Source organism: Ferrimonas balearica (assembly GCF_019802055.1).
Classification (GTDB): Bacteria; Pseudomonadota; Gammaproteobacteria; order Enterobacterales; family Shewanellaceae; genus Ferrimonas; species Ferrimonas balearica_A.
This window is the reverse complement of record NZ_JAHVHW010000006.1, coordinates 1-115,343: the sequence shown is the minus strand read 5'-3', so window position 1 is coordinate 115,343 and position 115,343 is coordinate 1. Positions and strand designations below refer to the sequence as shown.

Sequence of the window (115,343 nt, the reverse complement as noted above, 5' to 3'; positions counted from 1 at the left end):
CGGTGGGCAATCTGCAGATGGGTAACGAGGAGGTCACCTTCAACGCCCGCTTCGGCGGTCAGCCCCATGCACTGCGGGTGCCGATGTACGCGGTTGCGGCCATCTACGCCCGTGAGAATGGCGCAGGGACGGTGTTCCAGCCGGAAGAGGCGTATCAGCAACCCGAGCTCTCTGAGAGTGAGGAAGTGGCTGGCACTCCGGCTCCGGAGCGTCCTAAAGGACGACCCACTCTGAAAGTGATTAAGTGAGTCACCTCATGTGATAAGAAAGCGACCTTAGGGTCGCTTTTTTTATGCCTGCTCTATACGAAGTTGGAAATATAAAGCGCGGGTGAATGCGTTGGGTTAGTAATGAAGACTCATGGTGTCCATTTAATATCGTTATCTTACCTTGAGTTTGTCTCTTGTATTATATCTATAGACAAGATGAATTAGCTGCATTGAAATTCTGTTCTTCTTTCGAATCTTCTCCAAATTCCCGATTTTTCCTGACCCTTTGACACGCTATGCAAGCTGGCTGGATTGCCGCCCATGCATGGTTGTGATGCACGCCGGCTAATTGTCTTGGGCGTTGGGAAGAGTGTTTTTGATAAGTGGTGTTTTGTCACTCAGACAATATTACCTCTGGCTATCAAAACGATGAAAACAATGTGTTTGAATAAAAATTTGTCCTTGTGAAATATAAGTGTGTCGGAGTGATTAATTTTTCTGCGGCGGGAAAATAACAGGGAGAAGAGTTGTGAATATAAAATCCGTAGCCATGATGGTTGCCAGCGCACTTTATAGTGCAGGCGCATTGGCCGGAGCGGAGGGAACTGATGAGCAGATCCCAAGAACCATCGATGCGATGGCGCTCTATCAACATCAACAGCAGGCTCAGGCACAGAAAGCAGAACAACAGCTGAGCCCCTTACGACGGGATGGTTTGGCCAATATCCCGATGGTGCCCAAATCCGGCAAGGCAAAGTTTGCGCCAGAGGAACGGTTCGACGGTACCGCCATCTATATCGTGCAACTCCAGGATGCGCCTGTCGCCACTTATGACGGTCGCTTGCCCGGTCTCGCGGCCACCAAGCCAGCACTTCAACGTCATCAGCCGGGTCAGAAGCTCTTTGATACGACAAACTCCGGGACCTCAGCCGGGGCGATCGGCGCTTACACCAACCATCTGCTGAACACACAGCAGCAGTTGATTCAGCAGGTGCAGGGTCAGGTGCGGCGTCAGTTCACTACCGCCATCAATGCGCTGTCTATCGAGATGACCCAACAGGAAGCGATGCGTCTGGCCGAGATGCCCGAAGTGGCGTTTGTTCAGCGCTCCCGCAACTATGAGCTGCACACCGACATTGGGCCGGAGCATGTTGGTGCCCCGGGTATCTGGGATGGCAGTGCCAGCCACGACGGGGGGCGTTACACCGGTGCCGGAATGGTGGTGGGCATCATCGACACCGGCGTCAACACCCGCCACCCCTCCTTTGCTGCAGTGGGTGGAGATGGGTATGTGCATACCAACCCCCGGGGGGCGGGCAACTACCTGGGCGACTGTGCCCTGGCCGAGTATGCCGACAGCTGTAACGATAAATTGATTGGCCTGTATACCCACGACTCAATTACCGGTGAGTACGGAGCGGCATCGAGTGCTGAGCCGATCGGTGAGGACTACAACGGGCATGGCAGCCATGTGGCGAGTACGGTTGCCGGTAACGTGCTCTATGACGTTGACGTGGTAGCGCCGGAGTTTGGCGGTGGTGCTGGCATCCCGATGGGAGTGACCATGCCGCGGATCTCCGGCGTGGCGCCCCACGCGAACCTGATCTCCTATCAGGTGTGCCACCCGGTCGGTGGCTGCCCGGGTGAAGCGATGCTGTTCGCTATCGAGCAGGCGATCAAGGATGGCGTGGACGTGATCAACATGTCCATCGGCGGCAGTGAAAGCTTCCCCTGGGATGACGCCTTTGAGATGGCGTTCCTCTCTGCCCGTGAGGCAGGGGTTGCCGTGGCGCTCTCTGCCGGTAACGCAGGGGCATCGCGAGGCACAGACTCGCTCTATACCGTCGACCATACCTCCCCCTGGGTGCTGAACGTGGCCGCCACCACACATGCCCGCAGCATTGCCATCAGTGGCAAAGCGCTCGAGGGATTGAGCGGTGGGGATGAGAGCCTTAATCCCGGCACCATTGAGGGGGCAGGGATCTCATCAGCCTTTACCGGTGAATTTGTGCTGGCCGCCGATTTTGGCGACGCCCGCTGTAACAGCCCCTTTGCCCCCGGCACGTTCCTGGAATCCCACATCGTCGTTTGTGAGCGGGGCGACATCGCCCGTATCGAGAAGGCGGTGAACGTCCGTGATGGGGGAGCGGGTGGCTTTGTGCTCTACAACACCTGGAACGAAAGCGATCAGGTGGTGGATGACACCTATGTGATCCCCGGTATCCACCTGACCGCAGAGCAGTACTACGGCGACTGGAATACCCCCGGTCTGCTGCCCTGGCTGCAATCCGGTACAGGCTTGACCGGCACCATCAGTGCGTCCCAGGTGGACCGGGTGGTGAATCCGGAGGACGCCGACTGGCTGGCCTCTTTCTCCTCCCGCGGGCCCTCCAGTACCGTTGAAGAGCTGTTCTCCCCAGGCATCGCGGCACCGGGTGTCGACATCTTCGCGGCCTGGACCGAAACCAACCCCTTTGACCCCTATGGCGACACCCGGGCGTTCAATGCCATCAGCGGTACCTCGATGGCGAGCCCCCACGTTGCCGGGATGATGACCCTGATCCGTCAGGCCAATCCGCAGTGGACTGCTGCTGAGGTTCAATCGGCACTGCAGATGACGGCGGACAGCCAGGCGATCAAGACGCCCTATCCGGTCTACCCCTATCCCACCAAGGTGGCGGGCATATTCCGCGCTGGCCATGGTCTGGCAAACGTGGAGCGGGCGGTTAACGCCGGGCTGGTGATGGATGAAACGGCGGACAACTTCCGTCGGGCCAACCCCCACAACGGCGGACGGGTTCGTGACCTGAACCTGCCGCAGATGATCAACAACGACTGTGGCCGGGTCTGCTCCTGGACCCGGACCGTTCGGGCGACCCGCGATGGCAGTTGGGGTGTGGAAGCGGTGGCTGGTGAAGAGCATCCGCTGTTCTGGGACTACGCGCTGGATCCCACCGCCAAGGTCACCATCACGCCAAACCAGTTCACGCTGAAAGCAGGAGAGTCGATCGACCTGACGGTCTCCGTCGCCTTCTCCGACATCGACCTGGCCTGGTATGACGGGGCGTATCACCACGCCTTCGGTGAGATCCAGTTCAACAGTGCTGACGGCACCAGCCCTGGCGCCTACTGGCCCTATCTGGCCAGCTATGCGGGTAAAGCCCTGCCGAACAGCATTGAGGTCCTGACGCACTCCCAGCAGGGACAGCAGGTGGTGCCGGACGTGCCCCTTGGCGTGCCTGCCGGCGCATTGACCGCCGAGGCGTATGAGCCTGTACCCGCCGAGGTGCATCAGGTGGCGCTGCCGCGCTTGCAATCGGGCGTTGCCATGGTGGACAACGAGGGGTTCTGGAACACCGACCTGGATAACATTCAGGTGTTTGATGTCACCGTTGCCGAGGATACGGCGCTGCTGCGGGCGGAGGTGTTCGGTCGCCTGGGTTCCAGCATCGAAGATCCGCTCAACCACTACGCCGATGTCGACCTCTGGGTGTTGCGGGACTATGACGGCGATGGTCGTCTGCATCTGTCCGAAGCGATCTGTGCCTCTCAGTTGCCGCAAACCTCCAAGGGGGAGTACTGCAGCATTGAGCACCCGGAACCCGGAACCTACAAGGTGCTGCTGGCGAATTACATGCTGTACCCCTGGGAGAACGTGGATACCTACGAGTTTGGCATCGTGACCCTGGGCAAAACGCCGGGCCAGACGCTGACCACCCGCTTTGACAGCAACGCCGCCAACCCCAAACACTCCGACATCACCATTGAGTGGCACCAGGCGCCGGAGCCGGGCCAGACCCTGTACAGTGCCGTCGCGGTGCAGGTTGAGGGTGCTGAGCCGGGATCGGTCATCATGATGCCGGTGAACCTTCGCGGTGGTGATCCGCTGCTGACCGCCGAAGCGTCCCAGAGCGCGGCTCGGGTCGGAGAGATCGTTGAACTGTCTGTGCTCACTCAGGCCAACCGGACCGGTCAGGATCGGGTGGTGGATCTGGCGGTCACCCTGCCGGATGGGCTGGCGCTGATTCCTGGTTCGCTGCCGGACCTCGAGGGTTTGGTCACCACCGAGACCGGCCTCCAGTGGCAGGGCGTTCAGGTGGACACCTCCGGGACGCAGGCGCACTACCAGGTCAGCACCAACCTGGATAATCCTCAGTGCCGGACGCCCTGGGCCATCGACTACCCGGACGGCACACCGCTGGACGGCAAGTTCGTGGACCTGACCCGATTCGGCTTTGACCCCAGCTGGGGCACCTTCTACGAGGAGAATGAGTGGGGATGGGGCAGTTGGGTTCATGATGTGGAGATCCCGACCATCGCCAATGACTTCCAGCCCTTTGATAACGGTGACTACTTCCGCACCGACAAGGTGGTGTTGAGTTCGCGCGGTTGGGTTCAGGCGGATTACCTGCAGTACAACCCCTGGGACATTGCACTGCACCAGGTGCAGATGCCCATGCCCGGTGAGGACTACGGCACGCCGCCCGATTTCGTTCTGACCCCCTGGCATAACGCCCGACTGGACCCTGTCACCTGGCAGCAGGAGTGGACGCTCTCGATGTATGCCCCTCACTGGGATCCCGCTCAGTCCAGCGGCGTTTACATCGCCTACTACGACAACTACACCCTGCTGACCTGGAAAGGCGCACAAACCCACGACAAGTACTGGGATATGGACTGGAACGAAGTGGTGACGCCCCGCGATGACCGCTACGACTTCCAGATGTTTATGCGTGAGCACTCCAGCCACGACGAGGGGCAGTTCGAGGTGATCATGGCCTACGACAACCTCGACTTCGGCAGCCAGGAAGGCAACGGCGTGATTGGTCTGCGCGGTTACTGGGGCCCGAGAGCCGGATTCAGTCCCCTTTATGGCCACAGTGGTGTGGCCTTCGCGGAGGACAATCTGAAAACCGCTCTGAGTGATGGTCTGGTGGTCTGCTATGACATCGTCAATGACAGTGCCAGTCAGGTGCAGTTGGCGTTCCAGGTTGAGGTGACCGATGCGGCCTACGGCAGTGAGCAGCGTATTGATGTTGAGGCAGAGGTGGGAGGCGTTGGCCTGCTGACCGAATCCACGACCATCGCTGTGGCCGCCAACATTCTGGTCAAGCCGATCTCCGACCAGGAGGTTGAAGAAAATGGTGTGGTAGAGGGGATCCCGGTGCACTACAGCGACAGCGATGGCGGTGTCTCTCCCAACATCATCAGCGTTACGGGTGAGCACATCACTGCCGTGGTGCATGGTCATCGCTCCGGCGACACCTTCGACCTGATCCCTGCGCCGGACTGGTATGGCGAAACCGAAGTTACCGTCACCGTCAGTGACCAGGTCAACCCCAACGACCAGCACAGTGTTCGCTTCACTCTGAAGGTGCTGTCTGATGGCGTGGATCCGGCACCGGAACCGGAGCCGGAAGCGCCGAAGAAAGACAGTGGCACTTTCGGGTGGTTCAGCCTGCTGTTGCTTGGCCTGCTGGCCGGTCGACGTCGCCGCTGAGCCCGGGCCAGTCGGCGAGAGAGCAGGGCCCTGGTTTCAGGGCCCTGATGTTTCTCACCAGTCCCGCCCAAGGCTGTCAACTTAAAAATGAATTAACTGTTCTTACTCTCTTTTTTGGCGCATCAATCGGAGTTGCATCGAGCCCCATGACGGCTCGATGCCTCGTTTTATGGTGACCAATGGAAGGGGGCCGACTTCAGGTGAACGGAACAGAGAGGTAACGATGCGCACCAACATGATTGAGATCCGTCATCTGCGTCACTTCCAGATGCTCTGTCGCAAGGGCAGTTTCAGAGGGGCGGCGGAGCTTCTCAGAATCAGTCAACCCACGCTCTCCCGCAGCATTCAGCGCATGGAGGAGCTGCTGGAAGTAAAACTGCTGGACCGTCGTCGCAGTGGGGTGGTGCTGACGCCTTATGGCGAAGCGGTATTGCGCCACGGGGAGCGCATTGTTCGCGACGTGCGCCAAATGAGCCAGGAGCTGGAGTTTATCCACCAAAAGGATTGGGTAGAACTCACCATCGGAGCGGGCCCGATACCGGCAGAAACTTTGATCGGACCGGTGTTGAGTTCGATTGCGGAGCGTTTCCCCACCTTGAACCTGGAGCTGAGAGTAGAGGGGTGGGAGCGCCTGCTTCGGCTGCTTGAGTCCGGCGAACTGCACTACCTGGTGGAGGAGATTGAAGCGACCGGATTGGCGCATCGGGAGGGTCTGGCGGTGCACCCATTGCCGCCCCAGCCAGTGGTGTTTTGCTGCAGTCCGAAGCACCCGCTGATGGCTCGGCAGGAGGTCACGCTGGTGGACCTGTTGCAGTATCCCCTGGCTCTGCCCCGCAATCTGCCGCGCCCCTTCTGGCAACGTCACTTCCCGATGCTGACGGAAGGCCCGATGGTGGCGGGTCGGCGGTTTATCCGGTTTGATCATTTCCTGGCGGTGAAGCCAGCCATCCAGATGGGACAAGTGTTGGCGCTAACCCCATTGTTGAGTGTCCATCGGGAGCTGCTTGCGGGCCAGCTTGCGTTGCTCAAGGTGGTGGACATGGAGCCGATCCAGGCCCATTACGGCATCCTTTCCCTAAAGGGCCGAACCGCACCGCCAGCCGCTCAGCAACTGCTGGCTGCGATTGAGCAGCAGGCAAAAGTGGTCGTGCAGGAGGAGCCGGAACTCTATCCTTGTTAGCAGAACAGGAGAGAGGAGAGCAGGATGACCATGCAGATCGTAACCGGGGCGGGCTCAGGACTGGGCCGCGCCTTAACCCTGAAACTGGTGGCGGACGGTAATCGGGTGGCGATGATGGGACGAACGCCCGAAAAGCTGGCCGCGCTGGCGGAGAAGCTGGGCGAGCAGGTGCTGCCGATATCGGTGGATCTCAGCCAACCCGATGCGGTACATCAGGCGTTCGACTATGCGGAAGCCTGGGGCGGGCCGCCGGAATGGGTGGTGCATTGCGCTGGCCTTGGCCATTTCGGGGCGCTCAGTGGTCAGGGGGATGACGCCATACAGTCGATGCTGGCCTCCAACCTGCATAGCACCATCTGGGTGGGACGCGAAGTGGTTCAGCGCTGGGGCCATCATGACATGGTGCTGGCCAATGTGCTCTCCTCGGCGGCACAGACGGGAAAGGCTCATGAAGCGGTGTATTGCGCCACCAAGTGGGGGATGCGGGGCTTTCTGGAGTCGATGAGAGCTGAGTTGAAAGGGCAGCCCCTTCGCCTGGTCAACCTCTATCCCAGTGGCATCCGAAGCGGATTCTGGGAGGGTTCCGACCATGTGGACAGCAGCGGCTTTATGGCCCCGGAAGAGGCCGCGGAGTACATCGTCACGGCCCTGAAGGCGAAGTCCAGTTGCTACGTGACTGAACTGAGCATCGGACGATTCTGAACTCATAAAAAAGCCGCCCCTGAGGGCGGCTTTTTCTATTGGCCTGGGTTATCCGGCGCGGCGGCGCCAGCCCAGCATGGCCAGAAGCATCAGGGCCAGGTAGCCCAGAGAGCCGCTGTCGCTGCTTGGAGCCTCCGGCTCAGGCTCAGGGGCCGGTGCCGGTGCGGCTTCACCATCGGAGACCACCTCCAGCATAAAGCGGGTGCTGGCGGCATCGCCCGGGTTGGCCATGTCGAACACGGTGACCGTGACCTCAGTGGTGCCGTACCAGTGGGCTTCCGGAGTGATGTCGAAGGTGGCGCCGGACTCGCTGCCATGCACCACGGCGCTGATGTTCTCGCCGCTCACTTCAATGCCGTTAGTGGTGCCCCGGATGTCGTTGTACATCACGGTGATCCCTTCCAGAGTGGTGTTTTCATCCATCATCTGGTCGGCAATCTGGGCCACGGTGATGTTGCTGGGTACGTCCAGAGTGTGGCTGACGCTCACCAGGCCGGAGTCGCTGTACTCGCTGTCCACTGTGATGGTGCCGCTGGAACCGGTGGCGGCGTTACTGACCCGTACGGTGAACATCAGCTCGACAGCGGATTGCTCCGGACCACGGTAGTCCGCACAGATTACGGTGCCGGGGCTGACCTTCTCGTTGACGTCATTGAAGGCGAAGCCGTCGTTGTTGTAACCATAGGCCGGACCAAAGGAACCGCGCTCACCCCAGTAGCCATGCAGGCCAATGGAGCCGAAGTGATCGTTATAGGTATCGATGGCGCGATACGCGTAGACCACTTCATAGTCACCGGGCTGGAAGTTGATCTCCGTAGACACGGCGGTTTGCACGCTGAAGTAGGCGTCCGGATCCGGGTTGTCGTTACCCGTCAGGAACATGGCAAACTCTTCGCCACCATCCCACTGGAACAGGTAGTACTTGTTGGTGACAACGGCGTACACCACGTTGACGTAGCGCAGGGTGTCGAAATCGAAGTACACCTGCTCCGGCATCATCACGTCACCACGCCACAGCGGGGCCACGATGGTGTCCGGGAAGCCCTGGAACGCGTCACTGAACTCGTAGTGAATAGGCCAGAACAGCGGCATCGGATCGAACTGAACGAAGCCGAAGGGCGAGATCCCCAGTACATCCTGACCATACATCTCCGGGTTGCCGTACAGCGGTACGTGCGGCAGACCGTTGGCCGCCAGCGGGATGTAGAGCGGGCGGTTGGAGGTGCCAGGGATGCTGGTCGGCTCGAAGCCAGCCATCGGCATGTCGAAGAACGCCGGGTCCTCACCGTAGGGCACTCGACACAGAGGGTCTTCGGCGTTGGTGGTGAACACGTAGTGGCGCGGCATGTCCATGGAGGAGGCCTGAGTGCCAGCGATGGTGATCACATTGCCTTCGATGCTGATGGCGTCGTCCGGCAGGCCCACGTTACCCATTACCACACTGTCCTCCACCAGGGTGAACTGGCTGGGGATGGTGGTGGTCAGGCTGAAGTCGCGGTCCCCGCCCAACAGGTTCGGTGCCAGCTTGACCAGCACGTCCACCAGGTCGCCTGCCTTAGCAGCGGTCTGGGAAGCGTGAATCTCGGTGTCGCTGCCGATGTGCTGCAGTTTCACCGCGAAGTCGCCAAGGTTGCTGTCGTTGTAGGCATCGGAGCCGAGGGAGACAACACCGTAGTAGGCATCCCCTTCCACCACGTCCGGCAGGTTGTAGTTCAGACGCAACTGATAGGGGGTCAGTCCATCGGTGCTGGCCGGGCCATCCACCATCAGGTTGGCGTCATCGCCTCCGCCCACGATAGCCAGACTGGCTACGATGTGGTCTTCACGGTTCTTAGGATCTTCATACTCGAACTTCCAGTTGCCGATCACCGCCCAGTAGGTGCCGGGCATGGGGTCGTTGATGGCACAGAAGTCACCGTTGTCGGTGTAGGAGTAACAGATCGCCTCGTCCATCCACTGGATCTCGCCGTCACCGTTGACGTCCATACCCATATCGATGCCGGTGTAGGCCACCTTGTCGGCGCTGAGCACCTCCCAGACGATGCGTTTGGTGCCCTCCGGTACGTCGAAGAAGATCACCTCGGAACCGGCATCCTTCTTCACCTCGTCGGTGGTGTTCTGATCCTCGTTGATCCGGGTCACTGCGCGGGGCAGGTAGAGGTCGTAGCGCTCACCCTTGGTCAGGCCGGAGACCTTGTAGTTAAAGGACTGGATCTCATCGGTCACCAGCATCGGGGTCAAAGTATGGCCTCTCTCGCGATGGATGATGCCGGAAACCTCAGTAGGCAGGTTGTCACCACTGAAGCGTACGCCAAGCGGCAGGTACTGATCCGGCAGGCCGTTGCTCTGCGGTTTCAGATCCACCCGACCGAGCAGCTGCAGCATGCTGGAATCGGCGCCGATCGCCTCCACTTCCAGCACCTTGGCGGTCACGGTGATGGCCTGGGTCTGGCCCGCCATCAGGCTGAACTGCTTGGGTGAAACCTCCACTTCCAGCATGGCAGCGCCGTCCATGGGCAGCGCTTCAGCGCTGACGTCCCAGGTGCCGTCAGTGGTGGCGGTGAAGGTCCGCATCCAGGTGCAGGTACCGGCACAGTTGTCGTTGTAGAGGTAGGGCAGGTTCAGGGTGGTGACGTTGCCGCCGTTTCTTGGGTTGGCAGCACGGTAGTTGGCACCGGTTTCATCCAGCAGCAGACCAGCCTTCTGGGCACGGGCCACATTGATGACACCACTGCCAGCATCACCATAACCCGCCTGCACTGCGGTGCCGGCATAGTTGTAGGTGTCTGCAGCGCGGGTCACACCCTCCAGGGACGCGGTGGTCATCAGAGCGGACTGAATCATCGCCGGGGTCCAATCAGGGTTGGCCTGTTGCAGCAGCGCCATGGCGCCCGCTACGTGAGGCGCAGCCATGGAGGTCCCGCTGATGGCGGCAAAGTCCGTGGCCATCGGTGCGGCGCTGAAGGGCATATCGTCGGCGTAGGCGGCGTAGATGGCCACGCCCGGTGCGGCCAGATTGGGCGACATCACATCCGGGTTGGCCAGGTTGGGGCCACGAGAGGAGAAATCCGCCACATAGTCGGCTCGGGTTTCGGTGGTGACGACTTCAGCAGCGGTGATGGTGGCCATATGGCCTGCGCCACTGCCCAGCCAGCTCTTCAGGTCGCGGCCGACGTAGTAGTCAACGTGGATCCCGGGGATGCTGTAGGCATCATTGGCGATGCCGGCTTCCAGACCCCAACTGACCGAGTTGTACAGGATGAAGCCACCGGCGCCACCGGCAGCGGCGTTGACCGCTTTGGTTACCCGGGCGATGTCGCCCCGCTCACACACCACAATCGGGGCGCTGGCGAAGGGGGTGCCATCGGGGGCCAGGTCAAAGGTGCCTGCGGCGAAAGGTTCGTTACAGCGGGCATCGCCATAATCGGCGGCCAGCACGATGGGGCCGGAGTAGCCCTGAGTGATGCCACCGCCGTCAACGTCAGCCGGGGCAGGGGTATCCCCACCGCTCATGCCCGTCAGAGACTTATTGATCACTTCGATGCCGCGACCATGGGTGGTGGCGGCGACGGAGGTGAGCCAGGGGGAGAGGTGGTCAATGGCACCGCGGGCCTGGCTGGAATACTGCGGGCTGTAGGAGTTACCGGCAGAAGCGGCTACGGAGATCCCCGCTTCACGTGCGGCGAGGAAGGCCATCTCGATCGGGCTCTCCCAGGGGAAAGCACCAAACGTGGTGCCGATGGAGTAGTTGATGACGTCCACGCCGTCGGCGATGGCATCTTCGATACCGGCCATCAGAGCGGAACCCGGGCAGCCGCCGAAGCTTTCCCCGTAGCTGCCGTCGTTAGGCCAGCACACCTGGTACATGATGACGTTGGCGCGGGGCGCCACACCGGAGATCATGGGGAACTTGAGGCCGGTGGGGATACCGTCGGATTGCTCGGCAAACTCCGGCACCACGTAGTCGACGTTATAGAGAGTATTACCGGCGGCGGTGGAGGCGGTGTGGGAACCGTGGCCATGATAATCCTCACCGTTGGCGGGACGTTTGGGGTTCTCAATATTCCACCAGGGCTCGTCCGGTTGGTAGACCGGGTCCCAGTACTTGTCGGTGATCACTTCATAGGAGCGGACACCAATCAGCTTGTCGTTACACAGGTTGGTGAACTCGTCTTTTGCACAGTCGCCAACGAAGTTGCCGCTGCCCAGAGGGTTGGTATAGACGTAGCCATCTTCCGGCGTGTCGGAGAAGGAGACGTGGTCGGTGTTGATACCGGTATCCAGCACACCAACGATAACCCCTTCACCCCGGTGCTCCACACCGGTCAGGCTGCCATCCCAGAATTGATCGGCGCCGATGTGCTGCGGACCGACATCGGTCTGCAACTGGTGGATCTCCTCCAGGGTGACGTTACGAACGCCGGGCTGCAGGGCCACGGCGGCAGCCTGATCCTGAGTCATGCGCAGGGCGATGCCGTTGAAGGCCAGGCTGTACTGGCCAATGACCTGGGGGTTGCTGCCGACAATGCCGCTGATCTGACTCAGCAGAGAATCCTGTTTGTCCCGCAGATAGTGGGTGTACTGCTGTACCGCGCTGCTTTGTACATTGATCTTGTTAGCGCTGTGAGCGTTCAGTGCAAAAGGAGCCGGGTTATTGCGGGGGGCGGTGGCCTGCAGGCCAGCGATGCCTCCCTGATACAGGGCGGCGGGTCTGTCTGCGAGTTCGATGATGTAGGTTTGCTCGCCGGTCAGGCCTTCCTGGTAGTGAAAGGGGACCTTGTCGTCCGGACTCAGGGAGATGCCCCGGTGGACGTTCTTGCCATTGCTGAATGGTCGGTTGTCAGAGCTCATGCCGGAACGGGGCGGCCCGTTACGCAGTTGCTCGTTGTACTGCAATATCTCGTCGGTGATCTCAATATTCCGGAACTGGGTGTCGTCTCCCAGCCCTGATGCACTGGCACCACCGGCCATATACATGGCCGCCAGCGTCATCAGTGTCGCTTTTTTCATTTTCATGATGAAAACCCTCTATGCCCACAATGAGCATTCCCTGGTCTTGGTTGCTGTTATCTCTCCCTGCGTACTGCAAACATCACGCAACCACGGGACTACAGAGGTGGCAGTTGCACTGCTCTGATTTTGATGTTGCGCAAATGTACCCATTCGATCCAATGCAAAATAGCGCCATCAGTTATGCATTAAACGCATTGTTCGAATGGGAGTCGCTTGCGACAAGGGATTGCCAGAATGCTGAGGTACTTTTAGGTTAAAAATAAGTTGCTAGCGCCCTTTGCTTTGATAACATCGAATAGCAATCGACAAAAAATGCCCCATTAGGATGTATAGAGGGTATGGATAAAGAACACTGAGAATTGCCCTCACTACCACCCGGATGTGGATAGCTTATTGGGGAGCAACAGGGGCAGAAGTATGCGCACCAGTACCATGGAGATTCGGCACTTACGTCATTTTCTGATGTTGTGTCGTAAAGGCAGTTTTAGCGCGGCGGCTGAGGCTCTACACCTGAGCCAGCCCAGTTTGAGTCGCAGTATTCAGCGGATGGAGGAACTGCTCGAAGCCCGCTTGCTGGACCGTCAGCGCAGCGGAGTGGCGTTGACCCCCTATGGTGAGTCGGTACTGAGACACGGAGAGCGGATCCTGCGGGATGTGCGTCAACTGAGCATGGAGCTTGAGTTGATGCAGAGCGGCGACTGGAGTGAGATAGCTCTGGGGGCGAGCCCCATTCCCGCACAAACCCTGATTGGGCCGGTTGTCGGAGAGCTTACCCGCCAGCACCCGACCCTGAACCTGGAGTTACGCGTCGACAACTGGCGGCGTTCGCTGGCCTGGTTGGAGGCGGGAGAGCTGAACTACTTCATCGATGAAGTCACAGCCACCGGGCTGGATCATCACGAGGCGCTTGAGGTGGTGCCTCTGGCGCCGCAACCTGCGCTGATGTGCTGCAATCCGCAGCATCCGCTGTTGGCCCGCCGGGATCTGAAGATGTCGGATCTGCTTCAGTACCCTCTGGCACTGCCCCGGAATCTGCCGGATGCCTTCCTGGAGCGCTATATCCCCGGCCTGACTCCGGGGTCAATGGTGGCCGGGCGCCGTATCATTCGGTTCGATCAGTTCCTGTCGGTGAAACCGGCTCTGTTTGACAGCCACCTGGTGGCTTTGACCCCTTTGGCCAGTGTGCACCAGGAACTGCTTGAGGGGCGACTGGGGCTGTTGCGAGTGGGGGATCTGGAACCCATTCAGGCCAAGTTCGGCATTGTGTCGTTAAGAGGTCGAACCCAGCCTCCTGCGTCGGAAAAACTGGTCTCTGCCATCGTGGCAGAAGCACAGCGTATCGTGGACACGGCAAGCAGCATTTTATAACCCCATTCGGATTAGGGTTGCTCATGCTTGCGGGGGAAATGATCGCGAGAGATCGTGGGGTTTTTCGGGTAGGGTGTGTGACAGTTATCACACAATTTGGCTTGCCCAGAGGTACCCCATGGTTAAAGGCATTCAAATCACCCAATCCGCAAACCCCAATCTGCTGAACAGCATCTGGCTGATCGATGACGCCAGTCAGCAGGCTCGTTGTCTGGCTGCCGCATCTCACTACGAGGCGGACCAGGTTGTGGCTCTGGCCGAACTGGGTGAGTTCGAGTCCCGCGAACTGAATGTGCAGGCGCCGCCGGCACGTGAAGGTGGTCAGCACCTGAACGTGAACGTACTGAAGCGTGAAACCCTGGAGAAAGTGATGCAGGCGCGTGAGCGCATCGAAGCCGGTGAAGCGTCCAACGACGACTACAACGTGCTGTCCGATAACGCCCAGCTGACCATCCGCGTTTCTGGCTACGCCGTGCGTTTCAACTCTCTGACTCTGGAACAGCAGAAGGACGTGATCACCCGTACCTTCACCCAGAGCCTGTAAGCGAGTACGCGATTCCCAAAAGGGGGCCTGATGGCCCCCTTTTTTGCGCCTGAATGCCAACCCTTAGCGGGACCATACCCAGTCGGTGATCTCCTGAGGATCCACCCCATGGGCCTTAATGTAACTGCGGTGATCAACCAGACGCTGCAGCATGTCGGTGGTGATCTCGATGTGCTGGGCATCGGTGATCACGCCCTGCTGGAACGCCTTATAGGCCATGTCGACCACCAGGTGATAGCGACTGGTCCCGTTACGAACGCCCATATCAAAGGGGGTAGTGGTTGACCCCTCCTCGACATAGCCTTTGACCCGGCAACGCTTGATCCCCGGATAGTTGAACAGCAGTTTGTGGATGGTGTTGGGGTAACCGTGGTAGTTGAGCACCACCCCTTTGTCCGAGGTGAAGAACTGGTCGAGCAGCTTGGGCTTCCTGCCATATTTGAGGCTGCCGATGCCGTCGGAGGTCAGTTCCGAGATGTTGACGAAACGGATCCGCAGCTCGGGCAGCAGCTGGCGGATGATCACCAGGGCCGCCATACACTCCTGAGTGACGTAGTCGCCGCAGGAGGCAAGCACCACATCCGGGTCTTCATCAGAGGCGAAGTCCCAGATCATGATCCCCTCTTCGCACTGTCGCCGCGCCTCTTCCAGGGTCAGCCACTGGGGCAGGGACTTCTTGCCTGCCACAATCACATTGAGTTTATCCCGGTCGTCAAACGCCTTCTCCGTGTAGCACAGGGTGCTGTTGCCGTCGGCGGGCAGGTAGGCGGAGATGATGGTGGGGTGTTTCTCCAGCATCGCCCCCAGCAGGGAGGGGTTCTGGTGTGAGTAGCCGTTGTGGTCCTGACGCTCCAGCAGTGAGGAGAGCACCACGTTGCAGGCGGGCACCGGCTTGCGGAACGGCACGCCCTGGCTGGCGTAAACATACTTACAGTATTGGTCGCACATGGAGGAGACCACCTGGGCAAAGGCTTCATAGGTGGGGAACATGCCGTGCCGCCCAGTCACCGTGTACCCATGGAGCATGCCGAACAGCAGGTTTTCGGAGAGCAGCTCCATCACCCGGCCATCCCGGGCCATATCCTGGTCCCAGGGCTCTATCGGCCACTGCCAGGCCCGGTCGGTCTCCTCAAACACCGCTTGCAGCTGGTTGGAGTAGGTTTCGTCCGGACTGAAAATCCGCAGGTTGCGCTGCTTGGAGTTCAGCCTGAACGCGTCCCGCATCCACTCGCCCATCTTGTTCATGGAGACCCCGCGCTGGCCTCTTGGCGTCTCCGGGCCATAGCTGAGCTGACGCAGATCCGGCTTATTCAGTGGCCGGACAATCTCGCCGCCGTAGGAGAGGATCTGACGACCAATGCGCAGATGCTCCGGGGGGATCAGGGAGCGGATCTCCTTATCGAACTTCACCTCCCCCTCTTCAGAGATCTTATAGAGGTCATCGAACTGGTAGCTGGCCAGCCACTCGTTCAGCAGCGACAGGTGCTCCGGGTTGGTGGCCGCCTGATTGATGATCACCTGGTGGGAGTCGCAGTTGCCCTCCAGCTTCTTGCCATCCGCTTCCTTGATGCCGGTCCAGCCCTTTGCGGTGCGCATCGCGATGAGGGGCCAGCGGGGCTTGCTGACGTCTTCGCCACTGCGGGCCCGGGTCTGGATCTCATCGATCACTTCCATCGCCCGATCCATGGCATCCGCCATCTGGGCGTAGACATCCTGGTCGCGCTGGTCATCGACGAACAGCACTTCGTAGCCCAGGCCGGTAAACTCCATCCGGATCTCGTCATCGTCCATCCGGCCCAGTCGGGTGGGGCCGGAGATCTTGTAGCCATTGATGTGAAGAATCGGCAGTACGGCGCCACAGGTCGCCGGGTTCACCAGACGGTTGGCATACCAGGAGGCGGCCAGGGGACCGGTTTCCGATTCCCCGTCCCCCACCAGAACCACATTGACCAGGTCCGGATTGTCCAACGCCGCCCCCCATCCCACCGCGAGGGAGTAGCCCAGTTCGCCCCCCTCCAGGATCTGACCGGGCGCTTCCGGGTTGGCGTGGGAGGGGTAGCCATAAGCGGCGGAGAACTTCTCACAGATATTGCGCATCCCTGCCTCGGAGTAGGGGATGGTGTTGGGGTAGAAGTGGGACAGCGAGCCCTCGATAAACAGGTTGGCCTGCACCGCCGGAAAACCGTGTCCGGGCCCCACCAGATAGAGGAAGGGGCGCTGATGCTGGCAGATAAGCCGGTTGATATGGGCATAGACAAAGGCGATGCCGGGACAGGTTCCCCAGTGACCCAGCAGTCGGGGCTTGATGTCATCGTGCTGCAACGGGCGTTTCAGCAACACATTCTGCTTGAGGTAGATCTGTGCGACGGAGAGAAAATTGCTGGCGCGCACCATCTTTTTCAGAGCGCTTAACTCTTTCTTGCTGGCCATGGTTTGCCTCTTATTCAACGCAGGGAAATCACGAGGTATTTAGGCTGTTAAGCGTAGTTCCCGGGGGGCGGGTTTGCGCTGCGGATCCGGAAGGATCATCGGTGTGAACCGCCGGGGCAAAGAGGATTTTCATTGAGAGGGTAGCCGAGCGGGAGGATCCCGCTGTTGTCATCCATTTCCTCCCGATCTCCTGCCGGATTAGCGGTTTGCCAGGGGGCGGTCAGGCTCTTTATAGTCCGGGTGCCAACAGGAGAATAACAATGAAAATGTTCACTGCCATTACTGGCGCTCTGGGGCTACTGCTGAGCACCAGCAGCCTGGGTGCCTTCACCACTTCCGTGCCTGAACAGGACGCCTTCTTCGACCTTATCCGTGCCCACTGCGGCAAAGCGTACGAAGGCCGGGTGGTGTCCGGTGCCAGGGAGGGGGACGGGTTCAGCGACCAACGCCTGGTGATGCACGTGCGTGAGTGCCAGGAAGACCGCATCCTGATCCCCTTTCATGTCGGTGAGGATCATTCACGCACCTGGATTCTGACCAAAACCGGTGCCGGTATCCTGCTGAAGCACGACCACCGCCATAAGGATGGCAGTGACGACGAGTCCACCATGTATGGCGGCCATACTCTGCACCGTGGCTGGGCAAACGCCCAATCCTTCCCGGCGGACGACTACTCGAAGGATCTGTTCACCCGACTGGGCTTTCCCCAGTCCAATGGCAACACCTGGCACATGTACATCTATCCCGAGGTGTTTACCTACCAGCTGACCCGCGACGGGCGGGACTTTAAGGTGGACTTTGACCTGACGCGCCCGGTGGCAACGCCCCCGATCCCCTGGGGCTACCGCTGAGGCCGGGTTTACGCGCGCTTTCCTGACATGGGCTGGCCACCGGTTCCCCATTCCGGTGCCGCCCTGCTATCATCCGCAACCTCTGAATTGGTGCGGAACCTACCATGCTGTTGATGATCGACAACTACGACTCCTTTACCTTCAACCTGGTGCAGTATTTTCAGCAACTGGGTGAGCAGGTCGTCGTACGCCGTCACGATGAGATCGACTGCGACGGCATCGCTGCACTGAAGCCGGATCGTCTGGTGATCTCTCCCGGTCCCAAGAATCCTGATGAAGCGGGCATCAGCCTGGCGGCCGTGGCCCGTTTTGCTGGCACTCTGCCTATCCTCGGGGTCTGCCTGGGCCATCAGACCATTGCCCAGCATTTTGGCGGCAGAGTGGTGCGGGCAGAGCGGGTGATGCATGGCAAAACCAGTACGATTGATCATGCCGACAGGGGCGTATTTCAGGGCTTACCGAACCCGCTGACGGTCACCCGCTACCACTCACTGGTGGTGGAGCCCGCGTCACTACCGGGCTGCCTTGAAGTGACCGCCTGGTGTCAGGCTCCCTCCGGCGCCACCGAGATCATGGGGCTGCGCCATAAGACGCTGCCGATTGAGGGGGTGCAGTTCCACCCCGAGTCGATACTGACCGAACAGGGTTTGCAGCTGCTCGACAACTTCCTCAAGGGTTACTGAAAGGTAAGCAAATGTTGCACACCTTTGTGTGACTCTTTGCCATCGTGGTATAACGCACGCTCTGCCACGAGCAAGGACGATAACAATGAAAAAATGGATGGTCGCGTGCAGCCTGATCTCCCTGCTGAGCGCCTGCGCCTCTGAGCCTGAGGCGACCCTTACCCAGACTCCCCAATCCCCAATTTCCCTGACCGCCCCGGTTCTGCCCGGACAGCCCCTCACTCTGAAGCAGGTGATGGCGGATCCCGACTGGATCGGTAATGCCCCCAAGGGCGCCTACTGGGGCGATGACAGCCAGCGTGTGTTCTATCAACGCAAGCAGGATGGCAGCAAGCTGCTGGATCGCTATCAACACCCGCTGATGGGCAGCCCCGAAGTGCTTTCCCTGTCCCAGTGGGGTCAGGTTGAACAGCCTGGCAAGACCAACACTACCGGTACCCTCAAAGCCTGGCTTTACGAGGGCAACCTGTTTGTTCGCGCTCTGCCGGATGGGCAGGTTCGACAACTGACCCGCGACAGCAAAGGCTGGCGAGGCTTCCGCTTTCTGGCTGACGGGCAGATCGCCCTCTGGGCTGGCGAGCGGGTGGAAGCGATCGATCCCACAACCGGGGCCCGTGTCCTGCTGGCGGAGCTGAAGTTTGAAGCGGAACCCCAGCCGGAGCAGGCGGAAGGGTTTATGGCGGAGCAACAGGCCCGTCTGATCCAATATGTGGCTCAGCAGTACCGTGATGGCGAACAGAAGTTTGCCCGTGACCAACAGCGTCAGGCGGCGGACCCGACCCTGGCGCCCAAGCCGTTTTATCTCGGTGCCGATGAACAACTGGTTCAGCTATCCCTGTCCCCGTCCGGCCGCTACCTGATGGTGGCCGTCACCGACAAAAACGCCAGCTGGCGCGGTGAGCACGACATCATGCCCAACTACCTCGACAAACGGGGCTATGTGGATGCGGTTCCGGTGCGCGCCCGGGTGGCTGAAGCCCAGGTGAAGCCCCACCGTCTGGTGGTGTTGGACCTGACCGAAGGACGCCAGGTGAACGTCACCTGGGAAGGGCTGGAAGGCTATGACGAGGATGTGCTGGCGGCGGTGAAGCGTGAAAACGCCGAAGCCCGTGGCGAGCGCTACAAGAGCGAAAAAGCGTTGCGTACCATCCGCCTGATGGAGGACTGGGGCTGGAAGCAGAGCGCCATGGTCTGGCACCCCACCGAGGACAAGCTGGCGGTAATGCTGGAAGCCGCGGACAACAAGGACCGCTGGCTGGCGAGCGTTGATCTTGCCAAGGGCACCCTGGCGACCGAGCACCGCCTGCATGATGACGCCTGGGTTAACTACACCCACAACGAGTTTGGCTGGCTGGGTGCCGATCGCCTCTACTACCTCTCCGAGGAGAGCGGGTTCTCCAACCTGTACGTTAAGCCCCTGGGCGGAAAGGCCCGCGCGCTGACCTCTGGCCGTCAGGTGGTCAGCAGTCTCACCCTCTCCGACGACCAGCGCCATTTCTACTTCAAGGCCAATCCGAATCATCCGGGTCAGTACGAGGTGTTTCGGGTTGCCGTTGAGAGCGGGCAGATTGAACAGCTCACTGATCTCAAGGGGATGCTGGAGTACCAGCTGAGCCCCGATGAGAGCGCGTTGTTGCTGGAGTATTCCAGCCTCACCCGTCCCGAGGAACTCTACGTACAGCCGCTGGGCGGAGAAGCCCGTCAGTTGACCCATACCGCTAAGGCGGAGTTCCTGTCCTACGACTGGCAAGCTCCCCAGGTGGTTGCGGTGCCCTCCAGCCACCAGGCGGATCCGGTCTATGCCCGGGTTTACCTGCCCAAGGGTTTTGATCCGGCCAAGCGCTACCCGGCGGTTATCTTCAACCACGGTGCCGGCTACCTGCAGAACGCCCACTTTGGTTGGTCCGGTTACTTCCGTGAGTTCATGTTCCACAACCTTCTGGCTCAACAGGGCTACGTGGTAATGGACATGGACTACCGTGGATCCAAAGGCTATGGCCGTGACTGGCGTACTGCCATCTACCGTCAGATGGGCACTCCAGAGGTGCAGGATCTGGCCGATGGCGTGAACTGGATGGCGGAAAATGTGGCGGTGGATCGCAGCCGCGTCGGCACCTATGGTGGCAGCTACGGTGGCTTTATGACCTTTATGGCGCTGTTCACCCAGCCGGAACTGTTCCAGTCCGGTGCGGCGCTGCGCCCGGTCACCGATTGGGCGCACTATAACCACCCCTACACCTCCAACATCCTCAACACCCCGCAGGTGGACCCTATCGCCTACCAGCGCAGTTCTCCCATTGAGCATGCGGAGGGGCTTCAGAAGCCGCTGCTGATCATGGCTGGCGTACTGGATGACAACGTGTTCTTCCAGGACAGCGTGCGTTTGGTGCAGCGCTTGATTGAGCTGGAGAAGCCGATGTTCGAGACCGCCATCTACCCGATTGAGCCCCACGGTTTCCGGGAGCCCTCCAGCTGGCTGGATGAGTACCGACGCATCCACCGTCTGTTTGAGGACACACTGAAGTGACAAAAAAGGGAGCTCTGGTAGCTCCCTTTTTTTTCGTTTAGCGCTAAGACTATGCATACAATGCAATGAGTTAGAGTGGAGTCTGAACGAAATATGGTTGATGTGGATGAAGCTGCCCCGACACGGGATAACCCGGACATTAAGGGGCGGTTTTACCAGTATCTGATGCTGGAGCGGGCGATGCCCCGTCAGTCGATGCCTCTGGAGTCGGTGGATGAATCGATCTGGCGCCACAAGCTGGCGGTGGAGCAGGACGCCCTGCTCGCCCGTTGGCAGGCTCAGCGGGCAGAGCAGGAGGCGCGTCTGTTGGCACAAAGCCAGTTTCTCAACCACTTCTCCCACCACCTGACTCAGGTCCTTTCCGACCCGGTCAGGCTGGAATCGGACATTCCGTTTCGGCCGGAACACTTTGAGCTGTTGGACTTGCTGATGGCCCGGACGCCGGACCGGGATCGCATCCTCGGCCTGATGGCCAACATGAGTTGGCTCGGTGATGCCCTGGTGCGTTACATGAACAGCCATAAGCAAAAAGAACTCAGGCGCGACGTGGAGTTCAGTGACTATCGGCTGGTATTCCACTACCTCGGCATTGAGCCGTTACAGCGGGTCCTGCCCTGGATGATCTTCCAGCACTGGGGGATGACCCAGGATGAGGGGCTGGGCCTCCGTCGCCGCAAGTTGTGGCGCTTTGCCCGCCGACAAAGCGAGGCCGCCGCTGCCCTGGCCAGGCGATTGAATCAGCCTCCTCATGTCGCCCGGATTCTCGCTCTGATGCAAAACCTCGATGCGGTGATGTTGCTGCAGGTGGGGGCGCGGGAGTTCTACAGCATGAAAAACCGCTGGATGACTCAGGCGCGCGAGGATGGGGCGAAAGTGGTTCATGAGGCGTTGCTGCCCCTGCAACTGCCGGGCAAGCCACTGGTGCATATGATGAAGCGGCGCACCCCATACACCCTGCACCTGCTTGAACACTGGAAACTGACGGATCTGCCGCTCTACGACGCGACGCTACGACTGAGCCATCCCGCGTCCGACGCAATGACCAAACTGGTTGAGCAATCGCAGGCGATCGCCATCCACCAGGCGTTGCTGAAACGACGACTGGCGACGGCAGAAGAGCTCAGTCGATGGCTGGCTCAACACCACTTATCAGGTCATAGCCATTGGAAAGGCGAATAATTTCGCTGCATAGAAGCGCACCAAATCAGCATAAGCCAGTCTAATTTTGTATACAGCTTCTATTGCGAAGTGACTTCGAATGCGATCTCCGTCATAACTTTGCCCAGTAAAACCGCTGGTTATTTGCTCTGTCATGAGGAAACCTTGTGACAGAGCCAGCCTTACATTCCTGAATAGAAGTGCAAAACTTGGAAAAACGCGGCTGTCAGTCATTTTTTGACTCGGGTTGTGTGTTTTTATACTGTTCGCCGTTATAGGAATGCTAATAACAAAGCCGGGATCGAGAAGACAACCGGTAACGAGGAAGAAGCAATGAGTGGATCTGAAAAACTGAATCGCGCCCTGTTTGATGACGTTATGGTGCCCAACTACAACCCGGCGGAAGTGATTCCGGTGCGGGGTGAGGGCAGCCGGGTCTGGGATCAGGCGGGACGTGAGTTTGTCGATTTCGCCGGCGGCATTGCCGTGAACTGTCTGGGCCACTGCCATCCGGCACTGGTTAAAGCCCTGAACGAGCAGGGCAGCAAGCTGTGGCACCTGTCCAATGTCATGACCAATGAGCCCGCTCTGCAGCTGGCCAAGACTCTGGTGGACAGCACCTTCGCCGAGCGCGTCTACTTCGCCAACTCCGGCGCAGAGGCCAACGAGGCGGCGCTTAAGCTGGCTCGTCGCTATGCCCTGGACCACCACGGTGAAGAGAAAGATCAGATCATCGCATTCACTCAGGGCTTCCATGGCCGCACCTTCTTCACCGTCAGCGTTGGTGGCCAGCCGGCCTACTCCGACGGTTTCGGTCCCAAGCCTGGTGGCATTGACCACCTGGCCTACAACGACATTGAAGGCTTCAAGGCCCTGATCTCCGACCGCACCTGCGCCGTGATGATGGAGCCTATCCAGGGGGAAGGCGGCATTGTTCCGGCGGACGCCGAGTTCCTGCGTCAGGTTCGCGAACTGTGCGACCAGCACAACGCCCTGCTGATCTTCGATGAGGTTCAGACCGGTGTGGGCCGTACCGGCAAGCTGTACGCCTACGAGCATTACGACATTGCGCCTGACATCCTGACCACGGCGAAAGCCCTGGGTGGTGGTTTCCCCATCGCTGCCATGCTGACTACCGCCAAAATCGCCGCCAGCCTGAAAGTGGGCACCCACGGTTCCACCTATGGTGGCAACCCGCTGGCCTGTGCCGTGGCCAATGCGGTTCTGGATGTGGTGAACAGCGATGAAGTGCTGTCCGGTGTGACCAAGCGCGAAGCCATGCTGCGTGAAGGTCTGGAAGCGATCAACGCCAAGTACGATGTGTTCACTGAAGTGCGCGGCAAGGGTCTGCTGATGGGTGCCGTGTTGAACGAGAAGTTCAAAGGTCGCGCCCGTGACTTCCTGGTAGCCAGCGTTGATGAGGGACTGATGTGCCTGGTGGCCGGCGCCAATGTTGTGCGCTTTACCCCCTCTCTGGTGATCCCGGAAGCGGATCTGATTGAAGGTCTGGCTCGCTTTGAGCGTGCCGTCGCTACGGTCGTCAACGGCTGAAGGTGGGGCCCGGCTTTGTGCCGGGCCGACTCTGAACAGGAGAAACCTATGTTGTTGATCAGGCCGATCCGCGAAAGCGACTATGAGTCACTGCTGACCATCGCCAAGGAGTCGGGCCACGGCTTTACCTCCTTGCCGGTGGACGAGAACCTGCTAAAGAAGAAGATTGCGCGCTCCATTGCCAGCTTCCATAAGAACGTGGAAACCCCCGGTGATGAGGGCTATCTGATGGTGCTGGAGGATGTGGCGTCCCGGGAAGTGGTTGGGACCTGCGCTCTGGAAGCCGCTGTTGGCAGCAGCGATGCCTTCTACCACTACCGTCTTGGCACCGATGTGCACGTTTCCGAGAAGTTGGGTATTCGCCGCGAGGTGCAGACCCTGACACTCTGTAACGACTACACCGGCGCCAGTGAACTCTGCACTCTGTTCCTGCGTGATGCATGGCGTCGAGATAACATCGGGCGGATGCTGTCACGAAGCCGTTTCCTGATGCTGGCGGCGTTTCCCAAGCGCTTCGGCGAAACCGTTATCGCCGAGATGCGCGGAGTGTCCGATGAACAGGGCAACTCCCCATTCTGGCAATGGCTGGAAGACCACTTCTTTGGCATCGATTTTCCCACCGCTGACTACCTTACCGGCATTGGTGACAAGGTGTTTGTCGCGGAGTTGATGCCCCGCCATCCCATCTACGTCAACCTGTTGAGCCCGGAGGCCCAGGTGGTTGTGGGTGAGGTGCATGAAAACACCCGTCCGGCGCTGGCGCTGCTGGAGGCGGAGGGCTTCCGCTGCCGCGGTTACGTGGACATCTTCGATGCGGGACCGACCGTTGAGTGCGCCCGCAGCCAGATCCGGTCCGTACAGGCGACCCAGAAACTGAACGTGGTATTGGATGATGTCACGGAAGGCGAGGAGGGGATCCTCAGTAATGGTCGCATGCCCGATTACCGGGTACTTCGTACTGTCGTCCAGGTGGATGAAGAGCGCGGTGAGGTGCGGATCAGCGCCGACGCCGCAAAAGCGCTGATGGTTAAGGCCGGTGACCCGATTTGGTACCTGCCGCTGTAACAAGGAACGCGATATGACCCATTTTATTGGTGGCCAATGGTGTGAAGGTCAGGGCCCGGAGTTTACCTCTGTGAACCCGGCCAATGGCGAAGTGATCTGGCGGGGCCTGGGTGCGACCGCAGACCAGGTGGAGCAGGCGGTGAATGCGGCTCGTGCCGCTCAGCTGGAGTGGTTCCTGGGAGGCCTGGGCAAGCGGGTTGCCGTGATTGAAGCCTTTAAGGACCAGCTGGAATCCAACAAAGAATCGATCGCCCAGGTGATCGCCGACGAGACCGGCAAACCCCTGTGGGAGACCCGCACCGAAGCGGCGGCCATGATCGGCAAGATCGGCCTGTCACTGAAAGCCTACAACGAGCGCACCGGCGTGTCTGAAAATCAGGCTCCGGCGGGGCGTGCGGTACTGCGCCATAAGCCCCACGGCGTGGTGGCGGTGTTTGGTCCCTATAACTTCCCGGGGCACCTGCCCAATGGCCACATCGTACCGGCATTGATTGCCGGTAACACCGTGGTGCTTAAGCCCTCCGAACTGACACCGAAAGTCTCCGAACTGGTGCTGCAGCTGTGGCGCGCGGCGGGCCTGCCCGATGGCGTCATCAACCTGGTTCAGGGTGAGGTGGAAACCGGTAAGGCTCTGGCGGGTCACCCGGACATCGACGGTCTGTTCTTTACCGGCAGCTCCCGTACCGGTCACTTGCTGCATGAGCAGTACGCTGGCCAGCCGGGCAAGATCCTGGCTCTGGAGATGGGCGGAAATAACCCGCTTATCGTCCGCGAAGTGGGGGACGAGCGTGCCGCCGTACACGACATCATCCAGTCGGCCTTTATCTCCAGCGGGCAGCGCTGCACCTGTGCACGACGCCTCTATCTGCCCCGCACCGAGCAGGGTGATCGCATCCTGTCGAAGCTGCTGGCTGCGACGGCCCGGATCCGCGTGGGTGAGCAGGACGCCGATCCAGCGCCCTTTATGGGCAGCATGATCTCCGAGGCGGCAGCCAAGGGGATGGTGGCCGCTCAGGAGAAGCTGGTGTCGCTGGGCGCTGAAGCCCTGATGCCGCTGACCCATCTGAAGGCGGGCACCGGTCTGGTCAGCCCCGGTATCCTCGACGTCACTTCCATCGCGGAACTGCCGGACGAAGAATACTTCGGGCCTCTGCTGCAGGTTGTACGCTACGACGCTTTTGATGACGCGATCGCACTGGCCAACCGCACCCGGTATGGCTTGTCAGCCGGTCTGCTGTCCGACAGCCGGGCTGACTGGGACTACTTCCTACCCCGCAGCCGTGCCGGAATCGTCAACTGGAACCGACAGATCACCGGTGCGGCCGGTTCTGCCCCGTTTGGTGGCATCGGCGCCAGCGGCAACCATCGCGCCAGCGCCTACTATGCCGCAGATTACTGCGCCTACCCGGTCGCGTCGGTGGAGTCTGACGTGGTGACTCTGCCGGAGAGCCTGGCACCGGGCCTGGAGCTCTGAGTCTTTCAAGGAGAGAAGCTGATATGAGCAAGCCACACACGGTCGAATCCCTGTTCGATGCCCTGTGGGTCGATTACCAGAACCAATGTCCCTCTGCGACCGCAATCCACGCGTTGCTGAGCGGCGGCGAAGCCATCGTGAATGATCACGTGGCATTCCGTACCTTCAACCTGCCGGAGGTGGGGCTGGATAAGCTGGCGGCCCACTTCCTGGCTCTGGGGTATGAGCCGAAAGGGGAGTATCGATTCGAGCAGAAGAAACTGGCCGCACGCCATTTTGAGCACCCCAACCCGACGGCACCCAAGGTGTTCATCTCCGAGTTGCAGGTACAGGAGTGCAGCCCTGAGTTGCAGGATATCGTTAAGGCGATGGTGGCGCAGGTGCCCGCAGGGGCAACCGAGACGCCGGACTTCCTCTACTCCGGTGCGCCCTGGAAGGTGTCCAAGGCCCAGTATGACGCTCTGCTGAAGGAGAGCGAGTACGCGGCCTGGTTGGCAGCCTTCGGTTACCGGGCCAACCACTTCACCGTGGATGTGAATGCGTTGAACGGCTTTGAAACCCTGGAGTCGGTTAACCAGGCGCTGAAGGATGCGGGTTTTGAACTCAACAGCAGCGGCGGCGAGATCAAAGGGTCTGCGGAAGTGTTGCTGGAGCAGTCCTCCACGCTGGCGGACAAAGTGGCCGTGACCTTTACTGACGAGCGAGTGGTGATCCCAAGCTGTTTCTACGAGTTTGCGCTGCGCTATCCGAAGGCGGACGGTCATCTCTATACCGGTTTTGTGGCGGCGTCTGCGGACAAGATTTTCGAGTCCACCGACGCGCGCTGAGCGCCGGGCAAAAAAAAGGCCGCCCGATAAGGGCGGCTAAGCAGCAGAAGGTTCACGATCCGAACCAGAGGTCTGACACTGAGTCTAGGATGAACTGCCTGAACCTCAGCCAAACAAAAAGGCACCCAATTGGGTGCCTTTTCTGATCCGGTCGCTCGGCTTAGCGAGTGCCGTAGACCACGATGGTTTTACCGTGGGCCTGGATCAGGTTCTGCTCTTCCAGCATCTTCAGGATGCGACCAACGGTCTCGCGGGAACAGCCAACGATCTGGCCGATCTCCTGACGGGTGATCTTGATCTGCATGCCATCAGGGTGGGTCATCGCGTCAGGCTGCTTAGCCAGGTTCAGCAGAGTCTGAGCAATGCGACCGGCCACATCCAGGAACGCCAGGTCGCCCACTTTCTGAGAAGTGGTCTGCAGACGATTGGCCATCTGGGCAGACAGCTTCATCAGGATGTCTGGGTTAACCTGGATCAACTGACGGAACTTCTTGTAGGAGATCTCAGCGATCTCACACGGAGCCTTGGCGCGTACCCAGGCAGTCCGCTCGGGCTGCTCTTCGAACAGGCCCAGTTCACCGATAAAGTCGCCTTGGTTCAGGTAGGACAGGATCATCTCCTTGCCCTCTTCGTCCTTAATCAAGACTGCCACGGATCCCTTAACGATGTAGTAGAGGGTATCGGCTTCTTCACCAGCGTGGATCAGGGTGCTCTTCGCTGGGTACTTGTGAATGTGGCAGTGGGACAGGAACCACTCCAAGGTCGGATCGGGTTTGGGCTTGCCAATAAGCACCATAGTCTTTTTCCCTTCAGTAGGATAAGAAACTGGATATTTCTCGAAATTCTAAGAGCAAATGTTAAACGGGTAAAGGGCTATGGGCCATGAGCCAGATCGAAGTTTCGCCACACAGGGGCGATTTGCTCTCATTTCCGTTAAAAAGTTTTATGACTGACGCGGCTCTGAAGCCGTCAGACTGGCGCTTGCCTGGTCCGCAAGCAGGGCTTCCTGACGCTTCAGCTTCAGGTTTCGGATAAGGGGCGTGAGGATCAACTCCATCGCCAGAGTCATCTTACCGCCCGGAACCACAAGGGTATTCACCCGGGACATAAAGCTGCCCTGAATCATCTGCAGGTAGTAGGGGAAGTTCACATCCTTGATGCCGCGGAAGCGGATCACTACGAAACTTTCATCCAGGCTTGGGATGTCCTTTGCAGAAAAGGGGTTGGAGGTGTCCACCGTCGGGACGCGCTGGAAATTGATGTGAGTCCGGGAGAACTGTGGCGTCATATGGGCGATGTAATCGTCCATGGAGCGCACGATGGAGTCCATCACTTTCTCCCGGCTGTGGCCCCGTTCATTGGTGTCCCGGATGATCTTCTGGATCCACTCCAGGTTAACGATGGGCACCATGCCAATAAGCAGGTCCACATGCTGGGCCACGTTGACATCGTCAGTCACCACGCCGCCATGCAGCCCTTCGTAGTAGAGCAGGTCGCTGCCCTCAGGCAGAGGCTGGAATGGGGTAAAGGTACCGGGCATCTGGTTGAACGGCACCGCTTCATCAAAGGTGTGCAGATAGTGGCGGATCTGACCTTCGCCACTTTGACCATAGGCCTGGAAAAACTGCTCCAGCGCGCCAAAGTCGTTGGCCTCCGGGCCGAAGTAGCTGATGGTGCGTCCCTCTTCGCGGCCCTTGCGGATGGCCACCTCCATCTCCGCCCGGGTGTAGCGGTGAAAACTGTCACCTTCGGCAAACGCCGCATCGATCTCCAGCTGCCGGAAGATGTGCTTGAAGGCTGTCGTAGTGGTCGTTGTGCCTGCTCCTGAGGAGCCGGTTACCGCGATGATGGGATGTTTGGCCGACATGATCCTTCTGCCTGATGAGTAATGTCCAAGTTGTGGGTGTTATACGGGTCAATTCCCGGCGTGGTCAAGTTGCACCAACTCTTCCCGCCGCCGAATCGCCACGCTTTCATCCGCCTCCGAGTACTCCACGACCAGTTCGCCGCGAGCCAGGGCACGCTGTACCCGGGCGACCCCCTCAGCAAGCTCGGCGCTGTCTGTCTGGTCAAAGCCCTCGTCCCCAATCTGGCGAACCAGATACTCCCGACAGAGGTTGTCCAGGGTGTCCGCTGCCAGGGCGTCTTTCAGTGTGGCGTAATCAATCAGCATCGAATCGGTAGCTCAGTCGAAAATTAAAGGCGATATCGGCGCTGTTATCCGCGTTCAGCGCGTTTTCCATCATAACAAAATCGAGCGCAAGCTCGCCCCGTTGGTAACGATAGCCGAGGTTAACCTCATGCACCGGGTCCGCCAGTGGGCCGAGGGCCTTGAGTGCCCCCTGAGAGAAAAGGTACTCCGTAAACAGGAAGTGCCTTGGTGTTATCCGGTAGCGGTACCCCACTCCGAAATGGCCGAGCTCCTGCTTGGTTGGCGTTCCCAGCAGCGCTTTGGCACCGGTATGGGTATAGGCCATCAGGGCGTTGAGCCGGTGATCCTGCCACTCGTAGCTGTAATCCAGTTGCAGGCCCAGATCCAGGTCGTCGCCTTCGCGCTCCAGGTAGCGTTGGTCGTTGTACTGAGCGGAGACGGTGACCGCGAGCTGATGCCGGAAGTAGCGGTAAGCCTGGAAACTGGCGGCCAACTCAAACTGATGAGCGAAGGTCTCACCGCCAAAATCGGTGAGGGTGACGCCCTGCTGTGGCAGGCTGATCAGGTATCGGTGCTTCGGCACCTGATCCCGTCCATTCTGACCAAGCCCAAAGAGTTTATGAAAGCTCAGCGTCAATTGATCGAGATGGGCATCATCGGTGGTGCGGTGGGCATAGGAGCCGCTCAGTTGCCATCGCTCCGTCGGGTTAAAGCGCAGGTCGACGCGATACTCCACCGTGTAGTAGTCCAGCTCAAAAGTGACCGGGACGTCCGGCTCTTTGGGGTTGCGGTCGGTGGCGAAGATGCTGGCGGGATTCACCGAAAGGGCAATTTGCCATTCGCGGGGTTTGAATTCAGTGGGGCGGGCGATGGGGCTGAGCATCAGACTCTTCAGTGGTGCCTGTGAGCGCGCCCACAGGGGATCGGTCTCCGCCGCGTCAGCAGGCAGAGTCGAGAGCCCCATCAAACCGAGTACGCAAGAGACGGTCCTTGTCGTTCCACTCCAGCGTAAAAACCGATGCCCCATTGCTGCCCCCCAACGGTGTTCGCAGCTAAGTGTAGGCGGTTTTTTAATGAGTTAGCGGGTGATCTCGAAGTGCTTCAACAGACGGCGTTCGAGGTAATAGCGGGGCGCCCAGGGCCAGCCACCCTCGATAAATCCGACGTGTCCACCGTACTCGCACAACTCCAGTTCGACACAGGTGCTGATCTGGTCAGCCGGTGGGATCACATCCCGGGTCATAAAGGGATCGTCCAGCGCGTGGAGCAGCAGCGTGGGCACCGCAATGTTGTGAAGGAAGCCGTTGCCACTGGCCTGGCGGTAGTAGTCGTCGGCACCGGCAAAGCCGTGCAGGGGGGCCGTTACGGCATCGTCGAAATGGTAAAAGGTGGTCAGCTCCTCAAGCTGGGAAACCTCCAGCGGAAGAGGGAGTGGTCCCAGGGCTTCAAGTTTGGCAGCGGTCTTACGTTTCAGCCTTTTGACCAGATGATTCTGGTATACCTGGGAGAAGCCGCGCTCCATCGCTTTGGCACACTGGGCCAGGTCCAGCGGCGCGGACACGACCGCCGCCCGCTCAATGGCACTGTTCGACCCCTGTTCACCTAAGTACTTGGTCAGAACATTGCCTCCCAGCGAGTAACCGACGGCATAAACCGGATGGCCCGGGCAGGCCAGCTCCAGTTGGGCCAGTACGGCGCCAAGGTCAGCGGTTTCGCCACTGTGATAACTGCGGGGCAGGCGGTTCATTTCACCGGAGCAGGAGCGCTGGTGCATCACAACGGCGCTGAAACCTCGCGCTTCACAGGCCAGCAGCAGACGGCGCACGTAATGGGAATCGGCGCTGCCCTCCAGGCCATGCAGAATCAGCAGTATCGGCGCGCTGTCCCGGGGGACGTGAAGCCAATCCAGGTCGAGAAAGTCGCCATCCTCAAGCTCCAGTCGTTGACGACTCAGCCTGGGGCGGCGGTTGGGTTTGGTCATCAGAGGCCAGATGGTTTGCAGGTGCCGGTTACGCCACCACCGACTCGGGCTGAACTGGTCCGCGCTCTTCATGGTTAAACGAGTGTTTAAATGCGTTAGGGTTTTGATACTCTAGCTTGAGCAACGATCAGAGTCATCCCAACCGGGAGGACGTCAGGCATTCCAGGGAGGAGGCATGGATCGACGCCAATTTCTAATGGCAGGACTGGTGGGCACCGCAGCGGTGGCCACCGGCATCGCGCTGTGGCCCGTAGAGAAGCCGCTCCCCGGCCTGACCGATCCCCAGGCCCGGGTACTGAAGGCTCTGGTGGTTCCCGTGCTGTATGGCGCCGCACCGGAAGCGGAGTTGACGGCACAGTCTGATCAGGTTGCGGCCCAGGTGGCCCATACCATAGCGACACTGCCCCCAGGCAGTCAGGCCCAGTTGAACCAACTGTTCGAAACGCTGGAAAACCGCCTCGGCGTGCTGGCGTTGACCGGCAGCATGACCCCATTGCTGGCTCGCCAGCCTGAGGCGTTGGCGGAGATGCTGGAGCAGTGGCGCACCCACTTTCTCGATACCCTGGAGATCGCCTACCAGGGGCTGAAGGAACTGATCCAGGCTGCCTGGTATGCGGACCCCGCACACTGGCCCGCCCTGGGCTACAACAAACCACAATGGCCAGGAGTCAGCGCATGATTGTGGATCCCATCAAGGAGGGGCTGGCCCGAGGCTGGCAGCACATCGACGGTGCGGCACTGGATGCGCCACTGGAGCTGGAAGCCGATGTGGTGATTGTTGGCACCGGGGCCGGTGGCGGGACGGCGGCAGAGATCCTGACTCAGGCTGGTCTTAAGGTGGTGATGCTGGAGGCGGGCCCGCTGCGCTCATCCAGCCATTTCGTGATGGAGGAGCGGGTGGCCTATCCGGACCTCTACCAGCAGTCCGCTGCCATGAAGACCCGGGATGGCGCGATCGGCATGCTGCAGGGGCGCAGTGTCGGCGGCTCCACCACCGTCAATTGGACCACTTCCATCCGGACACCGGTCAACACCCTGAACCACTGGGCGCAGCATCATGAGATCGCCGGATTGAGCCGGGCCGAGCTGGACCCCTGGTTTGAGCGTGCCGAGCAGCGACTCAATATCCACCCCTGGCCGGTGCCGCCTAACCGCAACAACGATGTGCTGGCCAAGGGGTGTGAGGCCCTGGGCTGGGAGTACACCGTGATTCGGCGCAATGTGAAAGGGTGCGCCAACCTGGGGTACTGCGGCATGGGCTGCCCCATCAATGCCAAGCAGTCGATGCTGGTCAGCACCATTCCGGCGGCGCTGGATGGGGGCGCCACCCTGTTGAGTCGTACTGAGGCCTGGAAACTGGTTCAGCAGGGGGATCAGGTCACGGCTTTGGAGTGTCGGACAAGGGATCCCAATCATCAGCGCCGGGAGGTTACCGTCACGGTACGCGCCCGCCACTATCTGCTGTGTGGTGGCGCGCTTCACAGCCCGGCACTTCTGCTTCGCTCTGAGGTACCCAACCCTTATGGGCTGGTTGGTCAGCGCACCTTCCTGCATCCCTCTCTGCTCTCTGTGGCGGATTTTGAGGCGCCGGTCAGCGCTCACGCCGGGGCGCCGCAAAGTGTCTATTCCGATCAGTTTGTCTGGCCGGAGTCCGGGCTGGGATTCAAGCTGGAGGTGGCGCCACTGCATCCAGTGCTGACCGCCACCAAGGTGCCCGGCTTTGGGGCGACGCACGCTGACCTGATGGCGCGTTTCAACCACGTTCAGGGCACCATCGCTCTGGTTCGGGATGGCTTCTCCGAAGAGAGCCAGGGGGGCGTAATGACCCTGGATAATCAGGGTGACCCGGTACTGGATTACCCGCTCAACGAGGCATTCTGGGACGCGGCCCGCCGCGCGCACCTGGCGATGGCGGAGGCGCAGTTTGCCGCCGGGGCGAAACGGGTGCTGACGGTGGATGATGAACTGCCCTGGTGGAGCAGCTGGGCGGAAGCCAAAGCGGGGATCGCCAATCTGCGTATGGCGCCTCGGAAAACCACGGTAGCGTCGGCCCACATCATGGGGGGCTGCGCCATGAGCGATAACCCGGCGCTTGGGGTGGTCAACAGCCTGGGTCAGCACCATCAACTGACGAACCTGTCGGTGATGGATGGCTCCATGTTGCCCACCAGCCTGGGTGCCAACCCTCAGCTGACCCTCTATGGCATTGTCGGGCGCAATGCCACTCTGTTGGCACAGCGGCTGACCGGCCGCGCCTGATACAGAAAAGGCCGCCATCAGGCGGCCTTTCTATTGGCGAGTACGCTTACCCGAACAGGTATTCAGGCAGATCCGGTTCGCTGGACTGAAACAGGTAGGTCAGTTGTTCTAGCATCGGCCCCGGCAGAGAGAGCGGGTCGATTCCCTGAGCCTTCAGGCAGGCGGTCAGGTTATCGCCGCTGCTGCTGGCCGGGAGATGGGCCAGGGTTTTCAGCATCAGCTGCTGGCTGCGTTTCTCCATCACCAGCTCCACCTCCAGCATCTGGCGGTAGCTTTCGACGGGCAGGTTGTCCTTGGCGAGCCGACGTAGCTTTCGGTAGGGGGTCAGCATCTTGTCCCGCCATTGAGCCTGGGCTTCATTCAGATCGACAAACTGGGCTTCATTAAGAAACTGGCCTTGCTGCTCCAGCAACAGGGCGAGCAGCAGCAGATTGGGCTCCAGGCCATGTTGATCCTGTAGCTCCAATGCGGTTTGCCGGGCGCCATGCTGTTGCCAGATGCGCTCACTGAATTGCCAATACTGCTCGGCGGTGATCTGCATTACCCCTCCTGGTGGGATTGCGTCAGTTGCTCAATCTGATCCTGCAGTTCGAGCCACTCCATCTCAAACTCTTCCAACTGGTTCTGAAGGTCGCCTCGCTCCTTCAGCAGGGCCGTCAGCTGAGCTTTATTCTCTTCCTGATACAGACCGCTGTCCGATAGCTGGAGTTCCAGCTCATCCCAGCGTGTCTGAGCCTGTGCCAACAGTCGATCGACCTTATCCTGCTGTTTCTTTAATGGAGAGAGCACCTGGCGCAGCTCCGCCTCCGCCCGTTTGCGCGCTTTTCGATCATCCACGGGCTTGGCGTTGTCGAGGGTGGCGGCCTGCTCATCGCCCTTCAGCAGCCAGCGGTGGTAGTCCTCCAGATCACCTTCAAACGGCTCCACATGACCGCCATCCACCAGGTAGAAGTCGCTGCAGGTGGCCCGCAGCAGGTGACGATCGTGAGAGACGATCACCATCGCCCCTTCAAATCCCTGCAGGGCCACAGTCAAAGCATGGCGCATCTCCAGGTCCAGGTGGTTGGTCGGTTCATCCAGCAGCAACAGGTTGGGGCGTTGCCACACCAGCAGCGCCAGCACCAGACGAGCCTTTTCACCCCCGGAGAAGGGGGCCACCGGGCTGAGGGCCTTATCGCCGCCAAAGCCGTAGCCGCCGAGGAAGTTGCGGAGCTCCTGCTCCTTGGCTTCGGGCGCCAACTGCACCATGTGCTCCAGCGGCGTGTGGCGAGGATCCAGCGATTCCAGCTGGTGCTGAGCGAAGTAGCCGATCTTGACCCCCTGGCTCATCATCAGCTCACCCGCCTGAGGGGCCAGTTCCCCACTTAACAGCTTGATCAGCGTCGACTTACCTGCACCGTTGCGTCCCAGCAGACCGATTCGGCTGCCGGGCACCAGGTTGAGTTTAATCTGTCGCAGGATGGTGACATCGCCATAGCCCCCCTGGACCTCCTCCATCCGCAGCAGCGGAGAGGGCAGGGCCAGGGGCTCCCGGAACGCCATCTGGAATCCGGAGTCCGCATGGGCGGGCGCTTCCACCATCAGCTTCTCCAGGGCCTTCAGGCGGCTCTGGGCCTGACGAGCCTTACTGGCTTTGGCACGGAAACGATCGACAAAGGATTGCATGTGAGCGCGCTGACGCTCCTGCTTCTCGTAGCTGGCCTGCTGCTGAGCAAGACGGGCGGCGCGCTGGCGCTCAAACTGGCTGTAGTTGCCCTGGTAGTGATTGAGTTTCTGATGCTCCACATGCACCACCTCACCCACAACCGCATCCAGAAAATCGCGGTCGTGACTGATCAGGATCAGGGTGCCGTCGTAGCGTTTGAGCCAGCCCTCCAGCCAGATCAGGGTATCCAGATCCAGGTGGTTGGTGGGTTCGTCCAGCAGCAGCAGGTCGGAGGGGATCAACAGGGCGCGGGCCAGGTTGAGGCGCATGCGCCAGCCCCCGGAGAAGGATTTAACACTGCGTCCCTGAGCGGCCTGATCAAACCCCAGACCATCAAGCAGTTCGGCGGCGCGGGCGGGCACCTGATAGCCGTGATAGGCCTCGAAGGCGTCGTGTGCATGGCCGATGCGGGTACCGTCGCCGCTCTCCTGGGCATCGCTCAGCTCCTGCTCCAGCGCCCGGTAGCGGGCATCGCCATCCATCACGTAGTCCAACGCTGTGCGGTCCAGCGCGGGTGTCTCCTGAGCCACGCTGGCCTGGCGCCATTGGGATGGAACCTGACAGTCACCGGCATCCACGCCGTACTCGCCCATCAGCAAACCCAGAAGGCTGGATTTCCCCACCCCGTTCGCGCCCACCAGGGCCAACTTGTGGCCGGGATAGATGGTCAGACTGGCGTCGTCCAGAAGACGTTTGCCACCGCGGATGAGTTGAACCTTGTCCAGGGTTATCATAGAGCGCTCGGAACGTGGAAAAGTGGCGGGATGATAGCGTATTTCGCCCCCCAGCAGGAAAGGAAACAGATGGCGACCAAGAAGCGGTTTATCGCCGGGGCCCGGTGTCCCGAATGTCAGGAACAGGACAGCGTGATGCTGTACAGCGAATCCGGAGTGGAGGTGATGGAGTGTGTGGCCTGCGGCTACCGCAAGCATCAGGCTCCAGAAGCGGCTGAGAAACAGGCCAGTGGGGATGTGATCGGCGTATTCAAGCCGGAGTGAGCCTGAAAAAACGGGGGCCATCTGGCCCCCGTTTTCGATCTTACAGCCCCAGGAAGGAGCGGTTCTGCTGCTTGCGAAGCTCTTTCTCATCGGCCCATTCGATCAGACCGGTTTCCAGGTCCATCAGGCGCATGGTCATCTTGTAGTAGACGTCCTGGGTGGAGCCGTCCCGCTTCACGATGCTGGAGAGGTTGCCGTACAGCATGTACTGGGCACCCACCTGACGACCAAACTGGATCGCCTTGGCCGGGTCCACCATGCCGGAGTTGTTCTGGTAGTCCAGCTGCTTGCGTACCGCATCCACACGGGTCATGTCGATAAAGCGGAACTGACCGCTGCGCAGCAAACGGGTGCTGATGGTGTCAGTGATGGACTCGGTATCGATGTGCTCAGAGGTCTTGTTGGTGATGCGATCCACAAACAGGATGGGGCGATCGTTGGCGGTCAGGCGCACCACTGAGGGGGTGGTCAGCATGGAGTCCACCATCTTGCTGGCGACCGCCTGCAGGTCAGAGCTGCCGAAGCTGATGTCGACGGTTTCCACTTCGGTGGCGTCACGGTATTCCACCTTGGACTGACAGCCGGCCAGTACCAGGGCCAGGATCAGCGACAGGAGGATTTTCGGGCTGGTGATCGTCATGGTTCGGTTCCTTAGGCGTTCTCTCAAATCAGTATGGACTGGATCCGGGTCAGGCCGCCCTGTCGGGCAACCCAGAGCACCGTGGTGCGTCCCGGAGTCAGGGTAAGGGTGGTTTGCTCGGTGCCAACGCTGACCTTGTATTCACCCGCATCGATAAACCCGGCCCAGGCCTGGGCTTGTCGGGGTAGGGTCAGCCAGCTGCGCTTGTCCGCCTGTTCCGTCAGGGCATTGAACACCTCCATGGTGATGGCGCCCAGGTCGCCTCCCTTGCGTTCTGCCCAGCGATTGGCATTGTGCTTGGCCGTCAGTCTAATGCCCTGACGGATCAGGATAAAGGGGTACTGCTCTTGCAACGCCCGGGCCGCCATGGCATCCAGGTCCGCCACCGGCTCGGTGGTGAGGTGGGTGGCGCCAACCTTCAGCGTCAGGGGGGAGGGTGCCGGCCCGCCGCTGCGATAGGTGGGCAGAGCGACCTGCTGATAGAGGCCATCCCAGGTAAAGGGAATAAAGACGCTGTCCCGGGGCGGCAGGTAGCCCGCCTCGTAGAGCACCACCAGACGGCCCTGGTCCGGTTTGGGCTGGACCGGATCGCCATAGCGTTCACTGAGGGCAGCGCAGTCGATGGCCAGTTGGCAGGAAAGTCGCACCAGCTCCCGTTGCAGCATCCGGTTTTCCGGATAGACCTGCAGCGCTTTGCGGATATCGATCAGAGCGTCGTTGGGCTGCCCATTGGCTTCGTACAGCGCAGCGTTGCTCAGCAGCACGTAGGCATTGATAAAGGAGTTGGGGGCGTTGCCCGCCTGCCGATCCAGTTCCGTCAACTCGGCGTCTACGGCGGCGTTACTGATGGCCCGGGTGGACTTCATGGCATCCTGGTAGGCTTTGAGGGATTCGGTCTGGGCCTGGTCGGCCCGGCGCACCTCCACCAGAGCGCCCTCCAGATCCCCCTGCCAAAGGTAGTTGAGGGACTGCTGCTGGTGCACCAGCACCCGCTCGTAGGCCTGGCCGTGATAGGGGATAAGGTTGTCTGAAACCGTGGACCCTCCCACCTGGGCGGTCAGGTCGGAGAGGGAGACGATCGCTTTCCAGTCGTAGCGCTGATACTCCGCCATTGCCTCACGGTAGAACGCCTGGCTGGCGGCCGTGTCGCCCCCCAGTGCGGCGACCCGCCCCGCTTCCTGTGCATAGAGCAGGGCGTCACTGCCCTCCAGGCCCGGCTCCAGTTGGGACAGTGCGCGCTGAGTGTCGCCCTGATCCAACGCCTGCTTCACCGGCGCCATACGGCTGGGATAGGGCTGAAACAGGCTGCTTCCTGCACAACCACTTAATGCCACCAGCAGCAGGGCCGCGATTACGCGCTTTGGCATTGCTTCTCCCATACCGATTGGGCAATCAGGTCTGCGGGGCTGGCGACTTGATCCAGGAAGGTGCGCCCTTCGAGATGGTCATATTCGTGCAGGAAAATGCGGGCGGGAAAACCGGTGAGATTCAGCTGTTGGGGTTGACCCTGGATGTCGAGGTAGCGGATCTCCACCTCACTGGGGCGGGTGACCTGTCCCCGGATGCCCGGAACCGACAGACACCCTTCAACAAAGGTGCAGGGCTCGCCCCCAGTGGCGATGATCTCAGGATTGATCAACACCACCGGCGCCATCTGCGGCGCATCGGGGTAGCGCGCATTGGGACGGGAGGCGATGATCATCAGGCGCAGGGATTCAAACACCTGGGGCGCGGCAATCCCCACACCGCCAGCGGCCTCCATGGTCACCAGCATCCGTTGCCAAAGGGTCTGGATAGCGGGATCGGTTGGGTCGGTCACCGGCTGGGCTCGCTGTCGCAGTATCGGCTCACCCAACTGGGCAATGGCCATCGGCGTCATCGGCTCTCCTGTCAGTAGTGGGGGGGCGGAGTTTCCTCGCTGAGATCGGCCACCGAACTGGTGGGCATCGATTTGATACGCTCAGCCAGCAGGCGGATCTGCTCCGCCTGCTTTCGTACCTGTGCGCTCAATTCGACCACGGTTTCATTCAGTTGTTCGATGGTACTGTCTTGATAGGCGATCCTGGCTTCCAGTTCCATGATCTGAGTTTGGGTGTCGGTCATTCCGAGCGCGTCTCCAATACGGGATTAGGGCTTAATCAGCACCCGTCCCCGTACCTGGCCCTGAATGATTTTCTCGGCCAGTTGGGGCACCTCGTCAAGATGCGCGACGGTGCTGAAGGCGTCGAAGTGTTGCTGTCCCAGGTCGGTGCAGAGGCGCTGCCAGGCAGCCATCCGCCGCTCATAGGGACACATTACCGAATCGACGCCCAGCAATTTTACCCCACGCAGGATAAAAGGCATCACTGTTGTGGGCAGATCGTAGCTGGCGGCCAGACCACAGGCGGCAACGGCGCCATCGTACGCCATCTGGCTCAGCAGTTTGGCCAGGATGCTGCCACCGACGGTGTCCACGGCACCCGCCCAGATCGCTTTGTCCAGCGGGCGGGCCGGGCCCTCAAACTCGCTGCGGGGGACTACGGTGTGGGCACCCAACGCTTTCAGCCAATCGCTGTTGTCGGCACGGCCGGTAACCGCATGCACCTCGTAACCCGCTTTGGCCAGCAGGGTAACGGCCACAGAACCCACTCCACCGCTGGCGCCGGTTACCAGGATGGGGCCCTGCTCCGGTTTAATGCCCGCCTGTTCCAGCGCCTGAACACACAGCATGGCCGTCAGTCCGGCGGTGCCGATCGCCATCGCCTGCTCCGGGCTCAGTGTCTCAGGGAGGGGCACCAGCCAGTCGCCATTAACTCGGGCCCGTTGGCTCATACCGCCCCAGTGACGCTCACCCACGCCCCAGCCGGTCAGAATCACCTGGTCTCCCACCTGGTAGCGGGGGTCTTCGGAGTCGGACACGGTGCCAACAAAATCGATGCCAGGCACCATGGGGAAGTCCCTGATGATCTTTCCGGTGCCGGTAATCGCCAGTCCGTCCTTGTAGTTCAGTGAACTGTACTGAACGTCAACAGTGACGTTGCCTTCCGGCAGATGGTGATTTTCCAGCTCGACAATCTTGGCCAGTGTCTTGCCTGCGTCATCCTGGTGCAGTTGAAGGGCTTTGAACATGGGGCTCTCCCGGGGTTGGAGGGGCGCGCCTGGTGGCGCTGGGTTACAATGGATCCTAGTTGTATAGCGGCAATCTGGCTCACACAAGGCGACCTTGGGCGCAAGTGTGAAATTGCAGCCAGGGCCGCAATTTGGAATTCCCGCCCCGGGGCGGAGATCACTTAGAGGAAGTATGGAGTACGAGTTTCGTCGTGAACTGGGGGGGCAACCCCTGGTGTTGATGTCCATGGGGCACGAAGCGCTGGGACGCTATCTGACAGAAGAGTGCCAGGAAGCGGAGGCGCTGATGCGCCTGCGCAATGCGTTGGCCCAGATCCGTCACGGTCAGTGTCGGGAGTGGGTGCTGAACGGCGCGGAGCAATCATTGCTGATTACTGTGGATGCCGTGCAGGTGCGGGACCACGCTCTGGGGCAGATGAACGGCGTCGATATGGATCCGGATCTGGACTATTACGACGCCGAGAGTGAGGCGGTGTGCGGCCTGGAGGATTTTGAGCTGCTGCTGGACAGCTGGCAGGCCTTCCTGGCTGGCCGCTGAACCTTACCCTTCCCGTACCTTGATGGCCAGTTCCACCCGGGAGTGGCAGCCGGTTTTTCTCATCAGGTTTTTCACGTGCACCTTGGCGGTGCCCTCACTGATAAAGAGGGCTTCGCCAATGGCTTTATTGCTTTTCCCCTCCGCGATCAGTTCGGCGATCTGGCGCTCGCGCGGGGTTAACTGGGCGGCCCAACTCTCCTCGACCTCAGCCAGAGAGGCTTCCAGCCGGTCAGTAAGCACTGCGGCACCCCCCATCACCTGAGCCAGGCCTTCAACCAGCTCTTCCGGCTCACTGTCCTTAATCAGGTAGCCATTGGCTCCGGCATCCAGTACCGCCTGAACGTCCCGGGGGTGGTCAGATACCGTGAACATCACCACCTTGAGTTCAGGAAAGTCGCGACGAATGGCCCGCAGCGTATCCAGTCCGCTGAGGGGGCGCATATTGAGATCCAACAGCACCAGGTCGGGCTGTTGGCGGGCCAACAGTGCCAGGGCTTCCGGCCCGTTCCCTGCTTCCCAGGGCGCCAGGAAGCGGGGATCCCCTTCCAGTAGCTGGCACAGGCCTCGCCGTAACATCGGGTGGTCATCCACTAACAGCAGTTGCCAGGATTCAGCCATGGGGTTCCTCCACGTGGTTAAGTATGGATACCTGAACCCGCACGCCACCCATTGGGGAGGCGTCGATGCGGAGTGTGCCGCCCATCTGACGGGCGCGCTCCTGCATGATGTTCAGGCCAAAATGGTTTTGCGGATTTTCAGGGGTGGTCATGCCGACACCGTCATCCTCGACGGTGGCCACTAACTGGTCCGCTTCGATGGCACAACGAAGACGGATATGGCTCGCCTGAGCGTGCTTGATGGCGTTCATTACCGCTTCCCGGATCAGCTGCAACAGGTGCACCTGCTGCGTCGCAGAGAGGGTCATCGGAGGCAGCCGGTAGTCCAGAGTCAGTTCCGCATCGCTGCGCTCCTCCAACTCAGCCAGAATGCACTCCAGAGCGCTGGGGAGATCCGGCGCCTCAACCTTCAGGCGGAAGGTGGCCAGCAGTTCCCGCAGTTGGCGATAGGCACTGTCAACGGACTCCTTCAACGCCTGTCGCGCCTCCTCAATCCCTTCGGGGCGACCGGCCTGGGTCGCCCGGTTCAGCAAAGTCAGCTGGATTTTCATATAAGCCAGCAACTGTCCCAGTGAATCATGAAGCTCCCGGGCGATCACCGCTCGCTCCTCCATCAGGCCCAGGCGCTCCTGCATGAGAGCATCCCGATGCTGGCGGACGGAACGGCCAAGCAACAGAGCAAAGTTGTTGAGCAGATCCTGGTCGGCCCGCTCTGCAGGGTAGAGTCGGATCTCACCAAGGGACTCGCTCCCCTCTGTCAGTGACGCGCTGGCAGGTGTGCCGTTATTGCAGCCGAGACAGAGCGGTCGTTCACCTTGAAGCTGAAGACAGACACCCTCTGCATTCAGGTGCGCTTTCAACGCCGCCATCAATCGCTGCAGGACACTGGTTTCAAGGCCGGTGCTGCTCAGTGTCTGGGCGGCATCGTAGAGGAAAGTTAAGCGCTCATGCGCCTGACGCAACGCCAGGTCCTGACTGACCACCTTACTTTCCAGTTGTTGATACAGGGTATCCAGGTCTGAAGCGGTGCTCGCCAGCGTTTGGCTGAGGGTGTTGAGTTCTTGGTAACGGCTGGGCTGGGGGGTAAAGGAGAAGTCCCGGGCGGCGATCGCTTCGGCCCCCCGCTCCAGCTTCTGCAGCGGCTGAACAAACTGGCGGCGTACATAAAACAGCGCATAGATCGTCAGTGCGCCCATCATCGCCATCCCCAGGATCAGAGAGAAGATCAGGATTTTTAGCTTGCGGGCGCTGAACTTCTCCAGCGAGTCCACAAAGGCGTCGATCTCGTCAACGAAGCCTCGGACCTCCTTGACGTACCGGCGGGAGTTGCCCTCCTGGGCATAGGTCTTCATCAACTTCCAGCGCTCTTGCACCCGATGGTAGTGGTAGGCGCTGTCCTTGGGCATGTACCAGGCATCAGAGCGTGCCAGGGCCGGGGAGTAGAGAATGGTTTCGAACTCATCCAGCTTTTGCTGCAGGTCGCGGGCTTCGGAGTTGGCGAGAAAGAGCAGTTGATAGGAGCGCATCCGCAACGAGCCGGAGTCGTTAATCGCCTGAGCATCACCAATGCTGTACAGGGCAGCAATCAGGCTGACGCCACCCTGGAGGCTGAACAGTAACATCACCAGCAGCATGGCGTGGATCACGCTGGTGGTCAGACGGGTGGTGCGGGACATAGGTGCTCCATCTCAAAGGATGGCGTCATTGTGCCCAGTGTTGAACTGATGGAAAAGCCTCAACGGTCAGAGAGTGAGGAAAATGACGTTATCAGACTGCTGTTTCGCGTCGATGGAGACTGAGCCAACTCCAAAAAGTGGGATTTCGGGTGCAACAATTTGATCACAATCAAGCTTGGTAAAGATTGGACTTTTGGCGACTTGGGTAAGGGCTAGGGGGTCGTTAGTCTAGGCTATAGTGAATGCATTTCACTGGCGAGATCTCAAAAACAGGAGAAGGATGATGGTGAGCACATTGCGATGGCGGGCTTTCGGGGCCGCAGCCTTAATGGCAGCAAGTACTGCAGCAATGGGAGCAGGGACGGTAACTGAGGCGGACAGCAGTAAGTTTGCCAAGTTTAAGCATCAATACGCGACTTGGGAGCAAACCAAGGAGAGCAGTGAGGTTGTCGACGCACTGGAAGAGGATCCGATGCTGGTCGTACTGTGGGCTGGCTATGGATTTGCCAAGGATTACAACAAGGCGCGGGGCCACCACTACACCATCACCGACCTGCGAGCTACCCTGCGTACCGGCGCACCAAAGGGACCGGACGATGGACCGATGCCGATGGCATGCTGGTCCTGTAAGTCTCCGGATGTGCCGCGCTACATCGATGAGAATGGCGAGGACGCCTACTTCAAGGGCAAATGGGCCCGGGGCGGCAACGAAATCACTCACGAAATCGGCTGTGGTAACTGTCACGACAACAATGCCCGTTTGCGGATCTCCGTGCCGTTCGCCGATCGCGCGATGAACACCATCGGTATGTCCTGGGATAAGGCCAGCAAGTCTGACCGTCAATCCATGGTGTGCGGCCAGTGTCACGTTGAGTACTACTTCACCCCGGATAAGAAGTTCGTGAAATTCCCCTGGGATAACGGCCTGAGCGCGGATGAGATGGAGAAGTACTACGACGCCATGCAGTTCTCCGACTGGACTCACGGCCTCTCCAAGGCGCCGATGCTGAAGGCGCAGCACCCGGGTTTTGAAACCTGGAAGACCGGTACTCACGGTCGCAATGATGTGTCTTGCACCGACTGTCATATGCCCCGGGTCACCAATGCGGAAGGGCGTACCTACACCGACCACAACGTCGGTAATCCGTTCGACCAGTTTGAGTTCACTTGTGCCCGTTGTCATGAGCAGTCCAAAGAGGAACTGGAAGCGGTCACCAAGCACTACAAAGAGATGGTCACCGAGGCGAAGCTGAAGGCTGAGAAGCAGCTGGTTCAAGCACACTTCGAAGCGAAGGCGGCTTGGGATGCCGGTGCGACCGAAGCGGAGATGAAAGAGCCGCTGACGGCGATCCGTCATGCTCAGTGGCGCTGGGATATGGCCATTGCCTCTCACGGTGTGCATGCGCACAACCCGTCTGAAGCGTTGCGCCTGTTGGCCACTTCTCTGGAGCGCAGTGCCGATGCGCGTGCCGCTCTGGTACGGGTACTGGCCAAGCACGGTCAGACCGATCCGGTTGCCCTGCCTGATATCTCCACCAAGGCCGCTGCTCAGGTGGCTGTGGGTCTGGATGAGCCCGCCATGCAGCAAGCCAAGGATGAGTTCCTGAAGACGGTTGTGCCTGAGTGGGAAAAGGAGTACCAGGAGAAATACGGCACTGATGCCCAATAACCTCCGATAGAAACAACGCCCCTGCATTCTGCGGGGGCGTTTTTTTTGGAACCGACTAGGGTTATCTGGAACTGGTCACAACTAAGGAGCCGAATATGGGCTTTATCAGCTGGATTGTTCTGGGTCTGATCGTCGGGGCGCTGGCCAAGTGGATCATGCCTGGACCGGATGGCGGCGGGATGGTTATGACCATCCTGCTGGGGATCGCCGGTGCTTTTGTCGGTGGCTACATCGGGCAGATGCTGGGCTGGGGGGGAGTCTCCGGTTTTGATATCGGCTCTTTGGTTCTCGCGGTCCTTGGTGCGTTGTTGGTGCTCTTTATCTACAACAAGTTGCGAACCTGAAGAGCCTAATGTTCGACTTATTGATTGAACGTAACGCCCGCTCCTAATGAGCGGGCGTTTTGCTTCTCCAATCCGCCAAACCCTCTCTCTACATTTGTGTTGCTCATTTATGCACCAATTTGGTGCCCCGCTGTAATTAACTGTTTCAAAGCGGTGCGAATTTTTTGCGTCGTCGACCGAGCTTGTGAATAAGCTAATGAAAAATATGAATAAAAATTTATGGCACAGCAGTTGTAAGGAGGATGTTACCAGCGACAGCAGGGATTAGGAGAACGGCATGAAATTGGTTAGCGCAATCATCAAGCCCTTTAAGCTCGACGACGTCCGAGAGGCGATCGCCGAACTGGGAGTGGAAGGGCTGACAGTAACGGAAGTCAAAGGGTTTGGTCGTCAGAAGGGACACACCGAACTGTATCGGGGCGCCGAGTATCAGGTGGACTTCCTCCCCAAAGTGAAACTGGAGATCGCCACGGCGTCCGAGAACGTTGAGCGATTGATCGAGGTAATCAGCGCAGCAGCGGGCACCGGAAAGATTGGCGACGGCAAGATCTTTGTCATCGATCTGGAGCGGGCGGTGCGGATCCGTACCGGCGAAATGGACGCGGAAGCGATTTAAGGGGGAGTGACACAATGGAACAAGTGACTGCATTGGGTGCCACCGTAGCCGAGCTGCGCTTCGCGCTGGACACCTTCTATTTTCTGATTTCCGGGGCCTTGGTGATGTGGATGGCGGCGGGCTTCGCCATGCTGGAGGCGGGACTGGTCCGCTCCAAGAACACCACCGAGATCCTGACCAAGAACATGTGCCTCTACGCCATCGCCTGTGCCATGTACCTGCTGGTGGGTTACCACATCATGTACGTGGACAACCCTGAAGGGAGCTGGCTACCCAGTATTGGCGGCCTGATTGGCACCCAGGCGGATGATGCGGACCACGCACTGGAGTCGGATTTCTTCTTCCAGGTGGTGTTTGTGGCAACGGCCATGTCGATTGTCTCCGGTGCGGTCGCAGAGCGCATGAAACTTTGGGCATTCCTGGCTTTCGCTGTGGTATTGACCGGCTTTATCTATCCAGTTGAGGGATATTGGACCTGGGGGGGTGGCTTTGTCTCCGAAAAACTGGGTTTTGTGGACTTTGCCGGTTCCGGCATTGTGCACATGGCTGGCGCTGCTGCGGCGATTGCCGGGGTGCTTCTTCTCGGGGCCCGTCGGGGCAAGTACAACCCCGATGGGAGCGTTAACCCGATCCCAGGCTCGAATCTGCCTCTGGCGACCCTGGGTACCTTTATTCTCTGGCTGGGCTGGTTCGGCTTCAACGGTGGCTCTCAGCTGATGGTTTCCGATGCGGAGAACGCGTCGGCGGTGGCCAAGATCTTTGTGAACACCAACTCTGCCGCTGCGTTTGGCGCCATCGCTGCCCTCATTGTCTGTAAGCTGACCTGGGGTAAGGCGGACCTGACCATGATCCTCAACGGCGCGTTGGCAGGACTGGTGGCCATTACCGCTGATCCGCTCTCCCCCTCGCTGACTCTGGCAGCCGTTGTGGGTGCCGTTGCAGGTGGTCTGGTGGTGTTCTCCATCGTGGGCATGGACAAGATCAAGATCGATGACCCGGTGGGCGCCATCTCCGTTCACGGTGTCTGTGGTCTGTTTGGCCTGCTGGTGGTACCCCTCTCCAATAGCGATGCCACGCTGGTTGGCCAGTTGGCGGGTGCCGCAGTCATCTTTGGCTGGGTGTTTACGGCAAGTCTGGCGACCTGGGGTGTACTGAAAGCCACCATGGGGATCCGGGTCACCCAGGAGGAGGAGTACGACGGTATGGATCTCTCCGACTGTGGTATCGACGCTTACCCGGAGTTCGTCACAGTAAAGAGCGCAAGCTGACCCCGCTCAAAAACAGAGCAAACAGGTTGAAAGGAGCCCCCTCTATGGGGGCTTTTTTTGATGTTGGTCATTGATAGGTTTCAGGTTAAGGGTTATTTTAATCTAAAAGATAATTATTCTTATTTCACAAAAGGAGTTCTTCACCATGGGTCGCTTCGCTTTGTCCGCTCTGCTCTTGATGGCCAGCTCCGTGGCTTCCGCAGCGCAGACCGTTACTGTTTATTCCTACCGTCAGCCGTTCCTGGTGGAGCCGATGCTGGAGATGTTCACCAAGGAAACCGGCATCGAAACACAGGTGGTGTTTGCCCAGACCGGCCTTGAGGAGCGCCTGAAGCGTGAAGGACGCCTGTCCCCGGCAGACGTTGTTTTGACCACTGATATCTCTCGTCTGGCAACGCTGGTGGATATGGGCCTGACCCAGCCAGTGCAGAGCGATGTGCTGAATGAGAACCTGCCGAGCCAGTACCGTGACCCGGAGAACCACTGGTTCGCCCTGACCCTGCGTGTTCGTAACATCTACAGCGCCAAGGACCGTGTCGGTGCGGCCGAGGGCATCAGCTACGAAGACCTGGCGACTGCCCCGTTCAAGGGCAAAATCTGCATGCGCTCCGGTAAGAACGCCTACAACATCGCCCTGGTGGCTTCCATGATCGCCCATCACGGTGAAGCGGAAACCAAAGCCTGGCTGGAAGGTGTGAAAGCCAATCTGGCGCGTAAGCCGCAGGGTAACGACCGTGCCCAGGTGCGTGCCGTGGCGGAAGGCGTGTGTGACTACGCCATCGGTAACAGCTACTACTTCGGCAAGATGCTGGAAGACGACAACCAGCGTGGCTGGGCCGAAGCGGTAGTGATCAACTTCCCCAACCAGAACGATCGCGGTGCACACATGAACGTCTCCGGTGGTGTGATGGCTAAGCACGCCAAAAACCCGGAAGGCGGTCAGCGTCTGCTGGAGTTCCTCTCCAGCGAGCAGGCCCAGGGTCTGTACGCTGAGCTGAACTACGAATACCCGGTAAATCCGAAGGTAGCCCCGTCTGAGCTGGTGGCTTCCTGGGGGCAGTACAAAGCGGACGCACTGCCGGTGGCCAAGCTGGCTGAATACCACTCGACAGCAGTGAAGCTGCTCGACGAGGTTAAGTTCGATCTGTAAACGATGATCCTGACACTCTCGCGACGTTGGAGTGTGGGCGGCTACCTGATGGCGGCCGCCCTGATGTTACCCCTGATCGCGCTAATACTGCAGTCGCTGCAGCCCGATCAGGAGGCATTCCAACACCTTAAAAACACCGTGTTGAGCGCTTACGTGGCCAACACGGTGTTGCTGATCTTAATGGTCTGCCTCGGCAGCCTGGTGCTGGGTCTCCCGGCTGCCTGGCTGGTGGCGATGTGCCGCTTCCCGGGACAACGAGTGTTCCAGTGGGCGATGCTGCTGCCCCTGGCGATGCCTGCTTACATCGTGGCCTACGTCTATACCGACCTGCTGGATTACGCCGGTCCGGTTCAGAAGATGCTGCGTGAACTGGCGGGCTGGCAATCGCCGGCAGACTACTACTTCCCATCGGTGCGCTCCCTCGGCGGCGCCGCCATCATGCTCTCCCTGGTGCTGTTTCCCTACGTCTTTATGCTGGCGCGTACCGCGTTTCTGGAGCAGGCCAGCAACCTGATCCAGGCCAGCCGGACGCTGGGCTGCACTCCAACGCGAAGCTTCTTCCGACTCAGCCTGCCCCTGGCCCGCCCTGCTATCGCAGTGGGACTGTCCCTGGTGGCGATGGAAACGCTGGCGGATTTTGCCACCGTGAGTTATTTCGCGGTCAACACCATGACCACGGCGGTCTACGACACCTGGCTGGGGCACGGCAGCATGAGCAGTGCTGCGCGCCTCTCCACCCTGATGTTGTTGGGCATTGCGCTGCTGATGTTTGGTGAGCGTATGGCCCGGCGCCGTCAGCAACAGTTCCAGAAAGCAGAGGGCAAGAGCGAGGATTACAGTTACTTGCTCACCGGCTGGCGGGCGGCTCTGGCCACCGGCTTCTGCTCTGTGCTGTTGCTGCTCTCCTTCGTGCTGCCGGCGCTTATCCTGCTCGACTATGCGATTGAGTATTTTGATCCGGAGTCGCTCAGCGCGTTCTGGAGCTACAGCGCCAATAGCCTGATGGTCTCTGCCCTCGTGGCCGCACTGACCGTGGTGATTGCGCTGGGTCTCCAGTTTCTGGCTCGGGTCAGTCCCCGTAAGTGGGACCGCTGGCCCAGCCGCCTGGCCGGATTTGGTTACGCTCTACCGGGAACCGTTCTGGCGATCGGCATCCTGATCCCGCTGACCCGCGCTGATTTTGCCATTAATGATCTGGCAGAGTGGCTGGGCCTTGGTTTGCCGGGGCTGGTGTTGTCCGGTTCCATGGTGGCCATCGTGTTTGGTTATACGGTGCGTTTCCTGGCGGTGGCACTGGGCAGCATCGAGTCGAGCTTTAAACGGGTGAGCCCCACTTTAGATATGGCCGGGTCCACCATGGGTTATGGCCCCGCTTCACTGCTGCGCCATGTGCATCTGCCCTTGGTACGCCGGGGCATGCTGGCGGCGGCACTTATCGTCTTTATTGAGGCGATGAAGGAGTTGCCCGCAGCCTTGCTGCTGAAGCCGATTGGCTTTGAAACACTGGCCACTTACGTGTATCAATTTGTCTCCGATGAGGCTCTGGAACTGGGAGCGCTGCCCGCACTGGTGATTGTGCTGGTTGGCCTGGTTCCGGTGATCTACCTCAATCGCAGTTTGGAGCATGTTCACTGATGTCGAAACTTCGCGTTGACGCGCTGGTATGCGAATACGATGGCAAGCGGGTTCTGTCTGATCTGGCAGTGGCGCTTGCTGAAAATGAGATCCTGGCACTGCTGGGCCCCAGCGGCTGCGGCAAGACCACCCTGCTTCGTGCCATTGCCGGTCTGATGCCGGTGCACGGCGGTAGCGTGACCCTGGACGGACAGGTGATCTCCTCCGCTGAACAACTGGTGCCCGCTGAGCAGCGTGGCATCGGCGTGATCTTTCAGGACTACGCACTTTTCCCCCACCTTACCGTGGCGCAGAACATCGCCTTTGGGCTGCGTCACTGGCCCAAGGCGGAAGCGAAGACCCGGGTGGAGGAGATGATTCATCTGGTGAAGCTGGATGGCCTGGACAAGCGTTACATCCACGAACTTTCCGGTGGCCAGCAGCAGCGCGTGGCGATCGCTCGTGCATTGGCGTACAAGCCGAAGTTGTTGCTGCTGGATGAGCCTTTCTCCAACATCGACAGCCAGGTTCGTGGGGAGCTGATGGCGGAGATCCGATCGATTCTGCGTTCGCAGGGCGTCAGTGCCATCTTCGTGACCCACTCCAAGGAGGAGGCGTTTGCCTTTGCCGATCGTCTGGCGATCCTGCATGAGGGCAAGGTAGTGCAGACGGGGCCTGCCGAGGAGCTCTACTACCGCCCGGTCAGCCGCTTTGTGGCGGATTTTCTGGGGGGAGGCAACTATCTGGATGTGGTGGTTGCCAGCGAACACGCGGTATCGACGCCGTTGGGAGAGATTGAGAGCATCAGCCCGCTGCGCTTCCCGCCAACCCACCGTGGTGCTCTGTTGCTGCGACCCCAGCAACTGGCGCTGGAACCGGATGAGCAGGGCAGTGGCGTGATCACCGCCAGACGGTTTAAGGGCACCTACTGCGATTACCAGGTCAGTGTTGGCCCGGTGGAGCTTGCGGTACGCTCGGGACTGATCACGCTGGAACAGGGACAACGGGTTGCGGTAGCGGCGCTGCCACACGCTTTGGTGCTGTTTTAATTGGTATAAATCAATCTTTTCCTGTTGGCGGCTTGCCAGTCTCTCTGGCACTGCGCAGACTGTGTGTTTGAAATCAGATCTGTCGGTACTGACCATGTCCAATGAAATGACCAACAAGGAAGGACGCATGCCCAGGGAGCAGGGTGGGATCTGTGCAGAGGGAAATCTGCACGGCATCTATTTGATGTTTAATGCCACAGAAGGCGCTGAAGCGACGCTGCCCCGGGTGATTGCCGGTCTGGCAGCCTGGATGCAGTCCTCTGCGGATCGCAACGCGGATTGTGCCTTCAATGGCTTTGTGGCCATCGGTTCCAACTACTGGGACACCCTCTACCCGGAGGCGCGTCCCGCCGAGTTGGCGCCGTTCCCGAGCTTTGAAGCCGAGGACCGCAGCGCCCCGAGTCAGCCGGTGGATCTGTTTGTTCATATCCGCAGCGACCGGTTGGACGTGAACCACATCGCCGCTACTGAGGTGTGCCGCCGTCTGGCTGGTCTTGCCGAACTGGTGGAGGAGGTTCGCAGCTTCCGTTACCTGGATAACCGCGACCTGACCGGCTTCGTCGACGGCACTGAAAACCCGACCGGTACTAACCGCCGTCAGGTGGCTCTGGTGGGCGCGGAAGACAGCGCTTTCGCTGGCGGCAGCTACATCCACACCCAGCGCTACGTGCACAACATGCCGCTGTGGGAGCGTCAGTCCCTGAAGACTCAGGAAGACACTATCGGTCGCACCAAGGTGGAGAACGTGGAGTACCCCAGCGCGGCCAAGCCGGGCTTTGCCCACATTAAGCGGGTCAACCTGAAGCACGAAGATGGCAGCAGCATGGAGCTTCTGCGTCAGAGCATGCCCTATGGCAACATGCAGGAGCAGGGCCTGTTCTTTATCGCCTGCTGCAAAACGCCCCAGCACTTCACCAACCAGCTGAAGTCGATGATTCATGGCGACGGCGAGCACTACGACCATCTGCTCAAATACACTCAGGCGGTGAGTGGTGCGGCGTTCTTTGCCCCCTCCATCGATTTTCTGGAGCAGGCCGCAGGCCTGTAACAGAGCTCCAAACGCAAAACGCCCGGCTTAGGCCGGGCGTTTTTGTATCAGGGCGGTTCAATCGTGGTAGTTGAACAGCTCTTTGACCGTCGCCTGCGTCTCCGCCATGGCTTCAATCTGGCTGGGGGCGATAAAGATGGTGTCGTCCCCTGCGATGGTGCCCAGGATCCCCTCAGCTTTACCCATGGAGTCCAGCAGACGGGCAATCAACTGGGCGGCACCCGGGCTGGTGCGCACCACGATCATCGCGCCGTTGTTGTCCACATCCAGAACCAGGTTTCGCAGCTGGGCGTTGGCGGTGGGGACACCGAGTTCTGCAGGCAGGCAGTACACCATCTCCTGCTTGGCATTCCGGGTGCGAACCGCGCCGAATTTACTCAGCATCCGGGAGACTTTGGACTGGTTGATGTTGCTGAAGCCAGCGGCCTGCAGTGCCGCCACGATCTCCCCCTGAGAGCCGAAGCGTTCCTCTTTCAGCAGGGACTTGAAGGCGCGTACCAGTTCTTCTTGTGCGTTGGCGTTTCTCATTGTCTTAATCGATTCTGCCGTTTGGACAGGGCCACTTTGAATAAGGTCTGCTTAAAAAGCAAGTGATATTCATATGATGGGAATAAAAATTCACCGATTGGGGTTCAGTGACACCAACTTATTGCTGAATGTGATGACTGGTTAGGCAACCACCCTTGGTCGCATTGCCATCAGAATTGGCTTTGGGTATTGTTGGCGCCAGTTGGAAAGATGATCCACGTCACATCAACGGAAAGATGGAGAACACGATGAAAGTTGCAGTACTGGGTGCCGCGGGTGGCATTGGTCAGGCTCTGGCCCTGTTGTTGAAGCTGAATCTGCCCAAGGGCAGCGATCTGGCCCTTTATGATATCGCTCCGGTCACTCCCGGTGTGGCGGTAGACATCAGCCATATCCCGACCGCAGTGAACGCCAAGGGTTATGCGGGTGAAGACCCGACTCCGGCACTGGAAGGCGCCGACCTGGTGTTGATCTCCGCCGGTGTGGCGCGTAAGCCCGGCATGGACCGTGCCGACCTGTTCAATGTGAACGCCGGCATCATCCGTAACCTGGTGGGTAAAGTGGCTGAGGTAGCGCCGAAAGCCTGCATCGGTGTGATCACCAACCCGGTAAACACCACTGTGGCCATTGCCGCCGAGGTGCTGAAGAACGCGGGCGTTTACGATAAGAACAAGCTGTTCGGTGTGACCACTCTGGACGTGATCCGCTCCGAAACCTTTATCGCCGAAGCCAAAGGCCTGAGCCCGGAAGCGGTGAAGATCAATGTGATTGGTGGCCACAGCGGCGTTACCATCCTGCCGCTGCTGTCCCAGGTTGAGGGGGTTTCCTTCAGCGATGAAGAGATTGCCAGCCTGACTCACCGAATCCAGAACGCGGGCACCGAAGTGGTGGAAGCCAAAGCTGGTGGTGGCAGTGCCACTCTGTCCATGGCTCAGGCTGCCTGCCGTTTCGGCATCTCCGTTGTTCGCGCTCTGCAGGGCGAGAAGGGCGTTGTTGAGTGCGCTTACGTGGAAGGTGCCGGTGAGCACACCCGTTTCTTCGCTCAGCCGGTTGAGCTGGGTGTGAATGGCGTTGAGAAGGTGCTTTCCTACGGTGCCCTGAGCGACTTCGAGAAGCAGGCTCTGGATGGCATGCTGGAGACTCTGAGCGGCGACATCAGCAAGGGCGAAGCCTTTGTGAACGGCTAAGCCGGCTCAATAAAAAAAGCGCCCCTGAGGGCGCTTTTTTTGTGGGTGCGTTTCGGGCGCTCAGTTGCGGCGCTCAACGGCGATACGAGCCAGTGAGGCCAGCGCATCCCGGTAGGGGGTCTCAGGCAGCACAGAAAGGGCCGCAATGGCCTTGTCCGCCTCTTCAACGGCACGCTGCATGGTGTACTCCAGAGAACCCACCTGATTCAGTGTGGCCACCACATCGTCCACCTCATCGCAGCCACCGTTTTCAATCGCGGAGCGGATCTGCTCGCTCTGCGCGTCCGGGGCGTTGGCGATGGCGTGGATCAGCGGCAGCGTCGGCTTACCTTCGGCCAGGTCGTCACCGAGGTTCTTGCCCAGCTCTTCCGCATCGGCGGTGTAATCCAGTACGTCATCCACCAGCTGGAATGCGGTACCCAGGTAACGACCGTAGTCGGACAGGGCCTGACACACTTCTGCGGGTTGGTCCGCCAGCACCGCGGCCAGATGGGTCGCCGCTTCAAACAGACGGGCGGTTTTGCAGTAGATTACCTGCATGTAGCTGTCTTCAGTGGTGTTGGGATCGTTGCAGTTCATCAACTGCAGCACTTCCCCTTCCGCCAGGACATTGGTGGCATCGGCCAGGTCTTCCAGGACCTTCGGTCGCTTCAGTTCCGTCATCATCTGGAAGGAGCGGGTGTAGAGGAAGTCGCCGACCAGAACGCTGGCCTGGTTGCCAAACAGGGCGTTGGCGGTTTCTCGGCCACGGCGCATCGTGGACTCATCCACCACGTCATCGTGCAGCAGCGTGGCTGTGTGGATGAATTCAATGATGGCAGCCAGTTTGACGTGGTCTTCGCCCTGGTAGTTCACTGCGCGGGCGGCCAGTACCGCCAGCAAAGGCCGCATCCGCTTGCCGCCACCGTTGATGATGTAAAAGGAAAGCTGATTGATCAGCACCACATCGGAGTGGAGCTGGTCGTAAATCATCTGGTTGACCATCTTCATGTCGTGGTCGGCCAGTTCGCGGATGGCGTTTAAGTCCATTATTGGTCCCAAGGTCTGGATTCTGCAGGCACAAGCCTACTATTATTGTGGTACGGCGGCGCCCAATTCTACCGCAATTCCCCCGGGTTAACAGTGCCATTGACTTCCGGTTGCGAGGATCTCGATCCTTCTACCGATCTTTTTTCAATGGCCCCTTGCCTGTTTAGTGTCCATGCCGTAGAATGCGCGCCCATTGTCAAACAGTTTTAGTCGCACCCTGGCCCCCCTATGTGTGGTGGTTACAGCGTGCGCAATAGCGGAGTTATTATGTACGCGGTTTTCCAAAGTGGCGGTAAGCAACACCGTGTCGCCGAAGGCCAAACCCTGCGTCTGGAGAAACTGGACGTAGAAACCGGTGCCACCATCGAGTTCGACCAGGTTCTGCTGATCGCTAACGGTGAAGAAATCAAAGTAGGTGCCCCTCTGGTAGAAGGCGGTAAGGTTGTTGCTGAGGTGGTAAACCACGGTCGTGCCGACAAGGTTAAGATCGTGAAGTTCCGTCGTCGTAAGCACCACCGCAAGCAGATGGGCCACCGTCAGTGGTTCACTGAAGTGAAGATCACCGGTATCAACGGTTAATCGAGGAGTTCTGAGAGATGGCACACAAGAAAGCTGGCGGTTCTACTCGTAACGGCCGTGATTCTGAAAGCAAACGCCTGGGTGTTAAGCGCTTCGGCGGCGAATCCGTTCTGGCGGGTAACATCATCGTTCGTCAGCGTGGCACCAAGTTCCACGCCGGTGACAACGTAGGTGTTGGTAAAGACCACACCCTGTTCGCCACTGCCGACGGCAAGGTGAAGTTCGAAGTGAAAGGCAAGCAAAACCGTAAATACGTGAGCATCATTGCCGAGTAAGCCGGACTGACCGGATGGAAAAGCCCCGCACTGGCGGGGCTTTTTGCGTACTAAGGGTATACTAGAAATCTGATCCCCAATTCATTGGTTCGCTTGCTACTGTGACCCTACCGGCGCGGTTCCAGGCCGGGAAGAGGGGCCAATGAATTGGGTTTGAAAGGGGCTGGATCATGAAGTTTGTAGATGAAGTCACCATTCGGGTGGAAGCGGGCGACGGCGGCAGCGGCGTGGTCAGTTTCCGTCGCGAAAAATACATCCCGAAAGGGGGACCGGACGGCGGTGACGGCGGCGATGGCGGTGATGTTTTCCTGCTGGCCGACGAGAACCTGAATACGCTGGTGGATTACCGCTTTGAGCGTTGCCATCGTGCCCAGCGCGGCGAGAATGGCCGTGGTGGTAACTGTACCGGTAAGCGCGGTGAAGACCGGGTACTGAGAGTACCGGTTGGTACCCGAGCTGTGGATGAAGACACCGGCGAAGTGATTGGTGACCTGACCCAGCACAACCAGAAGCTGATGGTGGCCAAAGGTGGCTTCCACGGTCTGGGCAACACCCGCTTTAAGAGCTCCGTAAACCGTGCTCCCCGTCAAAAGACTCTGGGCACCAAAGGTGAGCACCGCGAAGTGCGCCTGGAGCTGATGCTGCTGGCTGATGTGGGTCTGCTGGGCCTGCCGAATGCGGGCAAGTCCACCTTTATCCGCTCTGTCTCTGCGGCGAAGCCCAAAGTGGCGGACTACCCCTTTACCACCCTGGTGCCGAATTTGGGCGTGGTGCGTCCGGAGCCCTCCAAGAGCTTTGTGATTGCCGACATCCCGGGTCTGATCGAAGGCGCGTCCGACGGTGCCGGTCTGGGTATCCGCTTCCTGAAACACCTGGAGCGTTGTCGCGTGCTGCTGCACATCATCGACATGGCGCCTTACGATGGCAGCGATCCGGCCGAGGGCGCCCAGGCGATCCTTGGGGAGCTGCAGGCCTACTCACCCAAGCTGTTCGACAAGCCGCGCTGGCTGGTGCTGAACAAGCTGGACCTGGTGCCCGAAGAGGAGCGTCAGGAGCGCATTGACGCCATTGTCAGCGCCTTGGGATGGGAAGGTGAGGTGCACACCATCGCCGCCATCAGCAAGCAGGGCACCGAGGTGCTGTGCAAGCAGCTGATGCAACTGCTCGACACGCTGCCGCAAGAGGAAGTGGAGGAGCAGGCTGAGGACGAGGTGGCCTTTAAGTGGGAGCACCACCACGCCCAGCAGATGCGCGATGCCGTGGTCGAAGAGGATGACGACGACTGGGACGACTGGGACGACGACGATTACGACGTCGAAGTGGTGTATCAGAAGTAACCGGCAATGCCGTACCATATGGGGACCTTAGGGTCCCCTTTTGACGACATAAGAACAACAAACTGAAATGGACGTTCACACCCAAAACGAGATCACCCGAGTGGCGGTCCGCGCCGCTCAGCAGATGCTGGCGTGGGGCGCGGAGAGCGAACTGGTCGAGGACGTGGGCCAACGCATGGGCCGGGCCTTTGGGGTCGACAGCGTGGAGCTCTCCATCTCTGCCAATGCCCTGGTGATGACCACGCTGTATCAGGGCCGGTGTGTGACCACCACCCGCCGCCTGCGGGAACATGGCCTCAATATGCATATGGTGTGCGAGGTACAGCGCATCTGCGTGCAGGCGGAGAAGGGGATTGTTGACCTCACCCTCGCCAGCCGCCGTCTGGCTCGCCTGACCCCCTGGACCTGGAACCGATGGGCCGTCGTGGCCATTATCGGCCCCTCCTGTGCGGCTTTCGCTCACTTCTTTGGCGCTGACCTGATGGGCTGCCTGATTACCGCTCTGGCCTCCTCCATCGGTATGGCGGTACGCCAATCTCTGGCGCATCGTCACTACAACGTGCTGGTTAACTGGGCGGTGACCGCTTTTGTGACCACGCTGCTGACCCGCCTTGGCGGCCTGTTTGAGTGGACCCAGACCCCGGAGATTGCCACCGCCGCCTGCGTCCTGATGCTGGTACCAGGATTCCCGATGATCAACGCCGTCGCCGATATGGTGAAGGGGCACTACAACGTCGGCATGGCACGCTGGGGGCAGGCGACCCTGATGACCATCTCTGCAGCCATCGGCATTACCCTGGCGATGCAACTGACCGGATTGGGGTGGCTCTGATGGACCTGCTGAACCTATTGTTTAACGCCCTGATTGCTGCGGTGCCCGCGGTGGGCTTTGCCATGGCCTTCAATGTGCCAGCCCGTTACCTGTGGCGCTGTGGTCTGGCTGGCGCCATGGGCTTTGGGATCCGGGGCGGGCTGATGGCATTCGGTGCGCCGATTGAGTGGGCCACCTTTGTGGCCGCCGGAGCGGTGGGCTGGCTGACCGCACACTGGGCCCGTCGAACCCTGGCGCCGATGCAGCTTTACGGCGTGGCAGCGATCATACCGATGATCCCCGGCAGTTATGCGTTTAACACCGTGATTGGCCTGGTGGAGATGAGTGCCGTTGGGGCCAGTGAACCTTTGATGGAGCAGGTGCTCGTTAACGGCATTAAGACGGTGTTTATCGTCGGCGCCCTGAGTGTCGGCCTGGCCCTGCCCGGGCTGCTGTATTACCGTAACCGCTCGATCATCTGAGCGTACCAAACAAGGAGTCGAGCCGATGCGGATCGCGCTGATTGCCTGTATGGCCCGGGGACGGGTTATCGGCAAAGACAACCAGATGCCCTGGCACCTGCCAGCGGACCTCAAGCACTTTAAAGCCGTGACACTGGGTAAGCCGGTGGTGATGGGACGACGTACCTTTGAATCGATCGGCCGCCCACTGCCGGGACGTCACAATATCGTGATCACCCGACAGACCGATTATGCCCCCGAAGGGGTGACGGTGGTGTCCGGGATCGATGAAGCGTTTAAGGCGGCTGGTGATGTGGAGGAACTGATGATCATCGGTGGCGGTGAACTCTATGCCGCGATGCTGCCCAAGGCCGATCGCCTCTATATCACTGACGTGGATCTGGATGTTGAGGGGGATACTCACTTCCCGGACTACGAGCCTCTGGGGTGGAATGAAGTTGAGCGAAGTGAGCATTTGCCGGACGAAAAGAACCTCTACACCCTCACTTTCCGCACGCTGGACCGACAAGTAGATTAAAGATATACCGTTATATTTCCGCCTGTTATAAGCTGGTCGTTAACGGACCGTTAGAAGTCTGTAGCCGCAGTTCTATTACAGGGAGTGAAATGATGCGTTTTACCGCTTTTCTGATGGCGGCCGGCCTGGCCGCTTCCAGCCTTACCTACAGCCCGGTCACTCATGCCAACGTGGATCAGCTGGTTGCCAGCGTCTGCGATTACGTGGCAGCGGATGACAAGAACCGCCTTCGCAAGAAGCTGAAGGATGCCCGTATCAAGCTTCGCGCCATCTATGATGGGGTCAGCTGCAACGGCAACAGCTTGCTGCGCACCGCCATGCTGAGCAACGCTCAGGATGTGGGGGTGTATCTGGTGAAGCAGATGCCTCGTGAAAGCCTCTCAGCGGCGGAGTCTGATGGACAGACTGTGATGCAGTGGGCCGAGAGTCAGGGGTTGGCAGAAAGCCCAATCGCGGCGGAGATCAGCGCGCGAGCGAACTGATCGTCGATAGCAATAAAAAGGCGGCCAATCGGCCGCCTTTTTTATTTGGGGAGCATTACACCTTAAACTCCCGGACCTGCAACTGAAGCTCTTCAGCCAACTGAGCCACCTGCTGGCTCGAGGTGGCGGTCTGCACTGCTCCGGAGCTGGTCTCCTCAGCGATGCCGGCAATCTGCTCCAGGCGGGCTGAGATGGTTTGCGCCACCTGATCCTGCTCCTGGGCCGCCTGGGCAATCTGGTTGCCTGCGGCGTATACCCGGTCCACCGCCTGAGCGATCGCGTCCAGCATCTGGTTGGCTTCAGCGGTTTTTGCCACACTCTCGCTGGCCTGGCGCTGCCCCTGATCCATCACCGCAACCGCGTCCTTAGCGCCCTGCTGCAGCGCCTCGATCATCTGCTGGATCTCAGTCGTGGACTGCTGAGTACGGGAGGCCAGGGAGCGCACCTCATCAGCCACGACAGCGAAGCCCCGGCCCTGCTCACCGGCCCGGGCGGCCTCAATGGCGGCGTTCAGCGCCAGCAGATTGGTTTGTTCGGCGATCCCACGGATCACATCAAGGATCCCGCCGATCGCGGCGCTGTTTTCCTCCAGCTGGTGAATCACACCGCTGGCACGTTCGACCTCATTGGCCAGGGCCTGAATGGTGGCCCCATTGGCGTCGGAGATCGCTTTCACCTGCTTGGCCTCATCGTCCGCCAGCTTGATCTCGCCGAGAGCGTCATTGGCGCCTGTGGCCACCTGAGTGGCGGAAGCGGAAAGCTCGGTGGTGGCACTGGCCACCTGGTCCACCTGGCTCTTCTGTTCCTGAATGCCCGAAGTGGTTTGTGCGGTAACCGCCGAAGTCTCTTCGGCAGCCGCGGCGAGTTGATTGGCGCGATCAACGATCGATTGGATCAGCGTGCGCAGGCTGTCCACCAGTCGATTGGTGTTGTTGACCAGCTGACCAAATTCATCATCACGGCGGTAGCTGAGGTTTTGCGTCAGGTCGCCTCGGGCCAGTACTGCTAAGGCTTCATTCACCTGCGCCAGCGGGCGGGTGATGGCACGAATGGTGATGGCTCCAATGCTGGACGCCACCAGGATAGACAGCACCATCACCACCATGGTGCGGTTGCCGCTGCTCTCCAGTGCACTCTGTGCCTCATCGCCAGCGGCATTGCTGATGGCAATCACCTGGGCATGCAGACGGTCGATCTGGGCCTGCAGCTGACTTTGCAGGCCACGGGCCTGCTCCAGTGCCTGAGTGGCGTTGCCTTGGGCAATCAGTCGATTCTTACTCTGACTGATGACCCCGTGCCCCTCATCAAAGGCACTCAGGATGGCCGCGAGGTTGGCATCGATATCGGCGCCCAGATCCGGATCGATCCGATCGCTGCCGTCTGGTCGGGTCCAGGTCAGGTTGCTTTGGAGGTACTCAAGATTGCTGAGCAGGTAACTCAGTTCTCCCTCCAGGGTGTCCACCAGCGTCAGGTCTTCCGCTTTGGGCAGTTCAAGCGCGATGGAGATAAGGCCAATCAGGCTGGTTTCCAGGGTGCTGGCGTGCCCGGCGAGGGCTCGGTCATCCGCGTTGTCGGAGTACTCCAGTTCCATCACATCCAGCAGCATGGAGCTGGCGTCATCGACCTGTTCCTCAAGGGTGGCCAGAGCATCGGATAGGTTGGCGCGCTGCGTCAGGGCTTGCTCGCGTTCCGACTGCAGGGTTTTGATCTGCTGCCAGTACAGATTGTGCTGTTGAGTGATCTGGCTCAGCGGTTCGGTTAACTCAGGCTTTCCATCGACCACCGTCAGTAGCTGGCTGCGATTTTGTTGCCACTCCTGCTCCAAGGCGTCAAGGATCTCTGTGTGCTGAGCGAGCTGTCCAGTGCCATCACTGTAATAGGCGTTGACCAGAGCCAACTGCTGCGCGTTGAGCAGGCGCTCAAGAGCACCGGTGCCGTCTTTGGCGGGCAGAGAGAAGGATTTGAAGCTTTGAGTGTGTGTGCTGACGGTGCCAATACTCAGTAACGACATGCCGCCAAGTATAAGCAGTAGTAGGGTAACCAGCGTGAAGCCACCAATGATCCGCATGGCGACGGTAATCTTCATATCCCTCTCCCTGAGTTATTGTTTTTGTATCTTTTTTCGCCCTCATGTTATCAGCATGATCGAGAAATCACAGGGGCCATTTACAGTGATCGGCCGAACTGCGTAAAACTTGAGCGTATTGGGGGGGATTAGACCAGCGCAGCCTGGTAATGGTAGCGGTTATCTTCCAGGCACCAGAGCGTCAGGTGGTTGCCCCAGCAGCAGCCGGTGTCCAGCGCCAGGGCGTTAGGCAGCTTGGTGCGTCCCATCAGAGCCGCCCAGTGGCCAAACACCAGACGGTGATCTTTCAGAAGCTTGTGGCCCGGAAACTGGAACCAGGGGATCAGGGCCCGTTCGTCATCCGGCCCCAGCTTGCTCGCAAAGTCCAGGCGTCCGTCGGTGTGGAGGAAGCGCATCCGGGTGAGGGCATTGACGGTGTAGGTCTGCCGCTCGGTCTCGCTCTCCACATCACGATCGTCGTCGGGTTTTTCACCGTACATCTGAGCGATAAAGTCGAGGTAATCGTCCCGTTGCAGGGTGTCCGACACCGCTTGGGCACGAGCGTGAGCGGTGGCCAGATCCCAGTGGGGGGGCAGGCCTGCGTGGCTAAGAAGGAGTTGATGCTCGGGCAGCTCACGCATCAGGGGCTGATGGCGCACCCAGTGGATCAACTCAGGTAGATCCGGGGCGGCGAGCAGGGGCTCAACATGGTCACGGGGTTTGTATTTCTTAAGTCCCGCAGCCACGGCCAGCAGGTGGAGGTCATGGTTACCCAGCACCGTTTTGCCCGCCTCGCCAAGTTCGCGGAACAGGCGCAGAACAGAGAGGGAATCGGGGCCGCGGGCGATCAGATCGCCACAGGCCCAGAGGGTATCGTTGGCAGGGTCGAAGCACACCGCATCCAGAACGCGGCGCAGTTCTTCGTAGCAGCCCTGTATGTCGCCGACGAAGTAGTTGGCCATCAGTGCAGAGTACCCGGCACGGCAAGCCGGAAGCGGGGAATGGGCGCTTTGATCGCACCGCTCTTCCCCTCCAGGGTGTAGAAACCCGTCATGCTGCCAAGCGGGGTATTCAACACCACAGAGCTGGTGTATCGGAACAGTTGGCCCGGTTCCAGCGTTGGGGTCTCTCCCACCACACCTTCACCTTCCACCTCCATCTGCTCTCCATTACCATCAGTAATGACCCACTTACGACGCTTCAAGGTAAGTGTGTCCTCACTGACGTTGGTGAGCGTCAGGCTGTAGTGGAACAGGAATCGGTCCTTATCGGGATCCGATTGCTCCTCGATGTAGTGGGTCGAGACCTCAATGGCCAGTGGTGATTCAGGCTGCATTGCGCTCAGCGAGGTAGTTGGCCATCGCCACAAACTGCGGCAGGCTGATCCGCTCCGGACGCAGGGTGGGGTCGATCCCCAGCGCCGCGAACTCCTCGTCGTTAAGCTGGCCCTTAAAGTTGTTGCGCAGGGTTTTACGGCGCATGGCGAAGGCGTTGGAGACCACCCGCTCAAGGGTGGGCACATCTTTTGCCGGATAGGGCTTCTCAACGTGAGGCACCAGGCGCACGACGGCAGAGTCCACCTTCGGCGGCGGGGTAAAGCAACCCGGCGGCACTTCCAGTACCGGAATGCACTTGCAGTAGTACTGGGCCATCACGCTCAGGCGGCCGTAGTTCTTGTGACCGGGGCCGGCACACAGGCGCTCTACCACCTCTTTCTGCAGCATAAAGTGCATCGACTCCACGCTGTCTACGGTCTCAAACAGGTGGAACATCAGCGGCGTGGAGATGTTGTAGGGCAGGTTGCCGAAGATCTTCATCCGCTTGCCCGGTTCCGCCAACTGGTTGAAGTCAAACTTCAGGGCGTCACCTTCATGGATGGTGAGTTTCTGGCCCCAGCGTGGCTGGTGACGCAGGCGTTCGGCCAGATCCCGGTCCAGTTCCACCACATTCAGGTGTTCAACCTGATCCGCCACCGGCTCAGTCAGCGCGCCCAGGCCCGGGCCAATTTCCACCATGATGTGGTCGTTGTCGGGATGGATAGCGGCGACGATGCGATCGATGACCGACATGTCGTGAAGAAAGTTTTGGCCGAAGCGTTTACGGGCTCGGTGGCCCAGATGCACATTGTTGCTCATGAATTATGATGTGTTGCCAGCTCTATCGCTTTGCTAAGGGCGACCCGGAAGCTGCCGCAATCGGCCTGGCCGGTGCCGGCCAGTTCGAGGGCAGTGCCATGATCGACGGAGGTGCGGATAAAGGGCAGGCCGAGAGTGATGTTCAGGGCGCGCCCAAATCCCTTGTATTTTAGCACCGGCAATCCCTGGTCATGGTACATGGCCAGTACCACGTCGGCCTGGTCCAGATACTTGGGTTGAAACAGGGTGTCTGCCGGCAGAGGGCCTGTGAGCAACATCCCTTCGCTGCGCAGGGCGGCCAGGGTGGGCTCGATGACTTCAAGCTCCTCCCGACCAAGGTGGCCCCCTTCCCCGGCGTGGGGGTTGAGGCCGCACACCAGGACGTGGGGCTGTTCAATAGCGAACTTTTCACGCAGGTCCTGGTGCAGAATACGGATCACTTTTTCCAGTCGGGCAGGGGTGATCGCCTTTGCCACGTACGCCAACGGGATGTGGGTGGTTACCAGAGCCACCTGCAGCCCTTCGGTGGCCAACATCATCACCACGTCCTGACAACCTGCCTGTTGGGCAAAGAACTCGGTGTGGCCGGAGAAGCTGATCCCCGCCTGATTGATGATGCCCTTGTGTACCGGCCCGGTGACGACCGCCGCAAACTCACCGCTAAGGTTGTGTTCGCAGGCGAATTTCAGGGTGTCCACTACGTAGGCGCTGTTGTTTTCATCCAACTGCCCGGGTTTGACCGGCGCTGCCAGTTTGGCCGGAGCGATAGTCAGGGTGCCCGCCTGCTGCGGTTTGGCAGGTTGACTAGGCTGATAGGGACGCAAACTCAGGGGCAGCCCCAGAAGTTTGGCGCGCTGGGTCATCAGCTCAGGATCGGCGCAGATCACCAGCTCAACAGGCCAATCCTGTTGAGCCAGCTGGATCACCAGATCCGGACCGATGCCAGCGGGTTCCCCGGGCGTAATCGCAATACGCGGGATCATGAGCGACGACCGCTACGCTCTAGCACCTCAATGTAGGCGCCAGCACGCATCTCTTCCTGCCAGGCATTCACCTGCTCACCGAACTTACGGCGGAACAGCAGTTGGTAGGCGCGATCGGTGTTGGCCTGGCTGGTGGCGTCAGTGACCCGGCGATCCAGCAACTGCACGACGTGCCAGCCGTGGGTGGAGCGGAACGGCTCAGAGTACTCACCCACCTTGAGACGGGCCAGCGTGTCGCGGAAAGCCGGAACGTACATGTTGGGATCGGCCCAGCCCAGGTCCCCACCACGGGTGGCAGAGCCGGGATCGTCAGAGTGTTGACGGGCCAGATCCGCGAAATCGGTCTTGCCCGCCTTCACGTCCGCCATAAACTCATCCAACAGTGTCTTGGCCATCTCTTCGCTCAGGATGGGGGAGGGCTTCAGCAGAATATGGCGGGCGTTCACCTCAGCCACTTCCTGAACTTCCTGACCGCGAGTGTCGTAGATGGTCACGATGTGGAAGCCTGCACCACTTTTGATGGGGCCGATGATGTCGCCCTTCTTGGCGTCCTTCACCACCTCGGCAAACAGGGTGGGCATCTCGTTGATGTTCATATAGCCCCAATCACCCCCTTCCAGGGCTTTCGGGCCGGAAGAGGCAGCGAGCGCGGTTTTGGCAAAGTCGGCACCGTCGTTGAGCAGTTCCAGCACCTTATCGGCACGCTCACGGGCTCCAGCCTCATCGCCAGCGAAGTCGATCAGAATGTGGCCAACGTGGAACTCCGCATTCTGCAGGCCCTGCTCGTTGATCAGATCCACCAGGGTGTTGATCTCCTGAGGGGAGATCTGAATCCGGCGCTGAACCTGAATGCGTTGCACCTGACCGATGGTAATTTCGCGGCGCACCTGCTCTCGGTAAGCGGCATAGCTGCTGCCGTCAGACTCAATCTCCTGACGCAGCCCCTGCAGGGTCATACCCTGTTCGCGAGCCATGTTTTCCAATGTCTGGTCGAGCTGGATATCACTGATAACCAGGCCCATGCGCTCCGCCATCTGCAGCTGCAAGCTTTCGGCAATCAGACGATCGATCACCTGAGTGCGCAGCGCCGCATCGGAGGGCAGTTGCTGACCCGCCTGCAATGCACTTCGTTTCACCGAAGTCATTCGCTCGTCGATTTCGCTTTTCAGGATCACGCCATCATTGACCAGCACAGCCACCTCATCCAGAGGTTGGGGCTGGGCCAGGGCCTGACCGAACATCAGAGCGGTCAGGGCGCCCATCAGCAGGTGTCGTAAAGTCATACTCAAGTCCATCTAGTTTGTGCCCGCGTATCGCGTCGCGGATCAAATAATGCGCCCTCAGGGATTTGGCACTCTAACACACTCTCCGGCCTCAGTTACGAAGGTAGTAAGGCCGGCGGTAGTTGAATACCCCCTCGTCCAGCATGTCCTGTACCCCCAGCGGCCCGGATGAGCCCAGCCCTTTGAGGACAAATTTCAGCGTTACGCCGCTATCGAAATCGTCCCGCGGACTGATGGTGCTGAAGTCGCCATCCTCATAGTTGGTATTGAGGTGGCGGTAGTACGCCAGACGGATCGCCCAGCAGCAGGATTCGTACTGGAACCCTGCATAAGATTCCACTGAGCGGTCCAAGTTCAAGTCGTAGTAGTAGTTGCCGACGAAATAGAGCTCATCGGTCATCGGCCAGGTGGTGCGGATACCGGCCTGGTTGATGTCGATGGTGTTGCCCTCGGTGTCGGTACCCAGGTCCGGCACGTAGCGGTGTGACAGCTGGATCAGCTTGTCTGCACCGGCGCGGTAATCCACCAGAACTTCACTCTTATTGGTGTCCCCGGATTGGGTATCAAACTGGAGACTGCCACTCAGGAACCAGCGCTGGGAGGCTTGCAGTTCCAGCTCTGCGGCAAGGGCAGAATTGGAGCGGCGGATCTCACTGTTGTCGTCACCGAGGCCCACTTCAGAGTCATCGAAGTAGAGGATCTGGCCGACGGAGAACTGCGCCCGCTCGGCGTGATTGCCGTCGAAGAACCGGGTGGAGACCCCCAGAGTCAACTGGTTGGCATCGGAGATACGGTCAAGACCGGAGAAGCGGCGGTCCCGGAACAGGCCATAGTAGTCCTCCTGCAGCAGGGCAGTGTCATACAGACCGATATCGGACTGGTCCACCTTGGGCACATACAGGTATTGGAATTGAGGCTCCAACGTCTGGGTGTAGGTGCCATTGCCAAACCGGCTGTCGCGCTCAAAGTTGATCTGGCCATGCAGGCGGAACTGCGGCAGCGTCCGGCTGACGAAATCTTCCAGTTCATCACTCGGGTCACGTTGCTCGTAGAAGGTCTGCATCAGCTTGACCTCAGTGGTCAGGCTGCCCGCTGGACGCTGATAGGGCAGAGTCAGCGTCGGCTCCATATGCCAGCGGGTTGCGGTCAGGTGATTGCTCTCCTTATGGGCAAAGTGAGTCAGCTCGGTGGCAAAGGTGAAGTCCAGCGGCCCCCAGAGGTTGGGGTTGCGGTAGTCGAAGGAGAGGGACGGCATCACCTGGAAGGGTTTGCTGCTGTCACCCAGCACCTCAATGTCCTGAACCCGAACCGCGAAGTCCCAGTAATCGGTAAAGTACGAGGCCTCACCCTCACGGGAGATTTGATTGTCCGTGGAGGCGCTGACATCGGAGTCGAAGTCGTTGAAATAGTTGTCGTCACTGACGGTGGTGAAGTTACCGTACAGGCGCCAGTTGTTCTCCAGCTTACCGGCGTGCTCAAAGTGCACCAGATAGCGGTCCGGACTGTCATCCAGCAGGCGGTCGCCACCGATGTACTCCAGATTCACCTGCCCCGCCCCGTAGGGTTGCAGGTAACGCCCCTCCCCTTTGAGGAACAGGCCGCGGCTGGACATGTACTGGGTGGTCAGGGTGGCGTCCAGGTTAGGCGCGATATTCCAGTAGTAGGGGATAGCGACATCGACACCGTTCTTGGTGCTGGTGCTGAGCTCAGGGAACAGGAAACCGCTCTTGCGCTTATTGGAGACCGGCACCGTCATGTACGGCACATAGAATACCGGCACATCAAACAGTTTCACCTTGGCGTGCCAGATCTCACCCCACTCCTCTTCGGCGTCGATGTTGATCTCTTTGGCTTCCAACAGCCAGTCAGGCTTGTCCTGCGGGCAGGTGGTGAACGTAGCGCCGGTCAGCAGCAGGTTGTTGTCGCCCTGGATCTGAAGTTGCTCGGCTTCACCGTGTACTTGTTGTCCACGAAGCCAGTATTTGGCGCTGTTCAGTTCCGCATTGTAGTCATCCATATCCGCGCGCAGTGATTCGGCGCTGATGGCGACGGTTGGATCCTGGTAAACCAGCCCCCCGGTTGCGGAAAAGCTGCCTTCGACCTGGCTGACTTCGGCATTCTGAGCACTGATCTGGCGCGTCCCCTGGCGCAGCTTCACGTCCCCCGAAAAGCGGGCAGAGTCACCGGCGATCGCTTCACTGCGGTCGGCGTTCACTTCAATGGGCAGTTGGTTGGGGGCGGCGTTGGCCTGCTCGGCTTCGGGCTGGTTGGGCAGCAGCTCCAAAGGCGGATTTACCACACAGCGGGATGCCGAAAGCGATTCGGCCCAGGCGCTCAGTGGCAGGCAGCAACAGACAATGACAAGGGGAAAGCGCATCGTGTCCCTAAAAAAGTGAATGTAGATAGTGTGGCCAAAAATACGGCGAGCGGGCCTGATTATCCCTTCATCAGACCGAATCCCCGTAACGGGGTTCCTGTCATGGGCCGAAACCTTGGTATGATAAACAAAATTTACCCTCTCGACCATTGGATGACGGATGCTAAACGATAGCCGTCAGCAAGCACTGGCTCGCTGGCTTGACACCGTCTGGGCTGGTGACGCTTCAACGCCCGTCCTGATTTTTGGCGACGCCAGCTTTCGCCGCTATTTCCGCTATCAACGCCAGGGGCGCACCGAAATTGCGATGGACGCCCCGCCCGGTCTTGAAGACTGTCGTCCTTTTCTCGCTTTAACCGAGGCCTATCAACAGGTTGGACTCCCGGTCCCGCAGGTTCTGGCTCAGGATCTGACGCAGGGATTTTTGTGCCTCACGGATCTGGGGGATCAGCATCTGGCTGGCCCGCTGAAGACGGACGACGCGCCGGTCTGGTACCGCCGGGCACTGGCGTTTTTGCCTACCATTGCCACGGTTCAGCAGAGTCCGCTGGGACCGCTGCCGCCCTATGACCGCGCCTTGCTGGAGCGGGAACTGGCCATCTTCCCTGAGTGGTTGTTGCAGGCGCACCTTGGCCTGGCCCTGAACGATGAGGAGCACCGGCTTTGGCAGACGGCGTGTGAGAGCCTGATTCTAAACGCCCTGAATCAACCCCAGGTCGGCATCCACCGGGACTTCCACAGTCGCAACCTGATGGTGGTGGGTGAGACGTTGGCCCTGATCGATTATCAGGGGGCTTTGCTGGGCCCCATCACCTATGACCTGGTGTCCCTGCTGCGCGACTGCTACTGGCGCCTGGATGAATCCGAGGTGGCGCGCTACGCCCAAGCGCATTTTGAGGCGATGAAACAGCATGGATTGCTGGAGCCTGAGGTGGCCTTCGGCCAGTTCCAGAAATGGATGGACCTGATGGGGATGCAGCGCCACCTGAAGGCCGCCGGCATTTTTGCACGGCTGCACCAACGGGATGGCAAATCCAGCTACCTGGCCGATGTGCCCCGGGTACTGGACTATCTGATCACCATCGGGGCGCGCTATCCGGAGATGGCCACGCTGGCGCAGTGGCTGGACAACCGGGTTCGACCTGCCTGGGAGGCGCGATGAAAGCGATGATCCTGGCAGCGGGCCGTGGTGAACGGATGCGGCCACTGACCGACCATACCCCCAAGCCGCTGCTACCGGTGGCGGGAAAACCTCTGCTGACCTACCACCTGGAGCGACTTGCCCGGGCCGGGGTCCGTGAAGTGGTGATCAACCATGCCTGGCTGGGGGCGCAGATCCCCGCAGCCCTGGGCAGCGGCGAGCGCTGGGATCTGAACATCCGTTACAGCGATGAGGGGGATGCGGCACTGGAAACCGGCGGTGGCATTCACAAAGCGTTGCCCCTTTTGGGGGATGAGCCTTTTCTGCTGATGAACGGTGACATCTACGCCGATCTTCAATGGCCGGTACTGCCACAGCTGGCAGAGGGGGACCTGGCGCACCTCTACCTGGTGCCCAACCCGGAGCATAACCCCAACGGGGATTTTGCCCTGGAATCGGGCCGGGTGCTGAGTGATGGCGACCACAAGCTCACCTACGGCGGGATGGCGCTGTTTCATCCGGAACTGTTCCGCGCCTGCCGTCCCGGCCACTTCTCTCTGGTTCCGCTGTTGCGGGAGGCGATGCAAGCCGGGCGTGTCAGCGGTGAGCGGTTTGAGGGACACTGGTGCGATGTAGGCACACCTGCCCGTTTGGCGGCGCTGGAGGCCCAACTGCGTGGCGATTAAAGGCAAGATTTTTGGGGCCTTGATCGGGTTTCTGTTTGGACGCTTGTTTGGCGCGCTTCTCGGCGCCTACCTTGGGCATGTACTCTGGGATCGTCGTCGTTCTGGCTATAACCCGTTCTTTCATACTACCTTTTCCGTAATGGGGCATATTGCCAAGAGCAGCGGCAGGGTGACGGAAGCGGACATCGCTCTGGCCTCCGCACTGATGGACCGTATGGGACTTCGGGGGCGTGCCCGTCAGGCTGCCCAGGACGCTTACCGGGAGGGCAAGGCGGCGGACTTCCCGCTGGAAGCCCGGCTGAAAAGCCTGAAGGGGGCATTGAGCTGGCGGAGGGATCTGGCTCGTGTGTTTCTGGAGATCCAGATCCAGGCGGCGCTGGCGGACGGCAATCTGAACCCGCGAGAGCAGCAGATCCTCTCCAGGATTGCGGCGCATCTGGGCTTTGCCGAGCAGGAGTTGGCCCAACTGGTGGCCATGTGGCAAGGACAGCGTCAGGGCCATCGCCAGGGCTTTTCCGAACGGGATGCATGCCGGGTGCTGGGGGTGAATCCGCAGGATGACCTGCGCACCATCAAGCGAGCCTATCGCAAACTGATGGCCCAGCATCACCCTGACAAGCTGGCCAGTCAGGGCTTGCCACCGGAGATGGCTGAGGTGGCACAGCAGAAGAGTCAGGACATTCAAGCGGCGTGGGAAGTGCTGCGTCGGGCAAAAGAAGGCTGAGGAGAGAGCATGAAAGCGTTACTGGCCCCATTGGGGTTGATGGTGAGCCTGGTGGCCGCCCCTGCGATGGCAGATCGGACCTACTTTATCGCGCCCATGTACGGATACACCGCTGGGGGTACCCTGGACGTAACGGAGAAGATCACGGATGAAAATGGCTTCACTTCCCGGGAAACCATCGGGGAACTGAAGTTTGATGATGACAGCCACTATGGCCTGATGCTGGGCCTTGAAACCGCGGACCCCGGCAACATCTACCTCTTCTACAGTAAGCAGCAGAGCGTCTTTAAAGAGGGCAGTTTTGCCCCGACCTCCGGCATCGATGTGGACGTGGCGTACTACCACCTCGGTGGTTCACTCTACTATCCACGCGGGGACTTCCGTCCCTATGTCACCGCCAGCGTCGGCGCGACGCACATCAAGCCACAGGAAACCTTCTCCAGTGAGACCTTTTTCTCGCTCGGACTGGGTTTGGGGGCGGAGTATCTGCTGTTTGAACATCTGGCACTGACAGCGGACTATCGCGCCATGTTTACCGCCATCAATAACTCCACCAGCCTGGTCTGTGATGAGGGTTGTACGGTACGAGTGGAAGCGGACACCATGATCCAATCCCAGTTCAACGTCGGGCTGCGGGTGCGCTTCTGAACGGATGCCAGGGCGGGTAAAGAGGGCGGCTTAAGGCCGCCCTTTCTGCATCGCCAGCCAGCCTAACCCGCTGCCCAGATGCTTCTCTCCGAGCAGGGTCCAGCCACGCGCTTCCCAGGCGGCGACAAACTCCGCCTGATCAAAACGGTTCTCTTGCGGGTGGGTCAGCACCCGTTTCCACACCGGATGGCAGATCAGGCTGCGGTACACCTCCATGGCGTAAAGTGTGGCCCCGGGCCGGGCGACCCTGTCCAACTCATCGATGGCATCTTGCCACTGCGGCACATGGTGCACGACACCAAAATCGAACAGGGCGTCCACACTCTGGTCGGCCAGAGGCAGGGCGGTACAGTCTCCCTGCAGACAGAGGACTCCGGGAGTATCGCCAAGGCGACGCCGGGCCCGCCGTACCATCTCGAAATCCAGATCCAGACTGAACACCTGTGCAGCGCCAAACTGCTCCCGGATCAGTCGGGCACCTTCACCCTGGCCGCCACCAATCTCCAGCGCACAGGCGCCTGGACAGGGGCCTCCCAGCGCCATCAGACGTGGGGTTTCAAAATGGCGTTGAGCCAGAGCTCGAAACGGGTTGTTTACCAATGCTTTTTCGACAATGTTGAGCTTCACCACAGTTCCCCTGTCTCTGCCTGTACGGCTTTTCACTTTCCTCTCTACAATGCCGAACTCAATTCAGTTCAGTTTTAGGGGGCGTTTTGTTGGCGACCCCCAAGGCGCAGTTGCGCCATTTTGGAGATGATATGAAACGGATCCTGACTCTACTCAGTCTGCTTTGCCTGCCTCTGACGGTCCAGGCTTCTCATGGTGTTGGCATCGGCTACCAGTTTGGCACGGACGAAGCGGTGGCGATCGGTGTTGGTCGCTGGGATCTGGGCATCGGCACTGAGCGGTTTGTGATTAACGTAGACCGCCGTTTTCACACCAGCGAGTTTCCTCAACTTTATTTTGGCCTGGGCGCACAGGTGTCTGACAACAGTAATGCGCCGGTTGGCTTGCGCTCCAAAGTGGGATTGAGTGCCCGGGCGGACATGGTTGAATTGTTCGGGGAAGTGGTGCCCAATGTGACCTTTGGTGAGGCGGGCGACTTCGATGTGGACTACGCCATTGGCCTGAGAATCTGGTTTTAAGGAGCCGTTATGAGAGTGGTGGTACTGGATGGTGAAACGCTGAACCCTGGTGATCTGGACTGGTCGCCGCTGACCCGATTCGGCGCTTTGGAATGCCACCCACACACCACTCCTGAACAGTTGCTCGAACGCGCCGAGGGTGCCGAGATCCTGTTGACCAATAAGGTGGTGCTGGATCGGTCGGTCATTGAGGCATTGCCTGCTTTGCGCTACATCGGGGTCACCGCTACCGGCGTCAACGTGGTGGATCTGGATGCCGCAGCGGAGCGGGGTATCGTCGTTACTAATACACCGGCCTATGGCCCGGAGTCTGTGGCGCAGATGGCGATGGCCCACCTGTTACACCACAGCAGTGCGGTGGCGGAGCATCATCAGGCGGTGCTGCAGGGGCAGTGGTCTGCGGCCACGCAGTTCTGTTTCTGGAACCGTCCGCTGATGGGGCTGGCGGGAAAAACCTTTGGCGTAATGGGTTTTGGTGCCATTGGCCAGGCGGCGGCGCGGATGGCGAGGGGCTTCAGTATGAACATACAGGTCCACACCCGAAGCCCCATTGAGGGACTGCCCGACGGCTACCGTTGGGTCGACCAGGCCACCCTGTTTGCCGAATCCGATGTGGTCAGCCTCCACTGCCCCCAAACCGATGCGAACAGCGGCTTTGTGAATGCCACCCTGCTGGCGACCATGAAGCCCACTGCCCTGTTGATCAACACCGCCCGGGGCGGGCTGATCAATGAAGCGGATCTGGCCGATGCACTCAATCAGGGGGTGATCGCCGGGGCGGGACTGGATGTGCTGTCCAGCGAGCCGCCGCAGCTGGATAACCCGCTGATTGGTGCCCGCAACTGCGTGATCACCCCCCACAACGCCTGGGCCACCTTTGAGGCGCGGAACAACCTGCTCTCCATTGTATTGGACAACCTGGTGGCCTGGCAGGCTGGGCGACCCATCAACCGGGTGTGCTGATCATGGGCGGCCAGGGGGCGGATTACCGTCCCCTGCTGCCGATGAAAAACAAGCGCTTGCCAGCCCCCTGAATCCCCTTGCGCCGCGCGCGCTTCAAGGCCATTGGCCCCACTCCCCAGATCCCGTACAATTGCCGTTTTTCTGGCCGTCCCCACCCTGAAACGGGGGCGCCATAACCTCGATTCAAGAGACGACGGATGTTCCAAGACAACCCCCTGTTGCAACAGCTTAAAGCGCAGATCCGCGAATCCCTGCCCACGGTGGAAGGCACCGTAAAGGGAACCGAGAAGGGTTTTGGCTTTATCGAAACCGAGAAGGGTGAGAGCCACTTTGTGCCGCCGCCGTACATGAAGAAGGTGATGCACGGGGATAAGGTGACCGCCGTTCTGCGCACCGAGGGGGAGAAGACCAGCGCTGAACCGGAAACCCTGATAGAGCCTTTCCTGACTCGCTTTGTTGCGCGGGTGAAGCGAATCAAGGGCCGCATCAACGTGGTGCCGGATCATCCGCTGATCAAAGATGCCATTCGCGCTCGCGTTAAGAAGAGCGTGGACGAGGAGAGTCTGCAGGATGGCGACTACGTGGTGGCTCATCTGAAGCGTCACCCTCTGCGTCCGGATGACAACACCTTCCTGGCAGAAGTGTCCGAGTTGGTTGCGAAAACCGATGATCCCCATGTTCCCTGGTGGGTGATCCTGGCCAAGCACGACCTGGCCAAAGTGGAGCCCGCTGATCCTGCCCAATGGGCGTTGAGCGACTCTGCCGAGCGTGTCGACCTGACCGCGCTGCCCTTTGTGACCATTGACGCCGAGTCCACCAAAGATATGGACGACGCGCTGTATGTGGAAACCAAGCCGGAGGGTGGCTGGCAACTGACCGTGGCCATCGCCGATCCGACCGCCTACGTTGCCATGGGCGATGAGGTGGATGAGGAAGCGAAGAAGCGCTCCTTTACTCAGTACCTGCCGGGCTTCAACGTCCCGATGCTGCCTCGTCAGCTGGCGGATGAGCTGTGCTCCCTGGTGGAGGGCGAAGACCGCCCGGCCGTAGCCGCACGGATCCAGATCGCCGCTGATGGTGCGCAAGTGGGTGAGGCCGAGTTCTTCCTGGCCACCATTCGCTCTCAGGGCAAGCTGGCTTATGACAAGGTTTCAGATCTGCTGGAAGGGGTGGAAAACGCCTGGCAGCCGCAGAATGACGCCATTGCTGAACAGGTGCATGGTCTGCATGCGCTGGCCAACGCCCGTACCGCCTGGCGCCATGACAACGCCCTGGTGTTCCCGGATCGCCCCGATTACCGTTTTGAAGTGGACGATGCTGGCAATGTTCTGGCTATCCACGCCGAGTATCGCCGCACCGCCAACCGCATCGTGGAAGAGTGCATGATCCTGGCCAATGCCGCCTGTGGCGCGCTGCTGGGTGACAAGCTGGGCAAGGGGATCTTTAACAGCCACGCCGGTCTGGATCCGGAGAAGATCCCGGCGGCGATTGAGCTGCTGTCCCAACATGGCCTGACTCACTGTAGCGAGAAAGTGACGACGCTGGAGGGTTACTGCCAGCTGCGTCGCGACCTGGATGCCCAGCCGACCGGTTACCTGGACGCGCGCATCCGTCGTATGCAGGCGTTTGCCGAGATGGCCTCCGAGCCGAAGCCGCACTTTGGTATGGGCCTGACCGGATACGCCACCTGGACCTCCCCGATCCGTAAGTACGGTGACATGATCAACCATCGCCTGCTCAAGGCGATCATCGGTCAGCCCGGCGCACTCAACGAACTGGACGATGAACTGATGGCCCACCTGGCGGAGAAGCGCAAGCTGCACCGCATGTGTGAACGTGATGTGGGTGATTGGCTGTACGCCCGCTACCTGAAAGCGGAAGAGGGCGGCGAGCGTCAATATGAGGCCGAGGTGATCGACATCAACCGCGGTGGTGCGCGGGTTCGTCTGCTGGAGAACGGTGCGGTGGCCTTTATGCCGGCTCCCTTCTTCAGTGAAGACAAGAAGCGCCTTGAGTTCAGTGGTGAAACCGGGATTGCCAAGTTTGACGGTGAGCCGGCCCTGAAGGTGGCGGACACGCTGAACGTGCAGATCGCCGAAGTGCGAGTGGACCAGCGCAGTGTGATTGCCAAGCCTGCCAAACGCTTCGATCAGTAAGCGCACGCTGAAATGAAAGCCGCCTTTACAGGCGGCTTTTTTGTTTCCTTTGTTACTGGATAGTGCTGTCAGGTCGCGAAGAAAACAGGGCTGCGGAGGAGGTTTTGGCTCTGCTGGGGGAATGGGGACTATGGCGCCACCGGTACGAAACCCGGGAGCCCACAACAAAAAACGCCGCCCGATTGGGCGGCGTTTTTTTTAAGCGACAAGCTCAGACAGCCAGGTCCAGCATCATGCTGGCAAAGCCCAGGTAGATAAGTACCCCGGTGGCATCCACGATGGTGGTTACCAGAGGACCGGAGGCCGTTGCCGGGTCCATGTTCACCCGGGACAGGATAAAGGGCAGGCTCAAGCCGATCAGGGAGCCAGCCAACACCACACACACCATGGCGGAGGCCACCACGATGGCGATCTCCATGCCACCCCGGAACATGCCCAGGCCAAATACGGCGGCCGCCATAGTCAGACCCAAAGCTCCGGCCACAAACACTTCCCGCGCCAGTACCTTGGCCCAGTCTTTCAGATCCACCTCACCTGTGGCCAGGGCTCGCACCATCAGTGCGGCAGACTGGGAGCCGGCGTTACCGCCACTGCCCACCAGCAGCGGCATAAAGAACACCAGCGCCACATTGGATTCAATGATCGCCTCAAAGTGGGCGATACCGGCTCCGGAGAGCAGGGCACCAAACACCAACAGTACCAGCCAGCCAACCCGCTTGCGGTACAACTCCCAGGAGGTGACCTGGTTCATTGGCGCTTCCAGCGCGGCTACGGACGCGATCTTCTGGGCATCCTCGGTGGCTTCTTCCACCACGGCGTCCATCGCATCATCGTAGGTCACGATGCCGACCAGACGTTCTGCACTGTCGAGCACCGGCAGGGCCAGCAGGTCGTAGTGACGGATCTTCTCAGACACGTCCTCCTGGTCCTCGTCTACCCTTACCGCCACCACCTCGGTCAGCATGATGTCGGCGATCAACGCTTCCGGATTGGAGAGGATCAGCTCACGCAGGGAGATGGTCCCCACCAGATGACGATCGCCGTCGATGACGTAGGTCTGGTAGATGGTTTCCTTGTCCGGGGCTTCCAGACGAAGGCGCTGCAGGGCCTTGCGGACGGTCCAGTGACTGCGCAGGGTGGCGTAGTCGGAACTCATCATCGCCCCGGCGGTTTTCTCCGGGTAGGAGGCCAGACGACGCACGTCCTCCCGCTCCGCCTGAGCCAGACCCGGCAGCAGGGTTTGCTGCTGATCGTCGCTCAGCCGGTTGTAGAGGTCGGCACGCTCATCGGACTCCATCTGAGAGAACAGCGCGGCCAGCTCATTGCGGGGCATGCGGAAGGCAATATCCGCCTGCAGTTGGGGATCGAGATAGCCGAACACTTCGGCGTGATCGGGCAGGGACAGCAGGTCCAGCAGTTTCGCAGCCAGTTCGGCGCTAAAGCTGCCGACCGCTTCGGCAAAATCGGCGACGTGCATCTGCTCAAGTTGCGCCCGGACGGCGCGCTTGTCGTGAGCAGCAAGTGCTTCGCTAAGGGTGGCAAAAAGGGCTTCTTTTTGCATACTCCACCTCCGGTACCCGGCGGCGGAGCGGCAGGGATGAGATCCCTATCAGGCGTGGACTCCGCAGACCTAGGCAGTTGTTTGATTCAGGTTCGTTTTTTTGTCCCACCTGGGACTGGGAATGGGGTCCATATTGGTTTCGCTCTATGGGATTCGCGCCGCGATTTTAGGCGCTTAGCACTACAGAGGCAACCCTGCGCGGGGAATTCCCTCACGGGAACCGTTAGTGAGGCGGGATCCGTGTGCAAAGGTTGCTTTTTCATCAGTTCTCAAGCATATCAAGGATATGGCATTGAGAGGGACCCCTTTATGAATGGCAAAACGTGGCTCTGGCTTGTGGCCGGGTTGTTCAGCCTGAGTGTGATGGCTCAGGAGGAGCCTACCGTGACCCAGGAGCAGGTCAGTCCGGAACCGGTGGATCCACCGGCGCTGACAGTGGCGGCGATGACCCTGTTGCCTGAGCCCGCCGGATGGCGTGGCGAGCGAATAGCACTGCCGCCGGAGTTTGCGCCAGAGCTGCCCTTTAAGGGGGCGGAGGAGATGCGCTTCTCACCGGGCATGTACGATCCCCAGGCGAATGACTTTTTCAGCTATCTGTTCGCCTTTGAACTGGCGCCGGGCACTGCGCTGGATAAGCGCAACATTGAACGCCTCTTGCTGGTTTACTATCAGGGCTTGTGTCAGACCGTTGCAGAGGGCAATGAGTTCGAGTGCCTGCCCGAGTCAGTCAACCTCTCCATCACTACGGTATTGGGGGGATACCTGGCAGAGCTGAACTGGGTTGAGCCCTTTGTGACCGGACAGCCTCAGACACTCTATATCGAACTGCTGCCGGTGCCTGGCGAGCAGCCTCTGCTTTACGGTGCCGCCTCTCCTCAGGATCTCAAGCATGAGCAGTGGCGGGTACTGAGGCGCTATCTGCCGACGCCGGAGTAACAAATTCACCTGCATTGCAGGTGGCCTTGCAGTGGCCCCCAAGAAGGGGGCTTTTTGGTATTGGGGATGCCACAGGAATGTGAGTGCAGAGGCACCATTACCCCCTTTGCCGGGAGCGGCCCGGCGGCCGCCAGAAGGGCTTTGCCCCTCTGGACTCCCCTATGCCTCCGGCACGGCGAGAGCCAGTCGTTTCCGCTCGGCGCCGTGAGTCGGCGAGGGTGGACGGCATTCGCCGTGAGAGATCTGTGCAGAACATCAAAACTGTTCTGATTCTCAACCTTTCGCTTATTCGCGTGTGGGTGTCATTGGGAAGTCGCTACCCTACGGGCAGAGCTTCGGACAAATGATCATCCTCGCCATAAAAGGTGGCTTGAGACTGACAATAAAAAAACGCCCCGCTGATGCGGGGCGTTTTTTGTTTTACTGACCGAACGGCTGCGGCTTGGGCGTGCTCGGCACGGAAGGCGGCAGAATGGGCAGGACGATCTGCGGCTGCTCACCCGTCAGGGTCTTGAGGAAGTCGGTGATGCGGTCCGCTTCCTGGTCAGTCAGTTCCTGACCCAGCTGCACCCGCTGCATCACGATCACTGCCTCTTTCAGATCGTAGGTGGAGCCATCGTGGAAGTAGGGGTAGGTCAGCTCGATGTTACGCAGCGTCGGCACCTTGAACACCATGCGGTCATGCTCTTTGCCGGTCACATCGACGCGACCCTGAGCCGGGTTGTCGGTGACGAAGGGCTGCATCAGACCCATCTTCTGGTACATGGTGCCGCCCACTGCCGGACCATTGTGGCAGGCCGCACAGCCTTTTGCCTTGAACAGCTCATAACCTTCCAGCTCGTGAGCGCTCAGGGCGTCCTTATCCCCTTGCAGGTACTGATCAAAGCGGCTGTTTGGCGTTACCAGGGTCTCTTCAAAGGTGGCGATCGCTTCGGTAACGGTATCCAGGGTGATCCCCTTATCACCAAACACCTGCTCAAACTCTGCCTGATAGCCCGGAATGGAGCGCAGTACGTTGAGTGCCAGTTTGTGCTCCAGCGCCATCTCTTTCGGGTTGGCGATGGGACCGGCAGCTTGCTCCTGCAGGGTCGCGGCGCGACCGTCCCAGAACTGGGCCAGCATGTACTTGGCGTTCAGAACGGTGGGGGCATTGATGGGGCCCTCTTGCCAGTTGTGGCCGATGGAGGTGGGCAGGATGTCGACGCCGCCCAGGCTCAGGTTGTGGCAGCTGTTACAGGAGAGAAAACCGGACTTGGACAGGCGCGGCTCGAAGAACAGCTTTTTACCCAGCTCGACCATCTCAGGGTTCTCGATTTTGGCGGGCTCAATGATCTGGATCGGCTCGGCGGCGTAGGCCATACCCGTGGTGGCAAGGACGGCGGTGGCAAGCAAGGTGCGGCGCATGGTGGTTTCTCCCCGTAGATATTGTGCCCTCGTCGATGAGCGTGGGCGCTTCTGTGAATGACCACAGAGTAAGTGGGGATATGGGATTGGGGAATCCGATTGATGAGATGGGCTCTATCGTGCAATTAGATGGCAGAAGTGTGACATATTCCCTTGTTTTAACAGGGTGTTATGGCAGGGTGAGGCCCAGTGTGACGGGGTTCTCACGGTTCGCTCAGTAGTGAGACGGGAAGCTCACTTTGCGACCGCTCTCTGCTGCTTCAGCCAGCCCCAGAGCTGTTGTGCCAGAGTGTTCGCGCTCTGATCCCAGTCCAGAGCCCAATGGATGGAGCGGTAGTGGGGATTGCCAGTACGGCGACTGGCCTGTGCCCGTTCTGCGACCGTGGCCTTGGCCAACGGGTGATCCACCGGGCTGCTCAGATCCAGTACCGGAAGGCCCAATCCTGCCAACTGCGTGGCCAACAGCGCGTTCTGTTCCATATCCGAGTGGTAGGGCCCCAGCAGCACCAATCCCTCCGGCATCGGCAGGGCCTGTTCCGAGAGCGCCAGCACCATCTCCCCGCCCTGAGCACCGTTTACCAGCCAGTAGTGGGGCTTGGGCTGGGCGTCGAGTTGTGGCGGCAGAAGCTCCGCTTTCGCAGGCAGTGTTGCGGATACCGTGTTCCAGCCATATTCCGGCAGGGTTCGCAGTACCGTACGTTGCCAGCGGCCACTGTCCAATGCCGCGCCCGCCGGAGAGAACACCACCACCGTCCCCTTGCTGCCCGGCGTATGGGCGGGGAACACCACAGGCTCCGCAGCCAGAGTCGGAAAGACGGTTAAGCACAGCAGTAGCCAGTAGAACGAACGGGGCATGACTCTGATCAGTAAAGGAAGTTGGAAGCATTGTGGCGTAACTGATTGGTGCAGACAACGGTGATGGCGGCCATCGAGTCGCTCTCGGCAAAGAGTTAATGGTCTAGCAGAGGGAGACTGCCCCGCGAACGTGTCATGAACCCCCCCAAAAAAAAGCCCGACATAAAGCCGGGCTCTTTATAGTAACGAAGAGGGTTACTGAGGCGTCACCACAATCAGACGAATCGCGTCCAGTTGGATCTGGGCGCGGCCCAGATGGGCTTTGACCATGTTCATCTGTTCACGGATGGCGTCCAGTTCGCTTTCGCGGATGTTGGGGTTCACCGCTTTCAGGGCATCCAGACGGGTCAGTTCATCGCCCAACTCGACTTGCATCTTCTGCTCAGCTTCTGCCACCAGTTCCGCCAGACGGCCGGTCATATGCTGCTCTGCTTTAGCGATCAGCGGGTGCAGCATGCTTTGGGAAGCGGTAACCAGCTTGGAGCCGGTGTGGCGGTTGATCGGGATTAGCTGACGGTTAAAGGTCTCGAAATCCACGTTCTCGCCCAGATCTTTGCCGCTCTTGTCCAGCAGGAGACGGATGGGGGTCGGCGGCAGGAATCGGCCCAACTGCACTTCCGCTGGCGCGGTGGCTTCCACCAGGTAGATCAGCTCCAGGAACAGGGTGCCGGCGGGCAGCGCCTTGTTCTTCATCAGAGACACGGCGGCACAGCCGTTGTCGCTGCTGGTGAGCATATCGATGCCGGTGCTCACCAGCGGGTGCGCCGGAGTGATGAACTGGAAGTCGTCACGGGAGAGGGCGGTGTCACGGTCAAAGGTGACGGACATGCCATCTTCCGGCAGACCCGGGTAGCTGGGGTAGAGCATGTGTTCGGTGGGGGTCAGCACCACGGCGTTTTCACCGCGGTCATCCTGCTGCACGCCGATCACATCCCACAGCTTCAGCATAAAGCTGACAAAGTCGGTGTCATCGTCTTCCTGCTCCAGCGCGGCGACCAGAGCGTCCGCCTGTTTGCCACCGTGGGAGTGGATCTCCAGCAGTTTATCCCGGCCCGCTTCCATGGCGGCCTTATGCTCAGCGGCCCGCTCCGCGGTTTGGGCGACCAGCCCGTCCAGATCGTCGTTATCGCCGGACAGCACCTGCAGCAGCGCTTCACCAAACTCGGCGTGGATCAGGTGGCCACCCGGACAGGTCTGCTCAAAGGCGTTCAGACCCTGGTGATACCAGTTCATCAACTGCTGCTGTGCGCTGCCCTCGATAAAGGGGACGTGGATCTGCACATCTTCGGTCTGGCCGATGCGGTCCAGACGGCCGATACGCTGTTCCAGCAGGTCCGGGTTCTGCGGCAGATCGAACATGATCAGGTGGTGCGCAAACTGGAAGTTGCGGCCTTCGGAGCCGATCTCGGAACAGATCAGCACCTGGGCACCGCCCTCCTGCTGGGCAAAGAAGGCGGCGGCTTTGTCCCGCTCCAGAATGGACATCCCTTCGTGGAACACGCCCGCCATGATCCCTTCACGGGTGCGCAGGGCTTCCTCCAGCTGCAGAGCGGTGGAGGCCTTGGCGGTGATCACCAGCACCTTCTTTGAGCGGTTCGCTTTCAGGAACTCCAGCATCCAGTTCACTCGGGGGTCGAAGGTCCACCAACTGGCACTGCTGCCCTCGCCCTCAAACTCCTGGTAGAGCTTCTCCGGGTAGAGGTTGTTCAGAACACGCTGCTCCAGTGAGCCGTTATTGCCCAGCATCTTGGAGACGCGCACCGCGGTGGCGTACTGGCTCGGCAGGGCCACCGGATGAGCGTTCAGATGACGCTGGGTGAAGCCCCTGACACCAGCACGGGTGTTACGGAACAACACGCGGCCAGTACCGTGGCGGTCCAGCAGTTGGCGCAGCAGGGATTCCCGTGCGTCGGCATCGTCGGCCTCAATGGTCTGCTCTGGCAGCAGGGCGGTGAGTGCGGCGGTTTCGTCGCTGGTCAGGGCGCGCTCGGACAGCAGCGCTTCGGCCGCGGCGGCAACACTCTGGTACTCGGTCTCCTCTTTCAGGAACGCCTCGTAGTCGTAGAAGCGGTCCGGATCGAGCAGACGCAGACGGGCAAAGTGGCTCTGGTGGCCCAGCTGATCCGGGGTGGCGGTCAGCAGCAGCACGCCGGGGATAGATTCCGCCAGGGATTCCACCACCTGATAGGCGCGGCTGGGGGCATCTTCGCTCCACTCAAGGTGATGAGCTTCGTCCACCACCAGCAGGTCCCAGGGGGCTTCACAGGCCTGCTCGAAGCGCTTTTTCTTGCGCAGCAGGTCAATGGAGCAGATCACCAGTTGCTCGGTCTCGAAGGGGTTGTCGCAATCCGCCAGCGCCTCAATGCAGCGCTCTTCGTCGAACAGGGCAAAACGCAGATTGAAGCGGCGCAGCATCTCCACCAGCCACTGGTGCTGAAGGGACTCCGGCACCAGGATCAGCACCCGCTCGGCACGGCCGGAGAGCAGCTGCTGATGCAGAATATGACCCGCTTCGATGGTTTTCCCCAGGCCCACTTCATCGGCCAGCAGTACGCGGGGGGCGTGACGGCGACCCACTTCGTTGGCGATGTAGAGCTGGTGTGCAATCAGGCCAGCCCGGGGCCCTTGCAGAGCGCGCAGCGGGTTCTGCTGCATGGCGTGGCGTTGGGTCTGGCAAAGGTAGCGGGTGACGTAGTGTTCCATCCGGTCCAACTGGCCGGCGAACAGACGGTCCTGAGGCTTGTTGAAGCGGATCTGATGGTCCAGCAGGGTTTCCCGCAACTCGACGGTTTCGCCGGTGTCATTGCGGGTGCCCTGGTAAGTCACCAGGCCATTCTGCTCGGTCAACTCCGTGACGGTGAGGACCCAGCCTTCGTGACTGGTCACTTCGTCACCCTGGTTGAAGATAACCCGGGTGAGAGGGGCGTCCTGGACGGCAAACATTCGATTTTCACCGGTGGCAGGGAACAGCAGGGTCACCATGCGGCCTTCAAGTGCCACGACGGTGCCCAGGCCCAGATCCGATTCAGTGTCGCTGATCCAGCGTTGACCCAGAGCAAAGGACATGAATTGCGCTACTCCTGATATGTCTGAGGGGGCGGAAAAAGGCGCGTATCTTACATGAGTTTATGGCGGTAAGCACCCGCGAAACAGGCTCCCGGAAAAGCTGGTCAAAGGTCAACCTATCTGTCATGGTAGGTCGTGTGGGGCGTGGAGATCGCCGCACTCTGGCAGCGATTGCCCACGCCCTGCGCACTACCGGGAAAAACCTGTAAAGCATAGCGGAGGTGCCATGGTCCAGGTGGAGAAGAAGCTCTTTGTGCTCGACACCAATGTGTTACTGCACGAACCCCTCGCCATCTATTCATTTAAAGAGCACGACGTGGTGGTCCCCATGACCGTGCTGGAGGAATTGGACCAGATTAAAGACCGCAAGAAGGACGTGTCCCGTGATGCCCGCATTGCCATTCGGGCGCTGGAGGACTGCGTTGGTGGGGCCCCACCTGAGCAATTGGTGGCGGGCGTTCCCCTACCACTTCGAGAGAGTCATCCTGACAGTGCCGGTACGCTGGCCATCTTCCCCGACCATCAGGTCAAGTTCGATACCCCTGTCGCCCTTCCCGGCGACAACAACGACAATCAGATCATCAACTCCGCCCTCTACCTGCAGCAAACCCGAACCGATGTTGAAGTGGTACTGGTGACCAAGGACATCAATATGCGCCTCAAAGCCAAGGGCGCAGGGCTTCGCAAGGTCGAGGATTACCGCAGTGACCAGTTGGTGGAGGATATCCGCTTCCTGGCGACCGGCTTTGCCCATATTGAAGGAAAATTATGGGATCGGGTCGGGGATGTTCACAGCCATCAGGCGGGCCGGTTCGTTTACCACACGCTGGATCGGGATGCGCTGGGCGTCGACAGCCTCTACCAGAACCAGTACCTGGTGGACGGCAGCGACACCTTCTGCGGACAGGTGAAAGGGTTGGACGAGCACAGTGTCACCATTAAAGACCTGGGGCGCGACCGCCTGATGGGTTACCACGCCTGGGGGATCTCACCGAAGAACATCTACCAGGGTATGGCGATGCAGGCGCTGATGGACCCGGATATTGACCTGGTGATACTGACCGGCCCTGCGGGGTCCGGTAAAACCCTGCTGGCGCTTGCTGCGGCGTTGGAGCAGGTGGTGGAGCAGCGTCGTTATGATCGGGTTCTGGTAACCCGGAACACCCCGGAGATCGCCGAATCGATCGGTTTCCTTCCCGGTACGGAGGAGGAGAAGATGATGCCTTGGCTGGCGGCGGTGACCGATACCCTGGAGGTGCTGCATAAGCACGACGAGAGCCCCACCTCCAGCCTGCAGTACATCATGGATAAGGCCAACATCCAGTTTAAGTCGGTCAACTTTATGCGCGGACGCTCCATCCAGAACAGCTTTGTGCTGCTGGATGAGTGTCAGAACCTCACCGCCTCCCAGATCAAAACCATCATTACCCGGATGGGGGAGGGCACCAAGCTGGTCTGTTCCGGAAACCTGGCGCAGATCGATTCCAACTACCTGACTGCCGTTACCTCAGGTCTCACCTACATCGTGGAGCGTTTCAAGGACTTTGAAGGCAGTGCCAACGTCTACCTTAACGGGGTAGTGCGTTCCCGTCTCGCCTCCTTCGCCGAAGAGAACCTCTGAGGCTTCAGCGGGTGCACCGGATGAGCGGCCCGGCGCACCCGCAAGTTAAAGAAAAGTAAATTGTCCCATCGGGACGCAACCCCCTGTTTTTCCAACGGTCAGAAAGAGCGGCAGGCTAACCCCCTGCCAGTACAGGGATCCTCTGCCTTAAGACCGGGGGTTCTGGTAGACTCCACCACAGATTGTTCCGGGGATCCCCAGCACGTGAAAGCACCCATTCTGCGCCGATATAACAAAGCCGTGTTTTACACCTACCTAGGGGTGGTGTTACTGGCACTTTTTGTGGCCTGGCTTGAGTACGGTCGACAGCGCAGCCAGTTGATCGAGCAGAAAGTGGAGGAGATCACCCAGCACAGCCAGCAGGTGGAGCTGTTGACGGACAACAGTATCCACGCGCTTACCTCCCTGCGGGACTTCGCGGTAACCCACATCAAGATGGGCGAATTGGCCCGTATCGACCGTTTCCCCGACATCGGTCGCTTTGATGCCAGTGGCCAGTATTTTGCGTTGGAGCCCACCTATAAGGACACCAATACTGCGTTCGAGGGGATGGGGCGGATCAGTGGCTACGGTCGATTGGCGGGGCGCAGTGACGCCTTCTACCGTGAGCTGGACATGCTCTACCAGATGTCCGTGACCTTCCCTGTGGCGCAACAGATGGCGCCCAAAGCCTCGCAGATCTACTACATCTCCAAGCACCGGATGATGTCGGTCTACCCCTGGCCGGAGAGCGAGGACAACTTTAACCGCCGTATCCTGAACTCGCCGCTGTTCAAGCTGGCGCTGCCGGAAAACAACCCCCAGCGTAAGGTGTTCTGGACCGGCGTCAGCCGCAATCAGAAGGGGGACCTGATCACCACCATGGGGATCCCGGTTTACCTGAATGACGAGTTTATTGCTGCGGTAATGCTGGATCTGAAGCTGACCACCCTGTCCCGCCAGATTGAGCGTTACTTTGAGGTGCCGGGTACGGTGTTGCTGCTGGATGAACAGAACAACCTGCTCACCTATCCGGACATGCATGAGGATCCTAACCCCCGCTCCTATCAGCTGAGTCAGAAGATCCCGGCGGCCCTGCACAGCCTGCCCCAGGAGAGGCTGATGAACGCCACCGACGGCGAGGTGATCAACGGTTACTACGTGCGCTCCGTGGTGCTGGAAAATGCCCCCTGGCGCCTGCTCTATCTGCAGCCGGACCATGAGCTGGTATCGGAAGCCTGGGACAAACTGGAGATCACCTTCCTGATGGTGATCCTGGCCCTCTCCATTCTGATCACCGCGGTGCACTACCTGACCCGGCGGGCCTTCGTCAGTCCGGCCGCCAAGCTGTTGAATCACCTTGAGCAGTCTGCCCAACAGCCCCGTCCGTTGCCAAAGCGGATTGCACCGGGCTGGGAGCCCTGGTTTGAGCTGATCACCCGAATCTTCGAAGAGAACCAGCAGTACACCCACCACCTGGCGGAGCAGAACCGTCGACTGGACAAACTGGTGGCGAAGCGCACCGAGCGTCTGCGTCTGGCCAATGAGCGACGGGAGCGGGACTTCTCTCTGCTGCGCTCGTTGATCGATGCGATTCCCGAAGCGATCGTCTTTAAGGACACCGAGGGGCGTTACCTGGGCTGCAACAAGGCGGCGGAGCGGGTACTTGGCCAGAGTGAGTCTGAGATCATCGGCGCCCTGGTGACCGAGACCGATCCCTCCGAGCGTGGCAGGCGTATCCGTGAAGAGGACATTCAGGTGTTGAAGGAGCGGGTGCCGTTGCGCTACCAGGAGCGGGTCATGATTGAGGGCAAGAGCAAACTGCTCGACGCGCTGCGCCTGCCCTTCTACACCCGTCGCGGCGAGCTGCTGGGGATGATTGCGGTCTGGCGTGATATTACCCGGGAGTCGGAGCAGCAGGAGCAGATCAAACGCTCCGAGCAGCGATACCACCTGGCGATGGATGCGGTGGAAGACGGTCTCTGGGATTGGTACCTGGACTCCAATCAGGTGATCTGTAACCCCGCCTACTACACCATGCTGGGCTACCAGCCGGATGAGTTCCCGCTGCTGATTGAAACCTACTACGAATTGATGCACCCGGACGATCGTCAGCGGGTGGAGCGTTACATCGACGACTATCTGGATATGCCGGATCAGTCCTTCAGCATGGAGTTCCGTCTGCGCGGCAAGAGCGGTCACTATCACTGGATCCTCTCCCGCGGTCGAGCGGTGGAGTTTGATGATCTGGGCGAGCCCACCCGTCTGCTGGGTACCCACAAAGACATCACCCGTCAGAAAGAGAACGAAGTCGCGCTGCTGGAAGCGAAGCAGGATGCGGAGCTGGCGAACCGAACCAAGAGTGAGTTCCTGGCCAATATGAGCCATGAGATCCGTACGCCGATGAACGCGGTGCTGGGGATGCTGCATCTGGCCCTGCGCACCGATGTGGATCCGCGCCAGAAGGATTACCTCGACAAGGCCCGCCTCAGTGCCGAATCCCTGCTGCGGATCATCAATGACATTCTCGACTTCTCCAAGATCGAGGCGGGTAAGCTGGAGCTGGAACAAACCGAGTTTGCCCTCGATAAGGTGCTGGAGCACGCCATCTCCATCAACAGCATCAAGGCTCAGGAGAAAGGCGTTGAGCTGCTGCTCTATGCGCCGGTCAGTGCGGGCCTGCACCTGATGGGCGACCCGCTGCGTCTGGGTCAGGTGCTGGTGAATCTGCTCTCCAATGCCGTCAAGTTTACCGAGCAGGGCGAGGTGGAGCTGGGTTGTGAGGATCTCAAAGAGCGGGATGGCCGCATCACCCTGAAGTTCTGGGTTCGGGACACCGGCATCGGCATCTCCGAACATCAGCAGCGGCACCTGTTTGATGCCTTCAGCCAGGCGGATGGATCCACCACCCGCCAGTTTGGTGGTACTGGCCTGGGTCTCTCCATCTCTAAACATCTTGTGGCGATGATGGGCGGCGACATTGAGGTCGAGAGCCAACCGGGAGTGGGCACCACCTTCAGTTTTACTATCGACGCCCAAAGGGTGGCGGAGCCGGACCGCAAAGAGCGTTTGCTGCCTGCCGAGATCAGCGGCCTGAATGCCCTGGTGGTGGACGACAACCACACCGCACTGCAGATCTACTCCACCTACCTGCGGGACTTCAGCTTCTCCCGGGTGGAAACCGCAGATAACGGCAGCGCTGCCCTGAAGGAGATGGTGCGTCAGCAACCGGACCTGGTGTTGTTGGATTGGATGATGCCCGGTATGGATGGCACCGAGGTACTGGATGGCATTGATGCCCTGCTGGCGGAGGGGCGTCTGGAGCGACGACCTACCATCATCATGATGACGGCCTACAGCGGCCACCCCTTGATGGATGAGGTGCGGGATGGGCGAATTCAGTCGGTGCTGCAGAAACCGTTCAAAGCCTCGACCCTTTATGACGAAGTGGTGGAAGCGTTCAGCTGTCAGGTGGACGCTCAGCCCGTTGCGGAGATCTCCGAGCAGGAGTTGAAGCCGGAGGCGGCGCATATCCTTCTGGTGGAGGACAACCTGATCAACCAGCAGGTCGCGACTGAGCTGCTTAAGAGTGCTGGCTATCAGGTTACCGTGGCTGGCAATGGTCAGGAGGCGGTGGAATGGGTAGAGCGCGGTGAGTTTGATCTGGTGCTGATGGACATTCAGATGCCCGTAATGGACGGCCTGGAAGCCACCCGGACCCTGCGCCGTACTCACCCTGATCTGCCCATTATTGCCATGACGGCGCACGCCATGGCGGGGGATCGGGAGAAAAGTCTGGCGGCGGGCATGAACGCTCACATCACCAAGCCGATCGTACTGCCAGAGCTGTTCGAAACCGTAAAAAGTTTCCTTGAGAAGGGGAGTCGGGTCGGATGAGCCCAACTCCGGTTCGAGGGCCACTGAAGTACCTGCTGCTCGCCCTGGGCTGTCTGGCGGTGTTTGCCGCCACCCTCGGGGTGTTTCTGCCATTGATCCCCACCGTGCCCTTTCTGCTGCTGGCGACCTTCTGCTTCAGCCGCTCATCGGCCCGAATGCAGATCTGGCTGTTCAACAACCGGCTGCTCGGCCCCTATCTGCGTAACTACCTTGAGCGTAAAGGGCTCACCAAGCGGCAGCTTCTCTCATCCCTGGCCAGCCTCTGGATCGGCATGTCCATCGCCATCGTGATTGCGCCGGTTGTCGCAGTGAAGTGGGGGTTGTTGGCGATCGGTGTGGCGGTCAGCATCCACCTGATCCGGATGAAACGCCTGCTGCCCGGCGAAGTGGAGTAGGCGAGTCGCCACCATCAAGGCTCACCGTTCGGGGATGCCATCATCGCCACCTTTTATGGGATCCGGCAATGCCTGCTGACGGAGCCCGAGCACCGCTTGAGGTGATCCGCCCCCAAAGGTAAGCTGGCCCAAATCAGTCACCTATGGATGTTCATCATGTTCGCACGGATTGCCTGGCTGCTGTTGGCGCTGGTCCTGTCCACCGCCGCCAGGGCGGAAGAATCCCCCTTCCTTAACCTCAGCCTTGACGACGAAGGCCAGGTATTGCTTGAGCTGCCGCCGCTGAATACGCCGCTACTGATGGTCACCAGCCTGCCCCACGGCGCAGGCTCCAATGACATCGGTCTGGATCGGGGCCAGTTGGGCAGCCGCCGCCTGGTGCAGTTTGAGCGTCACGGCAATCGACTGTTACTGCGTGAACTGAACACCACCTATCGGGCGCAGAGCGACAACCCGGCGGAACAGGCCGCACTGACCCAGGCGTTTGCAGAGTCCGTGCTTTGGGTTGGCCAGATTGAGCAGAACAAAGCCAATCTTGATGCGTTGCTGTTCTCTGACTTGCACGGCATTGCCGCCCGGCTTCAGGCCACCGGCCAGGGCCATTTCAGCCTGGATACCAGCCGCTCCCTGGTATTGGCGGGCAGCGTAAAGGGCTTCCCCAAAAACGCGGATCTGGACCTGCAACTCACCTTTGTCAGCGCCGAGCCGGGTGCCTATGTGCAGCAGGTAACGCCGGATCCGACCCTGCTCAGCCTCAAGGTGCGGCTGTCGTTTGTGGCGCTGCCCGAGGTTCCGATGACCCCCCGCCGCTTTCATCCGGAATCCGGCTTCTTTGATTACGGTTACCAGGACTATGCGGCATCCCTGTCCGAGCCGATGACGGTGCGCTACCTGCCCCGACACCGGTTGGAGAAGGTGCTGCCCGGCACCGAACCCTCTGAGGTGAAGGCGCCGATCGTCTACTACCTGGATCCGGGCACTCCGGAGCCAATGCGCAGCGCCCTGCTGGATGGGGCGCGCTGGTGGGCTGAGGCGTTTGAGGCTGCAGGATTCCTTAATGCGTACCGGGTGGAACTGCTCCCCGAGGGGGCGGACCCACAGGATATCCGCTACAACATCATTCAGTGGGTACACCGTGCAACCCGGGGCTGGTCATACGGTGACGCTCTGGTGGATCCGCGCAGTGGTGAGATCCTGAAGGGGCATGTGACCCTTGGCTCCCTTCGGGTGCGTCAGGATCACAAGATTTTCCGCGGGCTGACTGCAGGCTGGGCTGACCGGGAAGCGGCTCTTGCTGCGGCCGAAGAAGCCGCCCTGGCCCGTTTACGTCAGCTCTCCGCTCACGAAGTGGGGCACACCCTGGGGTTGGCCCATAACTTTGCCGCGTCCGCCAGCGGCGACGCCTCCGTTCTGGATTACCCTCATCCCAACCTGCAACTGGATGGAGAGAAGGTGGTTCTGGAGCAGGCTTATGGCGTTGGCCTGAGCCCTTGGGATAAGCACGCCATCGCCTTTGGTTATGGCGTTTATGATGCGCCGGAGGCGACGGCTCAGGCAGAGCTGGCCGAGCAGGCCAGAGAAGCGGGACTGCGCTTTATCAGTGATCCGGACGCCCGCGGTGCCTCGGCGGCCCATCCTCAGGCGCACCTGTGGGATAACGGCACCGATCCGGTTACCCGTCTGGAAGAGATTCTGGCGATACGAGCGCTGGCATTGGCGGAGCTTGGACCTCAGGCGCTGCTGCCGGGTGAGCCTCTGAGCGCGCTGGGGGATCTGCTGGTGCCCATCTACCTTATGCAGCGCTACCAGGTGGAAGCGGCCAGCCGTCTGATTGGTGGCGTGAGCTATGACTACTCCGGACAGAGCCCCAGTGCGGTTGCTCCTGAGTATCAGCAGGCGGCGCTGGAGAGCCTGCTGAGAGCGCTCTCGCCTGAAGTGTTGGCATTGCCAGCCGAACTGGCGGCACAGTGGTCTCCTTTAGCCTACGGCAGCGTGGCAGACCGGGAGCAGTTTGGCTCCCGCCTTGGTACCGTTCCCGACCTGATAGGGTTGGCGGAGGTGGCCAGCCGTCAGGTGTTGGAGCAACTGCTGAACCCGACCCGGATGAACCGCCTGGCCCAGCAGCAGTGGCTGGACAGTGAGTTGCCTGGGCCTCAATGGCTACTTGATGCGTTGTCGGAGGTGGTATTGGAGTCGGAGGGGGATTCCGGCCTGGCGGGCGCGGCACGAGCCCGCAGTCAGGCGGTACTGGTGGACAGTTACCTGACGCTGTACCGGGACAACCAAGCCACTTCCGAAGTGAAGGCGTTGGTGCGGGCACGCATACTGGCGGACGCTGAACAGTTGGAGCGGCGGGCCCGGCGGGCACCGGATCGCGATGCCGCGCACTTCCGTCTGCTGGCTGAGGTGATGCGAACCGGCTTGACCGACCCGGAAGTGCGGGTGATTGCGGAGCCGCTGCCTCTGCCGCCCGGCTCACCCATCTGAGTCGAAGTACCGACCAACGGCGCCTTAGGGCGCCGTTGTGGTTTCCGGGCGCCGGGGATCTTTCGGATAGTAGCGGCGGGGGAGTTGGCTCTGGGGTGTGAAGTGCCGCGTGTTCTTGTAGGGCAGCTTCATAAACCCGGCGATGCCCAGATCTTCAATCTCTCCCAGAGCATCCAGAATGCGCGCCAGACAGGCCCGGAACTCGTTGGCCTTACGGGGGTTGAGGAGGCGCAGATAGGAGTGGATCTTCATATGATCCTCCAGCACCTCAAAGATGATGCAGCCGGTGTGGTGGATCAGGTTGAGCCGCCCCAGTTCAGTCATGATGGCTGGTGGCAGCGTCAGGTTTTCGTCCGGGTCCTGGCCATCCTCAAAGTAGGAGTGCAGACGGGTTTTATCCTCCAACTCCGGCGCTTCGCTGATCTCAAACGGCAGCGCCAGCTCCGGGGGGGCGTTAAAGCGCGCCTGAGCATTGGGGCGAACCAGATGCAGGGTGTCCCGGGCATTAAAGAAGCAGGCCTTGAACACCGTCTTGCCGTTGGCTTGTGGCGCAGGGCGAATCCCTCGGGCCAGGTTCACCACGTTGTTGACCGCCTGAGTGAACGCGGCCTTCAGAGTGGGATCCTGAAGGTTTAGGCTGGAATCGATATCCAGCCCATCGTCGTGCCAGTGCAACGCGATCCCGCCCAGTAGTGGGTAATGTCCCAGCTGGCCTACGGCTGCGACAAAGCCCTTTTCGTTGTCGCCCATCCCTACCATAAAGTCCCGGTAATAGTGAGCCAGCTGAAGGTCGCTCTCCCGCTCCGGCGGGAGGGGATCGATCTGGTGCTCACGCAGGAACGACTTGCGGGAGGAGTAGGCGACCGTCTCCACCCCCTTGCCCTGGTGGTGGGCCCACACTGGTAACAGGGCCTTAGGGGGAGCTTCCGGAAGCGGTAGCAGCAACCAGTGGCGGCTGGCGGGCAGAGTTTTCAGGAAGTGATCGCCCCCTTCTCGTCGTAGGGCGGGGTCATCGCTGAGCATGGCGTCCACGATCTCCGCCAGAGGGCGGGGCAACCCCAGACTGGCGGCGGGGATCAGCTTGCTGCCAAACCGGCTGACCTGACCGGAGGCCAGGGCATAGAGGGTGGCAGCGGCCCCCTGTTCATCAAAGCGGGGGGAACTGGGGGCCCCGGCCAGCTGTTCAGGCCCGATAAAGAACACGTCCCCCATCCGGGCGTTGGAGTCACGGTCACCCTCTACCAGCCCCAGCGAAGAGCCGAGAGGGAGATCATCCGCATCCCGTTGAGCCAGTACTGCTGACCCCCAATCCACCAGAGAGAGGTGTTTACGGCGGTGGTCGAACACCAGGTTGGAGGGTTTGACGTCGCCGTGTACCACCGGGCGTGGCAGCGATCTGAGATAGGTAAGCACCTCGGCCAGTTGGGCGGCAATCGGCACCAGGTAGGTCACCGGGAGTGGGCCACAACGCTGGGCAAAGTGAGCGAGGTCAACGCCCGGTGCGCGCTCCATCTGCAGGATCCCCTGTCCGGAGGCGGTGACATAGCGAACCAGAGCGGGAATGTTGGGGTGATTCAGGGGGCCCAGGATCTCCGCCTCGTCACGCAGGCGGGCCTGAAGATGTGCGGGCAGGGTACGGCGGGAGAATTTGAACACCTGCTCGGTGTTACCCAGACGTCCGGCGAAGACGAAGCCAAACACCCCCTTACCGATAAAGTGCACCTGCTGGTAGCCCAACCGGCGCAACTGCTGCTGACAGAGGGAAACCCACTGCCTATGCTTACGGGCATCCTCCTCCCGAAGCAGGTAGATGGACTGCTCCTCGGAGATATAGAACTGCTGTAAAGGCTTGGCGCTGCCCACCGGATACTCCTTGTGGTTAGGGGTTTCAGCATACCCAGTGACGCTCCTGTGGCGCAAACGTGATCAGTCTCACGAGTGTTTGATCCCAATCAAGAGCATGGGCACGCTTTGTGCGACTATTTGCATATGGGTTATGAACTAGGGTAGGGCGCTGAGATGACTGATCCCATTCTTGCTGTGGATACCGCCACTCTGGCGGACCTGTTGGCCTATCCCCGCCGTAAAATGCGGGACAATATGGACGTGCGATTCTGTCCCCATGCCACCTTTTACAATCCGGTGGACGATCGCTGCATCTACTGTCATCAGGACATGGAATGCAAGTGGTTGAACCACAACGATGAGCTGGTGGCCATAGAGCGAAAGAACCCGGATGATATCCGTCGTGAGCTGGTTAAAGCGGTGGACTATGTGGAAGCTCAGCTGACCGCTGCCCACCTGAATCGTCGTGCTTGTAACTGCGATAACTGTGTCTGGCTGAATAAGGCCCGTCAGGTTCTGGGCCTGTCCCGTTAACCGGCAACACTCAATACGATAAACGGGGGCAATGGCCCCCGTTTTGTTTGCCTGTCCTCCACCGGCTCGCTACCCTGAGGCCCGTTTCTGTTTTTGGAGGGCACTCATGGACGCGGCGTTCTGGCACGACAAATGGGAGCGGGGTGTAACCGGCTTCCACCTCGACCACATCAACCCCTATCTGGCGGCGCACTGGCACCAATTGAAGCTGCCGGCACAAGCGCCGGTTCTCGTTCCCCTGTGTGGCAAATCGCTGGATCTGGCCTACCTGGCTGGAGAGGGGCACCCGGTACTGGGCATTGAGCTGAACACCCTGGCGGTGGAGTCTCTCTTTGCCAGTCTGGGTGCAGTGCCCGAGCCGAAGCCGGACGGTGCCCTTCGTCGTTACCAGTGGGATGAAGTGGCGGTGCTGCAGGGGGATCTGTTCCAGGTGATGCCGGAGCAGGCGGCCCACTGCACCGCGTTTTACGATCGAGCGGCATTGATCGCCCTGCCGGAGGCGATGCGCAGCCGCTATGTCGCCAAGCTGGCGGAACTGATGAAACCGGGCGCGGTCGGCCTGCTGGTAACACTGGATTACCCCCAGGAGAGCATGGCGGGACCACCGTTTGCGGTGTCTGAGCAGGAGGTGATGGCGCGATTGACGCCCCACTTTGAGGTGGAGCCGCTGGCGAGCCATGATGTGCTGGCGGACAACCCCCGCTTTGTCGCTAAAGGGGTGCCCTGGCTGAAGGAGCAGGTCTATCGCCTGGTACGGCGCTGAGCGGTTTCAAAATAAAAACGGCAACCCATGGGTTGCCGTTTTTTCTGTCCCGGAAAGGGAGATCAGAAGCGGTAGCGCATACCGACGGTGAAGGTGCTGTCGTCGATATCACCGGCTACATCATGGCTGCCGTCATAGTAGGCGTAGTGGCCATACAGGTAGGCGGCTTTGGTCAGGTGGTACTCAGCACCAACGGTGTAGTTGAGGACTTCAACGCCTTCGCCAGCCTGAACTTCGGAGCCATAGGCGTTCTGGGCAAATTTACCCAGGCCGGAGTCGTCATAACCCACTTGCGCTTTCAGGTTCCAGGCGTTGATGCGCCACTGGGCAGAAGCCATGTAGCCGTTGCCGGACAGGTCGCCTTTCTCGGAATCCTGGAACAGGGCACCCAGCTTGATGTCGCCGAGCTTGATGGTACCAACGACGCGCAGTGCTTCCAGACCATTCAGGCCATCCGCGTAAGAGACGGTCACGTAGTAAGGCACTTTGCCCATGCCACGGTCACCAAATGCGGCGGTGAGGGCGTAGTTGTTGCCTTCTTGGCCCTTGGCGGCGTCGGAGCTGCCGTAGAAGTCATCTTCCAGTACGTAGGTAGCGCCAAACTGGAAACCAGCCAGTTTGCCGGTTTTGTAGGTGATGCTGTCACCCAGACGATCCTGGCCGGCAAACAGACGGTCCAGGTCACCGTTCAGGTTACCGAAGGCATCTACGGAACCTTCAGACCATTTGAATACGGTGTCGTTACGGCCGAATACCACTTCACCAAAGCTACCGCCCAGACCAAAGTAGGTGTTACGGCTGCTGAACGGATCAGCGCCCTTGGATTGGTCTTCACCGTTTACGCCAACTTCGGCCTTGTACACCAGGTACAGACCGGAAGTGATGTCATGAGTGCCTTTGATACCGATGTTGGTGAAGTTGTTTTCCAGTCCAAGACCATCACTCATACCCGGGTTGGTGGTGAAGCCCTTGTCAGACTGGGTAATGGCCATGTTCAGGTCACCGTAGAAGGTGGGGCCATCGGCCAGAGCTTGAGTGGAGAAACCGGCCAGCAGGGAGGCTACGGCGACGGATAACAGACGTTGCTTCATTACTTCTTGTCCTCTTAGGGTGGGCTGCCCCTGCGCAGGATTCGGGGCAGTTCAAAAATCCGTTTGTAAGCGGCGGGTTAAGCCGGCTTTGCCAGAATTCACGAAGTTGGCGGCAGTTTGTCATGGCGATTTTGGGATGTAACGCAAAACGGCGTAGGAGTTTGATCCTGCTCACTTTTGGAAGAAATTTAATTGTGAGCTGCGCGGTTTGTGATCGGCTGAACAGGTTTGGGGGTTGTCAGCGTGAATTTCGCGCAATAGGGTTAGGGGTTCGCCTCCCCTTGGCCGATGGTCTACAGCTGATATAATCGCGGCCTTTTTGGTCCCTGGAACAGCTTCAATGAACGACGCCTATCTGCAACGCTTCGGTGGTATCGGCCGCCTTTACGGGCAGCAAGCCCTGCTGGCTTTCTCCCAGGCCCACGTCTGCGTAGTGGGCATTGGTGGCGTCGGCACCTGGGCCGCGGAAGCGCTGGCTCGCTCCGGAATTGGCCAGATCACCTTGATCGATCTGGATGACATCTGCACCACCAACACCAATCGTCAGATCCACGCTCTGAGCCACACCATTGGCCAATCCAAGGTGGCGGTGATGGCCCAGCGCATTCGCGACATCAATCCGGACTGTGTGGTGAACGAGGTTGAAGAGTTTGTTGATCTGGACAACCTCTACGAGGTGTTGCCTGAAGAGCTGGATTACCTGGTGGACTGCATCGATGCGGTCAAGCCCAAGGCGGCCCTGATCGCGCACTGCAAACGACGCAAGATCCGCATCGTGACCGTCGGCGGTGCCGGTGGGCAGCTCGACCCTACTCGGGTTCAGGTGGCGGATCTGGCAAAGACCTACCAGGATCCGCTGGCGGCCAAGGTGCGTAACCTATTGCGCCGCGAGTACAACTTCTCCAAGAATCCGAAGCGCCGCTTCCAGGTGGAGTGCGTGTTTTCCGATGAACAGCTGCGTTACCCCGGCGCGGATGGCACCGTCTGTATGGCCAAATCCGGAGCGGAAGGCCCTAAAGCGATGGACTGTTCCAGCGGATTTGGTGCGGTGACCCCGGTGACCGGCGCCTTTGGGTTTGTTGCCGCGAGCCGGGTGTTGCTGAAGCTGGCGGAGCGGGCCAACGCAAAGGATGAGTGAGCGCCAACAGGCAATCGGTTACACTCGAGTCAATGGATTGTTGATTTGGGTGTTTTGGGATGATTGCCGCTGGCATTTTGGCATTGGCGCTGACGTCGGAGATCCATCCGATGCTGGCCAGTGCCACCCCTGATACGCCGCAGGAACCCGTCGCGGAGAGTGCGGCAACGTCAGAACAGGAGCTGCCTCAGGACCCTCTGTCCGAGCTGGATAAGCGTTGGTACGACAAAGCGCATGACCTGCTCTCCAGCTCTGCGCAGGGCAGCGCGCTCTGGTTTGATGACTTCTTTGGCCCCAGCGATGAGGCGGACCAGGCCTCCAGCCACTTTCGTCTGCGTTTGCAGCAACGATTCTTTGAACGGGAACCGGACGAGTTCAAGGTTAGGGTTTCCGCGTCCTATTACCTCCCCCAAACGGAACAGCGACTCAAACTGCTGCTGGAATCGGACCCGGACAGTGAACTGACGGAGATCCGCGATGACAGTTCGGAGGACGCGGATTCCGGTACCCGGGCGGCACTGCGATGGACCCCGCTGGATTACCGGGTTTGGGATCTCTCCTTTGATATTGGTGTCTCCCTGAGCTCGGGGCTGGATCCCTTTGCCCGCACCCGGGCCCGCTACTACTACAGCGTGGACGATCGCACGGTGATCAAGTTATCCCAGGAGCTGAAGGCGGAGTCCAAGGATGGCTGGAGTGAAACTTCCAGGGTGACGGTGGAGCGGATCCACTCCAACTCTGGCTACCGTCTGCATGGTCGGGCCCACTATGGTGAGGAGAGCGAGGGGCTGGAGTGGAGCACCACCCTGCTTCGCGCTGAGCGGTTGAGTGCGGTCTCAGCCCTGGCCACCTTTGTCACCATCTCTGGCAAGACTGATGATGAAGAGGAGCAGAGCGAAATCTACCGATTGGGGGCCAACTACCGGCGGAATTTCCTTCGCAGCTGGCTTTACTACGAGGTAGAGCCGCAGCTGACCTGGCCACGCAAATACGACTATGTCACCAATCTGGAGTTGCGACTGACGCTGGAGATGCAGTTTGGTCAGCGAGCCATTCGGCGTAAGAGCGGGCTTTAGCGTCCCTGTGCCTGAATGGCCTGCACCACCGCATTCAGGCCACTGGCCCGGGAGGGGCTGAGGTGGTCGGCCAGACCTAACCGGGTAAACCAGCCATCGAGATCCACCTGACTTAATGCCTCGGAGGTCAGGCCGTTGCAGGCGGCCAGTACCAGAACCAGCAAACCACGAACAATGCGCGCTTCCGAGTCCGCGAGGAAGTAGTGGTGACCATCCAGTTCGGCATGGTAGAGCCAGGTGGCACTTTCACAGCCGGCCACCTCAGCATCGGGCTGGCGCAGTGCGGCGTCCAGTGGCGCCATCCGGCTGCCCAGCTTCATCAGCAGGCGGTAACGCCCCTGCCAGTGACCCTGGGCACTGAGCTCACTGTCCAGCTCGGCTTGGGTTAACTCCCGGCCCATAGGGCTGTTGAGGAACTGGGCTTCAGTTGGCTTCGTCATGCAAAAACTCTCTCATATCACGAACCGCATCGACGAAGGCGTCGATCTCGTCGGCGGTGTTGTAGGCCGCTACGGATACCCGGCAGGTGCCCCGCACATCCAGGGCCGCCATTAAGGGCTGACAACAGTGATGGCCACAGCGCACCGCAATGCCAGCCTGATCGAGCCAGATCCCCACATCCTGATGGTGTTCGCCATCCAGGTTAAAGGCCAAAGCCCCTGCATTGTCTTCGAAGGCGCTGTAGAGGGTGAGGCCCTCAATCGCCGCCAGTCCATTGCGGGCCCGTTCCAGCAATACCGATTCATGGGCCGCCAGTGCAGGCCGATCCTGCGCCATCAACCACTCTGCGGCGGCGCCCAATCCGATCGCCTCAGCAATGGCGGGGGTGCCAGCTTCAAACTTAAAGGGCAGCTGGTTGAAGCTGCTCTGCTCAAAACTGACTTTGTGAATCATCTCCCCGCCAAACTGGTAGGGGGGCATCGCCTGCAGATGTTCCACTTTGCCCCACAGTACGCCGATCCCGGTGGGGCCATACATCTTGTGGCCGGAGAACGCGTAAAAGTCACAGCCCAGCGCCTGCACATCCACCACCTCATGAGCCACCGCCTGGGCGCCATCCACGATGGTCAGGGCCCCCGCAGCCTTGGCCAAAGGCAGCCAGCGAGTCAGGGGAGCCCGCGCGCCCAGGGCATTGGCGATCTGGGTCAGCACCACCACTTTCGGTCGGGCTGCCAGCAGAGTCAGAAACGCTGCCTCATTGAGGCGACCCTCGGCATCCAGCGGGATGGGGCAAAGACGGGCGCCGACGCGCTCCGCCGCCTGTTGCCAGGGAACGATGCTGGCGTGATGCGCCCAGGTGTCGATCACCACGGTATCCCCAGACTGCAAAACCAGGCTGCCAAGGCTGCTGGCCAGCAGATTCATGGCTTCGGTGGTGCCCTTGGTAAAGATCACCGATTCCCGTACCGGGGCGTTGATGAGTCGGGTCACACTGTCGCGGGCGGCTTCAAATGAGCGGGTGGCGCGGGCAGACAACCGATGGGCACCCCGGTGCACATTGGCGTTGTCCTCCTGGTAGAAGCGATGCATCGCCTCCAGCACCGCATTCGGTTTCTGCGTCGTGGCCGCGTTGTCGAGGTAGATCAGCCCCGGTTGCTGCAAAGCGGGGAACTGATCGCGCAGGGTGTCCAGGCTCATAGGGTTCGGGCTATTCCGTACTGATGGGGGCGCAGAGCATGCGTCATGCGCCTTCCGGTTTCAAGACTCAGGGGCAAGGGTAGCGGTGCTGCTCGCCCAGCGCCTGCAGGGCGCCCTCCAGTTCGGTACTCCAGGCCAGATCAACACTGGCCAGATTCTCCTCCAACTGCGCCAGCGTGGTGGCGCCGATCAGGGTGCTGGCAGTAAAGGGGCGACAGCGCACAAAGGCCAGTGCCAACTGTGCCGGGCTCAGGTTGGCCTCCTGTGCCAGCTTAAGGAAGTCGTTGATGGCGGCCTCGGCCTGGGGACCGGTGTAGCGCTTGAAGCGCTCAAACCGGGTGAGCCTCGCCTCAGGCGGACGCTGGTCATTGGCGTACTTTCCAGACAGGGTGCCAAACGCCAGAGGAGAGTAGGCGAGCAGGGGCAGGGATTCCCGGTGGGCGATCTCAGCCAGTCCGACCTCGAAGCTGCGGTTCAGCAGGTTATAGGGATTCTGGATGGACACCGCGCGGGGGAGATCATGCTTGTCCGCCAAATGGAGGTACTGCATCGCGCCCCAGGGGGTTTCATTGGAGATGCCGATGTGGCGGATCTTGCCGGCACGCACCAGATCCTCCAATGCCGTCAGTGTCTCCAGTATGGGGGTGAGGCTTTCCCGCTCCGGCGCCTCGTAGCCCAGTTGGCCAAAGAAGTTGGTGTGACGATGGGGCCAGTGGATCTGGTAGAGATCGATGCACTCCACGCCCAACCGGGACAGGGAGGCGTCGCAGGCGGCAAACAGGTTTCGGCGGTCCAGCGCCATATCAGGGCGCAGACCGTCACAGGGACCGCCGGGTGCCGCCACTTTGGTGGCGATAACCCACTGATGCCGGTTGCCCCGCTGACGCAGGTAGTCGCCGATGATGGTCTCGGTGCTGCCCTGAGTCTCGGGCCGGGGCGGCACCGGGTACATCTCGGCGGCGTCCAGAAAGTTCACCCCGGCAGCGTGGGCGCGATCCATCTGTTCAAACGCTTCCTGGGGCGTGTTCTGTTCCCCGAAGGTCATGGTGCCCAGTCCCAGAGCGCTGACGCTCAGTTCACTGTGAGGCAATCGATTCCTCTGCATGGTGATCACTCCTTGTCACGTTGCGGATAGAGCTCTGGGTAGCGGTAGGGGGCCAGCAGCAGAAGCAGGGTGTCATGATAGATCCCGGCCCGATCCTGAAGGCCGCCGGTCAGAATGCCGATGGCGCCGCCCTGCTGTTTAATGTTGTGCTGCTGAAACTCGTCATCCATCACCGGCCCCAACTCCTCTCCTGCCTCCAGTCGCTCGGCGATTCGGGTTGGCAGGGGCAGGGCGGCACTGCGACCCACCAGCGTTCGTTGGCCGTCGCAGATGGCGACGTAGGCAAAGGTACAGGGTACGCCATCAAGCCTATCGTAACCTCCCTCAAAGGCGACGTAGTAATCCGCATGGGGCTCTGCGCCCTTGAGATTGGCCAGCCGGTTCAGGGCGCCGTCTCGGGTCTCCTTCTCGGTCATCGGCTGGTCGGCCACACCGGAGGGAACGTCATGAGCACGACTTTGCCATTGGTGCTGAGAAAAGCTTTTTGTCAGAGCGGCTTCCGCGGCGCGGATCTTGACGGGGTTGTGGGACGCAATGGCGACAACAGCGTGAGACATGGAGGCTCCTGAGAGAGGGTCGTAGGGTGTTATTTTGCCACGTGCATTGCGACAATGGCGGCAAATTCGTCGCAGCAGTGAGCCGTTATGTTATTGACCCTATTGATCTACCTGGGACTGGGCGCCTTTGCCGGGATCCTTTCCGGCCTGTTCGGGATTGGAGGTGGCCTGGTGATTGTGCCGGTGCTGCTGACGGTCCTGCCCTGGCTTGGAGTGGCGCCGGATGTGGTGATCCACCTGGCCATCGGTACCTCGCTGGCCACCATCGTCGTGACCTCCAGCAGTGGTATTCGGGCCCACAATAAGCGGGGGAATGTGGACTGGGCCATCGTCAAACGATTCGTACCCTGGGTGATATTGGGCTCTTTTGCCGGCGGCTCGGTGGCGTCCTTGCTGCCCGGGGAACTGCTGGAGCGCCTGTTTGCGGTTTTCCTGTTGCTGGTGGCTACCCAGATGTGGTTCAGCCTGAGACCCAATCCAGACCGAGGGCTGCCCTCTACGCCCGGTCTGGCGACGGCTGGCGGCCTGATTGGCACCATCTCCTCCATGTTTGGTATTGGTGGGGCGACCATCAGCGTACCCTTCCTGCGCTGGTGTTCCCTGCCCATTACCACTGCCGTCGGTGTTTCCGCGACGCTGGCGTTTCCTATCGCCCTCTCCGGTGTGACCAGCTACCTGATCAGTGGCTGGGGGCAACCTCAACTCCCAGAGTGGAGCTTTGGGTACGTTTATCTGCCAGCGTTTATCGGGATAGTGGTGGCAAGCACCCAGTTTGTCCGCGTGGGGGCGTCTTTGGCGATGAAACTTCCAGGGCACATCCTGCAACGCGCCTTCGCGGCATTTCTGGCAATTCTGGGACTTAGGCTACTAATGTTGTAGTAAAGTTTCATCAGCGTAAACCACTGGTTAAATGCAGTTAATGTGGCGAGATGGTCTGTCACGTGAGCGATATCACAGTGAAAAACGCTTTCGATACTGCATTTATTGGTAAAATGGTCATACCAATCCTTGAAAAAAGTTCACTTTGGATCGGATTTGTGACCTTGGTCACCCGAGTCGTTTTGTGAAGTGATTTTGATCACGTTTTTGGCGGGGGAAATCCCTATTCTTGCCCCCGCTAACTCGAACACTCATAGGTGATTTCTAATGCAGAACCACAACACTGCAACCGCCACTCCGACTGCTGCCAAGTCGGGCTTTACCAAGCAGGACCTGACCTGGTCCCTGTCCATGTTCGGTACCGCTGTTGGTGCCGGCGTACTCTTCCTGCCAATCCGTGCCGGTCTGGAAGGCTTCTGGCCTCTGATCCTGATGGTACTGCTGGTGGGTCCCATGACTTATCTGTCTCACCGTGCCCTTGCCCGTTTCGTACTGTCCTCTCCCAAGAAAGACGCGGACATCACCGAAGTGGTGGAAGCGCACTTTGGTAAAGCTGCTGGTTGGCTGATCACCTTCCTGTACTTCTTCGCCATCTACCCCATCGTGCTGATTTACGGCAACGCCATCACCAGCACCGTTGATAGCTTCCTGGTGAACCAGTTGGGCCTGGCCTCCATGCCGCGCTGGCTGCTGTCCGGTGTACTGGTTGGCATGATGATGGGTGTGATGATTCTGGGCCAGAAGCTGATGCTGAAGGTTACCGAGATGCTGGTTTACCCGCTGGTGTTCATCCTGTTCGCCATGTCCGTATACCTGATCCCTGACTGGTCTATGGCTGCCATGAGCGTTGACGCCATGCCGTCCATGGATGCCATGCTGCTGGCGGTATACCTGACCATCCCGATGCTGATCTTCTCCTTTAACCACAGCCCGGCCATCTCCTCCATGGCTCTGGCTCAGCGTAAAGCACACGGCGAGAAAGCCGTTGAGAAGTCCGACGCCATCCTGATGCGCGCCTCTGGCATGCTGCTGGGCTTCGTAATGTTCTTCGTATTCAGCTGCGTACTGGCACTGTCTCCGGAGCAGCTGGCTGAAGCCAAAGCTCAGAACATCTCCATCCTGAGCTACCTGGCGAACGTGCATGACTCTGCACTGATCTCCTACGTTGGTCCGCTGGTAGCGTTCCTGGCCATCTTCTCCTCCTTCTTCGGTCACTACCTGGGTGCCAAAGAGGGTCTGGCTGGCATCGTGAAGCAGTCTGCTCCGAAAGCGGTAGAGCGCATGGGTGAGAAGAAATTCGACCGCGCGCTGGTGGCCTTCTTCTTCTTCTCCGTATGGGGTGTGGCCATCATCAACCCGTCCGTACTGGGCATGATTGAGTCCCTGGGTGCGCCGTTCATCGCCGCCATCCTGTTCCTGATGCCGATGTACGCCATCAAGAAAGTACCTTCCATGAAGAAGTACGACGGCAAGCTGTCCAACATCTTCGTGACTGTGATGGGCCTCATCGCCATCAGCTCCATCGTCGGTGGTTTCTTCTAACCGACCTTATGACTCCTAGGCCGGGGTCAGTGACCCCGGCTTTTTTTCCCCTAGTTTCCTGAGGAATGCCCTGATGTTCAGTGTGTTTGATATCTTCAAAATCGGTGTTGGTCCCTCCAGCTCCCATACCGTTGGCCCCATGAAGGCGGCCAAGCAGTTCATTGATGACCTGCGCGCCATGGAGAAGCTGCGTCATGTGACCCGCATCAGTGTGGATATCTACGGCTCTCTGTCCCTGACCGGTAAAGGCCACCACACCGACATCGCTATCATCATGGGTCTGGGCGGCAACAGCCCTGAGACTGTCGACATTGATGGCATTCCTGAGTTTATTAGCCGGGTAGAGCAGACTGAGCGTCTGCCGGTAGGCATGCACTGCCACACCGTTGATTTCCCCCGTGACGCCGTGACCTTCCACGAGGACACTCTGGCGCTGCACGAAAACGGCATGAGCATCCACGCCTACATCGGTGACGAAGTGGCGTACTCCAAGACTTACTACTCCATCGGTGGTGGCGCCATCGTTGAGGAGGAGAACTTTGGTAAGCCGGACGCCAACCTGAAGCCGCTGCCGTACGCTTTTACCGATGCAGAGAGCATGCTGGCTCTGTGTAAGGAAACCGGTATGAGCATCAGCGCGCTGATGATGGAGAACGAGAAGGTCTACCACAGCGAGTCTGACATCTACGAAGGCTTTGGCCAGGTGTGGAACGTGATGCGCGAGTGCATTGAGCGCGGTTGCGCCACCGAAGGTCTGCTGGCTGGCCCGCTCAAGGTGCCGCGTCGTGCCGCAGCCCTGCATCGTCAGTTGATCGCCAACGAGCGCACCAACAACGACCCGATGGCAATCATCGACTGGGTGAACATGTTCGCTCTGGCTGCCTCTGAAGAGAACGCAGCGGGCGGCCGTGTTGTGACTGCCCCGACCAACGGTGCAGCGGGCATCATCCCGGCGGTACTGGCGTACTACGACAAGTTCATCGAGAAGGTGGGCGTAAAGCAGTACACCAAGTTCTATCTGGCGGCGGGCGCGGTGGGTGCGCTGTACAAGATGAACGCCTCCATCTCCGGCGCGGAAGTAGGTTGTCAGGGTGAAGTGGGCGTGGCCTGCTCCATGGCGGCCGCGGGTCTGGCAGAACTGATGGGCGCCAGCCCGTCTCAGGTGTGCATCGCGGCGGAAATCGCCATGGAGCACCACCTGGGTCTGACTTGTGACCCGGTTGCCGGCCAGGTTCAGGTGCCCTGCATCGAGCGTAACGCCATCGCTTCCGTAAAAGCGATCAACTCCACTCGTATGGCGATGCGTCGTAACTCCGAGCCCTGTGTGTCTCTGGATAAGGTGATCGCCACCATGTACGAGACCGGTAAGGACATGCACCCGAAATACCGCGAGACCTCCCGTGGCGGTCTGGCCATCAAGGTGCTGAACGTCTGCTAAGACGGCATCATCGAAAAACCCGCCTGACGGCGGGTTTTTTTATGGCTCAATAGCGGGTAAAGACCAGCAGGGCGTGGGACGGGGTACGAAACTCCCGCAGCTCCACATGACGGGGCAGACGCTGCTTCAGGGTTTCGATGGCCCTTTGCCACTCCCCTTCGCTGTCAAAGTCGTGGCCCACCATACAGCGTCGCTCACGACAGGTGAGGGCGTGTCCCAGAGGCTCCGCCAGTTCGCCCAGCCATTCCGGTTTCAGCCAATCCTGGCTCCAGTCGCCCCAGCGGGTGTCCTGGTAGAAGCGTTGCCACCAGGTTTGAATGGTTTCCCCCATCGCTTGTGGCGTGGGGAGTTCGGCGATGGCGACAAAGCCATTGAGTGAGCGGCCATCGTCGTCAGCCAGCCAGACCCGCCCCTGGTACTCAAGGACATCCGTTTGACGTCGGTAAGCCTGAGCAAGCATTTCGAAGTCGTGATCGGCCGGTGTGATGCGGCCCCGATGGCCGGGAGAGGGGATCGGCGTTCTCTCCGGCTGAGCGGCGTAGTGTGGGATCAGCGATGGGGGATTCAGCCGGGGCAGCAGCGTGGCCACTCCGAGCCACAGTACTCCGGCCAACAAGGGGAACAGGCTCCATCTGCTCCAGGGCATGACACACTCGCAATGTTGGCAAAATGTAGCAAGCAGTTTAGCGAAATGGGTCTAGTGTGTGGTGCTTTTTCCAGCAAGAAAGTCGCTGACTCGCTCTGCCGGCAGAGGTCGACCCAGGTGATAGCCCTGACCGTAGTGGCACCCCATCTCTTTGAGCTTTTCAACGTGCTTGGGATTGTCGATGCCCTCGGCGTTCACTTTCATCCCCAGGGCGGTGGCGAGGTTCAGAATGGCGGAGATCACCGCTTCGGCCCGGGAGTCCTGATGCAGGCGGCTGACAAAGCTGTGATCTACTTTCACCACATCCAGGGGCAGGCGGTGCAGGTAGCTCAAGCTGGAGTAGCCGGTGCCAAAATCATCCATCATCAGGCGGATCCCAAGGCGTCGCAGCTGGCGCAGCACATTGGCGGCCTGGTCCGGTTGATGAAGCAGCGAGCGCTCGGTGATCTCAATCAGCAGCGAATGGGGGGAGAGGCCGGACTGTTTCAGGGACTGCATCACCACATCCAGGCTGTCGGCCCGGTTAAACCACTCGGAACTGAGGTTGACGCTGACCCCAACTCTGGCGAGACGGGGATACTTGCGCTGCCACTGGGAAAACTGCATGCACGCCTGATTCAGTACCCAGCGATCCAGCGGCAGGATCTGGTGGGTTTCCTCCATGAGTTCAATAAAGTCGCCGGGCAGCAACAGGCCTCGCTCAGGATGGCGCCAGCGAACCAGCGCCTCAAAGCCAATCAACTGCTCCGTGGCCAGGTTCCAGACCGGCTGGTAATGCACCTCAAACTGTTCCAGCTCCAGGGCACGCTGCAGTTCATTCTCCAGCTTCATTCGGTGCTGGGCGGCCTCACGCATGCTGTTGTCGAACACGATGGGGACAGGACGGTGGGTTTGTTTAGCCCGGTACATCGCCACATCGGCATCCCGCAATAGCTCCACTGGGGTTTGGTATTGGCTCAAGCCAAAGGCGATACCGATGCTGCTGCCGCTGTAGATCTCTTCGCCATCGATGTGGAACGGCTTGGCGAGTACCGCCTGGATCCGCGCAGCGCTTTGCAGCGCATCGTCATCGCAGCTGAGGTGTTCCAGCAAAATGGCAAACTCATCCCCACCCAGGCGGGCCACGGTATCGGAGCCCCGGACGCAGCCACTCAGACGGGTCGCCACCTGGGCGAGCAGCCGATCCCCGGTGAGGTGTCCCAGGGAGTCGTTGATCACTTTGAAACGATTCAGATCCAGAAACAGCAGGGCGTAGTGGAAGTTGGGATCCCGCGCCTTGATGGACAGCACCTGATGCAGGCGTTGCATGATCAGACTGCGGTTGGGCAGGCCGGTAAGTTCATCATGCAGCGCATCGTGGCGCAGCTGAGACTCCATCCGGAGTCGCTCTTTGATCTCATGTTGAAGTGCCTGGGTGCGCTGCTCGACCGCCCGCTCCAGGGTTTGCTGGTTGTTCGAGAGTCGTTCGGCTGCTCGACGCCAGCGGATCACCCCTGCAATATGGTGCGCCAGGTAGCCGATCAACCTGAGTTCCTCATCACCATAGGCGGTGGGATTAACGTAGTCCTGGAGTACCAGAGCGCCCAGTGGCACGCCGTCGTGGCACAGGGGGGCACCAAGCCAGCACTGGGACAGGCGCCCCAAGCGGGCAATCTCCTGCTGTTCCGCCAACCGTTCCATCTGCTCAAAGTTCAGCAGTATGGGTTCGTTCTGACGCAGCAGATATTCGGTAACCCCCTGGCCCAGAGGGCGGGATTCCGGGATCACTGAGTGAGCATCTCGGGAGTAGGGGAAATGCAGGTGATTCCCGTCGTCATCCAGCAGGGCGACATAGAAGTTGTCTGCCATCAGCAGTTCGCCGATCAACTGGTGGAAGCCGGCATACAACTCAGGCAGTGGCGCGCTGGATTGGCTCAGTTCGGTAATGCGGTAAAGCACCGACAGGACCTTATCGGACCGTTCCGGTCCTGTGGTTGAGTTGAGCGTGGGGCGGCGTTCAAGCTGCTGCTTCAGACTCAGCGCGATAAAGGGCGCGAGGTTGTTGAGGAGAGTCAGGTGACCTGCGGTGTATCGCTGCTTGTCGTAGCTCTGTACCACCAGCGCGCCAAGGACCCGGTTGTCGTGCTCCAGTACAACCCCGAGCCAGCTGTCAGGAAGCGCCCCTAACAGGCGGATCTGACCACGACTGAGCATGGAGCTAATCTCCACCTGATGCAGCAGCATGGAGCGGCGACGCTTCAGCAGCATGTCGGTCAATCCATGACGCAGGCTGTCAGGCGGTATGGGCATGCGACTGTCCTGACACCAGAGCAGTCGGGGGGCGCCGTCATCAAGCAGAGCGAGAAACCCATTACGGGCTGGCAGGTAAGCCTCCAGCAGCGCAAACAGGCTCTGGCAAAAAGCGTGGGGGGCACTGGCCTCAGAGGCGAGCTGTGCGATTCGGAACAGCAGCTGTTGCTGGCCCTGTTCCGAAGTATCAGCGGCCGTTAAGGAGGAAGCAGCCTGAGGCGATGGCATCTGGGTTGAAAGTCCGTTTCAGTTATGTGCACAGTTTGCCATCAGACCCGAGGCCTGTCATGAGAGGAAGTCACTGTTTTGAGGGCTGATATAAACACGCCACCTGAAATGGTGGCGTGGATCGCAGATCAGTCGTCGAGGTCGTCGCTGCTGCTGTTGTCGTCACTGTCATCATTGGTGCCTCGGGGGGTACCGCTGATGGTGATAAGACGTTTGCCCTGACTGGCTTTCAGGTACTTGGCCCAGAGTCGCTCCAGGGGCGTGCAACCCTCTACCTTGCCCTGAACAAACTCAACGAAGTGGATTTCGTCGTCGGTCTGGGGCGGACGGGTGCCGTTGGACAGGGCCACCATGGCCTGGCCGTGGCGTTCCAGCAGGTCCGCTTCGGTAATGGTAAAGGTACCGCTACGACGGAATCCGCGGGGGAAATGACGGTTATCAAAGAATTTTTGCTCAGTGCTAAAGCTTTGACTTGCTGTCATGTGTTTTTAGCCTCAATGAATCAGAGTTAGCGTCACGCTGGCAAAGTTATATGAGAGCCAGGTGACAGCTAAAACAAAATATTTTTTGGTTTCCCGCAAACAACCTTTATGCCGCAGAGTTTTTCTGAGATTTGGTCGGATTATCGAACAGGCCCAGACGGATCCGGATGAAGTGGAAGATCTCCTGGGGGATGTTGATATCCACCACTTTTTCCAGTCCCTCAAAGCCTGGGGAAGAGTTGGCTTCGCAGATCTTGAAGTGGTCTTTATCGAACAGCAGATCGATACCGGCAACGTCCAGACCGACGGCGCGGGAGCACTGAGTGGCCAGCCACTCGATTTCCGGGGTCATCTCTGCCGGCTTCAGGCTGCCGCCGTTGCTGTAGTTGGCTTTGAAGTCACCGTCTTTGGCGATGCGCTCAAAGCAGGCTACGGCGCGGCCACCAATGGTGAACACGCGGAGATCGCGGCCATGGGAGGCTTTGATAAACTCCTGCAGAATGATGTTGGCGTTCTGTGCGGTGGCTTCGATAAGCTGCATCAGGTCGTTGAACTCGCTGGCGTCCTTGGAGAGGAACACACCACTGCCCTGGGTGCCGGACAGGGTTTTGATCACCACCGGGAAGCCCAGAGATTTCTTGACCAGATCAACATCAACCGGGAACTTCACCAGCATGGTGTTCGGGGTCGGCAGGTTTTCCTGGGCCAGGATCTGTTGGGTAAACAACTTGTCCTTTACTGCCTCAATGCTGTGTGACTGGTTCACCACGTAAACGCCCAGCCGCTCCAGATGACGGATCAGAGCCAGGGCAAAGTAGGTGGTGCTGGAACCCATGCGGGGCAGCACAAAGTCGGGCAGAGAGACTCGCTCCCCATGCAGCAGAATGCTACGGTCGCCACCTTGAGTGACCTCCAGGTCAAAGTCTTCCGGGGCGTAAACTTCCAGTTGGATATTCTGCTTGGCGGCTTCTTCCATAAAGCGGTCAATTTCGTAGCGCTCGGGCTTCAGCAGATTGGCGCAATCTTTGTAGATGATCCAGCCGCGCATGGGGTGATCTCCAGTAAAAGTTAAGTTGTTTATTATCAAAGTCTTACTATAAATATCGACTCGATGCTGGCCCGCCGGTTTGGGGGGCGGCTAGTATAGGGCCCGTGGCCAAAGGCCAAAGCGAAAAATTTTTGCGTTGAGCTAAAACAAAACTATGGATACCGAGCTTCTTAAAACCTTTATGGAGGTCTACAAGGCGGGGCGCTTCAGCCGCGCGGCGGAGAACCTCTACCTAACCCAGTCCGCAGTCAGTTTCCGCATCCGACAGCTGGAGCAGAACCTGGGAGTGGCCCTGTTTGCTCGCCAACGCAGCCAGTTGACGCTGACCGCCGCGGGGGAACGCCTTCTGCCTCACGCTGAAGCGATTTTGAGCAACCTGGAACGGGCGCGTCTTGAAGTGGCACTGGGTGAGGATCAGCACAACCAGTTGGCCATTGGTGGCACGGCCAATATCTGGGATGGGGTGTTAAGTGATGCGTTGCCGCGGATCCGCAGGGCCATGCCGTCATTGGCGATGCGAGCCGAGTCCTTGCCATCAGCCCAACTGACCCGGCAACTGCTGGAGCGCACCCTCGATCTGGCGGTGATGTTTGATCCGCCAAAAGCGGAGGGGCTGACCATTGAGGAGTTGCCCTGTGTTCGTTTGCTGCCGGTGACCACCGCCGAAGATGGCACTATGAATGACTATGTGCATGTGGACTGGGGTACCGCCTTCGATATTCGTTTGGCTCGTCAGAGTGGGCCGACGCCACGACCGGTATTGCGGGTCAGCACCAGCCACATCGCCCTGCGATTCCTGCTCAGCTGTGGCGGCAGTGCTTATCTGCCGGAAGATCGCGCTGCACCGCTGATCCAGGACGGGCGCTTGCAGTTAGTGGAAGATGAGCCGACTGTGGAGCGTCAGGTGTTTTGCGCCTGGAACGAGCACAACGAGAATCGCGATTTGCTTCTGGAAGTGCGTAATCTGTTGAAAGAAGGGCGAGATCTGGATCTGAGCTGAACAGTCGTGCAAAGTGGGGCTATTCTTCATCGGAAAAGGAGCTACCGATGTTTCTGGACTACTTCGCTTTGGGGTTGCTGGTGTTTGTGGTGCTGGTGCTGTTTTACGGCATCATCGCCATCCACGACATCCCCTATGAGATAGCCAAGCACCGGGACCATCCCCATCAGGATGCGATTCACGTTGCTGGCTGGGTCAGCCTGTTTACCCTTCACGCCATCTGGCCCTTCCTTTGGATCTGGGCAACCCTTTACCGCTCTGAGCGTGGCTGGGGCTTTATCCAGCGCCAGGAGGCCCTCGAGCGGCGGGAAACGGTGCTTGAGGACAGGGAAACCGAACTGGAACGCCAGGTGGCGGAACTGCGCAGTGAACTGGCGCAGTTGAAAGCCGAATTCCAACGCAGCCAGGGAGGCGACTGATGGATCTTCTGCTGATTCTTACCTATGCCGCGCTGTGCGTAGGGATCTTCAAAGTTTTCAACATCCCTCTGAATAAGTGGACAGTACCGACGGCGGTACTGGGCGGCATCGTGCTGGTTGGCGCGCTTCTGCTGCTGATGAACTACAACCACCCCTTTACCCCGCTTGCCCGTCAGGTGTATGTCGCCACCCCCATCGTGCCTTCTGTTAGAGGGATTGTGGTCGAGGTGCCCGTTCAGCCGAATCAACCGCTGAAAAAAGGGGATGTCCTGTTCCGCATTGATGACGCCCGTTACCGGGACGAGGTGGAGCGCTATCTCGCGGAGATGGATGCTGCAAAGTCAGAGCGGGATCGGACCCTGGCCGCCTTCAAACGCTATGAAGAGGGGTTTAAGCGGGGCGGTGCCTTTACCGAACTGGAACTGGATAACCGGCGTCAGCTTTACCTGTCTGCGGAAGCACAGGTACAGAGAACCAAGGCGATGCTGGATAAAGCCCAGGTTGATCTGGCGGAAACCGTGGTTCGTGCACCGGAGGACGGTTATGTCACCCAGGTGGCGCTGCGTCCCGGCATGATGGCCGTCCCGTTGCCGTTGCGACCGGTGATGGTGTTCATCAACCATGGTGATGATCGCTTTGTTGGGGCCTTTAACCAGAAGTCCCTGTTGCGACTTCGCGAAGGCTACGAGGCGGAAGTGATTTTTGAGGCGATACCGGGCCAGGTGTTCAAAGCCCAGGTCAGTCAGGTGCTGCCCAATATTGCTGAGGGCCAGATCCAGGCCTCCGGCACCCTGCTCAGTTCCGATCTGTTGGTCCGCCGTGGACGCGCCTTTGTCGAAGTGGCGCTGCTTGATGACATCTCGGATCTGGATCTGCCTGATGGCGCCCATGCCGAGATTGCGGTCTATTCCGACAAGTTCACCCACGTTTCGATCATTCGTCGCGTGCTGCTAAGGATGAAGAGCTGGCAGAACTACCTGTTCCTTGAGCACTGAGTTCCGCCGCTGATTCGAAGCCCGGCAAAATCGCCGGGCTTTTTGATCCTGGTCAACCGTGAAAAGGGCGTCCCCGATGTATCGACATATCCTTATATAAGGCCTCACAACAGTTGGAGGTGCGCTATGGCAAGACGGTATCCGGTTGGAACGGGTCCTGACCATCCCTTTGGTCGCTTTGCACAGCGCCTGCCCAGCCTGTTTGAGCGCTGGGACAGGGATTGGCTACCGCTGTGGGGTGAGGGGGAGGAACCCTTGATGCCTGCAGTGGATCTTAAGGAGGAGGAGGACAAGCTGGTGCTCAAGGCTGACCTGCCCGGCCTGAGCGAAAAGGATATCGAACTGGTCTGCCTGGGAGACAGACTGACACTGAAGGCCACAAGGGAGTCGGAAAAGGCCGATGAAAAATCGGATTATCACGTTACAGAGCGGCATTTTGGCAGCTACCAAAGGACCTTGACATTGCCCTTTGCCGTTCGTGATCCGGAGGCGATTCGGGCGCACTACGAGAAGGGGGTATTAACCGTTGAAATCCCCAAATCTGATGCGGTGAAACTGCAACAGCGCCCGATTAAGATCCAGTTCGGATCGTGACAAATGTGATCATCCCAGTGCGCACTACGGTGCGCACTTTTTTTAACCGATTCATTTCGGTATGGTGTCAGCCCACCACTTGGAGAAGGATCGTCCATGCTAAACCCCACCTTTTGCCGCCGCCTGTTGTTACTGCTGGCTATTGAAGAGCTGGATCGCCCTTCGGTCCCAACCCTGATCCGTCATCTTGGATGGCCCCGGCGAACCATTCAGGACATTCTCAAAGCCCTGCCTGGTCTTGGCGTGCAGGTTCAGTTTATTGAGGATGGGGTGCGTCACAACGATGGCTACTATGAGATCCAGGCTTGGGGAGGCCTCAATGCAGAGTGGGCGTACCAGCATAAAGCTGAGCTAAAAGCCGCCCTCGACTAAGCGTGATCCGGTTAAAAGATCCACACCGTCCTGACCGGTTTTCCTTTTACCCCACAGGGGCCTCTATATAATCGGAAGCCAATGCCGCTCTGCGGCTCACCTGCAGTAAAAGGACAAGCCATGAGTAAGAAAAACAGCCGCATGGACGGAATTGTCGCTGCCGTATTCGGCAGTATGAGCGTGTTTCTGTACGTGATTGTTCAGGCCTTCTAAGGTCAACAGAAACAAAAAAAGGCGCCCTTAAGGCGCCTTTTTTGCGTTTGGGCTCAGGCCAACAGTCGACGAGCGCCTTCAACCACCGTGGCGATGGCCACCTGCTCCGTTTGCTTCATCTGCTCGGCGCTGGGGATCTCCTGCTGATGGCGATTGACGATAACCCCGGCGACGCAGCCTGCGCGAAGTCCAAGCGCGGCACACATGGTCAACAGCGTGGCCGACTCCATCTCGTAATTGAGTACCCCCAGGGCTTGCCACTCCTCCATGGATCCCTGGAACCTTTTGGTGACTCGGCCGGAGTAAGTGTCATAACGCTCCTGCCCGGGGTAGAAGGTATCGGAACTGGCAGTGATACCAGTACGCAGGGGAGCGGGTTGGGTCTTGGCCGCTTCCACCAGTGCCTGGGTGCAATCAAAGTTGGCAACCGCAGGGTACTCCATCGGCGCAAAGTGGCCGCTGGCACCATCCAGACGCACAGAACCGGTGGTCACGATCAGGCTGCCCACATCGATATCAGGCTGGATGGCACCGGTAGTGCCAATACGAAGGAAGGTACGAATACCCAACTGGGCGAGTTCCTCAACGGCAATCGAGGTTGAGGGGCCGCCAATCCCGGTGGAGCAGATAACCACGGGGTGGCCATCCAGGTGGGCGAGGTAACTGGTGAATTCTCGAGTGCTGGCGAGGTGTTTGGGGTTGTCCATCAGGTTGGCGATTCGCTCAACCCGCTCCGGATCACCAGGAACGATGGCAAGAGTGGCGCCCTCCAGCATGGGTTGGGTCAGAGCCAGGTGAAATACAGTGCTCATAGTCAGTCCTTCTCGGAATGGGATGGAGTCAATCTAGACCACTCGACCGCAGGTGAACACCCCTCGCGATCACAGGACTTAAGTTTAGGGCCGCTCATGCCGCAGTGATGTTGTAGTGAAACTTTTGTAATATCGGCGTGTCACCGAGTCGGTGGTGCATTCGAACTGATACAAGGAAGCAACGATGAAGCGATGGATGTTCGCGAGTCTGATGGCCGCGATGACCCTGCCTGCACAGGCAGACGTGCTGGGGATCTATGCGGGAGGCGGCGCCTTTCAAGCGAGTACCAGCGGTACCTTGGGTTCCGACCCGGTAGATATTGAGAAGGATCTGGGTCTGAGCGATAAGGACATTGGCTACCAGGCTTACATCGCGTTCGAACACCCCGTTCCTTTACTGCCTAATGTTCGGGTCGCTGCCCTCAGCTTTGATACCGATGGCAGTGGCAGCATCAGCCGTGACTTCACCTTTGGCGGCGTCACCATTCCGGCCGGTGCCACAACCGCGACCTCATTGGACTACCAGCACACCGATGTCACCCTCTATTACGAGCTGTGGGATACCGGTTTTGATCTCGACCTGGGCGTGACCGCTCGTAATCTGGATGTTTCTACCGATGTGCAATATGCCCTGCTGGGCAGCGGTGCCGGTGAGGCGTCCGAGTCATTTAACGAATGGGTACCACTTCTATATGGTGCCGGTCGTGTTGATCTGCCCCTTACTGGTCTGTATGCCGCCGCATCGGTGCAGGGCATTGGCTACTCCAGTTCCAGTTTCCTGGATTACCAAGTCAGTCTGGGATGGACCTTTGGCCTGGTGGCAGTCGACCTGGGTATCGAGGTGGGCTATCGGGTACTTTCAATGGACCTGGATGAAAAGGATGTGGGTGACCTGACCGCTGACTTCGATATTGAAGGGGCTTATATCCACGGCGTCCTCCACTTCTGAGGTATCCCTTCTTATATATAGAGGCCCTGAAATGGACCCAAAAGTCCGGTTTCAGGGCCTTTTCTGTGGATAACCACGGGATAACCTGTCGCTTTGCTGTGTCTTTGCGCAGTCGGCAATTTTTTTGAAATTTCCCCTTGCCGCCGCCGAATCCGGCCCTATAATGCGCTTCCTGTCGACGGGGCACAGCGGGAAACAAAGCGCTGAGCCACCAAGAGCCAGAAAGGCTCCTGGTTAAAACTTCGACGGTCGGAAAGGAAAGTTGAAAAACACCCTTGACGATGACGGAGGAAAGCGTAGAATGCGCCTCCTGCCTTGATGAGGCAACGCTCTTTAACAATTAGTCAGACAATCTGTGTGGGCACTCACGCAGTGTTGAGAAATCATCATTTTCTCGATGCTACTGAGTGACACCAAGTTAATTCAGTATTCATTGAGTAGC

At 59.6% G+C, this 115,343-nt stretch carries 100 protein-coding genes (1 of these 100 running past the window's edge); 59 read left to right on the top strand and 41 right to left on the bottom strand.

Going from position 1 to position 115,343, the window contains the following annotated elements; genetic code table 11:
- From sspB to KUV52_RS05795, 4 genes are all read left to right on the top strand, one after another.
- On the top strand, positions 1–248 hold the 3' portion of the coding sequence (gene sspB, locus KUV52_RS05810) for a ClpXP protease specificity-enhancing factor (RefSeq protein WP_222524999.1). Its footprint begins 172 nt before the window's first position; the window shows 248 of its 420 coding nt (coding positions 173–420); its start codon lies beyond the left edge, outside the window; it ends in the stop codon at positions 246–248.
- Between the two features lie 490 nt (positions 249–738).
- Positions 739–5,709, top strand: coding sequence for a S8 family serine peptidase (locus KUV52_RS05805; RefSeq protein WP_222524998.1), 4,971 nt, complete (start codon positions 739–741; stop codon positions 5,707–5,709).
- Positions 5,710–5,932: 223 nt separating this feature from the next.
- Positions 5,933–6,889, top strand: a complete 957-nt coding sequence (locus KUV52_RS05800) for a LysR family transcriptional regulator (RefSeq protein WP_222524997.1) — start codon at positions 5,933–5,935, stop codon at positions 6,887–6,889.
- A gap of 24 nt (positions 6,890–6,913) precedes the next feature.
- Complete coding sequence (locus tag KUV52_RS05795) at positions 6,914–7,591, top strand: SDR family NAD(P)-dependent oxidoreductase (protein ID WP_222524996.1); 678 nt, start codon at positions 6,914–6,916, stop codon at positions 7,589–7,591.
- A gap of 48 nt (positions 7,592–7,639) precedes the next feature.
- Here KUV52_RS05795 and KUV52_RS19005 read toward each other — a convergent pair whose 3' ends face one another.
- Entirely contained in the window at positions 7,640–12,607 is a 4,968-nt protein-coding gene (locus KUV52_RS19005) for a S8 family serine peptidase (protein ID WP_222524995.1), read from the bottom strand.
- A 414-nt stretch (positions 12,608–13,021) separates the two neighbouring features.
- Between KUV52_RS19005 and KUV52_RS05785 the strand changes: the two genes are divergently transcribed.
- Together KUV52_RS05785 and grcA are read left to right on the top strand one after the other, a co-directional pair.
- Entirely contained in the window at positions 13,022–13,972 is a 951-nt protein-coding gene (locus KUV52_RS05785) for a LysR family transcriptional regulator (RefSeq protein ID WP_222524994.1), read from the top strand.
- Positions 13,973–14,090: 118 nt separating this feature from the next.
- Positions 14,091–14,516: an autonomous glycyl radical cofactor GrcA gene (gene grcA / locus KUV52_RS05780; RefSeq protein WP_222524993.1), complete on the top strand. Its 426-nt coding sequence runs from the start codon at positions 14,091–14,093 to the stop codon at positions 14,514–14,516.
- 63 nt (positions 14,517–14,579) lie between these two features.
- On the opposite strand, the gene KUV52_RS05775 is transcribed toward grcA, so the two are convergent.
- Positions 14,580–16,946 (bottom strand): phosphoketolase, encoded by a 2,367-nt coding sequence (locus KUV52_RS05775; RefSeq protein WP_222524992.1) that lies wholly within the window; start codon positions 16,944–16,946, stop codon positions 14,580–14,582.
- A 260-nt stretch (positions 16,947–17,206) separates the two neighbouring features.
- Between KUV52_RS05775 and KUV52_RS05770 the strand changes: the two genes are divergently transcribed.
- The 8 genes from KUV52_RS05770 to KUV52_RS05735 all read left to right on the top strand — a co-directional run bounded on the left by KUV52_RS05770 (position 17,207) and on the right by KUV52_RS05735 (position 27,082).
- On the top strand, positions 17,207–17,797 hold the full coding sequence (locus tag KUV52_RS05770; protein ID WP_222524991.1) for a hypothetical protein: 591 nt from the start codon (positions 17,207–17,209) through the stop codon (positions 17,795–17,797).
- A gap of 104 nt (positions 17,798–17,901) precedes the next feature.
- On the top strand, positions 17,902–18,480 hold the full coding sequence (locus tag KUV52_RS05765; RefSeq protein ID WP_222524990.1) for an anthranilate synthase component II: 579 nt from the start codon (positions 17,902–17,904) through the stop codon (positions 18,478–18,480).
- Between the two features lie 85 nt (positions 18,481–18,565).
- Entirely contained in the window at positions 18,566–21,007 is a 2,442-nt protein-coding gene (locus tag KUV52_RS05760; protein ID WP_222524989.1) for a prolyl oligopeptidase family serine peptidase, read from the top strand.
- A gap of 75 nt (positions 21,008–21,082) precedes the next feature.
- A complete protein-coding gene (locus KUV52_RS05755) occupies positions 21,083–22,186 on the top strand; it encodes a hypothetical protein (protein WP_222524988.1) in 1,104 nt (367 codons plus the stop codon).
- 312 nt (positions 22,187–22,498) lie between these two features.
- Positions 22,499–23,716, top strand: coding sequence for an aspartate aminotransferase family protein (locus KUV52_RS05750; RefSeq protein ID WP_222524987.1), 1,218 nt, complete (start codon positions 22,499–22,501; stop codon positions 23,714–23,716).
- 48 nt (positions 23,717–23,764) lie between these two features.
- Entirely contained in the window at positions 23,765–24,781 is a 1,017-nt protein-coding gene (gene astA, locus KUV52_RS05745; protein ID WP_222524986.1) for an arginine N-succinyltransferase, read from the top strand.
- A gap of 13 nt (positions 24,782–24,794) precedes the next feature.
- Positions 24,795–26,255: a succinylglutamate-semialdehyde dehydrogenase gene (gene astD / locus KUV52_RS05740; protein WP_222524985.1), complete on the top strand. Its 1,461-nt coding sequence runs from the start codon at positions 24,795–24,797 to the stop codon at positions 26,253–26,255.
- A 23-nt stretch (positions 26,256–26,278) separates the two neighbouring features.
- On the top strand, positions 26,279–27,082 hold the full coding sequence (locus KUV52_RS05735) for a DUF1338 domain-containing protein (RefSeq protein WP_222524984.1): 804 nt from the start codon (positions 26,279–26,281) through the stop codon (positions 27,080–27,082).
- A gap of 160 nt (positions 27,083–27,242) precedes the next feature.
- Here the strand turns inward: KUV52_RS05735 and crp are convergent, their stop codons facing one another.
- The 5 genes from crp to KUV52_RS05710 form a co-directional block, all read right to left on the bottom strand.
- A complete protein-coding gene (gene crp, locus KUV52_RS05730) occupies positions 27,243–27,878 on the bottom strand; it encodes a cAMP-activated global transcriptional regulator CRP (RefSeq protein WP_013346905.1) in 636 nt (211 codons plus the stop codon).
- A 147-nt stretch (positions 27,879–28,025) separates the two neighbouring features.
- Positions 28,026–28,949: a phosphoribulokinase gene (locus tag KUV52_RS05725; protein ID WP_222524983.1), complete on the bottom strand. Its 924-nt coding sequence runs from the start codon at positions 28,947–28,949 to the stop codon at positions 28,026–28,028.
- A gap of 48 nt (positions 28,950–28,997) precedes the next feature.
- Positions 28,998–29,255 (bottom strand): YheU family protein, encoded by a 258-nt coding sequence (locus tag KUV52_RS05720; RefSeq protein WP_222524982.1) that lies wholly within the window; start codon positions 29,253–29,255, stop codon positions 28,998–29,000.
- Entirely contained in the window at positions 29,245–30,198 is a 954-nt protein-coding gene (locus KUV52_RS05715; protein WP_222524981.1) for a DUF3187 family protein, read from the bottom strand. Before KUV52_RS05715 ends, KUV52_RS05720 begins: the two co-directional genes overlap by 11 nt.
- A 114-nt stretch (positions 30,199–30,312) precedes the next feature.
- A complete protein-coding gene (locus tag KUV52_RS05710; RefSeq protein WP_222524980.1) occupies positions 30,313–31,287 on the bottom strand; it encodes a hydrolase in 975 nt (324 codons plus the stop codon).
- Between the two features lie 103 nt (positions 31,288–31,390).
- Between KUV52_RS05710 and KUV52_RS05705 the strand changes: the two genes are divergently transcribed.
- A complete protein-coding gene (locus KUV52_RS05705; protein ID WP_222524979.1) occupies positions 31,391–31,894 on the top strand; it encodes a TAT leader-containing periplasmic protein in 504 nt (167 codons plus the stop codon).
- The gene (locus KUV52_RS05700) at positions 31,891–33,474 is read left to right on the top strand and encodes a GMC family oxidoreductase (protein WP_222524978.1); all 1,584 of its coding nucleotides are present in this window, start codon (positions 31,891–31,893) and stop codon (positions 33,472–33,474) included. The genes KUV52_RS05705 and KUV52_RS05700 overlap by 4 nt, the downstream gene beginning before the upstream one ends.
- Positions 33,475–33,520: 46 nt before the next feature.
- On the opposite strand, the gene KUV52_RS05695 is transcribed toward KUV52_RS05700, so the two are convergent.
- Both KUV52_RS05695 and KUV52_RS05690 read right to left on the bottom strand, forming a co-directional pair.
- A complete protein-coding gene (locus KUV52_RS05695) occupies positions 33,521–34,015 on the bottom strand; it encodes a TIGR02444 family protein (RefSeq protein ID WP_222524977.1) in 495 nt (164 codons plus the stop codon).
- Positions 34,015–35,913, bottom strand: coding sequence for an ATP-binding cassette domain-containing protein (locus tag KUV52_RS05690; RefSeq protein WP_222524976.1), 1,899 nt, complete (start codon positions 35,911–35,913; stop codon positions 34,015–34,017). Before KUV52_RS05690 ends, KUV52_RS05695 begins: the two co-directional genes overlap by 1 nt.
- 69 nt (positions 35,914–35,982) lie before the next feature.
- Here KUV52_RS05690 and KUV52_RS05685 point away from each other — a divergent pair, with 69 nt between their 5' ends.
- Complete coding sequence (locus KUV52_RS05685; RefSeq protein ID WP_222524975.1) at positions 35,983–36,177, top strand: YheV family putative zinc ribbon protein; 195 nt, start codon at positions 35,983–35,985, stop codon at positions 36,175–36,177.
- A gap of 40 nt (positions 36,178–36,217) precedes the next feature.
- On the opposite strand, the gene lpoB is transcribed toward KUV52_RS05685, so the two are convergent.
- Genes lpoB through KUV52_RS05660 form a run of 5 tightly spaced genes read right to left on the bottom strand, consistent with a single transcriptional unit; the run spans position 36,218 to position 39,925 of the window.
- Complete coding sequence (gene lpoB, locus KUV52_RS05680; protein WP_222524974.1) at positions 36,218–36,817, bottom strand: penicillin-binding protein activator LpoB; 600 nt, start codon at positions 36,815–36,817, stop codon at positions 36,218–36,220.
- 23 nt (positions 36,818–36,840) lie between these two features.
- On the bottom strand, positions 36,841–38,184 hold the full coding sequence (locus tag KUV52_RS05675; RefSeq protein WP_222524973.1) for a COG3014 family protein: 1,344 nt from the start codon (positions 38,182–38,184) through the stop codon (positions 36,841–36,843).
- Entirely contained in the window at positions 38,169–38,687 is a 519-nt protein-coding gene (gene def, locus KUV52_RS05670) for a peptide deformylase (RefSeq protein WP_222525335.1), read from the bottom strand. The genes KUV52_RS05675 and def overlap by 16 nt, the downstream gene beginning before the upstream one ends.
- A gap of 20 nt (positions 38,688–38,707) precedes the next feature.
- A complete protein-coding gene (locus tag KUV52_RS05665; RefSeq protein WP_222524972.1) occupies positions 38,708–38,920 on the bottom strand; it encodes a SlyX family protein in 213 nt (70 codons plus the stop codon).
- 24 nt (positions 38,921–38,944) lie between these two features.
- Positions 38,945–39,925 (bottom strand): MDR family oxidoreductase, encoded by a 981-nt coding sequence (locus KUV52_RS05660; RefSeq protein ID WP_222524971.1) that lies wholly within the window; start codon positions 39,923–39,925, stop codon positions 38,945–38,947.
- Between the two features lie 172 nt (positions 39,926–40,097).
- On the opposite strand from KUV52_RS05660, the gene KUV52_RS05655 reads away from it, so the two are divergent.
- Complete coding sequence (locus tag KUV52_RS05655) at positions 40,098–40,463, top strand: YacL family protein (protein ID WP_222524970.1); 366 nt, start codon at positions 40,098–40,100, stop codon at positions 40,461–40,463.
- Between the two features lie 3 nt (positions 40,464–40,466).
- Here the strand turns inward: KUV52_RS05655 and KUV52_RS05650 are convergent, their stop codons facing one another.
- Positions 40,467–41,081, bottom strand: coding sequence for a response regulator (locus KUV52_RS05650; RefSeq protein ID WP_222524969.1), 615 nt, complete (start codon positions 41,079–41,081; stop codon positions 40,467–40,469).
- Positions 41,074–42,756, bottom strand: coding sequence for a nitrate/nitrite two-component system sensor histidine kinase NarQ (gene narQ / locus KUV52_RS05645; RefSeq protein ID WP_222524968.1), 1,683 nt, complete (start codon positions 42,754–42,756; stop codon positions 41,074–41,076). Before narQ ends, KUV52_RS05650 begins: the two co-directional genes overlap by 8 nt.
- 283 nt (positions 42,757–43,039) lie before the next feature.
- Here narQ and nrfA point away from each other — a divergent pair, with 283 nt between their 5' ends.
- From nrfA to KUV52_RS05605, 8 genes are all read left to right on the top strand, one after another.
- Positions 43,040–44,425: an ammonia-forming cytochrome c nitrite reductase gene (gene nrfA / locus KUV52_RS05640; protein WP_222524967.1), complete on the top strand. Its 1,386-nt coding sequence runs from the start codon at positions 43,040–43,042 to the stop codon at positions 44,423–44,425.
- Between the two features lie 95 nt (positions 44,426–44,520).
- Positions 44,521–44,769, top strand: a complete 249-nt coding sequence (locus tag KUV52_RS05635) for a GlsB/YeaQ/YmgE family stress response membrane protein (protein WP_222524966.1) — start codon at positions 44,521–44,523, stop codon at positions 44,767–44,769.
- A 277-nt stretch (positions 44,770–45,046) separates the two neighbouring features.
- A complete protein-coding gene (locus KUV52_RS05630; protein ID WP_222524965.1) occupies positions 45,047–45,385 on the top strand; it encodes a P-II family nitrogen regulator in 339 nt (112 codons plus the stop codon).
- A 14-nt stretch (positions 45,386–45,399) separates the two neighbouring features.
- Positions 45,400–46,653: an ammonium transporter gene (locus KUV52_RS05625; RefSeq protein ID WP_222524964.1), complete on the top strand. Its 1,254-nt coding sequence runs from the start codon at positions 45,400–45,402 to the stop codon at positions 46,651–46,653.
- A gap of 145 nt (positions 46,654–46,798) precedes the next feature.
- Entirely contained in the window at positions 46,799–47,803 is a 1,005-nt protein-coding gene (locus KUV52_RS05620; protein WP_222524963.1) for a Fe(3+) ABC transporter substrate-binding protein, read from the top strand.
- A 3-nt stretch (positions 47,804–47,806) separates the two neighbouring features.
- Positions 47,807–49,438 carry an ABC transporter permease gene (locus KUV52_RS05615; protein WP_222524962.1) on the top strand — a complete coding sequence of 544 codons (1,632 nt, stop codon included), beginning with the start codon at positions 47,807–47,809 and terminating at the stop codon, positions 49,436–49,438.
- Positions 49,435–50,466 (top strand): ABC transporter ATP-binding protein, encoded by a 1,032-nt coding sequence (locus tag KUV52_RS05610; RefSeq protein WP_409996471.1) that lies wholly within the window; start codon positions 49,435–49,437, stop codon positions 50,464–50,466. Before KUV52_RS05615 ends, KUV52_RS05610 begins: the two co-directional genes overlap by 4 nt.
- Positions 50,467–50,560: 94 nt before the next feature.
- Entirely contained in the window at positions 50,561–51,514 is a 954-nt protein-coding gene (locus KUV52_RS05605; RefSeq protein WP_261389905.1) for a Dyp-type peroxidase, read from the top strand.
- Between the two features lie 57 nt (positions 51,515–51,571).
- Here the strand turns inward: KUV52_RS05605 and argR are convergent, their stop codons facing one another.
- Positions 51,572–52,042, bottom strand: coding sequence for a transcriptional regulator ArgR (gene argR / locus KUV52_RS05600; RefSeq protein WP_222524960.1), 471 nt, complete (start codon positions 52,040–52,042; stop codon positions 51,572–51,574).
- A gap of 248 nt (positions 52,043–52,290) precedes the next feature.
- On the opposite strand from argR, the gene mdh reads away from it, so the two are divergent.
- A complete protein-coding gene (gene mdh / locus KUV52_RS05595) occupies positions 52,291–53,229 on the top strand; it encodes a malate dehydrogenase (protein WP_222524959.1) in 939 nt (312 codons plus the stop codon).
- Between the two features lie 60 nt (positions 53,230–53,289).
- Here the strand turns inward: mdh and ispB are convergent, their stop codons facing one another.
- Positions 53,290–54,258: an octaprenyl diphosphate synthase gene (gene ispB, locus KUV52_RS05590; RefSeq protein ID WP_222524958.1), complete on the bottom strand. Its 969-nt coding sequence runs from the start codon at positions 54,256–54,258 to the stop codon at positions 53,290–53,292.
- Positions 54,259–54,525: 267 nt separating this feature from the next.
- Here ispB and rplU point away from each other — a divergent pair, with 267 nt between their 5' ends.
- The 7 genes from rplU to KUV52_RS05555 all read left to right on the top strand — a co-directional run bounded on the left by rplU (position 54,526) and on the right by KUV52_RS05555 (position 58,741).
- Complete coding sequence (gene rplU, locus KUV52_RS05585; protein WP_013346876.1) at positions 54,526–54,837, top strand: 50S ribosomal protein L21; 312 nt, start codon at positions 54,526–54,528, stop codon at positions 54,835–54,837.
- A 17-nt stretch (positions 54,838–54,854) separates the two neighbouring features.
- Positions 54,855–55,112 (top strand): 50S ribosomal protein L27, encoded by a 258-nt coding sequence (gene rpmA / locus KUV52_RS05580; RefSeq protein WP_222524957.1) that lies wholly within the window; start codon positions 54,855–54,857, stop codon positions 55,110–55,112.
- Positions 55,113–55,282: 170 nt separating this feature from the next.
- Positions 55,283–56,449 carry an Obg family GTPase CgtA gene (cgtA, locus tag KUV52_RS05575; protein ID WP_222524956.1) on the top strand — a complete coding sequence of 389 codons (1,167 nt, stop codon included), beginning with the start codon at positions 55,283–55,285 and terminating at the stop codon, positions 56,447–56,449.
- Between the two features lie 67 nt (positions 56,450–56,516).
- Positions 56,517–57,281, top strand: a complete 765-nt coding sequence (locus KUV52_RS05570; protein ID WP_222524955.1) for a threonine/serine exporter family protein — start codon at positions 56,517–56,519, stop codon at positions 57,279–57,281.
- On the top strand, positions 57,278–57,742 hold the full coding sequence (locus tag KUV52_RS05565) for a threonine/serine exporter family protein (protein ID WP_222525333.1): 465 nt from the start codon (positions 57,278–57,280) through the stop codon (positions 57,740–57,742). Before KUV52_RS05570 ends, KUV52_RS05565 begins: the two co-directional genes overlap by 4 nt.
- Before the next feature lie 25 nt (positions 57,743–57,767).
- Positions 57,768–58,259: a type 3 dihydrofolate reductase gene (folA, locus tag KUV52_RS05560; protein WP_222524954.1), complete on the top strand. Its 492-nt coding sequence runs from the start codon at positions 57,768–57,770 to the stop codon at positions 58,257–58,259.
- A gap of 92 nt (positions 58,260–58,351) precedes the next feature.
- Positions 58,352–58,741 (top strand): DUF3718 domain-containing protein, encoded by a 390-nt coding sequence (locus KUV52_RS05555; RefSeq protein WP_222524953.1) that lies wholly within the window; start codon positions 58,352–58,354, stop codon positions 58,739–58,741.
- Between the two features lie 55 nt (positions 58,742–58,796).
- Here KUV52_RS05555 and KUV52_RS05550 read toward each other — a convergent pair whose 3' ends face one another.
- From KUV52_RS05550 to lptD, 7 genes are all read right to left on the bottom strand, one after another.
- A complete protein-coding gene (locus KUV52_RS05550) occupies positions 58,797–60,827 on the bottom strand; it encodes a methyl-accepting chemotaxis protein (RefSeq protein WP_222524952.1) in 2,031 nt (676 codons plus the stop codon).
- 128 nt (positions 60,828–60,955) lie between these two features.
- Positions 60,956–61,768 carry a symmetrical bis(5'-nucleosyl)-tetraphosphatase gene (locus KUV52_RS05545; protein WP_222524951.1) on the bottom strand — a complete coding sequence of 271 codons (813 nt, stop codon included), beginning with the start codon at positions 61,766–61,768 and terminating at the stop codon, positions 60,956–60,958.
- The gene (gene apaG / locus KUV52_RS05540) at positions 61,768–62,142 is read right to left on the bottom strand and encodes a Co2+/Mg2+ efflux protein ApaG (RefSeq protein WP_222524950.1); all 375 of its coding nucleotides are present in this window, start codon (positions 62,140–62,142) and stop codon (positions 61,768–61,770) included. The genes KUV52_RS05545 and apaG overlap by 1 nt, the downstream gene beginning before the upstream one ends.
- Positions 62,132–62,941: a 16S rRNA (adenine(1518)-N(6)/adenine(1519)-N(6))-dimethyltransferase RsmA gene (gene rsmA, locus KUV52_RS05535; protein ID WP_222524949.1), complete on the bottom strand. Its 810-nt coding sequence runs from the start codon at positions 62,939–62,941 to the stop codon at positions 62,132–62,134. Before rsmA ends, apaG begins: the two co-directional genes overlap by 11 nt.
- The gene (pdxA, locus tag KUV52_RS05530) at positions 62,938–63,924 is read right to left on the bottom strand and encodes a 4-hydroxythreonine-4-phosphate dehydrogenase PdxA (protein WP_222524948.1); all 987 of its coding nucleotides are present in this window, start codon (positions 63,922–63,924) and stop codon (positions 62,938–62,940) included. Before pdxA ends, rsmA begins: the two co-directional genes overlap by 4 nt.
- A complete protein-coding gene (gene surA / locus KUV52_RS05525) occupies positions 63,921–65,207 on the bottom strand; it encodes a peptidylprolyl isomerase SurA (protein WP_222524947.1) in 1,287 nt (428 codons plus the stop codon). Before surA ends, pdxA begins: the two co-directional genes overlap by 4 nt.
- A 91-nt stretch (positions 65,208–65,298) precedes the next feature.
- Positions 65,299–67,584 carry an LPS assembly protein LptD gene (gene lptD, locus KUV52_RS05520; RefSeq protein WP_222524946.1) on the bottom strand — a complete coding sequence of 762 codons (2,286 nt, stop codon included), beginning with the start codon at positions 67,582–67,584 and terminating at the stop codon, positions 65,299–65,301.
- A 160-nt stretch (positions 67,585–67,744) separates the two neighbouring features.
- On the opposite strand from lptD, the gene KUV52_RS05515 reads away from it, so the two are divergent.
- Genes KUV52_RS05515 through KUV52_RS05500 form a run of 4 tightly spaced genes read left to right on the top strand, consistent with a single transcriptional unit; the run spans position 67,745 to position 70,783 of the window.
- Positions 67,745–68,746, top strand: coding sequence for an aminoglycoside phosphotransferase family protein (locus KUV52_RS05515; protein WP_315900186.1), 1,002 nt, complete (start codon positions 67,745–67,747; stop codon positions 68,744–68,746).
- Positions 68,743–69,411, top strand: coding sequence for an N-acetylmuramate alpha-1-phosphate uridylyltransferase MurU (gene murU / locus KUV52_RS05510; RefSeq protein ID WP_222524945.1), 669 nt, complete (start codon positions 68,743–68,745; stop codon positions 69,409–69,411). Before KUV52_RS05515 ends, murU begins: the two co-directional genes overlap by 4 nt.
- Complete coding sequence (djlA, locus tag KUV52_RS05505; RefSeq protein ID WP_222524944.1) at positions 69,401–70,135, top strand: co-chaperone DjlA; 735 nt, start codon at positions 69,401–69,403, stop codon at positions 70,133–70,135. Before murU ends, djlA begins: the two co-directional genes overlap by 11 nt.
- Positions 70,136–70,144: 9 nt before the next feature.
- Positions 70,145–70,783: an outer membrane beta-barrel protein gene (locus KUV52_RS05500; protein WP_222524943.1), complete on the top strand. Its 639-nt coding sequence runs from the start codon at positions 70,145–70,147 to the stop codon at positions 70,781–70,783.
- Between the two features lie 30 nt (positions 70,784–70,813).
- Here KUV52_RS05500 and KUV52_RS05495 read toward each other — a convergent pair whose 3' ends face one another.
- Entirely contained in the window at positions 70,814–71,410 is a 597-nt protein-coding gene (locus KUV52_RS05495; RefSeq protein ID WP_222524942.1) for a class I SAM-dependent methyltransferase, read from the bottom strand.
- A gap of 131 nt (positions 71,411–71,541) precedes the next feature.
- Here KUV52_RS05495 and KUV52_RS05490 point away from each other — a divergent pair, with 131 nt between their 5' ends.
- From KUV52_RS05490 to KUV52_RS05480, 3 genes are all read left to right on the top strand, one after another.
- A complete protein-coding gene (locus KUV52_RS05490; RefSeq protein WP_222524941.1) occupies positions 71,542–71,928 on the top strand; it encodes a hypothetical protein in 387 nt (128 codons plus the stop codon).
- A 9-nt stretch (positions 71,929–71,937) separates the two neighbouring features.
- Positions 71,938–72,891 carry a D-2-hydroxyacid dehydrogenase gene (locus tag KUV52_RS05485; RefSeq protein WP_222524940.1) on the top strand — a complete coding sequence of 318 codons (954 nt, stop codon included), beginning with the start codon at positions 71,938–71,940 and terminating at the stop codon, positions 72,889–72,891.
- A 197-nt stretch (positions 72,892–73,088) separates the two neighbouring features.
- Positions 73,089–75,047 (top strand): exoribonuclease II, encoded by a 1,959-nt coding sequence (locus tag KUV52_RS05480; RefSeq protein ID WP_222524939.1) that lies wholly within the window; start codon positions 73,089–73,091, stop codon positions 75,045–75,047.
- Between the two features lie 211 nt (positions 75,048–75,258).
- On the opposite strand, the gene mgtE is transcribed toward KUV52_RS05480, so the two are convergent.
- Complete coding sequence (gene mgtE, locus KUV52_RS05475) at positions 75,259–76,608, bottom strand: magnesium transporter (RefSeq protein ID WP_222524938.1); 1,350 nt, start codon at positions 76,606–76,608, stop codon at positions 75,259–75,261.
- Between the two features lie 309 nt (positions 76,609–76,917).
- Between mgtE and KUV52_RS05470 the strand changes: the two genes are divergently transcribed.
- Positions 76,918–77,544 carry a hypothetical protein gene (locus KUV52_RS05470; protein WP_222524937.1) on the top strand — a complete coding sequence of 209 codons (627 nt, stop codon included), beginning with the start codon at positions 76,918–76,920 and terminating at the stop codon, positions 77,542–77,544.
- A gap of 420 nt (positions 77,545–77,964) precedes the next feature.
- On the opposite strand, the gene KUV52_RS05465 is transcribed toward KUV52_RS05470, so the two are convergent.
- The 3 genes from KUV52_RS05465 to rapA all read right to left on the bottom strand — a co-directional run bounded on the left by KUV52_RS05465 (position 77,965) and on the right by rapA (position 82,869).
- Positions 77,965–78,948 carry a cytochrome-c peroxidase gene (locus tag KUV52_RS05465; RefSeq protein WP_222524936.1) on the bottom strand — a complete coding sequence of 328 codons (984 nt, stop codon included), beginning with the start codon at positions 78,946–78,948 and terminating at the stop codon, positions 77,965–77,967.
- Between the two features lie 234 nt (positions 78,949–79,182).
- Complete coding sequence (locus tag KUV52_RS05460; RefSeq protein WP_222524935.1) at positions 79,183–79,803, bottom strand: DUF3530 family protein; 621 nt, start codon at positions 79,801–79,803, stop codon at positions 79,183–79,185.
- A gap of 195 nt (positions 79,804–79,998) precedes the next feature.
- Entirely contained in the window at positions 79,999–82,869 is a 2,871-nt protein-coding gene (gene rapA / locus KUV52_RS05455; protein WP_222524934.1) for an RNA polymerase-associated protein RapA, read from the bottom strand.
- Positions 82,870–83,095: 226 nt separating this feature from the next.
- Between rapA and KUV52_RS05450 the strand changes: the two genes are divergently transcribed.
- From KUV52_RS05450 to KUV52_RS05435, 4 genes are all read left to right on the top strand, one after another.
- Positions 83,096–84,490, top strand: a complete 1,395-nt coding sequence (locus KUV52_RS05450) for a PhoH family protein (protein ID WP_222524933.1) — start codon at positions 83,096–83,098, stop codon at positions 84,488–84,490.
- Positions 84,491–84,694: 204 nt separating this feature from the next.
- Complete coding sequence (locus KUV52_RS05445) at positions 84,695–88,366, top strand: response regulator (protein ID WP_222524932.1); 3,672 nt, start codon at positions 84,695–84,697, stop codon at positions 88,364–88,366.
- Positions 88,363–88,761 carry a YbaN family protein gene (locus tag KUV52_RS05440; protein ID WP_222524931.1) on the top strand — a complete coding sequence of 133 codons (399 nt, stop codon included), beginning with the start codon at positions 88,363–88,365 and terminating at the stop codon, positions 88,759–88,761. The genes KUV52_RS05445 and KUV52_RS05440 overlap by 4 nt, the downstream gene beginning before the upstream one ends.
- A gap of 156 nt (positions 88,762–88,917) precedes the next feature.
- Entirely contained in the window at positions 88,918–91,248 is a 2,331-nt protein-coding gene (locus KUV52_RS05435) for a zinc-dependent metalloprotease (protein WP_222524930.1), read from the top strand.
- Positions 91,249–91,272: 24 nt separating this feature from the next.
- Here the strand turns inward: KUV52_RS05435 and KUV52_RS05430 are convergent, their stop codons facing one another.
- Complete coding sequence (locus KUV52_RS05430; RefSeq protein ID WP_222524929.1) at positions 91,273–93,111, bottom strand: protein kinase domain-containing protein; 1,839 nt, start codon at positions 93,109–93,111, stop codon at positions 91,273–91,275.
- Positions 93,112–93,267: 156 nt separating this feature from the next.
- On the opposite strand from KUV52_RS05430, the gene KUV52_RS05425 reads away from it, so the two are divergent.
- Positions 93,268–93,627 carry a hypothetical protein gene (locus KUV52_RS05425; protein ID WP_222524928.1) on the top strand — a complete coding sequence of 120 codons (360 nt, stop codon included), beginning with the start codon at positions 93,268–93,270 and terminating at the stop codon, positions 93,625–93,627.
- A gap of 106 nt (positions 93,628–93,733) precedes the next feature.
- The gene (locus KUV52_RS05420; RefSeq protein ID WP_222524927.1) at positions 93,734–94,390 is read left to right on the top strand and encodes a thiopurine S-methyltransferase; all 657 of its coding nucleotides are present in this window, start codon (positions 93,734–93,736) and stop codon (positions 94,388–94,390) included.
- A 62-nt stretch (positions 94,391–94,452) separates the two neighbouring features.
- On the opposite strand, the gene KUV52_RS05415 is transcribed toward KUV52_RS05420, so the two are convergent.
- Positions 94,453–95,481, bottom strand: coding sequence for a porin (locus tag KUV52_RS05415; RefSeq protein ID WP_222524926.1), 1,029 nt, complete (start codon positions 95,479–95,481; stop codon positions 94,453–94,455).
- A gap of 340 nt (positions 95,482–95,821) precedes the next feature.
- On the opposite strand from KUV52_RS05415, the gene tcdA reads away from it, so the two are divergent.
- Entirely contained in the window at positions 95,822–96,619 is a 798-nt protein-coding gene (gene tcdA, locus KUV52_RS05410) for a tRNA cyclic N6-threonylcarbamoyladenosine(37) synthase TcdA (RefSeq protein ID WP_222524925.1), read from the top strand.
- A gap of 59 nt (positions 96,620–96,678) precedes the next feature.
- Positions 96,679–97,695 carry a hypothetical protein gene (locus KUV52_RS05405; RefSeq protein ID WP_222524924.1) on the top strand — a complete coding sequence of 339 codons (1,017 nt, stop codon included), beginning with the start codon at positions 96,679–96,681 and terminating at the stop codon, positions 97,693–97,695.
- Here the strand turns inward: KUV52_RS05405 and KUV52_RS05400 are convergent.
- The 4 genes from KUV52_RS05400 to yjjX form a co-directional block, all read right to left on the bottom strand.
- Positions 97,692–98,135, bottom strand: coding sequence for a SufE family protein (locus KUV52_RS05400; RefSeq protein WP_222524923.1), 444 nt, complete (start codon positions 98,133–98,135; stop codon positions 97,692–97,694). The two genes, KUV52_RS05405 and KUV52_RS05400, sit on opposite strands and share 4 nt — an antisense overlap.
- Complete coding sequence (locus tag KUV52_RS05395) at positions 98,119–99,333, bottom strand: aminotransferase class V-fold PLP-dependent enzyme (RefSeq protein WP_222524922.1); 1,215 nt, start codon at positions 99,331–99,333, stop codon at positions 98,119–98,121. Before KUV52_RS05395 ends, KUV52_RS05400 begins: the two co-directional genes overlap by 17 nt.
- A 67-nt stretch (positions 99,334–99,400) precedes the next feature.
- On the bottom strand, positions 99,401–100,438 hold the full coding sequence (locus KUV52_RS05390) for an NADP(H)-dependent aldo-keto reductase (protein ID WP_222524921.1): 1,038 nt from the start codon (positions 100,436–100,438) through the stop codon (positions 99,401–99,403).
- Between the two features lie 5 nt (positions 100,439–100,443).
- Positions 100,444–100,995 carry an inosine/xanthosine triphosphatase gene (gene yjjX / locus KUV52_RS05385; protein ID WP_222524920.1) on the bottom strand — a complete coding sequence of 184 codons (552 nt, stop codon included), beginning with the start codon at positions 100,993–100,995 and terminating at the stop codon, positions 100,444–100,446.
- A gap of 87 nt (positions 100,996–101,082) precedes the next feature.
- Here yjjX and KUV52_RS05380 point away from each other — a divergent pair, with 87 nt between their 5' ends.
- The 3 genes from KUV52_RS05380 to KUV52_RS05370 all read left to right on the top strand — a co-directional run bounded on the left by KUV52_RS05380 (position 101,083) and on the right by KUV52_RS05370 (position 104,854).
- On the top strand, positions 101,083–101,874 hold the full coding sequence (locus KUV52_RS05380) for a sulfite exporter TauE/SafE family protein (RefSeq protein ID WP_222524919.1): 792 nt from the start codon (positions 101,083–101,085) through the stop codon (positions 101,872–101,874).
- Positions 101,875–102,141: 267 nt separating this feature from the next.
- A complete protein-coding gene (locus tag KUV52_RS05375) occupies positions 102,142–103,416 on the top strand; it encodes an aromatic amino acid transport family protein (RefSeq protein ID WP_222524918.1) in 1,275 nt (424 codons plus the stop codon).
- A gap of 73 nt (positions 103,417–103,489) precedes the next feature.
- The gene (locus tag KUV52_RS05370) at positions 103,490–104,854 is read left to right on the top strand and encodes an L-serine ammonia-lyase (RefSeq protein ID WP_222524917.1); all 1,365 of its coding nucleotides are present in this window, start codon (positions 103,490–103,492) and stop codon (positions 104,852–104,854) included.
- A gap of 46 nt (positions 104,855–104,900) precedes the next feature.
- Here KUV52_RS05370 and KUV52_RS05365 read toward each other — a convergent pair whose 3' ends face one another.
- The 4 genes from KUV52_RS05365 to KUV52_RS05350 all read right to left on the bottom strand — a co-directional run bounded on the left by KUV52_RS05365 (position 104,901) and on the right by KUV52_RS05350 (position 109,547).
- Complete coding sequence (locus KUV52_RS05365; RefSeq protein ID WP_222524916.1) at positions 104,901–105,500, bottom strand: hypothetical protein; 600 nt, start codon at positions 105,498–105,500, stop codon at positions 104,901–104,903.
- Positions 105,501–105,551: 51 nt separating this feature from the next.
- A complete protein-coding gene (locus KUV52_RS05360; protein ID WP_222524915.1) occupies positions 105,552–108,017 on the bottom strand; it encodes an EAL domain-containing protein in 2,466 nt (821 codons plus the stop codon).
- Positions 108,018–108,145: 128 nt separating this feature from the next.
- Positions 108,146–108,499, bottom strand: coding sequence for a DUF413 domain-containing protein (maoP, locus tag KUV52_RS05355; protein ID WP_222524914.1), 354 nt, complete (start codon positions 108,497–108,499; stop codon positions 108,146–108,148).
- Between the two features lie 106 nt (positions 108,500–108,605).
- Positions 108,606–109,547, bottom strand: a complete 942-nt coding sequence (locus KUV52_RS05350) for a RimK family alpha-L-glutamate ligase (protein WP_222524913.1) — start codon at positions 109,545–109,547, stop codon at positions 108,606–108,608.
- 154 nt (positions 109,548–109,701) lie between these two features.
- On the opposite strand from KUV52_RS05350, the gene KUV52_RS05345 reads away from it, so the two are divergent.
- The 5 genes from KUV52_RS05345 to KUV52_RS05325 all read left to right on the top strand — a co-directional run bounded on the left by KUV52_RS05345 (position 109,702) and on the right by KUV52_RS05325 (position 112,927).
- Positions 109,702–110,547, top strand: coding sequence for a LysR family transcriptional regulator (locus KUV52_RS05345; protein WP_222524912.1), 846 nt, complete (start codon positions 109,702–109,704; stop codon positions 110,545–110,547).
- 47 nt (positions 110,548–110,594) lie between these two features.
- Positions 110,595–110,966: a DUF3302 domain-containing protein gene (locus KUV52_RS05340; RefSeq protein ID WP_222524911.1), complete on the top strand. Its 372-nt coding sequence runs from the start codon at positions 110,595–110,597 to the stop codon at positions 110,964–110,966.
- On the top strand, positions 110,966–111,961 hold the full coding sequence (locus KUV52_RS05335; RefSeq protein ID WP_222524910.1) for an efflux RND transporter periplasmic adaptor subunit: 996 nt from the start codon (positions 110,966–110,968) through the stop codon (positions 111,959–111,961). Before KUV52_RS05340 ends, KUV52_RS05335 begins: the two co-directional genes overlap by 1 nt.
- A gap of 126 nt (positions 111,962–112,087) precedes the next feature.
- Positions 112,088–112,555: an Hsp20/alpha crystallin family protein gene (locus tag KUV52_RS05330; RefSeq protein WP_222524909.1), complete on the top strand. Its 468-nt coding sequence runs from the start codon at positions 112,088–112,090 to the stop codon at positions 112,553–112,555.
- A 96-nt stretch (positions 112,556–112,651) separates the two neighbouring features.
- Positions 112,652–112,927, top strand: coding sequence for a helix-turn-helix domain-containing protein (locus KUV52_RS05325; RefSeq protein WP_222524908.1), 276 nt, complete (start codon positions 112,652–112,654; stop codon positions 112,925–112,927).
- 266 nt (positions 112,928–113,193) lie between these two features.
- Here the strand turns inward: KUV52_RS05325 and udp are convergent, their stop codons facing one another.
- Complete coding sequence (udp, locus tag KUV52_RS05320) at positions 113,194–113,952, bottom strand: uridine phosphorylase (protein ID WP_409996467.1); 759 nt, start codon at positions 113,950–113,952, stop codon at positions 113,194–113,196.
- 184 nt (positions 113,953–114,136) lie between these two features.
- On the opposite strand from udp, the gene KUV52_RS05315 reads away from it, so the two are divergent.
- The gene (locus KUV52_RS05315; RefSeq protein WP_222524907.1) at positions 114,137–114,901 is read left to right on the top strand and encodes a TIGR04219 family outer membrane beta-barrel protein; all 765 of its coding nucleotides are present in this window, start codon (positions 114,137–114,139) and stop codon (positions 114,899–114,901) included.
- Positions 114,902–115,343: the final 442 nt, after the last annotated feature.

Coding starts and splice junctions, on each gene's coding strand:
- KUV52_RS05800 (WP_222524997.1), top strand. CDS start 5,933: ATGCGCACCAACATGATTGAGATCCGTCATCTGCGTCACTTCCAGATG.
- KUV52_RS05795 (WP_222524996.1), top strand. CDS start 6,914: ATGACCATGCAGATCGTAACCGGGGCGGGCTCAGGACTGGGCCGCGCC.
- KUV52_RS19005 (WP_222524995.1), bottom strand. CDS start 12,607: ATGAAAATGAAAAAAGCGACACTGATGACGCTGGCGGCCATGTATATG.
- KUV52_RS05785 (WP_222524994.1), top strand. CDS start 13,022: ATGCGCACCAGTACCATGGAGATTCGGCACTTACGTCATTTTCTGATG.
- grcA (WP_222524993.1), top strand. CDS start 14,091: ATGGTTAAAGGCATTCAAATCACCCAATCCGCAAACCCCAATCTGCTG.
- KUV52_RS05775 (WP_222524992.1), bottom strand. CDS start 16,946: ATGGCCAGCAAGAAAGAGTTAAGCGCTCTGAAAAAGATGGTGCGCGCC.
- KUV52_RS05770 (WP_222524991.1), top strand. CDS start 17,207: ATGAAAATGTTCACTGCCATTACTGGCGCTCTGGGGCTACTGCTGAGC.
- KUV52_RS05765 (WP_222524990.1), top strand. CDS start 17,902: ATGCTGTTGATGATCGACAACTACGACTCCTTTACCTTCAACCTGGTG.
- KUV52_RS05760 (WP_222524989.1), top strand. CDS start 18,566: ATGAAAAAATGGATGGTCGCGTGCAGCCTGATCTCCCTGCTGAGCGCC.
- KUV52_RS05750 (WP_222524987.1), top strand. CDS start 22,499: ATGAGTGGATCTGAAAAACTGAATCGCGCCCTGTTTGATGACGTTATG.
- astA (WP_222524986.1), top strand. CDS start 23,765: ATGTTGTTGATCAGGCCGATCCGCGAAAGCGACTATGAGTCACTGCTG.
- astD (WP_222524985.1), top strand. CDS start 24,795: ATGACCCATTTTATTGGTGGCCAATGGTGTGAAGGTCAGGGCCCGGAG.
- KUV52_RS05735 (WP_222524984.1), top strand. CDS start 26,279: ATGAGCAAGCCACACACGGTCGAATCCCTGTTCGATGCCCTGTGGGTC.
- crp (WP_013346905.1), bottom strand. CDS start 27,878: ATGGTGCTTATTGGCAAGCCCAAACCCGATCCGACCTTGGAGTGGTTC.
- KUV52_RS05725 (WP_222524983.1), bottom strand. CDS start 28,949: ATGTCGGCCAAACATCCCATCATCGCGGTAACCGGCTCCTCAGGAGCA.
- KUV52_RS05720 (WP_222524982.1), bottom strand. CDS start 29,255: ATGCTGATTGATTACGCCACACTGAAAGACGCCCTGGCAGCGGACACC.
- KUV52_RS05715 (WP_222524981.1), bottom strand. CDS start 30,198: ATGGGGCTCTCGACTCTGCCTGCTGACGCGGCGGAGACCGATCCCCTG.
- KUV52_RS05710 (WP_222524980.1), bottom strand. CDS start 31,287: ATGAAGAGCGCGGACCAGTTCAGCCCGAGTCGGTGGTGGCGTAACCGG.
- KUV52_RS05705 (WP_222524979.1), top strand. CDS start 31,391: ATGGATCGACGCCAATTTCTAATGGCAGGACTGGTGGGCACCGCAGCG.
- KUV52_RS05700 (WP_222524978.1), top strand. CDS start 31,891: ATGATTGTGGATCCCATCAAGGAGGGGCTGGCCCGAGGCTGGCAGCAC.
- KUV52_RS05695 (WP_222524977.1), bottom strand. CDS start 34,015: ATGCAGATCACCGCCGAGCAGTATTGGCAATTCAGTGAGCGCATCTGG.
- KUV52_RS05690 (WP_222524976.1), bottom strand. CDS start 35,913: ATGATAACCCTGGACAAGGTTCAACTCATCCGCGGTGGCAAACGTCTT.
- KUV52_RS05685 (WP_222524975.1), top strand. CDS start 35,983: ATGGCGACCAAGAAGCGGTTTATCGCCGGGGCCCGGTGTCCCGAATGT.
- lpoB (WP_222524974.1), bottom strand. CDS start 36,817: ATGACGATCACCAGCCCGAAAATCCTCCTGTCGCTGATCCTGGCCCTG.
- KUV52_RS05675 (WP_222524973.1), bottom strand. CDS start 38,184: ATGCCAAAGCGCGTAATCGCGGCCCTGCTGCTGGTGGCATTAAGTGGT.
- def (WP_222525335.1), bottom strand. CDS start 38,687: ATGGCCATTGCCCAGTTGGGTGAGCCGATACTGCGACAGCGAGCCCAG.
- KUV52_RS05665 (WP_222524972.1), bottom strand. CDS start 38,920: ATGACCGACACCCAAACTCAGATCATGGAACTGGAAGCCAGGATCGCC.
- KUV52_RS05660 (WP_222524971.1), bottom strand. CDS start 39,925: ATGTTCAAAGCCCTTCAACTGCACCAGGATGACGCAGGCAAGACACTG.
- KUV52_RS05655 (WP_222524970.1), top strand. CDS start 40,098: ATGGAGTACGAGTTTCGTCGTGAACTGGGGGGGCAACCCCTGGTGTTG.
- KUV52_RS05650 (WP_222524969.1), bottom strand. CDS start 41,081: ATGGCTGAATCCTGGCAACTGCTGTTAGTGGATGACCACCCGATGTTA.
- narQ (WP_222524968.1), bottom strand. CDS start 42,756: ATGTCCCGCACCACCCGTCTGACCACCAGCGTGATCCACGCCATGCTG.
- nrfA (WP_222524967.1), top strand. CDS start 43,040: ATGGTGAGCACATTGCGATGGCGGGCTTTCGGGGCCGCAGCCTTAATG.
- KUV52_RS05635 (WP_222524966.1), top strand. CDS start 44,521: ATGGGCTTTATCAGCTGGATTGTTCTGGGTCTGATCGTCGGGGCGCTG.
- KUV52_RS05630 (WP_222524965.1), top strand. CDS start 45,047: ATGAAATTGGTTAGCGCAATCATCAAGCCCTTTAAGCTCGACGACGTC.
- KUV52_RS05625 (WP_222524964.1), top strand. CDS start 45,400: ATGGAACAAGTGACTGCATTGGGTGCCACCGTAGCCGAGCTGCGCTTC.
- KUV52_RS05620 (WP_222524963.1), top strand. CDS start 46,799: ATGGGTCGCTTCGCTTTGTCCGCTCTGCTCTTGATGGCCAGCTCCGTG.
- KUV52_RS05615 (WP_222524962.1), top strand. CDS start 47,807: ATGATCCTGACACTCTCGCGACGTTGGAGTGTGGGCGGCTACCTGATG.
- KUV52_RS05605 (WP_261389905.1), top strand. CDS start 50,561: ATGTCCAATGAAATGACCAACAAGGAAGGACGCATGCCCAGGGAGCAG.
- argR (WP_222524960.1), bottom strand. CDS start 52,042: ATGAGAAACGCCAACGCACAAGAAGAACTGGTACGCGCCTTCAAGTCC.
- mdh (WP_222524959.1), top strand. CDS start 52,291: ATGAAAGTTGCAGTACTGGGTGCCGCGGGTGGCATTGGTCAGGCTCTG.
- ispB (WP_222524958.1), bottom strand. CDS start 54,258: ATGGACTTAAACGCCATCCGCGAACTGGCCGACCACGACATGAAGATG.
- rplU (WP_013346876.1), top strand. CDS start 54,526: ATGTACGCGGTTTTCCAAAGTGGCGGTAAGCAACACCGTGTCGCCGAA.
- rpmA (WP_222524957.1), top strand. CDS start 54,855: ATGGCACACAAGAAAGCTGGCGGTTCTACTCGTAACGGCCGTGATTCT.
- cgtA (WP_222524956.1), top strand. CDS start 55,283: ATGAAGTTTGTAGATGAAGTCACCATTCGGGTGGAAGCGGGCGACGGC.
- KUV52_RS05570 (WP_222524955.1), top strand. CDS start 56,517: ATGGACGTTCACACCCAAAACGAGATCACCCGAGTGGCGGTCCGCGCC.
- folA (WP_222524954.1), top strand. CDS start 57,768: ATGCGGATCGCGCTGATTGCCTGTATGGCCCGGGGACGGGTTATCGGC.
- KUV52_RS05555 (WP_222524953.1), top strand. CDS start 58,352: ATGCGTTTTACCGCTTTTCTGATGGCGGCCGGCCTGGCCGCTTCCAGC.
- KUV52_RS05550 (WP_222524952.1), bottom strand. CDS start 60,827: ATGAAGATTACCGTCGCCATGCGGATCATTGGTGGCTTCACGCTGGTT.
- KUV52_RS05545 (WP_222524951.1), bottom strand. CDS start 61,768: ATGGCCAACTACTTCGTCGGCGACATACAGGGCTGCTACGAAGAACTG.
- apaG (WP_222524950.1), bottom strand. CDS start 62,142: ATGCAGCCTGAATCACCACTGGCCATTGAGGTCTCGACCCACTACATC.
- rsmA (WP_222524949.1), bottom strand. CDS start 62,941: ATGAGCAACAATGTGCATCTGGGCCACCGAGCCCGTAAACGCTTCGGC.
- pdxA (WP_222524948.1), bottom strand. CDS start 63,924: ATGATCCCGCGTATTGCGATTACGCCCGGGGAACCCGCTGGCATCGGT.
- surA (WP_222524947.1), bottom strand. CDS start 65,207: ATGACTTTACGACACCTGCTGATGGGCGCCCTGACCGCTCTGATGTTC.
- lptD (WP_222524946.1), bottom strand. CDS start 67,584: ATGCGCTTTCCCCTTGTCATTGTCTGTTGCTGCCTGCCACTGAGCGCC.
- KUV52_RS05515 (WP_315900186.1), top strand. CDS start 67,745: ATGCTAAACGATAGCCGTCAGCAAGCACTGGCTCGCTGGCTTGACACC.
- murU (WP_222524945.1), top strand. CDS start 68,743: ATGAAAGCGATGATCCTGGCAGCGGGCCGTGGTGAACGGATGCGGCCA.
- KUV52_RS05500 (WP_222524943.1), top strand. CDS start 70,145: ATGAAAGCGTTACTGGCCCCATTGGGGTTGATGGTGAGCCTGGTGGCC.
- KUV52_RS05490 (WP_222524941.1), top strand. CDS start 71,542: ATGAAACGGATCCTGACTCTACTCAGTCTGCTTTGCCTGCCTCTGACG.
- KUV52_RS05485 (WP_222524940.1), top strand. CDS start 71,938: ATGAGAGTGGTGGTACTGGATGGTGAAACGCTGAACCCTGGTGATCTG.
- KUV52_RS05480 (WP_222524939.1), top strand. CDS start 73,089: ATGTTCCAAGACAACCCCCTGTTGCAACAGCTTAAAGCGCAGATCCGC.
- mgtE (WP_222524938.1), bottom strand. CDS start 76,608: ATGCAAAAAGAAGCCCTTTTTGCCACCCTTAGCGAAGCACTTGCTGCT.
- KUV52_RS05470 (WP_222524937.1), top strand. CDS start 76,918: ATGAATGGCAAAACGTGGCTCTGGCTTGTGGCCGGGTTGTTCAGCCTG.
- KUV52_RS05465 (WP_222524936.1), bottom strand. CDS start 78,948: ATGCGCCGCACCTTGCTTGCCACCGCCGTCCTTGCCACCACGGGTATG.
- KUV52_RS05460 (WP_222524935.1), bottom strand. CDS start 79,803: ATGCCCCGTTCGTTCTACTGGCTACTGCTGTGCTTAACCGTCTTTCCG.
- rapA (WP_222524934.1), bottom strand. CDS start 82,869: ATGTCCTTTGCTCTGGGTCAACGCTGGATCAGCGACACTGAATCGGAT.
- KUV52_RS05450 (WP_222524933.1), top strand. CDS start 83,096: ATGGTCCAGGTGGAGAAGAAGCTCTTTGTGCTCGACACCAATGTGTTA.
- KUV52_RS05440 (WP_222524931.1), top strand. CDS start 88,363: ATGAGCCCAACTCCGGTTCGAGGGCCACTGAAGTACCTGCTGCTCGCC.
- KUV52_RS05435 (WP_222524930.1), top strand. CDS start 88,918: ATGTTCGCACGGATTGCCTGGCTGCTGTTGGCGCTGGTCCTGTCCACC.
- KUV52_RS05425 (WP_222524928.1), top strand. CDS start 93,268: ATGACTGATCCCATTCTTGCTGTGGATACCGCCACTCTGGCGGACCTG.
- KUV52_RS05420 (WP_222524927.1), top strand. CDS start 93,734: ATGGACGCGGCGTTCTGGCACGACAAATGGGAGCGGGGTGTAACCGGC.
- KUV52_RS05415 (WP_222524926.1), bottom strand. CDS start 95,481: ATGAAGCAACGTCTGTTATCCGTCGCCGTAGCCTCCCTGCTGGCCGGT.
- tcdA (WP_222524925.1), top strand. CDS start 95,822: ATGAACGACGCCTATCTGCAACGCTTCGGTGGTATCGGCCGCCTTTAC.
- KUV52_RS05405 (WP_222524924.1), top strand. CDS start 96,679: ATGATTGCCGCTGGCATTTTGGCATTGGCGCTGACGTCGGAGATCCAT.
- KUV52_RS05400 (WP_222524923.1), bottom strand. CDS start 98,135: ATGACGAAGCCAACTGAAGCCCAGTTCCTCAACAGCCCTATGGGCCGG.
- KUV52_RS05395 (WP_222524922.1), bottom strand. CDS start 99,333: ATGAGCCTGGACACCCTGCGCGATCAGTTCCCCGCTTTGCAGCAACCG.
- KUV52_RS05390 (WP_222524921.1), bottom strand. CDS start 100,438: ATGCAGAGGAATCGATTGCCTCACAGTGAACTGAGCGTCAGCGCTCTG.
- yjjX (WP_222524920.1), bottom strand. CDS start 100,995: ATGTCTCACGCTGTTGTCGCCATTGCGTCCCACAACCCCGTCAAGATC.
- KUV52_RS05380 (WP_222524919.1), top strand. CDS start 101,083: ATGTTATTGACCCTATTGATCTACCTGGGACTGGGCGCCTTTGCCGGG.
- KUV52_RS05375 (WP_222524918.1), top strand. CDS start 102,142: ATGCAGAACCACAACACTGCAACCGCCACTCCGACTGCTGCCAAGTCG.
- KUV52_RS05370 (WP_222524917.1), top strand. CDS start 103,490: ATGTTCAGTGTGTTTGATATCTTCAAAATCGGTGTTGGTCCCTCCAGC.
- KUV52_RS05365 (WP_222524916.1), bottom strand. CDS start 105,500: ATGCCCTGGAGCAGATGGAGCCTGTTCCCCTTGTTGGCCGGAGTACTG.
- KUV52_RS05360 (WP_222524915.1), bottom strand. CDS start 108,017: ATGCCATCGCCTCAGGCTGCTTCCTCCTTAACGGCCGCTGATACTTCG.
- maoP (WP_222524914.1), bottom strand. CDS start 108,499: ATGACAGCAAGTCAAAGCTTTAGCACTGAGCAAAAATTCTTTGATAAC.
- KUV52_RS05350 (WP_222524913.1), bottom strand. CDS start 109,547: ATGCGCGGCTGGATCATCTACAAAGATTGCGCCAATCTGCTGAAGCCC.
- KUV52_RS05345 (WP_222524912.1), top strand. CDS start 109,702: ATGGATACCGAGCTTCTTAAAACCTTTATGGAGGTCTACAAGGCGGGG.
- KUV52_RS05340 (WP_222524911.1), top strand. CDS start 110,595: ATGTTTCTGGACTACTTCGCTTTGGGGTTGCTGGTGTTTGTGGTGCTG.
- KUV52_RS05335 (WP_222524910.1), top strand. CDS start 110,966: ATGGATCTTCTGCTGATTCTTACCTATGCCGCGCTGTGCGTAGGGATC.
- KUV52_RS05330 (WP_222524909.1), top strand. CDS start 112,088: ATGGCAAGACGGTATCCGGTTGGAACGGGTCCTGACCATCCCTTTGGT.
- KUV52_RS05325 (WP_222524908.1), top strand. CDS start 112,652: ATGCTAAACCCCACCTTTTGCCGCCGCCTGTTGTTACTGCTGGCTATT.
- udp (WP_409996467.1), bottom strand. CDS start 113,952: ATGAGCACTGTATTTCACCTGGCTCTGACCCAACCCATGCTGGAGGGC.
- KUV52_RS05315 (WP_222524907.1), top strand. CDS start 114,137: ATGAAGCGATGGATGTTCGCGAGTCTGATGGCCGCGATGACCCTGCCT.